The organism is Paenibacillus camelliae, from assembly GCF_023715345.1.
Taxonomy (GTDB): domain Bacteria; phylum Bacillota; class Bacilli; order Paenibacillales; family Paenibacillaceae; genus Pristimantibacillus; species Pristimantibacillus camelliae.
Genome location: NZ_JAMBNY010000001.1, coordinates 1,211,101 through 1,292,267 on the forward strand (window position 1 = coordinate 1,211,101; position 81,167 = coordinate 1,292,267).

Annotated in this window: 62 protein-coding genes and 30 tRNA genes (1 of these 92 running past the window's edge); 15 read left to right on the forward strand and 77 right to left on the reverse strand. The window is 42.6% G+C overall.

Annotated elements, in window-relative coordinates; translation table 11 throughout:
• A protein-coding gene (locus M3180_RS05435) for a cache domain-containing sensor histidine kinase (RefSeq protein ID WP_251666258.1) crosses the window boundary here: on the forward strand, nt 1-840 show its 3' portion. It extends 978 nt beyond the left edge of the window; the window shows 840 of its 1,818 coding nt (coding positions 979-1,818); its start codon lies beyond the left edge, outside the window; it ends in the stop codon at nt 838-840.
• Between the two features lie 2 nt (nt 841-842).
• Nucleotides 843-2,471: a response regulator gene (locus M3180_RS05440; protein ID WP_251666259.1), complete on the forward strand. Its 1,629-nt coding sequence runs from the start codon at nt 843-845 to the stop codon at nt 2,469-2,471.
• Nucleotides 2,472-2,561: 90 nt separating this feature from the next.
• Here M3180_RS05440 and M3180_RS05445 read toward each other — a convergent pair whose 3' ends face one another.
• The 5 genes from M3180_RS05445 to M3180_RS05465 form a co-directional block, all read right to left on the reverse strand.
• Nucleotides 2,562-5,105, reverse strand: coding sequence for a glycosylhydrolase-like jelly roll fold domain-containing protein (locus M3180_RS05445; protein ID WP_251666260.1), 2,544 nt, complete (start codon nt 5,103-5,105; stop codon nt 2,562-2,564).
• 109 nt (nt 5,106-5,214) lie between these two features.
• On the reverse strand, nt 5,215-6,321 hold the full coding sequence (locus M3180_RS05450; protein WP_251666261.1) for a rhamnogalacturonan acetylesterase: 1,107 nt from the start codon (nt 6,319-6,321) through the stop codon (nt 5,215-5,217).
• A gap of 26 nt (nt 6,322-6,347) precedes the next feature.
• On the reverse strand, nt 6,348-7,385 hold the full coding sequence (locus M3180_RS05455) for a glycoside hydrolase family 88/105 protein (protein WP_251666373.1): 1,038 nt from the start codon (nt 7,383-7,385) through the stop codon (nt 6,348-6,350).
• A gap of 472 nt (nt 7,386-7,857) precedes the next feature.
• Nucleotides 7,858-9,015: a Gfo/Idh/MocA family protein gene (locus tag M3180_RS05460; RefSeq protein ID WP_251666262.1), complete on the reverse strand. Its 1,158-nt coding sequence runs from the start codon at nt 9,013-9,015 to the stop codon at nt 7,858-7,860.
• Between the two features lie 12 nt (nt 9,016-9,027).
• Complete coding sequence (locus M3180_RS05465; RefSeq protein WP_251666263.1) at nt 9,028-9,888, reverse strand: sugar phosphate isomerase/epimerase family protein; 861 nt, start codon at nt 9,886-9,888, stop codon at nt 9,028-9,030.
• 174 nt (nt 9,889-10,062) lie between these two features.
• Here M3180_RS05465 and M3180_RS05470 point away from each other — a divergent pair, with 174 nt between their 5' ends.
• Nucleotides 10,063-10,908: an AraC family transcriptional regulator gene (locus M3180_RS05470; RefSeq protein WP_251666264.1), complete on the forward strand. Its 846-nt coding sequence runs from the start codon at nt 10,063-10,065 to the stop codon at nt 10,906-10,908.
• A 31-nt stretch (nt 10,909-10,939) separates the two neighbouring features.
• Here M3180_RS05470 and M3180_RS05475 read toward each other — a convergent pair whose 3' ends face one another.
• Nucleotides 10,940-11,815, reverse strand: a complete 876-nt coding sequence (locus M3180_RS05475; RefSeq protein WP_251666265.1) for an AraC family transcriptional regulator — start codon at nt 11,813-11,815, stop codon at nt 10,940-10,942.
• Between the two features lie 242 nt (nt 11,816-12,057).
• Here M3180_RS05475 and M3180_RS05480 point away from each other — a divergent pair, with 242 nt between their 5' ends.
• The gene (locus tag M3180_RS05480) at nt 12,058-14,121 is read left to right on the forward strand and encodes a beta-galactosidase (protein ID WP_251666266.1); all 2,064 of its coding nucleotides are present in this window, start codon (nt 12,058-12,060) and stop codon (nt 14,119-14,121) included.
• A 58-nt stretch (nt 14,122-14,179) separates the two neighbouring features.
• Here the strand turns inward: M3180_RS05480 and M3180_RS05485 are convergent, their stop codons facing one another.
• Complete coding sequence (locus M3180_RS05485; protein ID WP_251666267.1) at nt 14,180-15,013, reverse strand: helix-turn-helix transcriptional regulator; 834 nt, start codon at nt 15,011-15,013, stop codon at nt 14,180-14,182.
• A gap of 155 nt (nt 15,014-15,168) precedes the next feature.
• On the opposite strand from M3180_RS05485, the gene M3180_RS05490 reads away from it, so the two are divergent.
• On the forward strand, nt 15,169-16,125 hold the full coding sequence (locus M3180_RS05490; protein ID WP_251666268.1) for an aldo/keto reductase: 957 nt from the start codon (nt 15,169-15,171) through the stop codon (nt 16,123-16,125).
• Nucleotides 16,126-16,343: 218 nt separating this feature from the next.
• Here M3180_RS05490 and M3180_RS05495 read toward each other — a convergent pair whose 3' ends face one another.
• Both M3180_RS05495 and M3180_RS05500 read right to left on the reverse strand, forming a co-directional pair.
• Nucleotides 16,344-16,577 (reverse strand): hypothetical protein, encoded by a 234-nt coding sequence (locus M3180_RS05495; protein WP_251666269.1) that lies wholly within the window; start codon nt 16,575-16,577, stop codon nt 16,344-16,346.
• A 74-nt stretch (nt 16,578-16,651) separates the two neighbouring features.
• Complete coding sequence (locus M3180_RS05500) at nt 16,652-16,930, reverse strand: hypothetical protein (RefSeq protein ID WP_251666270.1); 279 nt, start codon at nt 16,928-16,930, stop codon at nt 16,652-16,654.
• Nucleotides 16,931-17,076: 146 nt separating this feature from the next.
• Between M3180_RS05500 and M3180_RS05505 the strand changes: the two genes are divergently transcribed.
• Nucleotides 17,077-17,430 (forward strand): hypothetical protein, encoded by a 354-nt coding sequence (locus M3180_RS05505; protein ID WP_251666271.1) that lies wholly within the window; start codon nt 17,077-17,079, stop codon nt 17,428-17,430.
• Between the two features lie 524 nt (nt 17,431-17,954).
• On the opposite strand, the gene M3180_RS05510 is transcribed toward M3180_RS05505, so the two are convergent.
• From M3180_RS05510 to M3180_RS05585, 16 genes are all read right to left on the reverse strand, one after another.
• Nucleotides 17,955-18,659, reverse strand: a complete 705-nt coding sequence (locus tag M3180_RS05510) for a PI-PLC domain-containing protein (protein WP_251666272.1) — start codon at nt 18,657-18,659, stop codon at nt 17,955-17,957.
• A gap of 24 nt (nt 18,660-18,683) precedes the next feature.
• The gene (locus M3180_RS05515) at nt 18,684-19,403 is read right to left on the reverse strand and encodes a GntR family transcriptional regulator (RefSeq protein WP_251666273.1); all 720 of its coding nucleotides are present in this window, start codon (nt 19,401-19,403) and stop codon (nt 18,684-18,686) included.
• 81 nt (nt 19,404-19,484) lie between these two features.
• Nucleotides 19,485-20,279: an inositol monophosphatase family protein gene (locus M3180_RS05520; RefSeq protein ID WP_251666274.1), complete on the reverse strand. Its 795-nt coding sequence runs from the start codon at nt 20,277-20,279 to the stop codon at nt 19,485-19,487.
• Entirely contained in the window at nt 20,276-21,193 is a 918-nt protein-coding gene (locus M3180_RS05525) for a ComEC/Rec2 family competence protein (RefSeq protein ID WP_251666275.1), read from the reverse strand. The genes M3180_RS05520 and M3180_RS05525 overlap by 4 nt, the downstream gene beginning before the upstream one ends.
• A complete protein-coding gene (locus M3180_RS05530; protein WP_251666276.1) occupies nt 21,177-22,058 on the reverse strand; it encodes a carbohydrate ABC transporter permease in 882 nt (293 codons plus the stop codon). The genes M3180_RS05525 and M3180_RS05530 overlap by 17 nt, the downstream gene beginning before the upstream one ends.
• Nucleotides 22,059-22,092: 34 nt before the next feature.
• The gene (locus M3180_RS05535; RefSeq protein ID WP_251666277.1) at nt 22,093-23,307 is read right to left on the reverse strand and encodes an extracellular solute-binding protein; all 1,215 of its coding nucleotides are present in this window, start codon (nt 23,305-23,307) and stop codon (nt 22,093-22,095) included.
• Nucleotides 23,308-23,388: 81 nt separating this feature from the next.
• Nucleotides 23,389-24,213 carry a carbohydrate ABC transporter permease gene (locus M3180_RS05540; protein WP_251666278.1) on the reverse strand — a complete coding sequence of 275 codons (825 nt, stop codon included), beginning with the start codon at nt 24,211-24,213 and terminating at the stop codon, nt 23,389-23,391.
• A 179-nt stretch (nt 24,214-24,392) separates the two neighbouring features.
• A complete protein-coding gene (locus M3180_RS05545) occupies nt 24,393-26,093 on the reverse strand; it encodes an RICIN domain-containing protein (RefSeq protein WP_251666279.1) in 1,701 nt (566 codons plus the stop codon).
• Between the two features lie 217 nt (nt 26,094-26,310).
• Nucleotides 26,311-27,147 carry a carbohydrate ABC transporter permease gene (locus M3180_RS05550; RefSeq protein ID WP_251666280.1) on the reverse strand — a complete coding sequence of 279 codons (837 nt, stop codon included), beginning with the start codon at nt 27,145-27,147 and terminating at the stop codon, nt 26,311-26,313.
• Nucleotides 27,144-28,010, reverse strand: coding sequence for a carbohydrate ABC transporter permease (locus M3180_RS05555; RefSeq protein WP_251666281.1), 867 nt, complete (start codon nt 28,008-28,010; stop codon nt 27,144-27,146). The genes M3180_RS05550 and M3180_RS05555 overlap by 4 nt, the downstream gene beginning before the upstream one ends.
• 88 nt (nt 28,011-28,098) lie before the next feature.
• Nucleotides 28,099-29,460 carry an ABC transporter substrate-binding protein gene (locus M3180_RS05560; protein ID WP_251666282.1) on the reverse strand — a complete coding sequence of 454 codons (1,362 nt, stop codon included), beginning with the start codon at nt 29,458-29,460 and terminating at the stop codon, nt 28,099-28,101.
• Nucleotides 29,461-29,575: 115 nt separating this feature from the next.
• The gene (locus M3180_RS05565) at nt 29,576-30,883 is read right to left on the reverse strand and encodes an ABC transporter substrate-binding protein (protein WP_251666283.1); all 1,308 of its coding nucleotides are present in this window, start codon (nt 30,881-30,883) and stop codon (nt 29,576-29,578) included.
• Nucleotides 30,880-32,358 (reverse strand): response regulator transcription factor, encoded by a 1,479-nt coding sequence (locus M3180_RS05570; RefSeq protein ID WP_251666284.1) that lies wholly within the window; start codon nt 32,356-32,358, stop codon nt 30,880-30,882. The genes M3180_RS05565 and M3180_RS05570 overlap by 4 nt, the downstream gene beginning before the upstream one ends.
• Before the next feature lie 2 nt (nt 32,359-32,360).
• On the reverse strand, nt 32,361-34,148 hold the full coding sequence (locus M3180_RS05575) for a sensor histidine kinase (RefSeq protein WP_251666285.1): 1,788 nt from the start codon (nt 34,146-34,148) through the stop codon (nt 32,361-32,363).
• Between the two features lie 188 nt (nt 34,149-34,336).
• Entirely contained in the window at nt 34,337-38,743 is a 4,407-nt protein-coding gene (locus M3180_RS05580; RefSeq protein WP_251666286.1) for a glycoside hydrolase family 3 C-terminal domain-containing protein, read from the reverse strand.
• A gap of 169 nt (nt 38,744-38,912) precedes the next feature.
• The gene (locus M3180_RS05585; RefSeq protein WP_251666287.1) at nt 38,913-40,457 is read right to left on the reverse strand and encodes an alpha-L-rhamnosidase-related protein; all 1,545 of its coding nucleotides are present in this window, start codon (nt 40,455-40,457) and stop codon (nt 38,913-38,915) included.
• Nucleotides 40,458-40,580: 123 nt separating this feature from the next.
• On the opposite strand from M3180_RS05585, the gene M3180_RS05590 reads away from it, so the two are divergent.
• Nucleotides 40,581-41,444, forward strand: a complete 864-nt coding sequence (locus M3180_RS05590) for a helix-turn-helix domain-containing protein (protein ID WP_251666288.1) — start codon at nt 40,581-40,583, stop codon at nt 41,442-41,444.
• A gap of 126 nt (nt 41,445-41,570) precedes the next feature.
• On the opposite strand, the gene nadE is transcribed toward M3180_RS05590, so the two are convergent.
• The 5 genes from nadE to M3180_RS05615 form a co-directional block, all read right to left on the reverse strand.
• On the reverse strand, nt 41,571-42,389 hold the full coding sequence (gene nadE, locus M3180_RS05595; RefSeq protein ID WP_251666289.1) for an NAD(+) synthase: 819 nt from the start codon (nt 42,387-42,389) through the stop codon (nt 41,571-41,573).
• 20 nt (nt 42,390-42,409) lie between these two features.
• On the reverse strand, nt 42,410-43,024 hold the full coding sequence (nadD, locus tag M3180_RS05600) for a nicotinate (nicotinamide) nucleotide adenylyltransferase (RefSeq protein WP_251666290.1): 615 nt from the start codon (nt 43,022-43,024) through the stop codon (nt 42,410-42,412).
• Between the two features lie 12 nt (nt 43,025-43,036).
• Nucleotides 43,037-44,521, reverse strand: a complete 1,485-nt coding sequence (locus M3180_RS05605) for a nicotinate phosphoribosyltransferase (RefSeq protein WP_251666291.1) — start codon at nt 44,519-44,521, stop codon at nt 43,037-43,039.
• Between the two features lie 4 nt (nt 44,522-44,525).
• Nucleotides 44,526-45,092: a cysteine hydrolase family protein gene (locus M3180_RS05610; protein ID WP_251666292.1), complete on the reverse strand. Its 567-nt coding sequence runs from the start codon at nt 45,090-45,092 to the stop codon at nt 44,526-44,528.
• A 230-nt stretch (nt 45,093-45,322) separates the two neighbouring features.
• A complete protein-coding gene (locus tag M3180_RS05615) occupies nt 45,323-46,099 on the reverse strand; it encodes an NUDIX hydrolase (protein WP_251666293.1) in 777 nt (258 codons plus the stop codon).
• A gap of 218 nt (nt 46,100-46,317) precedes the next feature.
• On the opposite strand from M3180_RS05615, the gene M3180_RS05620 reads away from it, so the two are divergent.
• Nucleotides 46,318-47,829 (forward strand): serine hydrolase domain-containing protein, encoded by a 1,512-nt coding sequence (locus M3180_RS05620; protein ID WP_251666294.1) that lies wholly within the window; start codon nt 46,318-46,320, stop codon nt 47,827-47,829.
• On the opposite strand, the gene M3180_RS05625 is transcribed toward M3180_RS05620, so the two are convergent.
• Nucleotides 47,826-48,017, reverse strand: a complete 192-nt coding sequence (locus tag M3180_RS05625) for a BlaI/MecI/CopY family transcriptional regulator (RefSeq protein ID WP_251666295.1) — start codon at nt 48,015-48,017, stop codon at nt 47,826-47,828. The genes M3180_RS05620 and M3180_RS05625 overlap by 4 nt on opposite strands.
• Nucleotides 48,018-48,163: 146 nt before the next feature.
• On the opposite strand from M3180_RS05625, the gene M3180_RS05630 reads away from it, so the two are divergent.
• Together M3180_RS05630 and M3180_RS05635 are read left to right on the forward strand one after the other, a co-directional pair.
• Nucleotides 48,164-48,457, forward strand: coding sequence for a hypothetical protein (locus M3180_RS05630; protein ID WP_251666296.1), 294 nt, complete (start codon nt 48,164-48,166; stop codon nt 48,455-48,457).
• Nucleotides 48,458-48,504: 47 nt separating this feature from the next.
• Nucleotides 48,505-48,696, forward strand: a complete 192-nt coding sequence (locus M3180_RS05635; RefSeq protein ID WP_251666297.1) for a hypothetical protein — start codon at nt 48,505-48,507, stop codon at nt 48,694-48,696.
• A gap of 107 nt (nt 48,697-48,803) precedes the next feature.
• On the opposite strand, the gene M3180_RS05640 is transcribed toward M3180_RS05635, so the two are convergent.
• Nucleotides 48,804-51,551, reverse strand: a complete 2,748-nt coding sequence (locus M3180_RS05640) for a glycosyl hydrolase family 95 catalytic domain-containing protein (RefSeq protein ID WP_251666298.1) — start codon at nt 51,549-51,551, stop codon at nt 48,804-48,806.
• 182 nt (nt 51,552-51,733) lie between these two features.
• On the opposite strand from M3180_RS05640, the gene M3180_RS05645 reads away from it, so the two are divergent.
• Complete coding sequence (locus tag M3180_RS05645) at nt 51,734-52,621, forward strand: AraC family transcriptional regulator (protein ID WP_251666299.1); 888 nt, start codon at nt 51,734-51,736, stop codon at nt 52,619-52,621.
• 262 nt (nt 52,622-52,883) lie between these two features.
• Here the strand turns inward: M3180_RS05645 and M3180_RS05650 are convergent, their stop codons facing one another.
• On the reverse strand, nt 52,884-54,173 hold the full coding sequence (locus M3180_RS05650) for an MFS transporter (RefSeq protein WP_432806903.1): 1,290 nt from the start codon (nt 54,171-54,173) through the stop codon (nt 52,884-52,886).
• A gap of 422 nt (nt 54,174-54,595) precedes the next feature.
• Between M3180_RS05650 and M3180_RS05655 the strand changes: the two genes are divergently transcribed.
• Nucleotides 54,596-55,264 carry an ArsR/SmtB family transcription factor gene (locus M3180_RS05655; protein ID WP_251666301.1) on the forward strand — a complete coding sequence of 223 codons (669 nt, stop codon included), beginning with the start codon at nt 54,596-54,598 and terminating at the stop codon, nt 55,262-55,264.
• A gap of 662 nt (nt 55,265-55,926) precedes the next feature.
• On the forward strand, nt 55,927-56,430 hold the full coding sequence (locus M3180_RS05660; protein WP_251666302.1) for a C40 family peptidase: 504 nt from the start codon (nt 55,927-55,929) through the stop codon (nt 56,428-56,430).
• A 37-nt stretch (nt 56,431-56,467) separates the two neighbouring features.
• Here the strand turns inward: M3180_RS05660 and M3180_RS05665 are convergent, their stop codons facing one another.
• From M3180_RS05665 to M3180_RS05750, 18 genes are all read right to left on the reverse strand, one after another.
• Nucleotides 56,468-57,631: an NAD(P)/FAD-dependent oxidoreductase gene (locus M3180_RS05665; RefSeq protein WP_251666303.1), complete on the reverse strand. Its 1,164-nt coding sequence runs from the start codon at nt 57,629-57,631 to the stop codon at nt 56,468-56,470.
• 33 nt (nt 57,632-57,664) lie between these two features.
• Nucleotides 57,665-58,369, reverse strand: a complete 705-nt coding sequence (locus M3180_RS05670; protein ID WP_251666304.1) for a methyltransferase domain-containing protein — start codon at nt 58,367-58,369, stop codon at nt 57,665-57,667.
• Entirely contained in the window at nt 58,362-59,513 is a 1,152-nt protein-coding gene (locus M3180_RS05675; RefSeq protein ID WP_251666305.1) for a type III polyketide synthase, read from the reverse strand. The genes M3180_RS05670 and M3180_RS05675 overlap by 8 nt, the downstream gene beginning before the upstream one ends.
• Nucleotides 59,514-59,771: 258 nt before the next feature.
• Entirely contained in the window at nt 59,772-60,338 is a 567-nt protein-coding gene (locus M3180_RS05680; RefSeq protein WP_251666306.1) for a hypothetical protein, read from the reverse strand.
• A 647-nt stretch (nt 60,339-60,985) separates the two neighbouring features.
• Nucleotides 60,986-61,069: transfer RNA gene (locus tag M3180_RS05685), tRNA-Leu, on the reverse strand.
• A 52-nt stretch (nt 61,070-61,121) separates the two neighbouring features.
• Nucleotides 61,122-61,198: transfer RNA gene (locus M3180_RS05690), tRNA-Arg, on the reverse strand.
• A gap of 17 nt (nt 61,199-61,215) precedes the next feature.
• Nucleotides 61,216-61,290, reverse strand: a tRNA-Cys gene (locus tag M3180_RS05695).
• A 10-nt stretch (nt 61,291-61,300) separates the two neighbouring features.
• Nucleotides 61,301-61,375 (reverse strand) — tRNA-Gly (locus M3180_RS05700).
• 5 nt (nt 61,376-61,380) lie between these two features.
• Nucleotides 61,381-61,455, reverse strand: a tRNA-Gln gene (locus M3180_RS05705).
• Between the two features lie 25 nt (nt 61,456-61,480).
• A tRNA-His gene (locus tag M3180_RS05710) sits at nt 61,481-61,556 on the reverse strand.
• A gap of 26 nt (nt 61,557-61,582) precedes the next feature.
• Nucleotides 61,583-61,656 (reverse strand) — tRNA-Trp (locus tag M3180_RS05715).
• Between the two features lie 7 nt (nt 61,657-61,663).
• A tRNA-Tyr gene (locus M3180_RS05720) sits at nt 61,664-61,748 on the reverse strand.
• A gap of 7 nt (nt 61,749-61,755) precedes the next feature.
• Nucleotides 61,756-61,831 (reverse strand) — tRNA-Thr (locus M3180_RS05725).
• Between the two features lie 16 nt (nt 61,832-61,847).
• Nucleotides 61,848-61,923 (reverse strand) — tRNA-Phe (locus tag M3180_RS05730).
• Between the two features lie 16 nt (nt 61,924-61,939).
• Nucleotides 61,940-62,016: transfer RNA gene (locus M3180_RS05735), tRNA-Asp, on the reverse strand.
• Nucleotides 62,017-62,042: 26 nt separating this feature from the next.
• Nucleotides 62,043-62,118 (reverse strand) — tRNA-Met (locus M3180_RS05740).
• Between the two features lie 46 nt (nt 62,119-62,164).
• A tRNA-Met gene (locus tag M3180_RS05745) sits at nt 62,165-62,240 on the reverse strand.
• A gap of 89 nt (nt 62,241-62,329) precedes the next feature.
• Nucleotides 62,330-62,405 (reverse strand) — tRNA-Val (locus M3180_RS05750).
• 210 nt (nt 62,406-62,615) lie between these two features.
• On the opposite strand from M3180_RS05750, the gene brnQ reads away from it, so the two are divergent.
• On the forward strand, nt 62,616-63,986 hold the full coding sequence (gene brnQ, locus M3180_RS05755; RefSeq protein ID WP_251666307.1) for a branched-chain amino acid transport system II carrier protein: 1,371 nt from the start codon (nt 62,616-62,618) through the stop codon (nt 63,984-63,986).
• Nucleotides 63,987-64,043: 57 nt separating this feature from the next.
• Here the strand turns inward: brnQ and M3180_RS05760 are convergent, their stop codons facing one another.
• Nucleotides 64,044-64,613 (reverse strand): 2TM domain-containing protein, encoded by a 570-nt coding sequence (locus M3180_RS05760; protein ID WP_251666308.1) that lies wholly within the window; start codon nt 64,611-64,613, stop codon nt 64,044-64,046.
• 90 nt (nt 64,614-64,703) lie between these two features.
• Between M3180_RS05760 and M3180_RS05765 the strand changes: the two genes are divergently transcribed.
• Nucleotides 64,704-65,300, forward strand: a complete 597-nt coding sequence (locus tag M3180_RS05765; protein WP_251666309.1) for a TetR/AcrR family transcriptional regulator — start codon at nt 64,704-64,706, stop codon at nt 65,298-65,300.
• A 102-nt stretch (nt 65,301-65,402) separates the two neighbouring features.
• Here the strand turns inward: M3180_RS05765 and M3180_RS05770 are convergent, their stop codons facing one another.
• The 25 genes from M3180_RS05770 to M3180_RS05890 all read right to left on the reverse strand — a co-directional run bounded on the left by M3180_RS05770 (nt 65,403) and on the right by M3180_RS05890 (nt 80,959).
• Nucleotides 65,403-66,404, reverse strand: a complete 1,002-nt coding sequence (locus M3180_RS05770) for an acrylyl-CoA reductase family protein (RefSeq protein WP_251666374.1) — start codon at nt 66,402-66,404, stop codon at nt 65,403-65,405.
• A gap of 533 nt (nt 66,405-66,937) precedes the next feature.
• Nucleotides 66,938-68,809, reverse strand: a complete 1,872-nt coding sequence (locus tag M3180_RS05775) for an endonuclease MutS2 (RefSeq protein ID WP_251666310.1) — start codon at nt 68,807-68,809, stop codon at nt 66,938-66,940.
• A gap of 481 nt (nt 68,810-69,290) precedes the next feature.
• Nucleotides 69,291-71,066 carry a glycoside hydrolase family 2 protein gene (locus M3180_RS05780; protein WP_251666311.1) on the reverse strand — a complete coding sequence of 592 codons (1,776 nt, stop codon included), beginning with the start codon at nt 71,064-71,066 and terminating at the stop codon, nt 69,291-69,293.
• Nucleotides 71,067-71,155: 89 nt separating this feature from the next.
• Nucleotides 71,156-73,657 (reverse strand): family 43 glycosylhydrolase, encoded by a 2,502-nt coding sequence (locus M3180_RS05785; protein WP_251666312.1) that lies wholly within the window; start codon nt 73,655-73,657, stop codon nt 71,156-71,158.
• Between the two features lie 5 nt (nt 73,658-73,662).
• Nucleotides 73,663-74,499 carry a carbohydrate ABC transporter permease gene (locus M3180_RS05790; RefSeq protein ID WP_251666313.1) on the reverse strand — a complete coding sequence of 279 codons (837 nt, stop codon included), beginning with the start codon at nt 74,497-74,499 and terminating at the stop codon, nt 73,663-73,665.
• Nucleotides 74,500-74,511: 12 nt separating this feature from the next.
• Nucleotides 74,512-75,405: a carbohydrate ABC transporter permease gene (locus tag M3180_RS05795; RefSeq protein ID WP_251666314.1), complete on the reverse strand. Its 894-nt coding sequence runs from the start codon at nt 75,403-75,405 to the stop codon at nt 74,512-74,514.
• A gap of 63 nt (nt 75,406-75,468) precedes the next feature.
• Nucleotides 75,469-76,857, reverse strand: coding sequence for an ABC transporter substrate-binding protein (locus M3180_RS05800; RefSeq protein WP_251666315.1), 1,389 nt, complete (start codon nt 76,855-76,857; stop codon nt 75,469-75,471).
• A gap of 94 nt (nt 76,858-76,951) precedes the next feature.
• On the reverse strand, nt 76,952-78,031 hold the full coding sequence (locus M3180_RS05805) for a GntR family transcriptional regulator (RefSeq protein ID WP_251666316.1): 1,080 nt from the start codon (nt 78,029-78,031) through the stop codon (nt 76,952-76,954).
• Nucleotides 78,032-78,144: 113 nt separating this feature from the next.
• Nucleotides 78,145-79,206, reverse strand: a complete 1,062-nt coding sequence (locus M3180_RS05810) for a GntR family transcriptional regulator (RefSeq protein ID WP_251666317.1) — start codon at nt 79,204-79,206, stop codon at nt 78,145-78,147.
• Between the two features lie 184 nt (nt 79,207-79,390).
• Nucleotides 79,391-79,474: transfer RNA gene (locus tag M3180_RS05815), tRNA-Leu, on the reverse strand.
• Between the two features lie 52 nt (nt 79,475-79,526).
• Nucleotides 79,527-79,603 (reverse strand) — tRNA-Arg (locus M3180_RS05820).
• A gap of 17 nt (nt 79,604-79,620) precedes the next feature.
• Nucleotides 79,621-79,695: transfer RNA gene (locus M3180_RS05825), tRNA-Cys, on the reverse strand.
• A gap of 10 nt (nt 79,696-79,705) precedes the next feature.
• A tRNA-Gly gene (locus M3180_RS05830) sits at nt 79,706-79,780 on the reverse strand.
• Between the two features lie 5 nt (nt 79,781-79,785).
• Nucleotides 79,786-79,860 (reverse strand) — tRNA-Gln (locus tag M3180_RS05835).
• A gap of 25 nt (nt 79,861-79,885) precedes the next feature.
• Nucleotides 79,886-79,961: transfer RNA gene (locus M3180_RS05840), tRNA-His, on the reverse strand.
• 26 nt (nt 79,962-79,987) lie between these two features.
• Nucleotides 79,988-80,061, reverse strand: a tRNA-Trp gene (locus M3180_RS05845).
• Between the two features lie 7 nt (nt 80,062-80,068).
• Nucleotides 80,069-80,153, reverse strand: a tRNA-Tyr gene (locus tag M3180_RS05850).
• Nucleotides 80,154-80,160: 7 nt separating this feature from the next.
• Nucleotides 80,161-80,236, reverse strand: a tRNA-Thr gene (locus M3180_RS05855).
• Between the two features lie 16 nt (nt 80,237-80,252).
• A tRNA-Phe gene (locus M3180_RS05860) sits at nt 80,253-80,328 on the reverse strand.
• Between the two features lie 14 nt (nt 80,329-80,342).
• Nucleotides 80,343-80,419, reverse strand: a tRNA-Asp gene (locus M3180_RS05865).
• Nucleotides 80,420-80,445: 26 nt separating this feature from the next.
• Nucleotides 80,446-80,521: transfer RNA gene (locus tag M3180_RS05870), tRNA-Met, on the reverse strand.
• An 88-nt stretch (nt 80,522-80,609) separates the two neighbouring features.
• Nucleotides 80,610-80,685: transfer RNA gene (locus M3180_RS05875), tRNA-Val, on the reverse strand.
• A gap of 5 nt (nt 80,686-80,690) precedes the next feature.
• A tRNA-Glu gene (locus M3180_RS05880) sits at nt 80,691-80,765 on the reverse strand.
• Nucleotides 80,766-80,787: 22 nt separating this feature from the next.
• Nucleotides 80,788-80,878 (reverse strand) — tRNA-Ser (locus M3180_RS05885).
• A gap of 5 nt (nt 80,879-80,883) precedes the next feature.
• Nucleotides 80,884-80,959: transfer RNA gene (locus M3180_RS05890), tRNA-Asn, on the reverse strand.
• Nucleotides 80,960-81,167 lie beyond the last annotated feature (208 nt).

Sequence of the window (81,167 nt, forward strand, 5' to 3'; positions counted from 1 at the left end):
AGATATATGAGTTTAATTCAAAGCGGACAATTAGATGTCGCTATTCCATCTGTGAAAAGCCATGATGAGATTAGTAATATTATTAACCGTTTCCGTGAAATGATGAATACGATTAACAACTTAGTTTTACGGGAGTACAAGTTGGAGCTATCCAGCAAAAATAATCAGCTTAAAGCAATGCAAGCGCAAATAAATCCGCATTTCCTCAATAATACGTTGCAAATTATCGGGACATTAGCTTTAGAGCAAAACAATATGAGAATCTACAAGCTACTATCCTCACTAGCTAAAATGATGAAGTATAGTATGCACAACAACAATAAAGTCGTTAAATTAATCGATGAGCTTGATCATGTAAAAGCTTACATTGAGCTGCAAAAAGAGCGCTATGAAAATCAATTTAACGTACAATTTAATATCGATGAATCTTTACTGTCAATGCCGGTGCCGAAGCTTATCCTACAGCCTATTGTAGAGAACTACTTCAAGCACGGCTTTCAGCGCAACACCGACAATCAGCAGCTATCGATTCAAGTAAGCGCACTTCCCGCGCATACGATTTGTATTAAAATAAGCAATAATGGGTTACCCATTGCGCCTGAGAAATTGGAGGAACTACATCAGAAGCTGGAGTATACCGCAAGCAATTTACTGAGCCTTGCGGAGCATGATAGCGATGAACCATCATCCAATCCATCCATTGGATTAAATAATGTTCTGACCAGATTAAAGCTACTTTATGATAATAAAGCTACCTTAGACATTGACAATAACCCCGAAAACAAAGGGACTATTGTCGTAATCATTTTTCCTGCACAAGTGAAATTGGAGCGTGAATAAAATTGAGAGCATTAATAGTAGATGATGAATCTCGTGTAAGAAAGGCGATTCGACTATTAGTCAATTGGGAAGAACACGGTATTACCGAAATCGAAGAAGCAGAAAGCGGAAAAAAAGCAATTGAGATGATGAGTGAGTTTAAACCACAGCTTGTCATTACCGATATGATGATGGATGATGGTGACGGCATTGAGCTAATGACTTGGATCGAAAGCTTCTCAAAAACTTGTAAATTCATCGTAATAAGCGGGCATGATGATTTTGAATATATGCGCCACACCGTTCAATGCGGCGGAATCGATTATATATTAAAGCCAATTGATGATGATATTATTAATACCGCTGTAGCTACAGCAACGAAGGCTTGGTTAGCCGAAGAGCATACGCGCCAAGTTCAATTGGAGCAATCGATTAAGCTTAATGAGCTGAAGCCAGTACATGATGAGAAGCTTCTATCTCGGCTAATCGATGATCCTACCAATATTCACTATACCGTTCAACGATTGCAAAGAGAGCGTGTCATTCCTGACCAGATTAAGAATGCACAGCTCGTTATACTACAAATTAACAACGCAGATGAACCTCTATTAAACAGGTTCGGTAACGATATCGATCTATTGCTGTACACGATTGAAAATATTTGCAATGAGTGCATTGGCGGTAATACAAATGGTATTGCGTTTAACTACTGGGGCTCATTTGAGCAAATCCTCCTATTATTATGGGATCATAAGATTGATGCAGCTCATGTCACTAACCAAATAAATGATGCAATACAGATGCTTTTTTCCCGCAAATTCCATTTTGGAACAACGACGATGGGTAAATTTCCATCTAGTTTAGCTAATCAATATGATGAAGCGATTCGCGCTTTGAATCATCGTAACTTGCTTGATTTCACGACCTATTTGCACAATGTCCGTGAGGTAGAACAGTTCAAAGGCCGCACCAGCTATTCGTTTGCAGACGTTCGAGAGGAATGGAGAGTTGCCTTAATAAGCGGCAATCTACACTTCATTGAGCAATACTCCACCTCTTGGCTGCAGCAATTTGTAAATAGCGGTTATATTAGCCCTTATATTTTACAGGCATGGTTAGAGGATATGTTTAGCTTCCGCCACTCCTTATTACAAGAGATTTCGAGCAATCAGAAAAATGAACTGCTATCACTACTGGAGCAGCAGGATAAATTAAATATTCCTCCGAGCATACACGATTACAGCATTAAAATACATGATTGGCGACAATGGGCACTACAATTTAACCTCGATCTGTCACAAGCCATCACTAGTATTCAGCAGAATAAGTCTCGTTCGTTTTCTGATATCGTGTCATATATCGAGCTGCATTATAATGAGGAGCTTACACTGCAAGATATTGCTGATACGTTCCTCATTAGTCGAGAATATATTTCAAGAAAGTTCAAACAGGATTATGCCATTAGCTTCACAGAATATTTAACGAGCTTTCGCTTAAACAAAGCCAAAGCATTACTGCGTAATCATAATCTGAAGCTAAATCAAATCGCGGAAATGGTCGGCATTGCAGATGTAAAATACTTTAGCAAGGTGTTCAAGAAGCACGAGGGCTTGACGCCAAATGAGTATCGTAAAACATTCGTGAATCGGTAAAGTATGATACACCTGTGCTATTCATAATTGCAGATGTAAAAAGAGAGCAGCCCTAGAAAAGCATTAATTGCTTCTAAGGCTGCTCTCTCGCTATTTACTGCGTGTAATCGTTAGAGATACTGGTCCAATAATACCTGAAGGCAATGAAAGACCATCATAGCTATTCGCTAGGCTGTTTGTTACTTCAACTTGTAGCTCATTATGACTCTGCAGCAGTTCGGGCTTTAGCTGAAACACGTACGGCTTCCACATCCGAACGCCAAGCTCCTGTCCGTTAACCGATAGCCGCGCAATTTCATGCACTTCCCCTAGATCGAGCTCAATGCTTCCTTCTCTTACATCGTCAGGCAGCTCAAAGCTTCTCGTATAGATGACGCTGCCAGAATAATGCTCCAGTCCTGCCCACTCAGTCCATGAAGCCAAGCTGCTCAGCTCCTTGCTGCATGCAGCAAGATCAATATGCCAGCCCTCAGAGAGATCAATTGTTTCTGTCCTCGTCTCACGCTCGAACGACTCAACCTTGTCAATCTGTTCGCTCAACTCGCTTGGTTCAACATCGGATTTATCCACTGTAGCTGTAACACTCCCCAATCTATCCCATGCGATAACAATGCATTCTCTGCGTGCAACACTGACCTTAATAGTCTGCTTATCTCCTACACGTGAATATTGTGCAGCTTCAAGCTCCCCCGTCCACGGATACCAAATTTCTGGTGTTCCAGTGAAGCTTACAAGCAGCTTACCTTCGTAGCTAGTCTCCCCTTCATTCACGACGACAAGCAAGTTCGTTCCTTCCTTGGTAATTCGACTGATCCGTATCGTTGGCTGTGCTGGTTGAAGCTTAAAGGCATTGATACGGTCTAGGCTTGTTGCTACGAGATCTTCTGCCTCTTCTGCATTGAAAGCTCGCTGCTGACCAATGACACCGAGCCCTTCTTTCTCATCCTTCCATTCAATCACTTTGCCACCTTGCTGGACAAATTCCGCTAGCATCTCCTCACACGCTTTACTGAAACGACGTCCGTCTTCGATGACGATGATGCTATACCTCTGTTTAGCGATATGTATCGTTCCGTCAACGATGTGGCTAGCATGGAGCAGCAGCTCTTCCTCTAAATAGTTAAATTCAATCTGTCGCTCATATAACGGTTTAACGATTCTCCAGGGCAGGTAGGAAGCTTGCGCCAGCACCGCAACCTCCGCACCATTCACGCTGTCGGTCATAAGCCAGCTCATCCGCTTCATGTATCTTGCAAACTGAGCATACTCTGACCACCATATGTTGTTGGGGCCAACGTCAGGTGGTCGTTCATCTCTACGCTCCCCGCGTATTGAATAATAAAAGGCGTGAGGGACAATGAGGTTGACACCTCTAACGAATAGCCAATCCAAATACCACTTCATATTATCCGCTGTTAATGACCATCCACCTTCACGTCCGCAAACTCCAAAGCTTTCGTTCAGGTTACGGCGTCTGCTTCGATGTCGCGCAGCATCAGAGGAGCATTTGCCCATTGTGCTGTGCATGCCGGTAAGCGCTTTATCATCCTCAGGAGCGACATAACGCCACACGATATCCTGACCTGGAATATGGAAATGCTCCAACAGCCCAATATCATCACTAGCTGCGGGATGTCCAGTCAATCCAATGCCATGCGCCTCGCACCAATCAGCAAGCGGCTTGTAATAGGTACGCGAAAGTCGTGCTTGAACAAGCTTCTTATAATAATGACGTATCCGCTCCGCTTCCTCTCCGGCTTCGAACCAAAGCGCTGGAAGCTCCTCCTCACGCCCACCACCTGCTAGAAACTCTTCCATAAAGCCTGTAGTCCAAGGCATTAAGCCTTCCTTATGTCCTCTGCCAAGCAAATCCGGCTCATCCGTAAACATAGCAAATATCGTTGTTCCAAAATATTGCTGCAGCTTCTCATAATAACGTTCATGCGTCAATGCAATAAAGGTGTTCGTCGCCTCTGGATTCAACAGGTCAGCAGCTAAAGGTGCATCTGGCTCTCCATCATCCTGTCCGGGGTGTACACCTCGAATCGTTCCTTGGGAGTAGGTATCAACGAGCAGCAATACCGACCAGCTTCCTTTATTCGGTGGAGTAAATTCAATATGATCGCTGCCTTGCTCAAGCTTGAGCACAATGGTTCGTTCCATCGTTATTTCTTGCTCAGTTAACTTACAAACGGCTTGCGCAGAAACGAGCTTCTCTCCTTGCGACAGATCAATAGTTAGCTTAAATGTCTCGTTCTCTTCTCCGCATGCATACTCTCGAAGCTGCAAAGCACGGCTAGCGTATTCTGGATTATGCTGGACAACCATCCCACATGCCGAACCAGAAGGGTACATTCCTTCATCATAGAGAATGACCTTCATTCCAAGTCGCTGCGCCTCGGCTACTGCCGCTTCGACCAATTCCATATATGATTCCGATAGATAAGGCATCGTTCGAGGCAATCCCATCCGAGGATGGATAACAAAGCCTTCTACTTCCTTCGCACGGAAATCATGAATTTGTCTAATAATTTCAGACTTAGACAGCTCATCGTTCCAAAACCAGAACGGGATTGGACTAAATTCGCTTGGTGGATTAATAAATGTCTGCTTCAAGCTTTCAAGTAGCTTCATCGTTCTCGTCGACACCTCGATCCTCGTTCATTGAATTGTTTATTGAATTGTTTATTGAATTGTTCATTGAATTGCTCGATAAACAGATAAACGCTTCTATGAAGGTCAATTACCTATCTCTTAAGAAGCGTGCTAACGGTAGAAAAGTAGACTCTCGGACACAGTCTGCAACAAGCCTTGCAATTTCCATTCCACCGTGCCTAGAGAAATGGGTATTATCAGCAGCGCCACTTGGCAGCGTCGGATAAGCACCTGGCTCAGCCCACAGGAAGATCTCCTTCGTTCCTTCTTCGCCAGATGCTTCAAACAGCTGCTTGCTCTTTGCTGCCAAATCAAGCAACGTTACCCCTTCATCAGCTGCCAGCTTTCTCATTGCTTCGCTATATTGTCCATGGGTATCCTGAATTTCTCCCCGCTCATCGAATACTCTTCTATGCATTGGCGTTACTAGCAGTGGGACAGCCCCGCAGCTCCTTGCACTGTTAATATATTCACGTAAGAATTGCTGGTACGAAGAGTACGGCTTCGTACCACCATCATTATCCTTCTCATCGTTATGAGCAAACTGGATAATCACATAATCAGAGGAACGCAGCCGACTCTGTACTTTTAGATAACGGTCTTGTTCCATAAAGCTTTTCGAGCTTGCTCCCGAGCGTGCATAGTTAACTACTGCAATATCAGCAGTAAAAAACTGTCCGATCCCTTGCCCCCAGCCTGTGTACGGATATTTGCCAGCTGGCTGATCGGTGACAGTCGAGTCTCCAATCAAAAACATCGTACGAATGGATGCATCCCTATTAATCGCAATGGAACGAACAGATGGTGATTGTCCAGCAAAAGCTAGCTTCAGCTGTCCATCATCCACGTGAACAGCGAACTCTTCTTCAAGAAACTGCCCAGGCAAGGTTTGAATCCGATCGAGCATCAGACTGCCAATACTAGTCAATACCGTCGTTTCAGTGGACTTCTCTTGATCACCAAAGCATATGGAAACCCGATAATTGCCATAAGGCACGTCGACCAATAGCGTAGGAACAGCCGGCTGTACATATTCACCAGGTAAAGAAAGCCGTAAGTCTTCATTGGTGGACAAGCTTGTAGCTTGCTTGAAGCCATAGCCTCTATCCATACTGTAGCAATCGGTATACTGAATGGAGATGGAGTCTGCGCATTCCTCTTCCTCTGCAAACACAAATTTATGCTGAACTTTCATGCTTGCCCTCCTTGGTCGCATCAAGCCTATATTTTGCTGACTAGCTCTTTATTTTGAAGCAAAGCCGCTAGGTAAGCTAACGTAAGCCCTTGGCCCCAGCCTTGCACTCTTTTCTTAGAAATGATCTTGTAATCATCAACGGTATACATCACTGCCGTTCCTGCTGATACATTTCGAACGGAGCCATCCTCATCTATATTGGCGAGGATTCCCTTATAAGCGCTTGCCATAGCGTTCTGATGCATCGGATGTCCATTAATGACCATTGCTGCTGCAATTCCTGCTGAAGCGGATGTTTCCTCGTAAGAGGTCTCGTCATTCAATACTGTGCGCCATAACCCGTCCGAAGTCTGTAATCTCACCAGTGCACTTAGCTGATCGCCTAGCGCTCCACCGATTTGCATCCACATCGGCATAAATGGGTTCAGCATCTTATATGCTTGTGCCATCGTATAAGCAGCCCATGCATTGGCTCTTCCCCAATAGATGCCGGATAAATGGCTTTGCTTCACATTGTCCCAAGCATGATAGAATAGATTCGTCTTCATATCCTGTAAATATTCCTCGTGCCAATAAAATTGCTTTAGTGCATCATCAATATATTCTTGTTTGTCCAGCTTAAAGCCTAGGCGCAGCAGGAAATAAGCTGCCATAAATAATGTGTCTGCCCATGCCTGCTCCGGAAAGTCATTTTTCGACGATACGGTATGCTGAAACACACCATCACCAAAGCGGATCGCATCATTTCTTAAGTATTCAGCCTTCATTAATGCCAGCTCCAAATACTTGGAGTCTCCCGTCGCTTCATGCAGCGTAATCATCGTATGGCCCATCGCACAGGCATTGACCATCATTGGCGGCAGCCCTAATTCTAAATATTCATCCACCCATTTCACTAGAAAATCAATGTATTCCTGATTGCCCGTTACTTCCCACGCCTTACAAATTCCGTAGTAGGCTACTCCACAGGACCAGTTCCAAGTAAAATCCATATTCATCGTTCGTTGAACAACTCTTTCGATTGCTTCCTTCACTTCAGCTTCATCGCATTCAAATTTACGCATCATTTCGCCCCCTATATTAAAAGCTCATTCGATACTCATGTGCTTAATACTGTAATGAATCCATATTAAACAATCGACTATTTTTATTGCTCAATTCCGTAAAAACTATTATTTTTTGCCTTCAGCACACCTCCAGTATCGTTGGTCATTCATGTTCAACCTTACATTAATACAACATCGAATGGCGTCCAATAGTATTTTTTTGCACAGCTCTTGCGTATCGGATGGTACTTTTTTAATGCTGTATCACTTTTTTGCACATTCCTTTCAACAAAAGCAATATGCGTTGTGTTTAGCGTCATTAGAGCAGTTAGTTAAAAACAGGCATTGCAAAAAAGCGGGCTGCTATTAAGCAACAATTTGTTACTTAATAGCAGCCCGCAGGACAATGCTGTATTCGTTATCATGTAGCTGTCAGCTTAACAAGACACCGTAGTATCCTCGCTGTTGGTTCAGGAATCGCTAATATCTACTAATGCGTTCCAGATACGTCAAGCGTAACTTCACTAACATTCTTCTTATATGTGGAGTTATCTATTCTTTCCTTAAGCTTTTCATAGAACATGTCTTCATCGAGTGGCAGCTCTACCCAGCTATCAGTCCATGCAGACAAATGCATCGCATTGGAGATCGTTAAACCCTTAATCCCTTCTATTCCAGGAGCAATTAGCTCCTTGCCATGTAAAATTGCGTCAACCCAGTTTTTCATAATTCCGATGTGCTGACTATTATCTCCTGGAGTTGGAATTTCACATTTCCAGCACTCAGGGCTGCCAAAACCGCCTTTATACTCTCTATTAAACTCTCTTTCCGAAACGCGCAGTCTCCAAAACGTAAGCTTGTCATCCTCAATCACGACTTTCCCACGATCACCGCTAACCTCTAGTCTATTCGTGCCTGGTGCTTCTCCGGTCGTTGTTACGAACAAACCTGTTGCCCCGTTAGCATACTCGACATAAGCAGTCACATCGTCTTCCACTTCGATATCATGATATTTACCAAAGGACATGAAAGCGCGTACCTTTTTAGGCATACCGCACATCCATTGCCACAAATCCAGCTGATGCGGATCTTGATTAAGCAGCACTCCGCCGCCTTCTCCAGACCAGGTAGCCCGCCATCCTCCTGCATCATAGTAGCTTTGCGGACGATACCAGTTCGTAATAATCCAAATCGATCTTTTCAGCTCACCAAGCTCTCCTGAATCGATCAGATCCTTAAGCTTTTGATAAACTGGGTTCGTTCGTTGGTTGTACATAATGGCGAATACTTTATCGCTTTGCGACGCGACCTCATTCATCTCTCTTACAGCCTTCGTATATACGCCCGCCGGTTTTTCGATCAATGTATGATAACCGTGCTCTAATGCTTGAATCGCTAGTGCTGGATGATCATAATGAGGCGTAGCAATTAAGACAGCGTCAAACGCTTTAGACTGAAAAAATGCATCCACGTCATCAAAACGCTTCACGTTATCACCGAAGCTTTGACGTGCCCACTCCAATCGATCCGAATTAGTGTCACATACCGCAGTCAACTCAGCATGAGGAACCTTTCCTGCCACAATATGGTTGGCATGACTTGATCCCATACCTCCAATGCCTATAATCCCTATACGAACGTTTTCCACAGTTAATCCCCCTTACTCGTTCTCAATTTTCGTTACTAGCTTTTTCAATGCCTGCACAGCAATCGCGAAGCTTCTTGCTCCACCCTCTGGAAGATCATAGCCAGGTGAATTCGGCTCAAGCTCAGCGAAGCCTGCAAAATTACCTAGATGTGGCTCTAGTGATAGAAACCCTACATAGCCACGAAGTGACAATTGCTGAAGAATTTCTTCTACACAGCCATCGCCTTCCCCTGCAGGTACAACGTGATGGTCACTGTACACCGCATCCTTAATATGTACATACTCGATATAATCCTTTAGCAATTCATAGCCGTCTGGATAATTTTTCACATCGCACTGCACAAAATTTGCAAAGTCAAATATCGCTTTAACGTAATCAGAATTCATGCTTGTTATCAGGTCCAAGCATCTCTCGGGGGTATCGCCGTAAATCCCTTTTTCATTCTCATGTAGAAGGGTCACTCCACTTCCTTCTGCGGCTTCTACAAACTGTTTCCAGCGCTGGATGACTTCATCCCGATAAATGTCTGGGCTGTCTCCCTCTGGTATAAAGAAGCTAAACATCCTTATATACTTACATTCCATAATTTTTGCAATCTCTAGTGTATGCTTAAACAGCTCCAGGTGAGGCTCAAAATTATCCTTTATGCCGATCTTGCCTAGCGGTGAACCAACAGCCGAAAGCTTAAAGCCTCTCGCATCAAGACGATTTTTAATTTCTCTCACTTCATCCAAGGTGTAATGAACAAGATTTTTACCGTCTACTCCTCTCATCTCAATAAACTTAATACGATGCTGATCTAGAACATCCATCTGCGTGTTTAAATTAGAATCGATTTCATCTGCAAAGGCCGATAGAATAAATTTACTCATAGGTTGCCATCCTCTCTCACTAGTGATTCTAGTTTCTTCCTTAAGTAATTAAAATTGTATAGCAACTAGAGCTTTTATTCATTGGGTTTATTGCTTAATACATTGCAAATATTGCTGATTTCGTGTTGCTGCACGATGGGACATGCCTTAAACTGAAAGAGGGGGGTGGCGGCTATGGATAAACAAATTCAGCGTTTTATTAGTAACCATTTTTTATTAGTTCATTCGGTAACAGACATTCCAACTGATGTGACAACACATGTACATGATTGCTATGAGTTGTTTTATTTTATTGCTGGGGATCTTACGTATTATATTGAAGGGCAGGCATATGAGCTCCGGCCTCATGATATGATTATTACCAATTCAAGAGAGCTGCACAGAATTGTATTTAATTCTGAGTGTCGCTATGAACGCAAGTTCATTCACTTTAAACCAGAATACATCTCCTCCTTTCAGACAGGCGAATATAATTTACTTTCACATATTGAAAACAGGAAGCTAGGTTATTTTAATAGAATTACTGCTGAAGATGTCCATCAATATAAGATTGATGAATTGTGGAGGCAACTAGAAACCGCTGCTCAAGATCCGTCCCCAGAAAACAGCACCCTAATGAAAGCTATTTTCGTACAGATGCTTGTTACGATGAATAAAGTTTTCGCAAAATATGATCGTTCACTTGGAGAGCGTCAAAAAAGCCATAAATACGATCATAAAATAGTAGAGATTCTAGATTATATTAATAAAAACTTAGATGAAAAAATAACACTGAATGTCCTGCAGCAAAGGTTTTATGTGAACAAGTATTATTTATGCCACATCTTTAAATTGAATACTGGTTTTACCGTAAACGAGTATATAACCTATAAAAAGATTATGAAGGCCTCAGAGCTACTTATGACAGGATTGACCGCATTAGACGCGGCTCATGCCGTTGGCTATAGTGATTACTCTACCTTCTACAAAGCATTTAAAGGCATTACAGGCTATTCTCCTAAGCAATATTTTAGAAAATAAGGACCGGAATCTTTTTTCAGTCCTTTCATTATTAATTTATCTCTATCGTTGAGGAGGTGTCGATGTTTTTGTCCTTCTGTGTTCGATATTTTGCAGGAGTAATGCCATAGTTGCGTTTAAATAACCGCACAAAATAGTTAAGCTCCATCCCTACCATTGTCGCTACTTCACCTACAGATAACTCGACTTCTCCCTCTAGTAGCTGAGCACCCTTCAATAATCTAAGTCGCTGGAGATATTGCTTAGGGTTTATTCCGTAGACTTCCTTAAACTTACGTTGAAAATGCTGCTTGGAATATCCTACCGTATGAGCAATATTAGCTAAGCTTAAGTCTTCCATATAGTGCTGCTCCATATATTGAACAGAAGCACGGAGCAGATCCTTTGCCCCACTGCTGCTTCGGTACGGCTTCTGCGTCTTCTCTTTACCGTTGATCGTAGCGATATAGGTTAATGTACTATAAATTTTTATAGAAGCAGACCGATTAGCATCTTCTTCCTCCTGCTCATTCATATGCCACAGCTGCTGGATGTCTTGCTCTAATTGTTGAAGCTCATGTTCATTTACTGCTATTGGCTTTAATAACGGAAGCTGGAGTGCACTAATGATGGATTCCACATAGCTCCCCTCAATTCCCATATAACCTAATATCCAAGGCTCTACCTCTGATGGACCATAATCATGAGCAACCTTACTTGGTACTAACAATAGTTCTCCCTGTTTCATCTTCAGATAAGGTATGCCTTCAAAGTGAAAGGTTCCTGAGCCAGAAAAACAAATCATGCATTGAAATGTTGGATAGCCAATCGGTCTATGTATGATGTGCTGGGGATGCAGGCCACAGCTATACAATGATAACGGTAATTCAAGTTCACCCTTATGATGAAATAGTCTAAATGGTAGCATGTCTACCTCCTAATATAGCTCGTATAATATAGCTCCTAGTCATAGTCATCCTCAAGCCCTATTATAGACGATCACGATTGTAGTGAGCACCCATCAATAGTTCGCATGGACTTATCATTTACATCGTAACTTTCATCAATATATCCATTTTGTGCTACTTTTTCATTATGAATTACTAACGGTTAAGTCATCTCTTAAGCTACAATGGCTTCAATATTAACGCCAAGAGAGGAGATATCTGTATGTATACATTCAAGAACTTTAAGCAGCCGGAGATATTAGAGCATCATTTGAAGCTTGGAGGAGAGAATCCCGAGGGAGATCGCATAGATGTAACAAGCTTATATTTTACCCGAAACGGCAAGCCATGGGTGCCAATTATGGGGGAATTTCATTTCTCAAGGTATAACAGAGAACATTGGTATGAGGAACTGTGCAAGATGAAGGCAGGTGGTATTACCCTTGTATCGACCTACATCTTCTGGATCTATCATGAAGAAATTGAAGGTGAATTCGACTTCTCAGGCGACAATGATCTGCGTGCTTTTATATTGGAGTGTAAGAGAGCAGGACTCGAGGTCGTTATTCGAATTGGCCCGTGGGCACATGGTGAGTGCAGGAATGGAGGATTCCCTGATTGGCTGCTTAAAAAGCCCTTCAAGCTGCGAGATAATAATGCTGGTTATCTTGAATTGGTGCGTATATTGTACAGGAAAATTTCAGAGCAGGTGCAGGGGCTTTTGTACAAGGATGGTGGGAATATCATTGCTGTCCAATTAGAGAATGAATTAACACACGACGCTGAGCATTTGCTCAAATTAAAGGAGATTGCAATCGAATGTGGTATCATTGCTCCTCTATATACAGTAACGGGCTGGAATGCTGCTGCAGGAGCTAAAATTCCTGTGGACGATGTTGTTCCAGTGTTTGGCGGGTACTGTGATGCACCTTGGGAGGAACACTTGAATCAGCTGCCTCCATCTCCACATTACTTTTTTACTGGCATGCGTAATGACACTGGTATTGGGGCTGATCTCCTTCCTCAAGAGAACAAAAGCGATGATGGCTGGCAGATGCCCTATGAGAGATATCCATTTGCAACGTGCGAGCTAGGCGGTGGAATGCAAGTAACGCATCATCGCAGACCGCTTGTTCGAGGGATGGATATCTATGCAATATCGCTTGTAAAGCTAGGTGATGGTAACAATCTCGTTGGCTATTATATGTATCATGGTGGAACGAACAAGCTTGGACAGCTATCGACTCTTCAGGAATCGAAGGCTACAGGCTATCCGAATGATTACCCTATTCTCTCCTATGATTTTCAGACGGCAATCTCGGAGTATGGCGAGATACGAGAGCAATATAGGCTTTTAAACCTGCTGCATTTATTTGTACAAGACTTCGTGGAAAACTTGGCACCACTGGTCAGAGTAGAGGCTCAGCATACGGTTACACGAGATGATACGAATTCATTACGTTATGTTATGCGTACAGACGGCAAGCGAGGGTTTGTATTTGTGAATCATTATCAGAGGCTTACAACGCTTGAAGATATCCGAGATGTGGTCATCGATACTGGCACCGTCACATTTCCAACGATTGATATTTGTGGAGATGTAAGCTTCTTTATGCCTTTTAACATGAATCTGTCAGGCGTTAATTTGAAATATGCGACCGCACAGCCGCTATGCAGAATAGGAAATAACTATTTCTTTGCTCAAGTACCAGGCATTCCAGCCACTTATCAATTCGATAATGGAGATAATTTTGTACCGCAACCAGGGATTCAGTCCTCGTTTACTGTCGATGGAATTCGTATTGTAACACTGACATGGGAGCAAGCTAAATATTTGCGCAAGCTAGATGGTCAGATCTATCTAGGCGATGGCTGTGATCTGTACAGCGCAAACAATACTATACTCTCAGTTGAAGATGGTGATTACAACTATCACTACTGGAATGGCGAAAGCTTTGAGCTTAAATCGATACATCAGCCTTATACAGCGCCAATTGTTTCCTTCTCTACTATCGATGCGCCACCATTCGAGCCAGCACATGTAGATTACATGCATATCGGAGGCAAAAGAAATATTACGTGGCAAAAGATTAGTGTTAAGGGTAGTCATGGGTTGATCGATATTGATTACTATGGTGACACCGCGCAGCTTTATGCAGATGGACAATTCGTTGCAGATAGCTTCTATTATGGAGAGGTGTGGAAGGTTCCAGCAAAACTACTCGATGGCAAGGATTGCTATCTTGCAGTATCGGACATTAGAGATGATTTCTATAGAGAGTTTTAACCATAGGCAAACAGAGCAGCTCAGATGCGCTGCTCTGTTTGTCTGTGGAGGGGAATGTCTAAATATATAGGTTTCTGTATTCAGTTGGTGTAATGCCTTCATGTTCTCGAAACCGTTTAATGAAATAGCTGCTACTTGGATATCCACATGACTCTGCAATCACACTAACTGACTTCTCCTTCGCCTCAAGCAGCATTTGCTTAGCTAGACGCAGTCGACAGAGCGTAACAAATTCCATTGGTGTACGCTGCGTTACCTTGCGAAAGTTGCGACAGAAATAGGAAGTGCTCATCCCTGCTTTCTTGGCCCAGTTGTCCAGCTCGAAGGGCTCCTGAGCTGCTTCCTGTATAAGCGGAAGCAATTCCATAATCCTTTCAGTAGCATTATTTCCTCTTCTTACACCTAAAGGCTCAGCGTAGAGAACAAATTCAGCAAGCAAGCCATAGGTCAGCATCGATATTCTAGCAGATTCTAGTCCGCCACTTTCCTTTGTTTCATTCAATAATATCTCAAATAATTGTTGCAGCGACTCCCATTGGCGTAATGTATATAGCGGAAAATGCGCAAAACCTCGATCTATAAAATACTCACTGACCAGAGTGCCATAAAAATGTATCCAATATACCTCCCATGGCTCCTCCTCACTAGAGTAATAACGTTGCGCTTGTCCTGGAAAATAGAGAAAGACATCTCCTGCATGAAGTGGATATACTCGTCCATCTACTTCGGCATAGCCTTTTCCACTAGAAACCAAATGAAAATTAAACATGGTCAGTTCACCTGTCTGACGATCAACCATATGATTGGGATTCAAATGATAATGACCAATCGAATCAGGAAAACAAAAAAATTGCCCCTTATCTACTGCAGGCAAAAAAACATGTCTACTCATACTTCTTCTCCTTATTGTTCAAAATCGTTATATCGATATCATAATAATGTTATATTCAAGGCACATTATATTGTATATAATAGCAATATTCTAGCATAGAAACGATTACTGCATTGAACTAAATAGATTTCAACTTTAAGGAGGTTTGTCATCTAATGACTAGTACAAATCTAATGCAATCTATCGGTATTGATGGTGTACGAAAACCTATCACTAAGTTAGTACTCGGCTCGATGATGTTGAATATCGAACGACAGGAATACTCTGAAGAGCTGTTGGATTGCTATGTAGAACGAGGCGGTAATACGATCGATACAGCTAAGGTATATGGTCCAGGCAGTGCAAAAGCGATTGGACAGTGGATCAGTAAGCGTAACAATCGTGAAGGAATTGTTCTGATTGGAAAGGGCGCCCATCCCGATGCAAATGGCCCGCGAGTTAACAAGGCGGAGATTGAACGCGATATTGAAGAAACCTTTGAGTGGATGCAGACAGATTATGTTGATGTTTACATGCTTCACCGTGATGATCCTCAGAAATCAGTCGGCTACATCCTTGAAATACTTAATGAACAGCTGGAAGCTGGAAAATGCCATGCACTCGGTGTATCGAACTGGACGACAGCTCGAATCGAGGAAGCCAACCAATATGCAGAAAGTCATGGCTTGAGAGGCTTTGTTTGTAACAGTCCTAACCTTAGTCTAGCGAAGCCGAATGAGCCAAGATGGGAAGGCTGTATTTCTGCTAATGAGGTCTATGTAGATTGGCATGAACGTACACAATTACCTCTCTTATCTTGGTCCTCTCAAGCTGGTGGTTTTTTCACAGGGCGTTATTCCCCCAGCTACAAGGATGACCTTGAGGCAGTACGTGTCTATTACAATGATGAAAATTGGGAACGTTATCGCAGAGCTTCAGAGCTGGCAGCTGAGAAAGGAAGAAGCACGAATGATATTGCACTTTCATTCGTGCTGCATCAGCCATTCCCAACATGCGCCATCATAGGACCGAACAATACCACCGAGCTTACTTCCAGCCTAGAAGCGCTTCATGTGTCTCTTACTCCAAGTGAGGTAAGCTGGCTTGATTTAAAACAGGATACGCGTGAATAAGCAGTCTAGCTTTTGATGCAAGCAGCCTTAATGCTACATTCTCTAATCTAATTATGATTTACTAACCGAAATCGTCTATCATCCCGTGATAGACGATTCCTCTCTCAATAAAAAAGCCCCCATGTCTTAATCATATCTTACGACATGATTAAGACTTGAAGGCTTCTTAACGTTTAGGGTCAATTAGTTGAAAGACATCTATTTACTTATATGCGCAGTTATTTGCTTTGCTTGGCTTTACTTGCCTTTTTGCTTTTCTTTTGCAGCCTTCTTTTTTGAGTCCACATCGCGCCGGCGATCTCGGATAATAGTATCGCAGCGATAACAATCGCAATGAAAAATCCCCAATGCAGTCCCGGAATACTTATATATAAAATAACTCCGCCTGATATAAACAGTGCCTTTAATAGCTTTGCCAGCTGTCTACCTTCCGCATGATAGGTTCTAGCCATTGTTATCCCCCTTAATATCGATTATTGAATCTAATATTCGACATTAATGGAAATTAGTCCTTTATCTATATCGCTTATGGAATATTTATCTTGCCTGTGTTGTACCACAACGCTTGATTTAGTGATGATTTATGAATATCAACGAGTACATTATGCTCGGCATTGTAATCTACACTTGGTGTTGACGATGCCCCAGAATCCCATACATAATTGTTCATCCAAGCAATATTTGGCCATTGAAGCTCACCAATATTGTACCAAATCAGTCCCGTGTTTTCACTCGTGTGGAGCTCGATTACCTTATTGTTGCCTATAAATGCAACCGTAGGGTCTATACCATCCTGACCGTTCATGTCTCCACTTACATGCCATGAAATTTGCCCACTAGCATCCCAAGTTCCTGTAGTATAGTTTAATTGACCGCTGTTACGTTGCGTATGAGTGTAAATATCAAATTGATGACAATATAGATATCGTAATAAACACTGGACCATCTACAATGATTGAGCATAAACCTACAAATGCTGGAAGTAGCGGTAGTGTAGGCTATTCTGTAGGGGCAGGATATGGATGGGGACAAGGTTTAAATGCTTCAGTAGCATTTAGCTGGTCGCAAAATTGGAGTAACTTAGACTTTACTGATAATTCAACGCTATTTTTTGATGGAAGCTTTTTCGTGAGTGGTGGTTTGCAATCTAAAGTTGTTACAGTCGATGCATCTTCTGTCTCATATTTATCTGATAATTTTGCTCATTCAACAGTTTCTACGTCAGTAAATGTTGAATTTGATTCATGGAATACTTTCCCGGTAACGAAAGGCGCAAGTGGAACTACTGAAAAAATATATTTTTAGTTAAGTAGGTTAAATTAAAGGATACTTAGAAATTCTAGGTATCCTTTACTTCATTTACTGGATCGTATACATTAGAGTTGGATATTAATGGTCTATCTATAAATATCATTAAGGTGTAGTGTATTAGATTTAACTTAGTAAATTAAATATGATTACCATTGAGGTGTGAAGTTATGAAGAAAAGAACACAGTTATACATGGTATTTATTTTGTCATACTTTTTAATAACACTTCCAATACCTCCTGTATTTACTTCAGTACTTGAAGTAATGGAAGTTGTAATAAGGACTCTTGGATATATACTTTTTGTACCATTAAGTATATATATATTGATAGATGCTTTTCTAGAACTATTTATACGAGATTAGTGAATTGGACAACGATCTCTTATACAAATTATGGCTAAAGGTTGTATCAAAATACATCTTTTTAAACGGATAAGAGTTTTAGAATTTCCGTTCTCTAACTATGCAGGAGATGAAACACATCAATCCGTTTTTCCGCCCAACTTTTTGAGGGACTTATTAGATAGCAAAATAATCTGCAACATTTCCATATCTGCTGTCAGTAATGCTATAAACTTCATCCTTAAATGCAAGCAGTTTGCCTGTCGTGCTAGATATGTAATCAAAATAAGCATTTTTCATCTCTTCAGCACCAGATAAAACCACCGTAATCGCACCGTTAGAGAAGCTGCTTGCATCACCTATATAGCCATAGCTCATCAGCTGCCCATAATGCTCAAAGATCGCCTGTACAGAGCTAGACACAGCTTCATAATTTGGATTGTTTGCTGTTTTCATATCAATATTAATAATGAAGCTCTTCCCATCACCATGTACACTGCCACCATTACGATTAATTTGAGAGGCTACATCCTCAAAATATTTATAAAGATCTCTAGTATTCGGCCAAGCTGCGGCATCATGCTTCACATACAGCTTCACTTTATCCTGTAAGTAATCAGGATATTGTGAGCCTGAATAAACGCTATGATTCGTATCTACCATAATATCTAGCTCAACATTGTAAAACTTTAAATTCAGCGCATCAAGAAACTTCTGGTCTGGATCACTCTCATTATACGTATCATGAAAAGCTTTGTATGGATTGGCATTAATCAATCCTGAGCTTGCTGTCACACTTGTCGGGATGAACGATATTAACAATACCATGCTTAGTACAACCGTTAACCATTTTACTGTCCATGCATACTGTCTGTTCACCATCACCACTCCTTATGATAGAAACTGTTACTTGCGCTCTCTGCGTACCCAAAAATTGAAGATGTCATTTCTTAAATAATCGTAGGAATACAGCACCTCTTTATTCTGTTCATCATAATGTAGCTGCTTCATCAATATAACGGGTGTTTCCTCCTCTTTTTCGACCTGTAATCGTGCCACATATTTATCTTTTTTTAGAGGAACCACGAGCTCCGTATCGGCTCTAGCAATATGAATCTTGCACCTGTTTTCAAGAAAACTGAATAGAGAGCCCGAAAAGTCTTCTGTTTCAAAAGCATCCCCTACTAGCTCCTTAGGCATCATATTAATAGAGTAAGCTACCGCTTCCCCGTCGGCATAGCGAATACGTTCCAGCTTTACAACCGTTGAGCCCTCGGCAATACTCAGCGCTGTTGCCCATTCCTTTGTGCACTGCACCTCCCCAACCATTTCTTTATTTTCTGCTTCTGTTAAACCAGCCAGCTTAATCATTGTGCCCGTGCTTTGAAGCAGCTCGAGCCTGCTTGGAATCATTGGAAGCGGCTTAATAACAAAGGTACCTACTCCATGCTTAACGAGCAGCTTTCCTTCCTGCTCTAGCAGCTTAATTGCTGCACGCAATGTTTCACGACTGACGTTAAAATACTTGGCAAGCTCATATTCCGAAGGCAGCTTTTGTCCTACCTTCCAGAAGCTGTTGTCGATCATTTTTTCGATTTCCTGCTTAATATTTTGATAGCTAATCAATATGCTTGACCCCAATTCTCCAGTAAACTTATAGCTTTAACAGTACTGCAAAGCTCGATATTACGTAAAACTCAATTGTGCCTACCTATGCTCTAACTCTAGTAAACTGCTATGCAAAACGTCTATCATTCGCTCATTACTGCAAATGACTAAGGAATGCTCCTCTACTTTTGTTCGCAGCAGCCGCCCTCCTGCTTCTTCAGCGATCAACGCGCCCGCACATAGATCCCATTCATTTAGATTGAATTCCCAATATCCATCAAAGAACGAAGCTGCAACAAAGCATAAATCTAGTGCTGCACTGCCCGTACGCCGAATGCCAGCTACCTTACTTATCATCCGGTTAAAGTAGGCGAGATTATATTGCTCTTCGCTACCTGCTCCTGGGAATCCCGTAGCTAATAAGCCATGCCCGAGCTCACTCGTTTTTGATACTAGAATTCGCTTGCCATTCAGATAAGCGCCCTGACCCTTAATTGCATAGAACTTCATCGCTAGCAAAGGAGCATAGACTAATCCCACTTTAGTGATTCCATTAATCTGCAAAGCAATAGAAATCGAGTACACTGGAAAACCATGAATAAAATTAGTAGTCCCGTCAATTGGATCAATGACCCATTGAAAATCACTATGAGCTTCAAGCAGGCCTTGTTCTTCAGTTAGGATGCTGTGTTCAGGATATTTGTCCCGAATGCCTTGGACTAATATCTCCTCTGACTTTAAGTCTGCATTAGTTACAAAATCTGTATCATATGCTTTAGTTAATACGTGAAGCTGCTTATGCTGCAGCACAGAGCGCTGAAACTCGGCAACCTGTTCCACCCATACTTCTATGTTTTTCAAAACATCATTTAGATTTAAGCTTTCATTATTCATCTAATTAGATCCAATCTCCAATCATTTATATCGATTCGTATGATGCGATGAGTAGATGCTTCGGCTTCCGTATAATACACCTCAGCTTGTGAATGTTCACGAATGAAAGCTTCAAATTCCGGCTGAGGAAGCTGATACGTTCCTTCATCATCCGCGCTAACCACAACCATTTGTGGAGATAGACTCTTCAATAAACGCTGAGATATACAGCCCGCATCGCCATGATGCGGTGCTTGCAGCAAACGGACTCGTCCAATCTCCCCTTCGTACGGCTCCCAAAAATCAAGACCAACATCCGAGGTGAGCAGCGCTGCTGATTCACCATTGTGGCGAATTAGCACAGCTAAAGCTGTCTCATTGAGCAAGCGATCAATATGACTCAAGCGCTGCTGCTGCTGATCGAGCTGGGCCATATCTAGCTTATCCAGCTCATCACATAGCAACTGCAGCTTGCCTTGATCTGGTGTAAGCAGCGAAAAGGACACACCTCGCTCATTGAACGTATGCCGCTCCTTTATCAGTCGCATCGGAATACCCAGCCTATTCGCTTTGGTAAGCAGCATCTTATACAGCGACAGCGATGCCAGCATAGGAGTAGAGTGATCATCAAGATCGCTTTGCATAATATGAATCGGAAGCATGACATGAAAAAGCATTTGCTCGATCGGCAGCTTTCCAAGCATAGCCAGCACTCCACCAATATGATCCTTATGAAAATGAGTCAAAATCAACACGTCGATTTTCTCTATTGCATGCTCCCTTACATACTGTTCTAGGCTGCACCTGCGTGAATTTTTTAGCGAATCTACATCACCGCCATCGACAACAAGACAAGAGCTTTGCTCCCCATCAATAATTCGTATCACCGTCGCTTCGCCAAAGCCGACATTCAAAAAATCAATGACGCATTTCATTCTGGCTTCCTCCGAGCGAACGTTTAATGTATATTACTGAAAACAATAGCACGAGCCCGACCATAATGATGGAGGCTGCTGCTCCATACCCTATTTGCAAATTGTATACGCCATGTCTGTAAATATACTGTGTGATTGTTGTCGTAGAATTGGCTGGACCTCCGCCTGTTAATATATTGACCTTATCGAACAGCCTAAACGTATCAATCGTACGCAGTAGTATAACTAATAACAGAGTCGGCATAATATTCGGCAATGTAATATGAGTGAATATGCGCAGCTTGCCCGCTCCATCCACTTTAGCCGCTTCATACTGCGAGCGTGGAACTGCTTGCAGCCCTGCATATAAAAGTAGAAATGCAAATGGCGTCCACTGCCAAATATCAATAAATAAAATCGCATTAAAGGCTATACGGATATCCATCAAATAGTTAAACGGTCCCGCACCAAACCAAGCCAGCATATGGTTAATAATTCCATTATGATTACTAAGCATCATCTGCCAGATCAACGCCACCGTTACCGGTGGCAGAAGAGCTGGAATGAGCAGCGATACTCGCAAAAGCTTAGCACCTTTTTTAAGGCTTTCGATGAGAACAGCTATCGCTAAGCCTAGAGCTGTTTCAATCGTCACAGCCAAGAGCATAAACTTAAGCGTATTCCAGACAGCCTTACGAAAAACTTCATCCTGAACTGCTTTAATATAGTTTCTTAAGCCAACAAACTGCTTTGCTTCACTAGCAAGATAATAATAATCAGTAAAGCTATTCGAGATCGTATATACGACGGGAAATACAGTTAAGCCAATCAGCAGCAATATGACAGGAGCCAGCATTGTCCATTGAAATCGCCGTTTACTATGCAAGCTTATTCCACTCCTTCATCATTCGCATATACATTTATTGCATAATTTCATTAACCGCTTTATTAGCATCGGACAATGCCGCCTCGATGGATTTGGTACCTGCAATAGCTGCGGATAGCTCCACACCAAGCGCTTCTTCTACGCGAGACCATTTTGCTGTTCTCGGTCGGGCAACGGAGTTTTGCAATGCTTCAAGCATAATTGGGAAATGCTTATACTTGGCAGCCAGCTCGCTATCTAGATAAACACTTTTTCTCGTTGGAACACCGCCATGCTCTACCAGCTTTTTCTGTGTGTCGCTGCTAGTAATGAAGGTCAGGAAGTTAGCAGCTAGCTCCTTGTTTTGTGAATTCGCTGTTACACCCATCATCCAGTTGCCAATCATCCCCGTCGAAGCTGCTGCTCCATTAGCTGTTGCCTTAGAGGGAATTGGCGCATAATCTGCACTTGCTGTCTCTCCCGCAATAAACCACGACGGCCATCCCAATGCCATCGTTGCACGTCCTTCTGAGACAGAGCTAACAATATCTGTTGTTTCATAGTTAGCCCCGACCGCCGCTAGCTGGATGTACGTATCTAAAGCTTGTTGACCCGCCTCAGAATCGATCTGTGCATTCCATTGCTCGTCGAATACCTGTCCACCATATGCCCAGAAAATCGGCAAGAAATCAGAAACGATCGGATTGCCTTGCTGGCCGCGGATTACATAACCGATTAGATTATCTTCTTCATGTGCCTTATTCGCGATATGTAGCACCTCTTCCCAGCTTTGCGGAACTTCAGCATTATAGTTATCTAGCAGCTGCTTATTATAGAAGAACAATTGAACGTTACCTGAGAATGGTAGAGCATACAGATCTCCCGTCTGATATGGATGCTTACCAAGTGCTAATGAGGATTCTTCAAAATCAGCATCTTCCTCCACCCCAAGCTCTGTAAGGTTAGCGAAAATCCCTGCTTCACTTAGCTCAGGCATCCAAGGATCATCAGCCATGATTAAGTCATATGCTCCATTTTTATTTTTAGCGTCAAGTGATATTTTTTGCTTTAGGTCAGCTGATTCTAACCCAATTATTTCAACCTTCACATTATGCTTTTGCTCGAATTCAGCTTTTACTGCTTCCATAGCCGTTACATGAGAGCCACCTCTCGCTGCAATAACAAGCTTGTCCTCACTCTTTGCCTGACAGCCTGCAACTATAGAAGCTGCCATCATTAAACTTAAAGTTATAGCTAATCGTTTCCTCACTTCTTATATCCTCCCTCAGATTTTCATCCTTTTTTTGTTTCGTTCTATGTGTAAAAAAGTTACTCTTGCTGAAGAAGTACACTATTCTTTTACTGCTCCTGCTGTTAATCCATTCATGAGATGCTTCTGCATAAACACCGCCGTTAATAGCACTGGAATGACTGATACCAAACCTCCGCTAGCTACCTTGCCCCACTCCGTCAATTCCTGCTCACTGTTCAGCGTCGCCAGCTTCAATGGAATTGTAAAATCACCTGGACTTTGAATAAAAATGACGCTGTACAAATATTCATTCCAAGACGCCATAAATGATAGAATCGTAACTGCTGCTATCCCTGGCAGTACAAGCGGCAAAATCACTTTGCTGTAGATAACGAATTCAGAAGCACCATCCATTCTTGCACTTTCCTCGATCTCTTCCGGTACGCTATAGAAAAACGCCATCATAAACCAGATGACTAATGGCAAATTGACGAGTACATGAGCGAGTATGATTGGAAGCTTCGTACTCAGCAATCCAGCGTCGTTCATCATGATGTAAAGCGGTAATGCGAATGTAATGGGTGGGAGTACTCTTACAAGCAATATCCAAACCAACAAAGTATTTTTGTAGGCAATTCTAAACGTTCTGCGACCGAGCACATATGCACTCGACAAGCCAAACACCAGCACAATTAACAGAGAAGTAACAGTTATTGTAAAGCTGTTAGCAAGCGGCAGCATATAGTTGTCCTTCGTAAATATATCGATGACATGCTCCAAGGTTAAGGAGCTCGGCAGAATGGACACTTTTGAAAATATATCTCGCTGAGTTGCAATAACTAGCATCCAGTAAACAGGAAACAGTGTACATAGGACTACTGCTGTTAGTACGACGTATTTTGGGCTCGCCTTTAACCAGTTCAAGTTGTTCTCCTTCCTTCTTAATTGTCTAGACGTCTATACAACGAATATAATCAGCATGTGTTATCACTGTGTTATCCTCATATTAAGCATTGGTTAAGATCCGATTTTGCGAAAATGGAAATAAAAAAGACCATTCAATCGAATGGTCCTTTCTAGCATTGTATTTACTTAAGTGAATTTCAATTAACTTTTACCAGCTGCCACTGCTGATTCAGATTACCACGATATAGATTTTGTTGAATAAGTGCCCCGTCAGAAGTCGATGAATTAGATACCTCTACGGCTTTGTTGCTATTTATGTTAATTATGCTCCAGTAGCCATTGCTAAGCTTTATAATTCGGAAGCGTTGGGCTGTATTCGAGAAGTCCTGCATGAGCTGAATCGCTTCCCCATTATTTTTCGTACCATTACGAACATCCATCACTTTACCGTCTGATGAGCTTACACTGCGTAAGCGATAAACGTTAGTTGAAGTGCCCATATCCGTAATGACCCATTGCTGTGCCGTCGTGTTTAGATCTGTATATTGCTGTAGCTGTAGGTTATTCGTGTTTTGTCCACCTGGCACATCGATGACTTTGCCTGATTGACGGTTAACCAGCTTGTAGGTTGAACCAGAGGACAAGCCATTCCATATCCCATTCCAAGGGTTCATCTGTGCTCGTTCATAATACCACTCGAAAATAAATCGTGCCATCCCATCTCGAGCCGTATTCCCGTCATATAATAATCCAGCCGTTGGATCTGCAAAAGAACTTCTAGGTCCTGGCTCTAATAAAAAGCCATTCATATGGACAGCGATACTTACATTACCGGCAGCAGTAAAAATCGCTTTTGTGTTTTTTCCAAAACCTTCATTACTACCGTTAAACAAGCTCCAATAATCAGAATCTCCTGGCAGCGTATTGAACCAGGTTGTTTCCGTAATATTGATGGGATAATGATCTGCACAAGGCTTAATATTGGTATCCCACTGCTGTTGCAGGATAGTATAGTTATTGTTCGCTCCGTATCCTGGATACCAATGTACCGCATAGCCAATATTGTTCAATGGATCTGTAAGTGGATTCGTCGCGCATAGCTGGTAATATTGATCCCAGCCTAGGCCTGCTGCCCATATGACATTATCAGCACCTTTGCTGCGAATAGTAGTAATCATTGAATTCTGAAAATCACGTAAAGCATTCCAAAATGCAGTGAATTGAGGATCGGATGGATGCCCTCCCCAGCGTCCATTCGCATACGAGAGGACAGGCTCATTAACGAGCTCGAACATGACATTATTCGCGCTTTTTATCTCGGGCTGTGAAGCAAGATAGCCCCATATTTCGTTGAACTTATCGAGATTGGCTTGAGTAGTCGCCTCATTGTTAGAAAACGTAAAGTCTAAACCAAGGGTCACATATAGCCCTTTAGTTTCTGCGTATTGAATGTATGGAATAATCACGTTTTGTGTAACGGTCTGTAGACCTGCAAAATTGTACGTTCCTGCAGCAACATCACCCATGTCTTCACGATCAATAAATAGTCTAACTTGATTCGAGTACCAGCCATGATCGTTGCCGTATTTTGGAGAAGTATCCGTAAATGTGTCCGTAATTTCTTTTAAGTACTCTAAAGTGGCAGCATGACGATTGCCATTGTTTCGGTTCAAATAGTAATTGCTGCTCTGGTATGTCCAATACGATCCCGTTGGTTGATGCCAACCACTCAGCAGTACAGGCTCTCCACTTGCATTCACCAATTGGTTTCCGCTCACATGCAGCTTGGACATTGGCATTCCCTGCCAAGCATAAGCAGGCGAACTGGCTGGTAGCACCATTGCGATTAGTAAGGTAAGCATGACTAGTGTCTTCAATAACCTTTTTTTCTTCTTCACAAATGACCAACTCCCAACAAATTTTTTTGTATTGCAGCCTAATTATGACAGCGCTTACCAAATACAACAATTACCATATTTATATTTAATATCCACATCTTTACTTGTCTCAATTAGAAATACAAAAAAGCCCATCGGATTCATATCCAATGAGCTTTAATGAGTTTGCAAGCAGCTATTTCCACCATTGATCAAACGGTTTTGTGTAGATTGGAACCTAGCCTTTGACTGATCCCATAGTAAGCCCGCCCACAAAGTATTTTTGAAGAGCAAAAAACATTAGTAATAATGGCAACGCACATAAGATACAAGCCGCGAAAAGCACATTCCATTGCGCCGGGTTTTGCTGATCGCCTAGGAAACCTAGCATAGCAACCGGAAGTGGGGCATCCAGTGTTTTCGTAATAAAAACCATATTGAAGAAGTAATCGTTCCAAATCCAGACGCCTTGAGTAATAATAACTGAAACCGTAACCGGTAAAAGTAAAGGAAAAACAATTTTCCAAAAACGCTTCATCAAGCCCGCTCCATCAATGTAAGCCGCTTCTTCAATTTCCTCTGGTACACTACTCCGAACAAATCCGGTGTATAGAAAGGTGGAGAAAGGCAAGCTACATGTAATAAACATTAATATTGGTGTATATTGCCCTAACGGAATTCCTAAGCTCTTAATCATCTGAATAATCGGAATTAGCACCATTTGTCCTGGAACAACAAGTCCTGCTAAAAAGAAAATGTATAAAAACTTACTTGTCCTGCTTCTAATTCTTGCCATTGGGTATGCAGCCATCGCCGCCAATAGGACAACAAACACAACGGAAACCGAGGTGAGCACCATACTGTTCCATAATGCTATTGGAAAATGCATTCTCGTATAAGCAGATATAAAGCTATCAAATGTGAACTCATTGAACCAATTCAGAGGATTCGTCATATTGCGCGGTGAACGCAAAGAGCTTGATAGCACAATAATTAGTGGAACTAAATTAATAAATACTAGAATGAGAAGTAGGAGGTGTGTCCCCAGTTTCCTTATAAGAGACTCGGTTCTCATGCCGATACCTCCTTCTTATTCAATGTCAGTACACAAACAATAGTTATTGCAATAATAATCGCAAAAGAAATAATACCTAGTGCTGATGCTTTTCCGAAAAGCTGATCAGTAAATGCCATCTTGTACATGGCATATATAAGAGTATTCGTTGATATTCCTGGACCACCATTTGTCATAATAAACGGGAAATCAAATGCTTTAAGTCCGTTAATAACGCTAAGTGTTATGTTAATAGTAACCGAGGTTGCAAGCATAGGAAGTGTAATAAAACGAAACAGCTTCCATTTACCAGCTCCGTCAATTTTACCTGCTTCCAGCAGCTCGTGGGGTACCGTTTGCAAGCCTGCTAGAAAGATAATGACACTCGTACCTATGTTTTTCCATATATCTACTGCAATAATTGAATATAGTGCCTTCGAATAACTGCCAAGGAAATTCGTGTCCCAGTTAGTTAATCCAATTTTTGCTAGAAACGACGCGATAAGTCCCTCCTGTGGCATATAAACATAGCTCCAAATAAATCCTACTACGATCGCACTGAACAATGTTGGAATGTAGAAAGCTGAACGGTAAAACCCTTTCGCTCGAATATTAGCATTCAAAAGCAACGCCAGCAAAAGAGCTATAATATTACCAAGAATAACGGTAATAGCTGTATAAACTAGTGTGTTTTTAATGGAGGTTACTAGTACTTCTTCCTGAAAGAGCGTCTTAAAGTTATTGAACCCTACATAATTAAAATTTTGAACATATCCGTTATAATCCGTAACGCTGTATTGAAACAGTTTAAGGATTGGAAATATCCAGAAAATACAATAAAACAGGAGAGCAGGTAGCACAAAAAAATACATTGTCTTTTTCATGACCGCACTATTCATGGATGATTCTTTCCCTTCCCAATCAAATATTAACTTCGGAGCGGTCGTTCCGCTCTAAAGTTAAGCGAACTTATTACTCTTTGTATAGTTCTTTGTATTTGTCCTGCATAGCTTTGGCTACATCTTCGGCCGTTGTATTTTTACCTCCGATAATTTCAGCGAACTTAGATTGCATAACATCGCTTACGCCTGCAGGCCACATTTGATTAGAGAAATAGAATGCATTCCCTGAAGATTGAATCTCACTTAGTACATTTTGAAAAATATCATGTTGCAACTCAACGCCGCTAAATACACTAATAGATGGATTTGATGCAACCCAAGCTTCAAACAATGGAGATTCAGCATCATACAAATATTCGAATACTTGCTTTGCTACATCGAGATTAGCTGATTTGGCATTAAGTGCGTAGCCCGCAGCAGTAGAAGCAGAAGCATACACGGGTTGGTTAGCATCGTTACCAGGAAGTGAGAAGAATCCACGTTCAAATTCAGATGCGCCAGATGCTGTTACGCCAGGCAAATCCCAGGTTCCTGTAAAGATCATCGCTGCTTTTCCGTCTACAAATTGTTGGATGGCTTGAGCGCTCGCCATTCCTAAAGAGCCGCTCACAACATAACCTTTATCGTAAAGTTCTTTGTATTGATTGAGCGTCTTAATCCATTTTTCATCTGTTAGCTCGGTTTCACCAGTTTGCAGCTTATTATCGAATTCTGGATCAGAAGGATATACACTATTAGCTGCAAGTTGATACATACCGAACTGAATAACCCATGGATCTTTATCTCCCATTACGATTGGTGTGATGCCTGCCGCTTTCAGTTTTTCAGAAGCATCAAGGAAGCTAGGCCAATCGGTAGGCACTTCAGTTATACCGGCTTGTTCAAATAAATCCTTATTATAGAATGTTCCAAGAATGTCCATTCCTTTAGCTACTGCATACGGCTTACCGTCATAGCTCATATCATTTTTCGCAGCCTGACTTACACGATCCCAGAAGCTAAGCTCTGACAGATCAGCTGCATAGCCTGCCTTAGCGACTTCTATCGCTCCCATATTAGCGAGCTTCGGGAACACTAAGAAAATATCCGGTCCTTCACCAGCACCAAGCTTTGTTTTAACCGTTGTATAGTACTGCTCATCTGGAAGCTTCTGTACTTCAAGTGTTACGTTTGGAAACTTTTCTCTCACTAATCGTGGTAAAGTTTCCAGCTCAAAATCTTCACCTTCAGCTGCCTTTGCTCCAGAAACCAGCATAGTTAACGTTACAGGTTCATCCGTTGAAGTTGAAGGAGAAGGTGATTCAGTTGAATTATTAGGATTGTTCGTAGCATTGGATGTACCAGAGTTGTTGCTATTAGATGAGCATGCTCCAAGCACTAGCAGTATTGCTACTAATAACATGACTAACGTCTTACGATTCAACACTTTCATTTAATTACCCCCTGTGAAATTGTCATTACGTTTCTACAATTTCAATTCTATAGGGTATAGCGATAATGAGTAAGCGCTTCATTTTTTGCTTGAGTACCGCATTTTTTGGGTGTAATTAATGTCCTCGTGCAAGCTCCTCCTGTAGCTCTGTCAAATATTGATTGGCAGTATAATCCTCATTAGTCATTAATAGCTGCGCATTATCCCATGCCAGCAGCTGTGCACTAGTATTGAACCTGGCCTCAAACCAAAGTGCACCTTTTTTTGCTTCCGTTATTTTTTCTTGGACAAGTCTCGTTAATGGCGGCAGATCTTCTGGTGTATTTTGAATTTGAAAACCAGTAATCATACCTAGATCATTCATCGCACGATCTCCGTATCGTTCAAACACATATTTCATCCATTTGCCAACTTCAGGTGTATAAGCTGCTTTCGAAAAGGAGGTAGTTAATCCTGCGTTTACAGGGTACTCATCTAATGTTCCAATCCCTCCTTCTACAAGAGGAATACTAAAGAAACCAATAGATTCCTCACCAATATGGTTCTGATCCTTGTTATTGAATGCACGAAGCTGCCAGCTTCCCATATAAAACATAGCCGTCTTGCCTTGCAGAAATGCATTTAACGAAGTCTCCATATCTGTCGTATTTATTCTTGGCCCCAAGTATCCTTTAAGTGCCATTTGCTGAACTGTATCCACTGCCTCTACAAAGCCTTCATCTGTCAAAGACATCTCGCCTTTATCAACACGCTCCATGACATCCGCACCATACATTCGAATAGCGTAAGCGTTAATTAGTCTAGTAATCGGCCACTTATCCTTGCCTGCAACGGCAAATGGCTGTACTCCGCTTGTATGTAGTATCTCTGAAGCTTGAAGCAATTCGTTCCAGGTTTGGGGTACCTGAAGCTCATGCTGTTTGAAAATTTCTTTGTTATACCAGAAGCCTTCGATATTGAACTCAAGCGGCAGCGCATACAACCCTTCACCGTTCGCGTATGATTTCAATAGCTCGACAGCCGCGGGATTAAGTTGATTCATCATACCTAATTCACTGAATGCTTCTTCCAAGTCTAGCACTGCATCACTATGTATCAAATCTAGCAACGGTTTGCCCGATTGATAGCTGAAAAGCACAGGAAGATCGTTACTTGCCGCCAGCAATTGAACACGCTGATTCAAATTACTTTCCGCGACGTTTTCAAATTTGAACTTTATTTCAGGATTTGCAGCCTGATATTCACGAGCAAGCTCACTAATAATCCTTGCGCTTCCTTCATTCTCCTTATTGGATGATAAATACATAATGATCTGGCTCGAATGCTGTTCAATCGTTTCCTGAGCAGGCTTATATCCACATGCTGAAAGTACTGCAATGATGATCAAGCCAGATAGTATTCTCGGTATCGGGTAGCTATTCATTTCACATTCCCCTTTGTTCGATACTGACCTGGTGTAAGACCAACATACTTTTTGAACACCTCTGAAAAATGTCTAGCATGATAATAGCCAACCCGTTCACTAATTTCTTGAATAGGCAGTCCCTCTATTAAAAAGAGCTTTGCTTTTTCGATGCGTATCTTCGTTAAATATTTGATATAAGAGAGCTCCATCTGCTCCTTGAACAATAAACTAAAGTATGTCGCGTTCATATTGACATGGTTAGCAACCTCTTGCTGGGTTAAGTCACGACCATAGTGCTCCTCCATGTAGCGAATAGCCTTCTCGATAGCTGCGTGCTTAGATTTTTGTCTAATCCCAACTACCCAATCGATAATATATTCTAATTGCTGGCGGAGCCAAATGGCTGCATCATCTCTAGTCTTCATATTGCGCAATTCCTTTTGTGGTACAAAGCTGTGAGAGAATATATCTGCCGCATTTCCACCTGTCTCCTTCGCAGCCTCCATACAATGAAAAATAAGCTGAAGAAACTCCATTTCAGCGACATCAGGGTCAATCGAACGCTTTTTGAATTGCTCTAAAAAAAGATCCAGCTTGATCATAAATTCCTTCTTGTTACCGAGCCTTAGCTCAAATAGCAACGCTTCTTCCTTTTCCGTTGTATTCAGCTGAATCTCACTCAAATCAGCCAATTCATTAAAGGTTATCCATCCATTACCTTCCAAGTAACGACCATAGCGTAGCGCATGATGCGCTTCTTTATAGCTTTTGCTCGCATCTTTCATAGAGGTGTACGTGTTACCTGAGCCGACTGTTACATCAGTTAGCTCCTTTAATTGCTCCATCCAGTTCTGACAATTCATATCAAAATGAAACAAAACAATCGTATGCTCTTCACCATTACGAATACTTATGGCCTCGTATGATGGGTCCTCGTTTATTTGGTATCGCCCATCAGAACATGCCAATACAGTTACAGCTGACACAGAGCTTGCCTTCGGGCCGAATTGCTCCATCCAGCTCGGAACAGCAGCTTGACCCTTCATAAGCAATTCCATCGTGCTTTGCTCTATTAATCTTTGATTTTTTTGTTTTTTCAGCTCTAGCATTTCTAACCTTTCGTTAATGTGTTGAACTGCTTTATGGATTGCCTCTCTTATTTTCTCCAAAGTAATAGGCTTCTCCAAGTAATCAATGACTCCAAGATGAATGGCTGTCTTCACATATTCATATTCGTTATAGCCACTAAAAACAATACATACGGTATCAGGAAACTCAACACCAATCGTTCGAATTAATTCCAAGCCATCAATGCCAGGCATCCGTATATCTGTCAAAACAATATCCGGCTGGTGATGTCGAATGGCCGCTAACGCGCTTTTTCCATTTTGAGCAGTAGCAACGAGCTCCACACCACACTCTGACCAGACAATAAGCTTTTGTAATCCTTTGAGCACAATATGTTCATCATCAAATAATACGGCTTTAAGCATGGTTAGTCGTCTCCCTTCCTATCTTGATGAGGAAACCTCAGCTCAATGTGAGTACCTTCATTAACTTTGCTTACAATACTAAAGTCACTTTGTCCACCGTAAAAAAGATGGAGTCTTTCACGAACATTTCGAATGCCGTATCCCTGCTCCGTTTTTTGTACGTCATCCATACCGACGCCGTTATCCGTTACTGTGAAAACGAGATAATCTCCATCTTTACGTCCGGTTAGGCGAATTATTCCTTCACCTTCCTTTGGCTCCAATCCATGATACATTGCGTTTTCCACCAAAGGCTGAAGCAATAGCTTCATGATTTCATAGGACTTTATTTCATCCTCCACCTCTTCTACATACTGGAATCTATTATCATATCGCATGCCTTGAATGATCATATAATGCTCAATATGCTTCAGCTCTTTGAAGACAGGAATTAGCTCTTTCCCTTTATTTAAGCTGAGCTTGAAGCTTTCCGAAAGAGAAAGCGCCATCTGCGCGATATCCTTCTGATCTTCTAGCAACGCCATAAAATAGATTGAGTCCAATGTGTTGTACAAGAAGTGCGGCTTTATTTGAGAGAGTAAGGAACGAAGCTCTGCCTCACGCTCCTTCAGCTGAGATTGAAGCAAGCTTTCGCTTAATTGCTGATTAGTAGCAGCCATTCTCTGAAAGGTTTGACCAATGACGCCTACTTCATCAGCTGCGAATGAATCAGTTGACGATACAGCATGAACTGGGCTTCCTTTAGCCCAATCTACAATCATCTTTTTCAACTGCAGTAAGGGACGTGTAATCGTACCCGATACAAAATATGAAACTAATAAAGCAATTCCCGCCATAAGAGCAGCGATAAGCAGCGTCATACCACCAATGCGATCGGATTGGTTTAACAGCGTTTTCATTTCTACATAATGAATAAATCTCCAGCCGGTTGTTGCATTCGTTATCTGACTTACTATATAGCCTGCATCCTGCACCTTGCTAACAGTATCCTCCAACGTTTCACCTAATCCGATGCTAGCTGTCAGCGAAGGCGTAAGATCATACACTGCAATCGGCTCGGGTGTATGAGAGGCATCCATCACTAAAAAGCCGTTTTGCCCACTCCCGATAACCGACTGATCAAAGATAGATTTGTTAATATTAATGACGAGCAATCCAATCATGCTTTCCGTAAGGCGATTAGGATCTCGTAATAGCTTAACGCTAGAGAATGAGCGACCATCTAACGACGATTCCAGCACATTGTAACCAAAAAACACTTCTTTACCTTTGGCACGAGATGCTTCACTATACCAATCTGTATTGGCTATTTGCATTCTAGTCTCATCCGTTCCATACTTTCCTGCCTGCTCAGACCTCCCAAAGCATACAGAACGAAAATTTCGATCGAACAAACAGATGGAATCAATATTTTGCGTATCAATTAAATTCGAAACAACTATATTTTGCAGTTTGTTAGCCGTACGTACATCTAAAAACTGCTGCTTCTCTCCAGCATTCGAGCCACTGGCATATAAATCATCCCTCAGCTCCTCGTTGGAAAGGATAATGCGATTCATATTAATAATATTGCTTAGTAATAAATCTGTTACCTCACTGGCCGTTTGTAAATATCCTGAATTTCTCTCCATATGATTGTCGACTAGCGTTTCTTTCGCAATATTAAATGAAACATAACCTAATATAATTAGTGGCGGGAGTGACACCAGAATCATTGCACTGAAAAATCTTCTTCTAATACGTGATTGGCGCAGTACACCAGAAAAACTGCGCATTACTCTTAGCTTCATAGCATACTCCCTTTCCATTGAGTAATTGGACAGCCGCTGGAAAAAGTTAACGTCTATCCCATTATAGCAGAGCACGCTTATTGCATTGCTGAGTATTTTTTTTGGTCAATACCGCATTTTTTTGATTCATAAAAAGACCCGCGATGTATGCCAAATTCATTCGGCACACTTAGCGGGTCGACGATAAGCTATTTTGTAATTTGTTGATTAACAACCTGACGAATGCGTAAGGCTAACGTTGCGAGCTCGGCTCTCGTTAGCTCGTCATGTGGTGCGAGCTTAACGTTAGATTTACCATTAAAGATACCGTATTTCACTAGGATCGCCATTGCTTTTCGATCAGCTAAAGAGCTGTTTTGAATATCTGAGTAATCTTTTAGCAGATCATCTATTTCATTTTGCGAAAGCTCTGTTTCCACTTCTGCATAGCGGAGTACTTGCGTCAAAATTGCAGCTACTCCTTGTCGGGATATTACTTCTTCAGGGTCCAATTGTTCAGAGTTCAACAATTTATGTTGTTCAGCTGTTCTCAATACCGCATCATACCATTTACGATCATCGTCCAATTTCTCTGGTGCTATACCAAGTACATTTAACGCGACCATTACGGTTTGAGCTGTTGTTGTTTTTTCTAATGGCTTCATGGCGTTACTGCTTACACCATTCATTAGGAGCAAACTGCTTGCTTCGGCAATATATGAGGCATACCATGCATCTACGGGAACATCAATAAAGCTTCGTTTCGCGGCAATAGGTACGTATATTCCTCCTGTGGAAACTAGCGCTTGAACTTGAGTTTGACCATTAGACGTTGTTCTGACCTTACTCGGTACTGGTGTTAAGGTACCATCATCATTGAGTATAGCAAGTGCTGTTAGTCTTGAAGCACTCGCATTCCTGAAAGTAATCTCTACCCACTCATAGCTTGAAGACGGGTTAACCTTTGAGATGACAAACGCATCACCTACAATTGTCATCCCCATACGCTTGATAGATGATACAAGCACTTGCTCAGCTGCTGTAGTCGCTCTAATTTGAGCAATTGGCCATGCAGATTCAGGTGCTTCAGGTTCTGATGATGGACTTGGACCCGGCGTAGCTATTGGTTGAGGAGCTGGAGTACCGCCGCTTGTTGCTTTCTGGAAAGTTAGACGATCTATTCTTAAATCTGCAGCCTTGAAAACAATGTACAGATCATGAACGCCCACCATACTTGTATTGCTTAGATCAACCGTAACATCTGTATAGCCTAGCTCCTTAACTTCGACTCCTGCATTCTCAATTGTGTAGGTAACCGGCTCTGTTACGGGGACCTCTATCGTTGCAATAGGAGCACTGCTTGGTGAATCTGCATGTAACGTAATGACTCCGCCATTTCCTTCTGCTGCGACCGTTGCTGTAACTCGATTAGCACCCGTCAAGTCAACCTTTGGAATCGCTGTCCATGAGTCATGATTCTTGGAACCGACTGCATAAAAACCACCAATGACCTTCTTTTCCTTAAGATTAATAGCTGTACGTTCCTTGGAAACCTCATAATACTTCACATTATTCGCTGCAAAGGAATGATCGAATACGTTTATCGCTTGATATGCATTCAATGTAGCAACATCTGTGCCTGAAACTACTACATTTTGCGATAAGCGAATATCTTTAGTTGAAGCACCAACCATAAAGCTATATGTTCCGCTCTCAACAATAAACTCACCCTTGTTCACATCCCAGATTGCGAAATCTAACGGGTTAACCGTTAAGTTGACCGTCTTTGTCTCCCCTGCTGCTAGCTGCACTTTTTCGAATGCTGCAAGCTTTTTAGATGGCGCTGCATCCCCGTAGGCAGAATGATCATGGCTGACATAGAGTTGAACAACCTCTGCTGTATCCACATTTCCGTGATTGCTGACATCTACGTTTATTTGTACAGGCTCCTTAGCATTAATCGTTGCAGGAACCTGCAGCTTGCTATAGCTGAAATCACTGTATGATAAGCCGTAACCAAATTCATACGTAATTGGTGCCGCTGTATACATGTAGGTAAGCTTAGCTTCGATAGGGTCTGCATTTGTCATGTCAACGGTATATCGAGGATCAATATTAACGCCAAGCTGATGATTTGGAAAGCTTTGTGGTATGGAATATTCACTTATAGCATCAAAGGCTGACATATCAGCATACCATGTTGAGGTCAAGCGACCAGTTGGAGCATAGTCCCCATATAACACCTGTGCTAGTGCATAAGAATCATATTGCCCACCATATGGCTGATAGACGATGGCAGATACATTAGGATTATTTTGGATCTCTTCCATTCCAACAGGGAAGCTTGATTTGACAATAACAATTGTTTTTTTACCTTGTTCAGCAAATGCCGCTGAAACCTTTTCTACAAGCTCATAGTCATCCTCACCCATATACAGGGTCGAACGATCATTTCCTTCACCAGCACTATGACGTGGAATTGCACCTACGAAAACCATTGCATAATCATCCAATGTCGCCCGTTCTACCGCATCTTCTCCTACTTCTCTGACAACTGTTTTTTCGAATTTAACAGCATCTGGACGATTAGCCGCACCAGCCGCATTTCCAATTGGTGTTTCAGGAACAGTTAGCTTGTGATCAGCAACGGTTACCATACGACCATTGGTATAATACCAGTCTGCAAATTCACCACTAAAACCTGAACGATACCCATTAGTAATAAATGTTACTGTACCATCACTATTTTTTTCCATTCTTAGACGTGGCGGAATCGTACTTGTAGAGCCACTCATTTCTGCTAAATTCCAATCGTTATTCGTTAAGTTCAATGGGGTTGCATCTGTATTTTTCACCTTAAGGTTTTCTACATCGACTGGATTACCAGTTGGAGAAGTAACAAAGCGATTGTTAGCTAATGATAATAAGTTAATTCCATCTTGACCCAGATCAATCACTCTGAATAGCTGTGCATTTTGTGTAGTGTCAAGTGGGTCAGATGTTGTGATAAGCTGAGCGCCCTCTTCAACATTCTCACTAGCATCAGTGGTAACAATTTCTCCATTTTCTTTGGAAGTAAGCGCGATAATTTTACCTCCAAGATCATAAGAAACTTGATCGGCGCCAATTTGCTTAATAATTGAAAGCAAAGGTGAATCTCCAGCATTTGGAATGCTCGGTGTATTTCCTACAGAGTACGTTGTTTTAAAGCGAGCATCTGCATACATACCTGAGATTGCAGCGGTTTGATCCTTTTTGAGTGGCAATGCTCCATCATTTTTCAATAGTACAATACTCTCCTGAGCTGCTTTAAGCGCAATCTCCTGGTGCTCTTCTAAAGCATATGTAGCTGGTGCATCCGTACGTACATCTAATGCATCCTGGGCAAACGGATAGTATTTCGGAATTCCACTGTCATCTGTTTCGTTAAAAATTCCTAGACGAACAAGCTGATTCACATGCGGACGAGCTGCTTCAATAAGATCATCTTCAGTAATTCCATATGCCCCTGCTCTAACTGCCTCAACAAGTGCTGCAACATCTTCATTGGCGTTATCCTCATTAGGACCTGGTCTTCCAGCATTCGACTTAGCTAATGCCATTAACACATTAGCTAACGTACGATCTTTGGCATAGCTTGTATCGTACCCATTAGACATGGAGGTATTAAAGGTATGCTGATCCCCATTAAAATCTGGTGAGCTATACACACCAAAGCGAGATTGCTCATTAGCATAGCGCTGATAAGGTGAAATGATGTTTGGTACACCATTCGTCATTCCATATGATGTCATAACCCCTGCTACGGATCCTGACGCTAGCGCTTTAATTGGGCTAAGTGTTTGATATTCAAATATTGCTCTCGGGCTTGCAATTGTACTCGTTCCGAAGCGATACCACTGTGCGTTATATACAGAAAAGTGCTTCGTACCAACTGCAGCACGCATCCAAAATCCATCATCACTTTCCTCTTGATTAATACCGCTTAATCCGCTCGCCATACTATCAATGAGCTCCGCTGCCATAAATGGATCCTCGGAAAAACCTTCATCGAATCTCCCGCTTAAAGGATTAATTCGCATATCGCTCACAACAGTAAAAGCAACTGAAAGGGAGGCTTTCTCTCCACCGTGAATATTGGAATCCCCTTGCTTAACTTTAAGTTGACTTATTTTCTCATTCCCCATTACGTTGCCTACTTCTGCGAGAAGCTCCTTGTTCCACGTCTGTCCCAATCCAACAAGTGCAGGAAAATCGGTAGATACGCCTTGTACATTATCAGCTGCAGAAAGTGCTCCGGGGATTTTTTTTCCTGCATTTGCTCCTTCTTTAAGCGTGTAATGATTTCTTGAACCTGTTACATACACCGCAGGACCTTCAAGCCCTGTATATTCGAAGTATGTATCGACAAACTTATCCAAATGCTCAGGCACACCATCAAACAAAGGCATCCCATCGAAAACACCACCCGACTGTGTCTTAAAAACTATGGCATCATTTTCTGCTGCCTGTGCCGCTAGAGGCGCAGGTACTGCGAACGCGCTAATCGCAAGCGAACATGTTAATGCAATTGCCACTACTTTCATGCTTGTCTTCGATTTCACTAATTCTCTCATGCTGAACTCACCCTTTCGATATAATATATAAAGCGTTTTCATAATCAGTTTAATGGAAAGTTTTACTGCCCATAAGCGCGTCTTTTTTCTGATTCATACCTTATTTATTGGTTGCAAAAAGCCTGAATTCTCCTAATGTAGCTGGATACTCAGGCTTTAAATCATTCCTTTAGATCATATATTTACGTATAAAGTAAGTCGGTGTACAGCTCCAAGCATGACAATAACTATTAATTAGATTACTTCCGTAAGGCGACTCCTTCTTGTCCTTCGGATTATACAGCTCCCAAAACGTATCTGCGCCATCTTGTAGCATAGCCCCCCAGTAAGCTTCCATCTCAGCAACTGCTCGCTCCTTGTTACCGGTAAGAAATAAAGCTTCTATAAGATGGTGATACAAATACGGTGTTGCCATTCCAATCTTCGGTGATACGATTAACAACCTTTCTAGCAACAGCGCGTTTTGCTTTGATGGCAACACCTCTGCAAGTGCCATCCATATTTGCGAAGCCCAAGAGATTTGACCTTCTTCCCCACTTCTAAAGAAGCCGGACTGCTCGTCCCACAAATATTGTAGTGCAGCCTTAGAAGTAAGCTGGATATGGTTGGAGATCATCAGCTTCTCCTGTTCATTGCCCAGTATCCCTGCAAGTGCTTCTCCGCGCTTTAAGCAGTAGATAAGCACCGCTTGCGCAGACGCTTGCTTGTTAAGCTCAGAGTGCCAATCTATAAAGCACCACCATGTGTTATCATCTTTAACTATGCCTCGCTCATCTAGCCTGTTAACACCGATGTTCAGCTGCTCCATTGCAATCGGCCATAGCTCTTGTAATACATCCATATCCTTCGTTGCCTCATAATAATCATACAGTACTGCTACAAAGAAAAGAGCGTAATCGTACAGCTTGGTATCGTCGACATGTGCATGAGGTTTTTCAAATACGCATGCGCCGACTGTACCATCCTCCAGTCGCATGCCTGCAAACAGATACATGCAGCGTTTAACCAAATCGTAGTTTTGGAATGTATAATAATTCGCTTGCGCTTGTAGCCGCAAATCACCAATCCATAGACGTCGATCTCGCTTCGGTCCGTCCTCAAATACGGTCTGCATACAATCCTGAAGCGTTTTTATCGCAACCCGATCCATATCTACAATATACAGTGGCAGACCAGAAGGCAGAGAAGTGATCTGCGAGCTATTCCCAGATGACACTGCTTCGCACAGTACATGATCAAAGGCAACCTTGTACTTTACAGATGTATCTAGCACCTCTACCTTGATATATCGAAAGCAGTACCGCCTCGGCAATTTAATTTCTGCTGGTAAGACATCTATAAACATTAGCTCTTCCTGCAGCCATGAGCTGCTTAACCAGCCATTGTAGCTATCAAATGGCTCAGCAATTTCACAAGGCATTTCGCCAAAGGTCAGCTTTAGCTTTAATGGCGCATCAGGTGGGCTGCCTACCGGCCTTATAGCAATCTTTACGTAACCTACTTGATGATCGCCAAAGTCAAGTACAAAACTATCTCCTTTGCCGTAGCTGTTTTCCTTCCATTCTTGTACCGTCATTGTAGGTTTTGTACGCCATCCTTGAAATGCTGACTCGTCGGCAATCACCTCAACAAGCTGTTGAACATTCACTTCCTTCGACTGTAGGCTAGGAACCAGTCTTTCAGCCTTATCGATCATCTGCTTATTCAATAACATACACACAATCTCCTTTCATGCTTGCCTTCTACTTGCACTTATCATAGAATGTTTCACAACAAGATAAATTAGGTGATTGCGACTTTTTTATTCATAAATCCGACATTGTAGGTGAAGTGTAATATGACAAAGCGTACCGTTCGCTTACTAAGTGGAGAACAATATTTTAATGATAAGCTTCATATTTATGTCAATCGCAACTCTGAGTCCTACGACTTAACGGAGCATTACCACGATTTTTTGGAGCTAAGCTATGTAAGTGAAGGCACAGGAACACATCATACGGGCGACGAATGTATTCAAGTATCCTCTGGAGATCTGTTTCTTATTCCAATGGGAACATCTCATGTGTTTAGACCAGCCTCAACTGCAAAAGGGAATCCTCTCATCGTATACAACTGCATTGTAACGTTGGACATGCTTAACCCACTTATTTCATCATTTCCAGGAGCTCATTTACTACAAAGACTGCTTCATATCCCTTCAATTTTTCATGCTCAAGATCATAGTGGAGCAGCGCACCAACTATTTACAAGCCTATACCGAGAATACTCTATAGAACGCTCTGAACAGGAAGCAGCTTTATATGCCTTGCTTATCCAACTGCTCATATTGTTCGCTAGAATGTATGATGGGACAGAACGAAATAACAGGATAGATATACCGAATAAAATGGACAACTTGCTGGACCTTCTTCAGATGCGTTATGCGGAAACATTTACAACAAGCCAGTTGGCAAGCGCGTATGGTGTGGGAGAGAGACAATTTCAACGATTATTCGTTAAGCATACAGGTATGAGCTTAACGCAATATGTACAGAGTATTCGAGTTCGAGCAGCATGTGAGAAACTGATAACGACTCAATTAAAGATCTCTAGTATAGCTGAAGCAGTTGGTTACATGAACACTCCATTTTTTTATGAGATATTCAAAAAGCATACCGGGTATTCACCACGTGAATATCGCAATCAGCAACAAAATAGGTAGCAGGCTACCGCAATTTTATTAAAGCAGACACGCAAAAAGTTGGGCGGAAAACATTGCGTTTTCCACCCAACTTTTTTTGATTTAATGACTTTTTGCAAGCTCTTCACTTGTAGTTGCCTCGTATAACTATTTCCACCATTGATCAAACGGTGTAACTGGCAGCTCTCGCTTATGCTGAGTCATACGATACCGCTGCTCAATCTTTTCCTTTTCTGCAGGGTCGACCTCGTTGCCGACCAAATACTGATCGAGCTGGCTGTACTCCATGCCAAGCTCAGCTTCGTCTGACTGCTGTGGCTTGTTGTCGAGCAGATCCGCTGTTGGAACTTTAAGATACAGACGCTCATTTGCGTTAAGTGCCTTTAGCAGCTCACGACCCTGCGCCTTCGTAAGTCCTGTCAATGGAATAACGTCTGCTCCACCATCACCATACTTCGTAAAAAATCCTGTAATCGCTTCTGCTGCATGGTCTGTGCCAATGACTAGGCATTGATGCTCACCTGCAATGGCATACTGAGCGATCATACGCATTCTTGCTTTAACGTTACCTTTCTGATAATCAGACAGTGGCTTATCATCTGACTCCTGATAGGTAACGGTAAAAGCATCAACAGAAGCCCCTATATTAAAGGTTAAGGCTTTATCAGGCTGAATGAACTGCAGCGCAAGCTGAGCATCGTCCTCATCATGCTGTACACCGTACGGTAGACGGATAGCATAGAAGGTCGCCTCATGGCCTTCTGCACGGAGCTCTTCTACTGCAAGCTGACACAACCGACCAGCTAATGAAGAATCCTGACCGCCGCTAATTCCAAGCACAAAGCCTTTGGCCTTCGTCTTACGGCAATATTCCTTTAGAAAGCCTACGCGATTGCGAATCTCCTCATGTGCATCGATTACAGGCTTAACGTGCAATGCATTCATAATATCAGTTTGTATACTCAACGTTCTAATCTCCTCTCGGGCTACTGGTACAGGTTATTTGTTTTAATATATTCGTACACCTTATCCGGCATCAAATAACGCGGCTCCCCGCCCATTTTTAATTCATCTCTAATATAGCTAGAGCTGATCTCCATCGCTAATCCTTTATCGATAAGATGAAATGTTTGGCCGTCATCAGCATTTCGTAAAATCGGTGATTTACTAATGGCAGACAGCATATTAATTCCATCTCTAGCCATCACAATAAATTTATTCTCACGAATGAGATCATCAGCCCGCTGCCATTTCCCTTCGCCAATATCGACAAGTAGATCGGCTCCCATAATAAAGTATATCTCATCACCCGGGAACTTTTCACGAAAATGTCTTAGCGTAATATAGGTGGCTATCTCCCAGCCAAGCTGGTTCATCTCATAATCATCTACCTCAAACTTCTCGTTATCCGCAATTGCCAACTGAACCATGTTCATGCGATGCTCATCAGAAACATTCAGCTTCTTATCCTGCCGCTTGCTCGAGCAGGGCAGAAAGATAACACGATCCAGCTTGCAGCGATGTGCTACCGTGCTTGCTGTCCATAAGTGTACATTCGTGATTGGATCAAAGGATGATCCGTAAATACCGATTTTCGCCATATGGGCCTCCTTCTAGTCTTCCAGCGCTGCTTGAACCTTGCTTCGCACTTCCTCAATCAAGCGCATTTTGTTATTCCAGCATTCCTGACTAAGATTGACAGGGTACTCTGCAGGGTTCAGTGCGCGCTTATACTCTTCCCACAGGATATCCAAATTTTCACGAACAAACCCACGAATATGCTGCAGCGTCGGAAGCTCATACACGAGCACGCCCTGATCAAAGATCGTATGATGTAGCTCCCTTGCTTCAAATCCGGTAACGAACTTGGCAATATAGGTGTGTACAGGGTGGAACATATGCAGGCGCTGCTCGTTCTGCGGTGTTTCATGCTCCAGCGCAATGTAGTCTCCTTCAGATTTGCCATTGGTCTTATTAACGATTCGGTATACCCGCTTACGTCCAGGCGTTGAGATTTTCTCAGGATTAGAGCTAATCTTAATCGTATCAACGAGCTTGCCTGCTTCATCCTCAATGGCGATCAGCTTATAGACAGCTCCGAGAGCTGGCTGATCATAAGCGGTAATTAGCTTCGTCCCGATTCCCCACACATCAATACGCGCGCCTTGTGCCTTCAGGTTCATAATGGTTTGCTCATCAAGATCATTAGAGGCATAGATTTTTGCATCTGGAAAGCCCGCTTCATCAAGCATTTTGCGTGCTTCCTTAGAGAGATAAGCGAGATCCCCACTATCTAACCGAATGCCATGAAAACGAATGCGATCACCAAATTCCTTAGCAACCTTAATCGCAGTTGGGACACCTGATCTCAGCGTATCATACGTATCAACGAGAAACACGCAATCCTGATGTGTCTCAGCGTACGCTTTGAATGCTGCATACTCATCACGATAAGCCTGCACCATCGCATGAGCGTGAGTCCCCGCTACAGGGATGCCGAACAGCTTGCCGGCTCTAACGTTCGATGTCGCGTCAAACCCTGCAATATACGCAGCTCTCGTGCCCCAGATCGCCGCATCCAGCTCCTGTGCGCGGCGAGTTCCGAACTCCATGCACGCCTCATTGACAGCCACCTGCTTAATACGAGCAGCCTTAGTTGCAATAAGCGTCTGGTAGTTCACTATATTGAGAACAGCTGTCTCAATAAGCTGTGCTTCTGCGAGCGTTGCTTCGATTCGCATAATCGGCTCATTGGCGAATACAAGCTCTCCTTCTCTCATGGAGCGTACGTTTCCGGTAAACCGCAGGCTCTGAAGATAGGCTAAATATTCGTCACTATATCCTTCCTCTCGCAGGTAGGCCAGATCGCTTTCTGAGAAGTGAAAGTCGTGGAGATAGCGAATGACGCGCTCCAGCCCCGCAAAGATGGCAAATCCATTTTGAAAGGGAAGCTTGCGGAAATATACCTCAAACACAGCTCTGCGATTATGCATGCCATCCTGCCAATATGCCTGCACCATATTAATTTGGTATTTATCGGTATGCAGCGCAAGGCTGTCATCGTAATGGTTAAACGCTGGAAGCACATTGCTATTCATATCGCTATTCTCCCTTCTTTACTACTTTGGCACCAAGTGTTCCTTTGAAATGACGAAGCGCCCAGGCGTGGCCCTCCGGATCAAAGCTCGCCACTGCATCCTCATGAATGACAATGTCATATCCTTTATTGTAAGCATCTACGGCCGTATGAAGCACACAAATATCGGTGCACACTCCTACAAGATGCAGCTCAGTAATCCCTCTTGCACGAAGCTGCAGCTCCAGATTGGTCCCGGCAAATGCGCTGTATCTCGTCTTATCCATCCAGTAAACATGTGCAGCATGTTTGTTAGCCTGGTACAGCTCCTCTAGTTCGCCGTATAGCTTTCGACCAGCAGTTCCTTCCAAGTTATGTGGCGGAAACAGCTTTGTCTCAGGATGGAATGGATCGTTTTCCTTATGAACATCGATCGCAAACACGACATAATCCCCGTTATCAATAAATTCTTTCGTAATCTCCGTCATTCTTGCTTCAAGCGCTTGACCAGGCACTCCGCATGTCAACGCTCCATCTGCCGCAACAAAATCAATGGTGTAATCCACATTAATTAACGCTCTTTTCTTTTCCATTGTTATATCCTCCTTAGTATTAACATGTTCATCATTGTTAATTTATTTAATAAAGGTTCAAAAATTCAGGTTTCAGGACCAAGAAGCTGAAGCAATACTAGAAAGCGAGTAGCGTAGCGTACGTTTTTGGTACGTGAGCAACAGAGCTTTCGGTAGGGCTTCATATTCGATGCCGGCTAAGCTACAACGAGTCACGTCGTCATCAAGCCTGGACTATTTGAACTACCTCTTCATATTTTTGCATGATATATAGATCTCTTGATGCCTACATCAATGAACCGATATAGCTGTGTTGGTCTTTTTGACGTTCTAGTCGTCTTCTTGCCTGGCACCTCTTGTATGAATGGCAAGGTTTTGATCTTTCGTGCAAATGCAGCCTCTAGCGTAATCGCAGAATCATCAGTTACAGTAAGCAGAACAGCCTGAAGCTCAGAATAGGTGAACTCCTCGGGCAAAAACTCCTTAGCGGCAGTCGTTTCAAGCAGCTTCTGGCGTATCACTTCTATCGCATCTGCGACAATACGTGCATGATCAAAGGCGAGGTCAAGCTGCATGACCTCTTTAATGGAGAATAGCTGCACATCCTGCGCATCATCATTAGCTGCCCGACTCGCTAGCTTATGCTCCGGCACAATCGCATAATGAGCGTTGCTAATAATCCAGCCCCTCGGGTCACGTCCTGGTTTATCATATACTGCAAAATGCTCAAGGAGGATGTCTTCAACACCCGTTTCTTCCTTTAGCTCGCGCGCTGCACTTTCGAACGCTGTCTCATCAGGATCAACGAACCCGCCCGGCAGTGCCCATTTTCCTGCCTCAATATTCGGTCGGCCTTCGCTGTCGAGCATGCTGCGCTGGATCAGCATAATTTTAAGATCCTGGGTAGGCGGTTTAAATTCTTCAGACTTGACTGGCAATATTGTAAAAACAGCGATATCGGAAGTATAGCCGTCAGGTGTTCGGTACTTCTTCACATCATATTGCTGTAATGCTTCCTGATTAGACACTGTATACCTCCTTTATTTATTAACAATTATCATTTTGTTAATTGTAATGTTAGTATATGTAATTGTTATTGTCAATATACATTAGCCTAATTAGGAAAATAGTAATACCTTGTTGTTTAGTAAGTCTCACAATCGTTAATTTTGTTTTGGCTAATCATTACTCCCCTGCTAAACTAATTACAGGTGGTCTACTTTCTTTCAGAGAATAGGGGTGAAAGATGAGCTTTAAAAGTTCTCATTACAAAATAGGTACGGCCTTACTTCTAATATTCAGCTGTTTTTTCTCGTTCCAAGTTAATGTCCTCGCTGTTTCCAATAATGTTGAGCAAACGATACATAAGCTTGATAACGAAATAGAAGCGAACATGAGGACTCACGACATCCCTGGAATGGCGTTCGCCTGGGTAACCAAAGAAAAAGCACTCTATACCGAGGGCTTTGGCTTATTGGAGATAAACGAGGAGGCAGCGGTGAATGAACAGACGAATTTTTTGCTAGGTTCCTTGTCCAAGGTCTTCGTTACGCTGGCTGTGTTGCAGCTCCAAGAACAAGGGAAGCTCGATGTCGAACAGCCGCTCGTTCACTATCTACCGTGGTTTACAACAGACGATACGACAATATCTAATCAAATTACAGTACGTCACTTACTGAATCATTCGAGCGGTTTGCCGGATCGTCTTAACATGCATGATGCTGTGTCTCTGGACAAAGAGGACCGCATCAAACAGATGATCCAAAAGCTCAACAATGTAAGCTTAACTCATTCCCCAGGCGAGGGATACGAATACACGAATATGAATACCGATCTGCTTCAGGTTCTCATTGAAGAAACAACTGGCGAACCATTCACTTCGTATATGGAGGAACATATTTTCAAACCGCTCGGCATGGAGCGGACCGGGTATTTCTCATATAATAACAGTCATTTAACGAATTCTGCTATAGGTCATCGTTATCACTGGGGTAGGCTCAAGCCTTATACTGAGTCGTTATCTTATGCAACATCAGGCTCTGCAGGATTATCCTCTAATGTGGATGATTTGGCTAAATTTATCGGATACCTGCTAAATGAAGATGAAGGTAGCACAGGACTTCAGCTGTCAAGAAAAAGCATGCTGCAGATGTTCCAACCTAACCAGTATGGCTCTGGGTTCAACTGGTACGTGACACCTCATAATATCTATATGGAAGGTGGTCTTCCAGGCATGACCAGTACGCTGGTCTTAGCTGCGGATCGTAGCTTTGGACTTGTGCTGCTGTCTAATTCCAAGCAGGACATTACCTTGAACTCCGGCTTTAACTTATACCGAATCATAGCAGGTGGTTCTCCTTCAACTCTCCTTGTCGCTGATTATCCGAAGATTAGCGCCATTGCCAAACTAATTATGCTCGTTACCTTATTTGTTACTCTCGCGTTAGCTCTACTAGTAGCATCTATGATCATTTCGCTATGGAAAGGCAGTAGGGACCTACGATTTATAAAGCCTACCGGAATGAGCTGGATCGCGATTGGAATACTGTCTACTGTTTATATGTTCATGCTCGCCTACATCTATGTGTATCTTCCATTCGAAATCGGAGTGCCAATTTTATATGATTACCACAAAGATCCAGACATCGTGCAAGGATTAACGATATTTTTGATTATGCTAACTGTTTTAATGTTCACTGCGATTTTCCGAATTTTATTCTTTAACAAAGGTCCACTTCATAAGCAGGGAAGAATTTAAAAGCAAATGGCAGCAGTTAAGTTAAGGATATTCCAACCATATCCAAAACTTAACTGCTGCATACACATATCCTGCTGCTTCGAATTGAATACCCCCTTTTTCAGCAAATTATTGATTAATGCCTTAACTGTTTTCGGACTCCACTCCATCGATTCAGACAGCTTCCAAATTAGCCTTACGCCTATCATTCACACTGCTGCAAGCTTTTGCTGATATCTATCATCAAAACTTACATCATGCTCGGGGTTGGTCAAATTATTAATTTTCATTGGTAACTCCATATCTAAAAAAATGTTAAAATTATACATAAATTTATGAGCTGTGGAGGGCAATAATGAAAAAACTCCTATTAACCTTTCGTTTCTGGTTTGCGCTGATATCAATCCTCATCATCGTTCAAAATATGTTAGGCTGGGATGATAAAAATCTGCTGCTCTATTTCACTACCCCACCGCTTTTATTTGCAAACGAATGGTTTAATATTAATTGGAGTTTTTCAGGTGATAACATGCTGCTCTTTGCCTACGTATGTAATTTTGTAACATGGTATATAGCTGGCTTATTGCTTGATCTGCTGCTGTATAGATTGGTTGCTAGAAAGCGTAACATTTACCGGAACTTTAAATGATAGAGCATATGCTAGATTGATCAAAAATCTCGAAAGGAGCCTAGAGCATGAACGATAGATCCTTAATACGAAAGTGGCTTATTTATATTGGTGCATTTTTTGTGGCGGTTGGAATAGGCTTTTTATTTGCAGAAGGAGCCAGTACCATGATCGGCATCGTATCGCTCGGCATTGGAATAGGTTTATATATTGCTTCAAATTTCTTTAGAGTACTACATAAACAAGAGAGTGACCGTTAACTTTGGGATAAAAACAACAAAAAAAGCCCATCGGATTAGAATTATCCAATGGACCGTTCATTCCTATATGAGAGGGATTTGTCCGCTATATTGCATAGCATACGACTTCAAATGGTATACACCACTACAATTTCTGTGCCTGCCGCCACATCAAGGCTAACTTTGTCAGTTTTATAATCATAAATCGTTTTCTCTTTTCCTACTATTACTTTTGCCTTACTCCATGCAAGACCTAATGAAAGCTTTAATTCTCTCTGCGGTGAATGCACACAAAGCGAAGCAGCAACCTTACCTTTTTCAATATCCCAGCTTAATTCGGTAACCTCAACGTGAGCTCTTGTCATCAAGCCTTTTATTGAGCCGTTTTTCCAATGTTGAGGCAACGCAGGCAGTAATTCAATTTCCGCTGAATTGGAGTAAATCAGTGCTTCATTCACTACAGCTACTGTGCCAAATAATGTGTCAGTGCAATAGGAATAACATCTTCTATTCGTATCATGGTCTGTCATTAAGGAGGTGTAGTACCCTTGATTAATCATCATTGGCAGGAGCGACTGTACAACCTCTTCTCCATCTTTTAATCTTGCCGCAACAAGTGCCTTATGCATCCAACCGTGACCAGCCGTGTCATCAGCAGTATTATAGAGATTGCGATTTTTGAGGGCAAGCCTAGCTGCCTCATGCAATCCTGTATCATCGTTAGTTTCATAAGCGGGCCATGCAGGATAAAGGTGACTTAAGTGGCGGTGATTATTATTTTCTACATACTCCTTCATTGCCCATTCGCGTAAGGCACCATCTTCATCGTACACATAATTAGGCAGCTGGGTTAGCAGTGTTTCCCATTTCTCAACAGCCATCTCATAGCCTTTACGCTTTACTGCTTTTTCTATCGCAATGACCATATGCAAACCATCCCGGGCTGCAGCGATGTCCATCGTAGCATTAGCAGTAATTGTACTATGGTAGCCAATTGGATGATTCTCAGGTGAATATGCTGGAAGAATCATATACTTTTCACCCGGCTCTAATCGATGCTTTCCTTTCTTATAGCAGGCATTTCCCTCTGCATCGGTATAATACTCTGGTGTGCAGATCTGCTCCCAAAAATTAGCTAGCTTTGTCAGCAAAGGCAATAAAATCTCTTCTTGCAAATCCAGTTGTCCTTTGTTCAAAAGCTTATTGAACGCTTCATCGCTGAGTCCCCCATCTTCTACGCCAAGAATAGTTTGTAGGTTTTCCATCCGCATATTGCTGTTAATAGGAATTTGTTGATTTCCATAGCATTGCCAATACTCATAGATCGGCAGCAGACACCAACTAGCGCCCGCATTCCAATATTGAAACGGATAATCGTTGTCGTATTCAACATGCATAGCACGGTCGCCGTCTGAATTTACCGATACTTGCAGTGCATCATGCATCCCATACGCCATCTTTGCATTCTCAGCAAAATCTGGAGCATTTCTTAAGAAAAATGTAATGTAGCCTAATGCTGCATCATGTATTCGCCCTGTATTCATCGCTGCCACCTGCAAGTTCACATTGGCATCAAGCGTATAAATGGAACGCCACCCTGAATTCCATTCTCCTGTCCACATGCCGTATAGACGTGGCGCACTAGTTCCGCTACAGCAGATCATCGCATAACGCCCTTGATCGTATACTTTTTTCATAAAAGCAGGGACAATATAGTTCGCAGCCTGCCGCTGCATGTTTATGATCTCGCTATTTTCTATAGCTTCTGGAGCAGGTGCAGCGTAATGGGCCTGAGAAGAAGCATCCTGCTCTCCAAGTCTGAACTCCACCGCGTTGAATAGCGCTCCGTGCTTTGTAGCATGCGTAGATAGAGCAGCGTTATAATCGAATTCACCCTGTGCGTTGCTATAACGACCTAATACTTCCTCAATCTGCTGCTGCAATTGGCCGCAAATCTCATAGGCGGTCATCGCTCGAAAATCAGCCAACTCTCCCATCGCAAATGTTCTATCTGATTTCGTAATCAAATAAATGGCATCAGCATCAATAACACGAATCGCTGGATTGGGTTCTGCGCCCACATTCATAGACTCTTCGCTATCTTCAAGTAATATCCGTTCTGTTCGGCCATTTACAGCGACAACTCTAGTTACACCTGCATAGCCTCCTCTTGCAAGCTCGCTACCTTCATAGGAGGGATAATGTGCAACCTGCGCAATATAATGACAATCAGCATCCACCAGCTTTTTATACTGCATGGCCTGAACATCAATCAAGCCATTGGGAACACCATGCATGCTAGAAATATCATCAATGGAAATGACTAGATTTAGTTTGGCATCCTGCGAGGAGCTCAGCATTTTCGTAATCGTAACATTGTCAGCTCTCGAGGTGAACGAGGTTCTCAGCCAATCTCCTTTTTCATCCGTATAACACACGCCTGTTTCTGCTGTTTCAAAGTTTGTCCAGCGCTTATAATGAATCGGATTCCCCTTTTCTAGTACATTCAATCTAAGCTGGTGCGCCGGGTGGTAGCAATAATAAAATGTTCTTTTCCTTCTATTCCCGCTAGCATCCTTGATCTTCCAATTTTCATTAAGATTAAACACATTCTCTCTCGCCTCATCAAGCTGACCTGTTAATTCTTGCGGAATCGTCCTAGGCTCGATAGAAGGAAATATAAACCATATATTTTGAAAAATGAATGTGTCCGAATATGGTGATCCTGCAGTAATGTATCCATTTTCCCCATTGCCACTGACCATCCCTTCTCTCCAGGCATGTCCAGGATTCTCTGTAGGAATTTCTCGGTAGGTCGATGTATAATTTCCTTTTACAAATAAACGCTGCGCCGCATTATTGCTAGTACTACTCATAGCTCTTCCAACCCCTCTGCTATTTATGTACACTCCTATATAAGGCATACTATAATTATAGTTAACGCAGGTAAGGTAACGTTATCGTAAAAGTAGACATTTCATCTAGCAAAGTTGTCGTCTTTTTACATAATTCTAGTTCATTCATTCAAGATCATCGTTAGGGAAAGGATGTAGTTTTCATGAAGTTACCTCCTATTCATATTGATCATTTAGATATTAAGCTATCACTGGACCACTTGTTGCTCAACGTGCATTATGTGAAATTTGGATATTTCTACAGTTCAATGCACGCCCACAGCCATAGCTTAGATACATATGAGCTGCACTACATTCCTAGAGGCTACGGTACTCTTATTGCTAATGGCAACCACTATGAGATTACACCCGGTACATTGTTTATGACCGGCCCTAATGTAGTACATGAGCAAATTACAAACCTTGAGGATCCAATGGCTGAATATTGTATCTTTTTTGAAGTGATATCAGGGGATACGAATTGTTCAAGTAAGAAGGGGATAGTGAAGGAGCCGATGCTTCACACACTATTGCAAAGCACGCCATTTTGGATTGGCAAGGATTGCGGATATTTGATGAGCATGTTTGAACTTCTAGCTAATCAATTGGCGAGCAAGCGCATTGGTTGGCATCAAATGGTGACAAACATTTTGGAAATCATCATCATTAGTTCGATCCAGCAGTATTCCGAGCACAATGTTTCCATACAGCAGATTCCACTTAAAACGCTTGATGACCATAGACTACTGATTATTGAAAACAGCTTTCTCTATCATTACGCAACCATTACACTTGAGCAGCTTGCGGACCTACTGAAGCTGAGCGTCAGGCAAACTCAGAGAGCTGTCCATAAGCAATATGGCGTATCGTTTAAAGATAAAAAGCTGCAAGCCAGAATGGAAGCTGCCAATAGACTGCTCCATACTACAGATCTAAGCATCGGTGACATTGGCGCTCAAGTAGGCTTTACTACGATAGAACAATTTAGTAATGCCTTTAAGAAATATTACGGTATGACTGCGTCGCAATCTAGGAAAACGGGGCAGGTGTAGGGAATTACATATAACGTATACACAACAATATATACTTGAGCGATAGACAACACCGAAATAAACAAGCTTGATAACACAAAAACAGCTCATCGGAGCAACTCTCCAATGAACTGTTTGTTATTATTATAATACCGGTTATCGCATGATTATAGTTCTATTAGTTCAGATGCGACTCGGAGGGCGGATCGAAGCGTACCTTCCAAATGTCCTCCTTGGGTACGAGCAGTTTCTGTACCTGAAAAAAATATCTTTTTACCCCATATTATCCTCTCTTCTTCCGAACCCAAAGAACGACTGGAATTAATATTAAAGATAGAAAAGCTCCTGCCAAAGAAAGAGTTACATAGCTAAATTGTGCTACAACCATACCTGACAATGCGCCGCCAGCAGCTCCACCTAACGCGATCAAAACATCTATCGTACCTTGCGTCTTCGCGCGAATCTGTGGAGGTGTCGCATGAACAATCGCAGTCGTGCCACTAATTAAGCCAAAGTTCCAACCTAACCCGAGGAGCATAAGGGCAATAACCAACACAATCATAGAATCTCCAGGTCCAAATGCTGCTAGCAATCCTGATAACAACAAAGTAAATCCTGCAATGTATGACATAAGGATATGACCGAATTTATCAACGAGAATACCTGTAATTAGGGATGGAAGATACATCGCTGCTATATGAATACCAATAACTACACCAACTGCACCCAATTCATGACCATGATGCTGCATGTGGACAGGAGTCATTGTCATAATAGCAACCATCACAATCTGGGTAAGCAGCATAACGGTTGCGCCAATAATAATCCCCTTTTTATCGGCTACATATTCCCCAGCTTGGGATCGAGACGCATCACTCGCCATTGCTTCGCTACTTTGTTTATCCGCTACTGCCTTAGCAACAAGGAACGGATCAGGCCGCAAAAATAAAAATAATACTAGACCGGCAAGAAGATACGCCGCAGCAGCCAGCATAAAAGGCCCTGACAATGGCGGTGCGCCCAATGATGCAGCGAACTTTCCGGTCAATGTGACTAGGTTCGGACCAGCAACGGCGCCAAACGTTGTAAAAACCATAGCCGCACTTACCGCTTTTGCTCGATTGGATGGCAATGCCAAGTCCGTTCCCGCATACCTTGCTTGCAAATTCGTTGCCGTTCCTGCCCCATAAAGTAACATTGAAAGGAATAGCAACAGTACACTGTTCAATAGCGTAGAAAGCACTACACCAATAGCTCCTATACCACCGATAATAAACCCGCCAGCTAGCCCAGGTCTCCTACCCCATCGTTGAGAAAAGCGCCCAACCGCATAAGCGGCGACAGCAGAACCTAACGTAATAAGACCCGAAGGAATTCCAGCATATCGATCCGTACCAAGCATATCTTTTGCAAGCAAAGCGCCTACTGTAACCCCCGCCGCTAAACCCGCTCCAGCAAGAATTTGCGAAAAAATAACGACCTTTAATGTTTTTGAGTGCAACTCTCGCTGTTTCTCCTCTGAGTTCACATATTCCATAATATAAGACGACTGATTTTTCGTCTTATTCCTCATTGCTATTGGATTTTCTAGCATTTCTATTCTCCCTTATCGACTACCAAAATCAGCTTAGATGATATAAGTAATGGATTATTAATTAACTATTCAATTGATTAGTTGAATTATAGAATTAAACTTAATATCCGTCAAGCTAACCTCATAACATAATCATATTCAGCATAACGTGGAATCTTGTTTTTGCCTTCAGTATGTTATAGCACGCTACATTAGCCTTCATCAATGGAAAAACTTCAATACTTGGTCGCATCCATTCGCAGTTTTTTGTCCAATTGATTTAATCAATTGAATAATTGAACTTCTTCCAGTAGACTATTAAGTAACTCTCAGCCTTTATTTTAGGTGATTAGTTTGAACACAAAAGGCGCCCAGACCTATTGTGTTCCATTAGTTTTTTTTAGAATCGAGGGATATTCATTATGAATGATAGTATGCTGGATTCCGCAAATACTTTAAAAGAAGAACTATATAGACAGTTATCAAGAATCGGGAAATGCCTTTCGAGTGATAAGCGTTTGGAAATTCTTAGTTTATTATCCCAAGGATCGAAAACAGTGGAGAAATTAACGACTTCCTCGGGAATGAATTTTGCTAACGTCTCTCGTCACCTTCAAGTTTTATTGGATGCCAAGCTTGTGAAATTCACAAAGAAAGGTACCCATGTTATCTATTCATTAGCTGACCCGGCTATTGTTGACTTACTTGCTTCCTTATGGAGAATAAGCGAAAAGCAACTTCCAGATATCGCAAGACTTAAAAGTGACTTTTTACATGATCTAGATAATATTCAAACGTTAACGATGGACGAAGTTAGGGAGAAGTTAAACACAGAATCTATATTCCTTTTAGATGTACGTCCAAAAGAAGAGTTTGAGATTAGTCATATTGAAGGGGCTATATCAGTACCAATGGAAGAACTGGAGCACTACATGCAACAGTTACCCCAAAATGCTGAAATTATTGCTTATTGCAGAGGGCCACTTTGTGTATACTCTGCAATCGCAGCAAAAAAATTGAAGGCTAAAGGATTTAATGCCTATCGTATGGATGAGGGTATCTATGAATGGCAGGAACATTTTACTCTCTAGTCAATACAGATGGAAATAAAGGCTTCTTGCCAAGAACCTATACGCGATCGCATTCCGGTATTTACCGACATGCGATCGTTTTTTTTAATAGAACGTAACAAACACAAAAAAAACTCATCAGATAAATCCATCTCCCATGAGATGACCGATAAATTTACATTTTCGAATATATATTTTTAGCAAACAAGAGGATGATATAGTTTAAGTACGAGTTTACAGGTATAAATACCAATAATAAATATCTATCATGAAAATCAATGCCAAACAATTGTGACTCCTTATCTGCATTGAAGAATAACCAATAGGCTGCTACCAAAATGATTACGTTGATCATTAGAGCAAAAGACACAGCTAACCACCTACTTTTCTTATTCCTCATTACTACAACAGATAATATCGTTGAAACGATAAAAGATAAAAATATAATCATGATGTTCAATATTCAACCTCCAATCTAAGTGCAAAATGATAGAAAACGCTGTCAACCCTCCTAAAATTAATATTCTTTCATTGAATTCTAATAACCTTCTCATTTATCAAGTATGATAAAGCTTTCATTTAATACAGGTAAATAGCGGTATTTTTTTCTGTGATATACTGTTATTACTTTCAGGACAAGCCAAGTAATACAATATATTTCAGTCACCAGGAGGATTACTACTATGAAAATGAATAAAAGCTCTCTAATAAAAATCATCACTGTTGCTGGGGTCTGCTTAACTGTTGCTTTTAGCGGAATATCAGCAACTCCATCTAATACAAATACAGCATATGCGGCGACAAGCAGCTCTGCAAGCAGTGTTATCGCTACAGGTAAAAAATATCTCGGCGTTCCTTATGTATTTGGAGCAAAATCAGGTATTACATCTGCATTTGATTGCTCATCCTTTACACAATACGTCTTCAAAAAGAACGGCATCTCTCTTCCGAGAAACTCAAGACAACAATCGAAAGTAGGCAAGTATGTATCGAAATCGAATTTAAAAGCAGGCGACTTGATCTTCTCTGATACGAATCGTGACGGTGTCATCAACCATGTAAGCATATACATGGGTAATAACAAACTTCTTCATACGTACAGCAAAAAAGTTGGCGTAACGATCTCAACTTTTAAAGGCAGCTCATGGGATAAAACGTATGTAACTGCTCGTCGCGTATTGAAATAAATTATGAAGTACTAACAAATCCAAAAGGACGTGAAGCTCATTGAACATCGAGCGGCACGTCCTTTAATCTTGTTTTTTTAATCAGCCTTTGCATTAATCCGGGAGTGAAACGGACGCATGGTACGAGCAGACGCGGCAGGACAGGTGCTTCAATCATCCATTGCAGCAACCTCCCCCACTGCCTTGGACCTTTCAACTGCTGTTCAATGAATCGTTCATAGTGGTGTCGCCATTGATCATGCGAAATCTGACCGCTTAAATAACGATCTGCAAGCGAAGCACACATTAACGCAGAGCGTAGCGCCATTGACATCCCATCCCCACATAACGGCGGAATCATAAGTCCAGCATCTCCGACTTGGGGATAGCCATTCCAGACTAGCGGCTTACGGCTTAACTGAACCGGGGCGACGGCTGCTTGAGTACCCTCGATCGGCACAGCATTGGAAAGCTTGTGTTGCAGCTGCGAGTTTCTGTTGCAAGCCGCGTCTATCCAGCCTTGTATCGTTTTGGGCTTATGCTGAAAAGCTTTCTGCCGCAGCAATGCTGAGACATTGAACACCCCATCCTCCACTGGAGCTATGCCTAGATAGCCGCCTTCAAAAAAATAAAGCTCTACCGCTGCATCCGTTGTAATTCCAGCAACATGAGATTTGACACCAACATATGGATTACTCGTCTCTATTCGGTTGGAACGCGCAGAATATAACGTTGTGCCTGGCATACGCCCGTTAGCACCCCATGCGGCAATAACTGTTCGAACTTTATAGGAGACCGTTTCCGTCCCTTGCTTCGCCTGGATGATGAAGCCTTCATTCGCGGGAGTGACAGCTGTTACTGCTGATCCCATCTGCACATGTACGCCCGCAAGCTGTGCAGAAGTCAGCAGCGCGGCATCGAGCGAATAACGGCTAACTCCTAAGGCATGGCTTGCTAAAGGCGCTTCCAGCACATCCCCATGGCTGAAGATGAGACGAGAACGTTCAATTAAGCTGGGCCGAAGTGATTGGATAAGCTCGCTTACTCCGAGTGAGTCAAGCATGCTTTTGGCTTCTGGTGACAAAAATTCACCGCATACTTTATGACGGGGAAATTTCTTACGTTCAAACAGGATCGTATTCCAGCCACTGTCGGCTAAAGACTTGGCTAAAGTGCTGCCGGCAATTCCCGCTCCGATTATGGCCACATCATGCGCATACATAACGAATCACTCCGATAAATCTAAGATTTTAACTCATTTTTTAATAATAACCGCATATCGGAACAACGGTCTCCAGCAGTATGCCATATCAGGAGCACCAAGCGCGGCCTTTAAATGTCTCCAGTCCTCGGATCGAAATCCTTTGGCTACAGACAGGGGAGCGTCATTGCGAATATATCGATTCGTGGAGATCAGACGTGCTGTCAGCCATACAGCTAACCAAGGAATCCAGTGCCGATGAATATCATTAATGACGACACCGGTTCTTGATGCATGCAGCATACTTCCTACAACACTTGGCAGTTCATCGGGGCTGAAATGATGAACGAACTGCGAACCTGTTACAATATCGAAGCTATCGGTCTGTAGATCGTACAAGTTGCATTGCAGAACCTCGACGCGCGGTTCATCGCGAAAAAGCTGCTTTGCCTCCTCGCAAGCTTCTTCTGTTCGATCCGCTAATGTCAGCTTTATTTCTATTCCGTTGGCACTCGCCCAGCGAAGTAGAAGTCGATTTACATCGCCTGACCCTGCTCCAATATCGAGAATAGATAGATGATCGGGTTTGCCAGCTTCCTGCCACAATTGCTGCACACCATATTTCACAGGTCCTGCTGCCTGAAATATCCGATTAATGACTCTGAGCTGCTGCAAAGCTTCTCGCAGCTCGGCTCCCCCCATTGAAAAATCATCCATCAGCTCATCCTCAAGCGCTCGATGCCGCAGCTTCTTAAACATAAGCCTCATCCATCTCCCGCAATTCCGACTGTACGCCCGGAACATATTTAATTTGGATCATTTCACAGGTGAGACCGGGACCAAAAGCTAGTGCAATGCCGCTTCTCATCTCTTTCTTTGCCCCTTCCAGTTCGCGCTTCATCTCCTCCAGCACGAACAATATGGTTGCCGATGACATATTTCCGTAATCACGCAGAATGGTGCGACTCGGTCTTGTCTGCTCGTCGGATAATCCGTATACATCCGCAAGCTTCTCGATAATTCCTCTGCCTCCAGGGTGAATAGCCCATAGATCAATCGGCTCATCACCGCATAGAGTGGATATCTGTTCTGGGACAAATTGGCCGATCAGCTTCGGAATCGTTGTCGATAGATACAGATCAAAGCCGAAATTGCCTACCTCCCACACCATTTCTTCGGCACCGCCTTGGAGCACAACCGAATGATCATTGCCTAATAAAAAGTGACCGCCACTCTCTTCCTCCGATGCATGTCCGACAACACAAGCCGAAGCTCCATCGCCAAAGAAGGAAGCGCCAAATAAATCCTCGCGTTTACTGGATGGCTGAATATGAAGTGTGCATAGCTCTACACTGACGATCAACACTTTCGCGTTATGCTGATGAGCTGCCAATTCTTTAGCGAGGCACACCGCTCGAAGTCCCGCCGCACAACCTAGAAAATTAAGTGGAATTCTCTTGACATCAGGAGCAAGCCCAAGCTGTTGTACGAGCTGGGTATCCATGCCCGGCAGAAATTGGCCAGTGCAGCTCACCGTAATCAGATGACTAATTTCCGAGACATCGGCTTGTCCATCGTGCAGTGCATTTCTTGCAGCACGAAGCGCCAACGGTACCGATTCACGCTTGTAGATGGCCATTCGCTCAGCTGTAGTTGGAACTGCTTGAAGAGATTGTTGCGAGAAGTAACGGCAGTCTTCAGCTTTTTCCAGCAAATTAGGCTCACAGGTATAGCGATTCTCCACACCGCATTGCTTGAACAGTCTTTTCGCCCAACGCGCGGAGTCCGTGTTGTCTCTTAGCGCCTCACTTAAACGTTGCGCAGTATCCGCCTGGTTCAGCCGATATTCCGGTACTGCCGTGCCAATTCCCAGTATTGCAATCTTTGGATTTGTAGCATTCATATCGTACAGCCACCTCTCACATTATCCATTTTCGGACAGACAAGCCCGATTTAAACCAACATATTCGGACTATTGCTGTAATATGATGGAAATTCCAAAACAATGTGCTAAAAAAAGAAAAACACCGCTAGGGTGTTTTGGGTGATGTTTGCTTATGCGCTTCTTCTTGCGGTCTCGCATGTAGCCTGTTTCTTAAAGACTATCAAAGTTGATCTCCAAAGCAGAAGATCAACTTTGATACATTCGCAGTTATCGAAACTACTTGACATTTTTCTCAATAATATTAGCCTTACCATTTAAATCCCATGTTCTATTTCCATCTAAATCAGTTTTCGAATCCATTTGAATATAGGCAGTACTTCCATCTCCCTTTTCCCATAATAAAATAACCTGATCCTGATTTGGACTAATTAAAGCACCTGGAAATAAATCGCCTATTTCCAATGCTGCCTTTCTCTCATCACCATAAAAAACTGAGTTAAATGTAGCCACTTCTTGTGAAGGCAAAAAATTAGTAAAGTGAAGATCAATATCCCCACTGCTAATTAATTTCCAATCCTCAACAGGTAATCTTCCTTTCAATCTAGCTACTGCTCGTTCCCAACTATCAAGTTGCTTCTTTGCTGATTCAGGCGCATCCCGTAACTCATCTTCAAATGAAGGATGTTCATTGTAATATAACTTATCTTCTTTTACAAGTTCAAGATATGTTTTATGAGTCGACTGGGCATAACCACTTTGGGCTAAACGAATAAAAATTACAGTAAATACAATTAAACAAACTGCCGCCATCAAATATTTGCCTTTTCCTTTTATTATTGACATTCAAACTTCCTCCATTCATATTTATCAACATTCATATTTATCAATTCCAATATTCCGTTGATCGTATAATATTTCATTATTGAAATTTACAATAAGACCGTTCTCTCTCTGTTTAACTATATTTTCAGCCATTTTACAGCTTCAGTATTAAATGTGTATCCAAATGTCTCTAATACACTATAATCATAGACATTCTCATGACCAATAATGTATTCTGTTCCATCAAGTACACCTACTGCTAAGACTTCGTATCTCACACCATTATAGAAAAACTCGCTTTCTTCAATAACACTGTAATTAAAACCAATATATTACATAGATTTATAAACACTTATATGGCTATACTAGTGGATGTGCAAGTGCTAGGTAACTGATATTACGATTTGTGAATATTATTGATAAGTTCATCTTTCAATTGCGCCTCAGCTTTTATCTAACTGGCGGACGGCATCGATTGATCGAAAATTTAGAGTGCAGAGCTCCATATTGTTATCGAGCGTCATGCTTCGGCATCGTTATGCCACTTTGCTTTTAACTAACATTTTGAATATAGCCCCAAAGTCTGCTCTGCAAACACAATAAACCCAGCTTTAAAAAACAAAAAAAGCCCATCAGAGAAATTCTCTAATGAGCTGTTCATTGTAAGATGGTACCGGTGAGAGGACTCGAACCTCCACGGGTCTCCCCATTCGATTTTGAGTCGAACGCGTCTGCCATTCCGCCACACCGGCTTATGTTACTTGCGTACTCCTGCCCTCACCAATTTGGATCTATGACATAAAGTGGCGCGGCCTAAGAGATTCGAACTCCTGACCTTTTGATTCGTAGTCAAACGCTCTATCCAGCTGAGCTAAGGCCGCACATTATCAATCTATTATGGAGGCGCCACCCAGATTTGAACTGGGGAATAAAGCTTTTGCAGAGCTTTGCCTTACCACTTGGCTATGGCGCCAATGTATGAATGGAGCGGAAGACGGGAATCGAACCCGCGACCCTCGCCTTGGCAAGGCGATGCTCTACCGCTGAGCCACTTCCGCATAAATGGCTGGGGATCAAGGATTCGAACCTTGGAATGACGGAGTCAAAGTCCGTTGCCTTACCGCTTGGCTAATCCCCAACAATTAACTCAAGTTTTACTTAAATGGGGCGATCGATGGGACTTGAACCCACGAGTGCCGGAGCCACAATCCGGTGCGTTAACCCCTTCGCCACGACCGCCATATTCATAAGTTGTAAGATTCCACTGGCAGGGGCAGCAGGAATCGAACCCACACCAAAGGTTTTGGAGACCTTTGTTCTACCTTTAAACTATGCCCCTGTAGGAATGGTGGGAGATGATGGATTCGAACCACCGAACTCGTAGAGAGCAGATTTACAGTCTGCCGTGTTTAGCCACTTCACTAATCTCCCATAAAAATGGTGCCGCCTAGAGGACTTGAACCCCCAACCTACTGATTACAAGTCAGTTGCTCTACCAATTGAGCTAAAGCGGCATATCTAAACGCTTAGTGGTGGCTCGGGACGGAATCGAACCGCCGACACGAGGATTTTCAGTCCTCTGCTCTACCGACTGAGCTACCGAGCCGAATGTTGCCAGAAAATGGCGGAGCTGACGAGATTCGAACTCGCGGTCTCCTGCGTGACAGGCAGGCATGTTAGGCCTCTACACCACAGCTCCGTACAACAATTCGGTACTTCTTTAATTGGTTGCGGGGACAGGACTTGAACCTGTGACCTTCGGGTTATGAGCCCGACGAGCTGCCAACTGCTCCACCCCGCGTCATTTTGGGTCCATAAATTCCCACAACAAATCGGTAATTCTTATTTGGTTGCGGGGACAGGACTTGAACCTGTGACCTTCGGGTTATGAGCCCGACGAGCTGCCAACTGCTCCACCCCGCGTCAATATAATTCCTCGAAAAGCGACCTTTCTCAGTGCCGACTATCCCGACTACTTTTTTTTTCGAGGACTGATAAAAACCATAGTCATATGGTGGAGGATGACGGGATCGAACCGCCGACCCTCTGCTTGTAAGGCAGATGCTCTCCCAGCTGAGCTAATCCTCCGTATGTAACCCACTCGTTTGGAGTGACTTAAATAATATAACACGCCTTTGTTTGAAATGTCAAGCAAAGATCTTATTTTTCTGATATAATAGCTGCTGTGCTTATGAGAAATTACTATAATACTGTATTGTTAAGGGAGGCAAAGAACATAATTAATATTACTACAGCACAGCTTTAACATCCCCTAACTGATGCAACAGGAGAATCGATATGGATAAAACAATCTCAACGAAAGACACCGTTTTAATCGGCCTTATGCTTTTTGCTTTATTCTTTGGAGCAGGGAATCTGGTGTTTCCTGCTATGCTTGGACAATCTGCTGGAACGGAGTTCTGGTATGCGACTTTAGGCTTTCTAACGACAGGAGTCGGCTTGCCTCTGCTGGCTGTCATTGCCTTCAGCTTTTCTGGCAAACAAGATCTACTTTCCTTAGCTAGTCATGTGAATCCAGTATTCGGTTATGTCTATACAACCGTTCTATATTTAACGATTGGACCTCTTTTTGCGATGCCGCGTACTGGCAGTGTTTCATATGAAATTGGCATTAAGCCATTTATAGATGAACAGTACGGAGATCTTGCGCTCTTGTTGTTCACCATCATATTTTTTACAATCACCTGTCTGTTTTCTTTGAACCCTTCCAAGATGATAGATATTGTAGGGAAATGGCTTACACCGCTTCTTATATTGTTTATTGTCATATTATCGTTAGTCGCATTAATCAAGCCAATGGGTACATATGAACAGCCTATAGAAAGCTACCAATCGCATTCATTTTTTAACGGGTTCCAAGAGGGCTATCTTACAATGGATACGCTGGCTGCCTTCGTGTTTGGCATTATCGTTATTAATGCAATTAGGGATCGTGGCGCGAATTCGAGAAAGCAACTTCTAATTGTAGGATCGAAAGCAGCGATTATATCAGCAGTTATTTTAGCCCTGATCTATACCGTAATAACTTATATTGGTGCAACGAGTGTAGGGGAATTAGGACATTTGAGCAACGGAGGCGAAGTATTAGCTAAAGTATCTGATTATTATTTCGGTAAATTTGGTGGAATCATTCTTGGCGTCATCGTCATCCTCGCCTGCTTAACGACAAGCATAGGTTTAACAACCTCGTGCAGTAGCTTTCTTCATAAGCTTGCACCTAAGGTTTCGTATAAGACCTTTGTTCTCCTTCTAGGAATCGTCAGCACATTACTTGCCAATGTTGGATTGAATGAGTTAATTGAAATTTCAGTGCCTGTACTCTCGATCCTGTACCCACTAGCTATCGTGCTCATCTTCCTAACGTTTCTTCACCCGCTCTTTAAAGGTAAGAAGCAGGTGTATGGTTTCAGTCTAGCGTTCACCTTTGTAGTGAGCTTGATTGAAGGACTGGCGAGCTCAAAGCTTAAGCTTCCATATATTACGGATCTGATTGCTTACGTAGATGAAGCCTATAACGCTATTCTGCCGTTGTACGATATAGGATTGGGCTGGATTATACCTGCAGTTGTCGGCGTATTGATCGGTATCATATGGCCAGCCTCCAGAGAGCGTAATGAACACATTGATGATCAACCTATCCTTAAATAATAATGCCCCCAAGGAGCATATCGACAGCATAAAAGCGTCAATATGCTCCTTGTTTTATCATCTAAGTTCTTGCCCATCTTTCGCATCCCCCTCTATTTTGTTAGGCTTTTTGGGAAACAGCGTATAACTAAAGCTGATCAGAAAATCAAGAACCAAAAACATAGACCAAAACTGCATAATATTGAGCAAAGCTTGAGTCTGTGATGTGTCGTTTATATATAGAATAATGGCCACAACAATTCCGCCACTAATGAGCCAGGATAATAAATGTCTATACCATCCCTTACGTTCATTTCTCGCACGAGCTTCCCCGTATTTTATCTTCACTGGTTTTCGACCATTCCCGAATCGATAATTAAAGCGGTCATCCGCCCATTTAATCATCTGATGACCAAAGCCTATACTAGCTCCAATGTACACCGCAGCAATACCATGCAAGGTAGTGGCTATTGCCCCATTCTTTAAGTCCATGACAGTTACAACTAGCAAAATAAGATCGATGATTGGTGTACAAACAAGCAGAAACGTACTTAGCATCTTTTTCTTCCATATATATCTAGATACTAGTCCAGCTAACACAAACACCCAGAACCCAATTTCACAAGCTACAATTAACCAACCGATCAATGGAAACACATCCTTATAATTTTATTTAATACATTCGTACTAAATAGTATCAGAATGGTTTATATAATACAAGTGTGTTATAATAAATTTATGCCAAAAATTGTTGATCACGATAAACGTAAAATTGAAATTGCAGAAGCTACGTGGAAAGTTATTGTAGAAGAAGGAATCGAACAAGCTACCGTAAGAAAAATTGCACAGGCTACCGGACTCTCCGTTGGTGCACTTAGACACTATTTTGCATCACAGTCAGATTTGCTGCGTTTTTCGATGGAGCTGGTTTCAGAACGAGTCATTGAACGGATTACCTCTAAGGCAATAAATGAAAAAAAGACACCATTAGAATTGGTGACTGAAGGGGTATGTGAAGTACTCCCCGTCGATGAAGAGCGAAAGATAGAAATGGAGGTGTGGTTAGCTTTTTCTGCCAAGGTTCTTGTCGACAATACGCTGCGGGAGTTAAGCAATAAGGTTTACTTGGATATGCATCAAGGCTTAAAAAAAGCCATACATACTCTGCAACGATTAAATATTGCGAAGGATGGGCTCGATCTAGAGATGGAGGCTAACAGGCTTCATGCTCTAGTCGATGGAATGGCTGTGCATCACTTGTTAAATCCTGAGCAATTTACCCAAGAAGCAATGCTACAAACCTTACACTACCATCTTCAATCCCTTTGCAAATGAAACTCTTCTGTAATGCAAAAAAAACAGGGAGCTCTCAACAATCATTCAATAATTGTTGAGAGCTCCCTGCTTTTAATCATTTATTCAAACTTATCCTTGTGGCTATTCTGGATGAATGGAAACCAATATTCTGCCGATCGAGCGGGAATGCAATATATCCGTTAACGCTTCAGGCAATTGCTTTAGCTCAATCTCACGGTCCACTAAGGCGTCGAAGGCTGCTGGTCGCAAATCAGTAGCTATTCTTTCCCATAGCATCGGCCTTTTTTCAGCTGGGTAGTTTACTGAATCAATACCAAGCAGATTTACACCTCTTAATATAAACGGCATAACGGTTGCCGGAATATTAATGCCGCCGGTCAAGCCGCTTAATGCTACACTGCCTCCATATGCTATTTTACTTAAGATAATCGCTAGTGCAGGACCGCCAACTGGATCAATTGCTGCTTGCCAGTTTGCTGATTGAAGAGGCTTATTGCCATCGTATAGCCCCTCTATGCGTGGAATAATTTCTTGGGCACCTAGCTTTGTTAAATAATCAGCCGCCTGCTCATGGCTTCCAGTGCTAGCTATAACAGAATAGCCCTTCGCAGAGAGCATTGCGATCGCATGACCACCTACTCCTCCGGTAGCACCTGTCACGAGCACTTCACCTTTATCTGGTTCAACTCCTTGCTTCTCAAGCTGCTCAATCGATATCGCTGCAGTAAAGCCAGCTGTTCCGACAATCATCGCTTCTTTCATTGTTAAGCCAGCAGGGAGCGGTGTAAGCCAATTTGCTGGCACACGAGCGAGTTCACTGAACCCGCCAAAATGCGAAACGCCTAATCCAAAGCCAGTAGCTAATACCTTTTGCCCCTTGTAGAAACGAGGATCACTAGACGCCAATACTGTACCTGCTAAATCAATACCAGGTACAAACGGATATTGCTTTACAATTTGCCCATTGGGAATGCCAGCTAACCCATCCTTATAATTGACTCCTGAGTAGGCTACCCGTATAACGACTTCACCTTGCGGTAGATCATTCAGCGATAGCTTTTTAACCGCTACTGAGAATTGATCCTCTTTATTGACAACAAGCGCATTAAAGCTTTCATTCATTTGCATCAGGAATCCTCCTATCGTCCTCGTATGAATAGCTGTACAAATATTGCTTCATCTTCTTACATTATATGTGCTGAGTTTCACATCATCAATGAGATGAGATTCGACGTCGATTACGCTACAACGAAATTACATCGTCATCAAAGTTGGATATTTGAATTACCTCTTCCAATTATAGATTCAAATATTCGGCGTTCAGGACCAAGAAGCTTGAACGTTAGTAGACAACGAGCAGCGCAGCGTACGTAGTGGGTACGTGAGCAGCAGAGTTGTCGCTAGCGTCCAAGATTCGACGTCGATTACGCTACAACGAAATTACATCGTCATCAAAGTTGGATATTTGAATTACCTCTTACAATAAAGATTCTAATATTCGGCTTTCAGGACCAAGAAGCTTGCACGCTAGTAGACAACGAGCAGCGCAGCGTACGTAGTGGGTACGTGAGCAGCAGAGTTGTCGCTAGCGTCCAAGATTCAACGTCGATTACGTTACAACGAAAATACTTCGTCATCAAAGTTGGATATTTGAATTACCTCTTCCTTGTTATTTGATCGCTGTTGAGCATCAACCTCTTCCCATTCACCACAACCACAGCTCCGACTTTATCGTTCGGTGCCTGCTCTAGCGTTCCCATGCATTGGAGCATCGGAATCCACACTTCATCTCCTGCCTCCGTTGCTCGCTGAACGCGCTCACCGTTCTTTGCTTTATGCTCACCGTGCTGTATTTCATTCTTATCGTCCTTATCATGATTGCCCTCAAGACGGGAATGCATTACTTCGCTACTGCTTTTTACTTCTTCCGCATCCTCCTCAGATAATGGAACAAATGCTGTTATGCATTCACTATGCTGCGATTCCTCGCTCGAATTAACTTCCCCTGTTAACACCCGCTGCTCAGCTCTAGCGACCACGTTCTCTGGCAAACCAAAGCGTCGAGCAATTGCGAAGGCAAAGCTATCTCCCGCTTCACCGATCTCTAATCGATATAAGGAGCGCAGCGTTGCTGGATCAAAAGCTATGCGAGCATTCTCGCAGCCTGGTGTCCGCGCGGCGTATCGCTTGATCTCGTTAAAATGGGTTGTTGCCGTAACGAGTGACTCACGCCGCATAAACTCCTCCAGCAATGCGATCGATAGAGCGATACCTTCTCCTGGATCTGTTCCTGCAGCTAATTCGTCTAGAAGGAGCAGTGAGCGATTGCTTGCTACATCTAGCATCTCTTTCACTGTTGCCATATGAGCTGAAAAGGTACTAAGCGAATGCTCAATACTTTGACCGTCTCCTACATCTGCTAGTACATGCTCAAAGATGCCAAACACCGTACCTTCCTCTGCGGGAATCAGCAAGCCTGATTGTACCGCAAGTGCTAGCAGCCCAATCGTCTTAAGTGTTATTGTTTTGCCACCAGCATTAGGACCTGTAATAATAAGCTGTCTCCATTGCCAGCCAAGTGATACGTTAATAGGCTTGCATTCCTTTCCTAGAAGAGGATGCTTTGCATTAACGAGCTTGATAACGGGGTGCGCAGATAATCTGACGTGTATCCCATCCCATGAGCGTGATAGCTTCGCTCGAGCAAAGATAAAGTCAAAGACGGACATCACTTCCAGATTACCTCTTAACGATGCGGCTTTATCCTCCACCATCTCTGTCAGCTCGGACAGCACAATCATTCTTTCCTTTTCCTCTTCCCCCTTCCACATCTGCATCTCAATGTGCAGCTCGCCTACATCATGAGGCTCTATAAAAATGGTCTGGCCACTTGCCGATTCATCCCAAATTGTCCCCGGCACCAACTTCCGATACTCTCGTTTAACCGGAAGAACATAATGACCATTTCTCCGGCTAACTAACTGCTCCTGCAGCGCATTCTTATACTTAGTCAGTGTTTGACTTACCTTGCGTTCAATTTTCGTATCGATTAATGCAATCTGTCTTCTAGCATCAGCTAGAGCTTTACTTGCCTGATCCGTCAGCTTGCCATTTCGAATACAGTGTTGCACTTGCTCACGTATAGCTGGACAATCGTGCAGAGAGTCAGCGTAAACACTAATCGTTGGCGCAAGCGGACGCTTTTCATTCATAAATCGTTTCATATGAGCGACCGAGCTGAGCCAAGCAGCGAGCTGTTCAAGCTCTCTTTCCGTGCATATTTCTCCATTACCCAAATGAGTTAGAAAAGGTATAATCCCCTCCATAGCAGATAATGGTACACTCGTTCCAGCTTGGAGCAGCGCAGCAGCCTCCGCTGTTTCGGTTAGCCACTCTTTTACGACAGCCTCATCTGTACTAGGCTCATGCTGCTCTGCCAATACTCTGCCGCCTTGTGACATTGTAAATGAAATCAGCTGATCTTTAATTTTGTCATATTCTAACTTTTTATAGCTTACATTGTTCATTTTCATTCTCCTTTGTATCGATTAATTCACAACAAAAAAAGGGCAGGAATGAACATACGTCATCCCTGCCCTTAATAAACCGTCCATCATCCACACCTAAACACAAAAAAACCGCACTGAAGACAGCACGGATGTGTTGTAGGAAACAATAAAGTCGGCTCTAAGGCTTCGATTATATCCGTTGTTCTTAACTAATTCGGAAGTACGAAAGCTCCATGAAGAAATAAACCATGCATATTCGGCAATGGCCTTCCAGGATCTTACAATACTTCGAATATGAAATTAATTAGTTAAGAACGATAACAGACATCAATTTCTCCCCTTTAATACATATGCTTTCATCATACTACAGTAAATGGTAAATTTCAAACAAATACTATGCAGAACAACCAGTCTCCGCTTAAATATCGGAAACTGGTTGCCTAATAACGTACAGTTAACCTCACATATGATGATACTTAACTACTTATATGTTACTCAATTACTTGCTCTCATATTTTCCTAGGTTAATCGCTTTGATTGTCTCAAGTGGCAGTTTAGGTTCGCGGTTTTCCTTGAGTAAGCCATTCACTTCCTGCTGCACATCAGTAATTTGGGTATAGCAGTAGCCAGATACATATGGTGTTTCCTTAATCGCTTGAGTAATACGATGATAGCGCTCGATAAACTCCTGCTCCGAAGAAACCTGATTACCGTAGCCCCAGCCTTGTTCACTGTTAAAAGCAATACCGCCATACTCACTAATCATAATTGGCTGTCCATTGTAGCGATAGCCCTGCGCCAAAGCAAATTTATGCTTATTAAAGCTAATTGCATTAGATAGCACCGCTTCCTTATCTGCATAGCGTGCGCTGAACTCCTCACCGCTCTCCTCATAATCATGCAACGTAATTACATCAGAAATCGTATGCTCCCAGCCATCATTAACGATGACTAGTCTTGTATCGTCGATGCTTTTTGTCAAATGATAGATTCCTTCCGTAAACTGCTGCTGCTTCCGATTGGTTAAGATGTTAGAAATGCCCCACGATTCATTAAATGGCACCCATGTAACGATGCACGGATGATTGTAATGCTGCTCAACAATTTCCAGCCATTCCTTCGTAAAAGCAGTAACCGCCTGCTCATTGAATTGATAAGTAGATGCCATCTCTGACCAGAGCAGTACACCTTTTCGGTCGCACCAATACATATAGCGTGGGTCTTCAAGCTTTTGGTGCTTACGTACCCCATTGAAACCCATCTGTAATGTTTTATCGATATCATCAATTAGTGCCTGTTCAGAAGGCGGCGTCAGATGCGTATCTGTCCAATAGCCTTGATCGAGTATCAGTCGTTGCTCAATAGGTACATTGTTAAGCAGAATGTTACCCTGATACGTAGATATTTTACGCATTCCAAAATACGTATAGACACGATCTAGCACCGTATCTTCATTACGCAGTATTATCTCGACATCATACAAATTAGGATGTTCAGGATGCCACAGAGCAATTTGCCATTCACCAGCCTGAGGGCTTGAAATATCGTAAGTATAGCTTAGCTGCTCTTCCGCAGCATGCGTAAACTGCCGAACGAGCTTACCATGCAGCCAAATGTTAACCGAAAGCTGCAGGCTATGTGGTGAGTAGCGCTCCAGTCCCTGCATATAGTAATCAAACGCAATAGATGAAGTATCAATATCAGGTGTCATTCTTACTTTTTCCACGTATGCTTGCGCAACGAATTCGAGCCATACCGATTGCCATATGCCCGTTGTTTGTACATACCAGCATCCGAAGTTATCTTTAATCCAGCGTTGCTTTCCGCGAGGCTGTGTTCTAGAAACATGATCCTCAACCTGCACAGTTACGATATTTTCTTGTTCGAAGCTAACATTGTCTGTGATATCAAATGAAAAAGCAGAATAACCTCCTTCATGCGAACCTGCCATTACACCATTTATCCACACTGTTGCTTTATAATCTACTGCTTGAAAATGCAAGATAATGCGTTGGTTACGATGTGTTTCGGGTACCTTAAAGCTGCGTTCATACCAGATGCAGCTATGTAGACTTTCATCACCTATCCCACTTGCTTTCGTTTCATACGTGAACGGCACGATAATTGACTGTGGCTGCGGCAATTTCTTGTACCATTGCTCCGATTTACCTTGCCTTTGATCATCAAAACGAAAATTCCATGCACCATCCAAGCTTAGCCATGCATCACGCACAAATTGCGGTCTGGGGTATTGTTCAATATATTTATGTTCCATTATGTCCACCTCATTGTTATATAGTTATCGGTATTTGTCCGTGCAGATGCAGATGCATGTGCAATGCTTTCATACCTTTAAGTTTGATTCTATTCATTAGAAGTCACAGATTGAACTTCCAAATCCGTCAGCTCTATATCCTTTGAGAATTGTGAGCGTAATCCTAGCTTTCCTACTAAAAACGGATGTTCATCCGTATAAGAAAATACTTCATGGCCATCCACCTGAACGGTTATCGTCTCAGCCACTGCCTCTATAGTTAATGAAACTTCCTCATTTCTCGGCAGCTTTATCTTTTCAGCATGAAGCATTACCGCATCATAATTAAGCTTATATAACTCTAGCTTGGTTGGCGTTACAGCGACATAATAGCCGCTTAACGCATCAGTAACCTGATGAGGAAAATCCGACTCATTCGTAACTCTTAACAGCACGCCGGCATTACCCGAAGCATCATCACCCAATCTGACTGTAGTTCTAATGCGGTAATCACTCCAGCCTGTGCTGCCACCATACAGCTTCACATCCTGCTGATCGTTTAATCCGCTATGCCATCCGCTATTTATTCTCCACTCACCATGCATGTCCTCAGCTGTGGATTGCTCTAGTAATCGATCGATAGAATATTCCTCCGTATTTACGGTTACAAAGCTCATGTTCGACCACGTTAGCTTACCCTTCACTACCCGAATCGTAATGGTGTGATAGCCCTGCTCCAGCTTAATCGTACCTAGACCTAAGTTTCTCCACGACTGTGGACTATCCGAATCATGCAGCGATGCATCACTATGCAGCGCTTGTAGCTTAAATCGGCTTACCTGCTCATCATCCACGATTAATTCGAGCTCAACATCTTCATGCGATGAAGGCACCGTCATAGTCGCCATATAGTCGCCAGCTTCTGAAACATTCACACCATAACGTAGCCAGTCTTTACTGCTATTAAGCTGCACAGCATAATCGCCCAAGCCTGTCTCTTCAATATGGACACCATCTGTAGTACGGATCGGCGACTGCTTGCCCTTATCCGTCACATAAAAGCCGTGCTTCTCGCCTTGCAAGTAATGTATTCCCTCAATTGTACCGGGTATTGGCTTAAGTACATCATAATCACTAGAACCTGCAGCAGCATTGGCAAAAGCCGTATAATGTAACGTTGGCTTCAAGCCCTCATATAGATAGCCAATAGCACCGCCAGTCGTACCCATTGCTGTAATCTGTTCACCGTTCAGGCTCATTAGCTGCACCCCATCCCAATACACATCCAGGCCATGCTCGTGTTGTGCAATACGTATCGCATGCAATACGGTCCAATCTATATCAGGCAGTAAGTCTCGCTTCCCAAGCTCAGCTGCGGAGCCATCTCGAATGCTTGCTACAGCTAGCTTTTGCTGATGAGGCAGTAAAACTACGGCGTCATAATTGCTCGCATCGCTATAATTAAATATAAGCTCTAGCACACCTTGCTCTGCTAGCTCATCCAGCGAAAAGTTGTATTCAGCAGTAAATACTTCATTTGTTGATTGAAGGCTTATAATCATTTCCTCGTTTTCACTAGATTGAACACGCCATAGTGCCTCGTCTATGGACTCATCAAGGTGAGCAGCCAGCTCAGGCATACGCGGCACAGGCTGCTTGAAGTTAGTAGGCCCTAGCAGATCCATTTTGCTGCCATTGAAAACAAGTCTGTCTATATTCATCGAACGCACGGGAGGTCCTTCTGCAGAGCTACCTAATAAATTGTGATAGACCAAATAGTAGGAATCCATATCGGGACCGAGTACCGTCGAGCTGTGACCTAGACCGTAAAAATCACCCTCTGTATGAACCGCGATCAGATTGTTCTGAGGCATAGTATATGGGCCAAGCGGTGATTGCTCCGCAACTGTGTAATGAATTCGATAGCCTTTACTAAACACATGATTGCCTGTGAGTGTCATGTAATACAATCCATTACGCTTAATAATCATGGAGCCTTCCGTCCAATGACCAAGGTATGCACCTGAGATGACTTGACCGTTATCAAACTCCGTAGGTGAAGGCATACTCATGCCAACGATGCCTGAAGTGCCTGCATGAGTGAAATACCATTGTCCATCATCATCGATAAATACAGAGCCATCGATGCTCATTCCAAGATTTTCTGTGACGCGCTTGAAGGGACCCTCCGGTAAATCGCTCTCGTATACGTAATGCCCGTTTCCAGCAGGAGATGTGTATAGATAAAACTTACCATTCCAGTAAACAACCTCAGGTGCATAGGCTCCTGTAGACTCTGCATCATCGGCTACCAAGCCAATATACGTCCAATCCACTAAATTGTTCGAGCGCCACGCTTTAATACCCGTGCGATGATCCTTCGTGCTTACATACAAGTAATATTGACCGTTATATCTCATAACGAAAGGATCGCCATTGCCATAATCGTCCCATTCCTGTTCCAAGCTAGGGAAGGGATTGGCGTAGCTGCTTGAATAATTGTCCAAATTAAGCACCTCCGCTTTTTCTAACTTTGTACAGCTTACAAGCACCAGTACTGTTACTAACGCCACGAACACCGCTACCCATTTTCCGTTAAAGTAAGCTCTCATCGAGATCATCCCTTAATACCGCTTATCGCCAGCGATTCAATAAAGTAACGTTGGCAGAAAAAGAATACTATAATAACTGGTACCATCGCGATAATTGCTGCTGCCATAATAATCGGATAATTGGATTGACCGATATATAAAGCTTGCATCGAAGCGATTAGAACTTGAATTGTTTGTTTCTCAGGTGTGTGCAAATAAATAAGCGGACCGAGAAAATCATTCCATATTCCCATAAAGCCTAAGGCAGCTTGAGCTGCAAGTGCAGGCTTCATAACCGGGAGAGCGATAGACCAAAAGATCCTTGGAAAGCTGCAGCCATCAATTTTTGCTGCTTCAATCAAATCATTGGGTAGCGCACTAGAAATAAATTGACGAATGAAGAAGATAACGACAATATTCCCGAACAGTCCGGGTACAATTAACGGCAGCAGTGTGTCTACCCAGTCTAACCATGAGAATCCGATAAACTGAGGAATCATTACGACTGAATAAGGAATCATCATCGTACCAAGCAAGCCGAGAAATAACGCACCCTTAAAGGGAAATTCAAACTTCCCGAAGGCATAGGCACTCATTGCAGCTACGAGCAAGCCAATCGTTAATACAACGACAACAATAATTAAACTGTTAGCAAAGCCATTAAGCAGGGGCGCTTGCCGCCAAACCTCCACATAATTGCTAAAGTTCATTGGATCAGGAATCCACTTAGGAGGAATTTCGAACACATTGCGCTGTGCTTTTAATGATGTGGATAGCGTCCAGATAAATGGGGCAATCATGAAGATCAAGCCCGCAAAAAGCAGCAGCAACGCCCAGTAGTCGGCCATTTTTTTGTATTTCATCCTGACACCCCTTTAGTCTTGATACACCCAACGATCGGCAAATTTGAACTGAATGAGTGTAACGATAAATATCAATATACCAAGCAGCCAAGCAGCAGCACTTGCAAAGCCCATATTAAAATACTTAAATGCATGCTGGAATATATAATAAACGATTGTTGCTCCGCTATATTCAGGTCCACCGTCTACAGCTAGCACATAGATCTGGCTGAACGATTGAAAGGCTCCAATAATCCCCATAACTAATACAAAGAAATGAATAGGTGATAGTAACGGTAGCGTAATTCTCATAAATTTTTGCCAGCCGTTCGCCCCGTCAATTTCTGCTGCTTCATAATAAGTAGATGATACCGATTGCAGTCCCGCCAAATATAAGACCATGTTTCCGCCAAGTCCGCCCCACAGCCCAATCAGTATTAAAGAAGGCTTTACCCAAGCTGCATCGCCCAGCCAGTTGGGACCTTTAATGCCGAACCAGTTCCACAAAACATGATTGAGCAAGCCGTAATCTTGGTTCAATATCCACTGCCACAATAAGGAGACAGCGATAATTGGAGAGATAACAGGCAAGTAGTACATCGTTCTTAAGAATGAAATCCCTTTAATTGAACGATTCATCAGGATGGCGAGCAATAAGGATAGCGCCATACCGATGGGAATTCCGATCATCAGATAAACCGTATTAAATAGAGATTTGAACACCTTCTCGTCCTTGAAAAGCTCAATATAATTCTCGAACCCAACCCACGATGGCGTTGAGATCATATCCCATTTCTGAAAGCTAATAAAGATTGAAAACAGCATAGGCGTTAAACCAAAAATTAAAAAGCCCAGCACTGGAGGAGCTACAAACAAATACAGCCAAGCAAGCTCTTTTTTGCGATAACCGTTCAGCTTTATATTCACTTCATTCACCTCGAATCGAAAAGGAGCGACAGCGAGTAAACGGCTGTCACTCCTGATGTCTAATTATTTATTGAATTTATCATAAAGCTCTTGCATCTTCGGTTGAATTTCTGCTGTAAATTGCTGTGCTGATACTTCACCATTCCATACGCGGCTTGCTTGCTGCCAGAATAAATCAATCCATTGTGTATCCTTTGAAAAGGCTGGTACATCGGGACGTCCGTAATCCTCAATGATGTCGAGGAATACTTGTCGACTAGCCGGAGCTTTATCACTTGCTAAAAACTCCCCTTTAGACAAATCGATCAAATTCGGTACCGCTTGCCCCAGCTCATAGTTTTGGCGCTGACCATACTCATCGAGTGACAAAAATGCAGCTAAGTCAAATGCCTCTTGTGGGTGCTTTGATTTATTAGAAATCGCGAAGCCCATCGATCCAAGCCATGTTGCTGTCTCTCCCGTTGTTGGACTGGCTGGCCATGCCGCAATATCCCAGTTAAATGGCAGCTCCCAGAATGCCGGTTGATCCCACGGCCCCATCGCAAACATCGCCAATTGACCATTCAAGAAACGTGTATAGCCGTTCATTGATTGCTCGGCTTCGACATTCGGGCTCACCCCGTGGACTAATGTTAAGTCTGCGACAAATTGCATCGCATCGTAGAACGCTTGCTCGTTCACCAGCACCTGTCCTGTATCATAATCGATAAAATTGCCACCGTTCGCCCATACAGCTGACTCCAGACTATATGCGGCTACACCGTATTGTTCAGGCTTTCCATCACCATTCTCATCGACCGTTAACTGCTTAGCAGCGTCTAGCAGATCATCCCATGTCCATTCACCAGCTACAGCTGAAGGCGGTGTAATGCCCTTGTCATCGAATAAATCCTTATTGTAGACAAATGCCCATGGTCCTACATCTTTAGGCAAGCCATAAAGATCACCCGATCCAACCTTTGCCCCATCATAGCGATATCGGTCTAACGCTTGAGACCAAACATTGTCTGGATCAAATAAATCCGTTTCATCCAAATAAGGCTGTACATTCAATACCGTTCCCGCCTCAGCGAATCGATAGAATTCTGAGCCACCTACATAAAACACATCCGGTGCTTTACCTGAGCTAATGAGCGTCGTTAGCTTTTGAGAATATTCACCTGGCGGCACCGAGGTATATTTTACAGTGACATGCGGATATTTTTCTTCAAATGAAGCAATAAGCTTTTCGAAAATGCTTTTTTCATTTGGGTTACCATGTCCCATAAATTCGATCGTAACCGGATCTTTGTCAGCGACTGTGTCAGAAACTGTCTGAGTTGTCTGTTTGGAGCTTTGATTGTTATTACCGTTGTTTGCAGCTTGATTACTTGAACCACCGTTGCTACAAGCGGTTACCAACATCGTTGTAGCTAGTAAAACCAAACTTGACCATTTCAGCCTCTTATTCATAACTATCCCCTCGTCTTTATATATTTAATGAAAGCGCTTTAGAACAATAATAGTGTATATTAACATAAATTTATATATTGAATTCAGTATAAAATTAGGTTTTCCATACTAAAGTAACGGGTACAATGATTCGCTGCGGATCGTATTTTCCTGAAATCTGTTCATGTAATAGCTCCAGTGTAATCCTGCACATTTCAGCTTCATTTTGACGAATATAAGATACGCCTGGAAGATTGGGCGGATCAAAGGTTATGAGCTCTAAGCTTTCAGGTACAGGCTTATTCAGCTGCTTCGCAGCAAGATAGGTATAGCTGCATAGCTCGGTATTGGCAGTAAATGCTGCAGTAATGTAAGGATGCTCCTCTAAAAATTGATAAATCAACTGTTCGGCTTGACCCGAAACAATTTTGTCCAGCGGTAGCAAGCACCACACATTTTTATCAATCGATAAACCACGCTGCAAGTAAGCCTGCTCAAAGCCTTGCGCGCGCTCATCTGTCACAGAGTTTGTAATTTCCGGCGATATAAATGCAATGGTAGAATGCCCTTTATCTAGCAGGTGTGATACCGCTTCATATGTTCCTCTTACATTATCCGAGCTTACACTATACGTTTTAACTTCCTTCAAAAAGCGATCAATTAAAACAAGCGGAAAGCGATCGAGTGATAGTCGCAGAATAGAATCATTGTACATCTCATTCTCAACAGGAAAGATAATGATTCCGTCCACTCCTTGTCGTAAAAAAGAAGCTATCACCTCTGATTCCTCCTCTTGCGACTCCCTCGTGATGCGAAGCATCAGCTCGAGACCATACTTCGACGCATACTTCTCAATATGATCTAAGAAACGCTGATCAACCTTCGTTTTCATTGTAGGCAGTATGAGGCCTATTCTACCGCTTTTTGCATTTATCATCGACCAATCATCGGCTATTCCTCCAGAGTTTGCCTCTTCGGTACGTTTTGCTACAAATGTTCCCTTCCCTTGAATTCTTACTAACAAGCCTTCTTCGGTTAAACCAATTAGTGCATTTTTACTTGTAATAAGACTTACTCTGTATGTAGTTGCGAGCTCTTTCTCAGAAGGAATCCGATCACCCTCTCGCAGCTTGCCTATCGCTATCAATCTTCTAATATCCTCTTGGATTTGCTTATAGAGCGGTAAATTCTTCATAGTACACAACCTTTATATTAAGTATATTAAATATATGTTTATACTATATTTATATACTATTTAGACAAATAAAAAAAGAGAGCATCGCTCTCTTTTCAATAATTTTATCAAATTTATTTATTTTCAATGTACATGACTTCAATATATTCACGTCTAGGCTCATAAACACCTTCGAGCTGTTCAAGTAATAATTTCACTGACTCCTGACAGATCTTCTCTTCTTGCTGCCTAATATACGAAAAGACATAATCAACATCATCAAATGTACTATGTACGATATCTTTTCGGCCTGCAGCAGCGAGTACCTTTTTTACGATTTCAGCAAGATAAGCGTTCACAGTGAAGATAGCGGTGATTTCTGGATGCTCCATTAGAAATTGCGTAATTTTTTGCTCGCTTAAACCAGCATCTATTTCTTGCAGGCTCAGCATGCACCATAATGATTTATCAATAGACATGCCTACATCAATAAATGCATGTTCATAGCCCTTTGCTCGTTCATCTGTTGCCGTATTCGTTATCTCAGGGCTAATATAAGCAATTTGTGTATGGCCTAGCTGCAATAATTTGCTGATCGCCGTATGTACACCACCCATATTATCCGAGCTAACGCTGTAAGCCTTTATCTCCTTCAGGTAACGATCGATTAGTACCATAGGATAACGATCGAGCGTTAATCTCAATATAGCATCACTATAGCTTTCCTGCTCCACTGGAAAGATGATGAAGCCTTGGACTCCACTTTCGCGAAAGCGCTCAATAGCTTTTTTTTCCTCTATCGACGATTCGCGTGAAATACTTATGAGTACATTCAGCTCTGCCTCACGACAATAGCGCTCTAAACCATCGAGCAGCCTTTGATCAATATTGGTTTTCATCGACGGTAGAATAAGCGCGATGGTGTTACGGAACTGGTTTGTATGCTTGTATGCAACATTAGCTTCAACGTCAGTAGCAGGCTGAATAGCTTTGACAAAAGTACCTTTCCCACGCAACCGTTCAACATATCCTTCTGCAGCTAATAATTGTAAAGCGTGCTTTGATGTAATTTGACTTACACCATAACGCTCGGCGAGATTTTTCTCCGTTGCAATCATGTCACCAGGCTTAAGATCGCCAGTTTGTATTTGGTTGATAATATCGTGCTTAATACGCATATACAATGCCTCAACCATTCATTAACCCTCATCTCATCTTATCTCAATTATGGTATATCTCAATATGAATATATTTAGTATAGCTAATTTTTCTTTTCGTTGATACTATATCCTCATGATTTCTTAACTTTCATTCTAGAAACTAACAACTTATAAAAAAGCTCATTAGAGATTATCTCTAATGAGCTGTCCGTTATTATAGTGGTACCGGTGAGAGGACTCGAACCTCCACGGGTCTCCCCATTCGATTTTGAGTCGAACGCGTCTGCCATTCCGCCACACCGGCTTATGTTACTTGCGTACTCCTGCCCTCACCAATTTGGATCTATGACATAAAGTGGCGCGGCCTAAGAGATTCGAACTCCTGACCTTTTGATTCGTAGTCAAACGCTCTATCCAGCTGAGCTAAGGCCGCACATTATTAATCTATTATGGAGGCGCCACCCAGATTTGAACTGGGGAATAAAGCTTTTGCAGAGCTTTGCCTTACCACTTGGCTATGGCGCCAATGTATGAATGGAGCGGAAGACGGGAATCGAACCCGCGACCCTCGCCTTGGCAAGGCGATGCTCTACCGCTGAGCCACTTCCGCATAAATGGCTGGGGATCAAGGATTCGAACCTTGGAATGACGGAGTCAAAGTCCGTTGCCTTACCGCTTGGCTAATCCCCAACAATTAACTCAAGTTTTACTTAAATGGGGCGATCGATGGGACTTGAACCCACGAGTGCCGGAGCCACAATCCGGTGCGTTAACCCCTTCGCCACGACCGCCATATTCATAAGTTGTAAGATTCCACTGGCAGGGGCAGCAGGAATCGAACCCACACCAAAGGTTTTGGAGACCTTTGTTCTACCTTTAAACTATGCCCCTGTAGGAATGGTGGGAGATGATGGATTCGAACCACCGAACTCGTAGAGAGCAGATTTACAGTCTGCCGTGTTTAGCCACTTCACTAATCTCCCATACAAATGGTGCCGCCTAGAGGACTTGAACCCCCAACCTACTGATTACAAGTCAGTTGCTCTACCAATTGAGCTAAAGCGGCATATCTAAACGCTTAGTGGTGGCTCGGGACGGAATCGAACCGCCGACACGAGGATTTTCAGTCCTCTGCTCTACCGACTGAGCTACCGAGCCGAATGTTGCTGTAATGGCGGAGCTGACGAGATTCGAACTCGCGGTCTCCTGCGTGACAGGCAGGCATGTTAGGCCTCTACACCACAGCTCCGTACAACAATTCGGTACTTCTTTAATTGGTTGCGGGGACAGGACTTGAACCTGTGACCTTCGGGTTATGAGCCCGACGAGCTGCCAACTGCTCCACCCCGCGTCATTAAAAGATATTACTATTGGGTCCCTGAAAAAGTAATCGGTATAAGCATCTTTAGCTTTTCTTCACTTTTTTAGGAATAGTTATATGGTGGAGGATGACGGGATCGAACCGCCGACCCTCTGCTTGTAAGGCAGATGCTCTCCCAGCTGAGCTAATCCTCCATTGTTGGTGACCCGTAGGGGATTCGAACCCCTGTTACCTCCGTGAAAGGGAGGTGTCTTAACCCCTTGACCAACGGGCCTTGTATTACTTAGAAATAAATCTGGCGGAGAGCTAGGGATTCGAACCCTAGATACCGGATAAGGGTATACACGATTTCCAATCGTGCTCCTTCGACCACTCGGACAGCTCTCCATATATGGCTCCCCGAACAGGACTCGAACCTGTGACAACTCGATTAACAGTCGAGTGCTCTACCAACTGAGCTATCAGGGAACAAATGCTCAAAATATATTTGAGCTTTTCAAGGTTTGAACCTTGAAAACTGGATATGAAAGTTGTGAATCTCCAAAGGTGAATCAAGCAGAAGCATATGCTTCCGATGTGACTTATGAATCTTCGCTTACGCTCCGTATTCAAAGTCTGTAGGATAAGCCCTCGACCGATTAGTACTGGTCAGCTCCATGCATTGCTGCACTTCCAC

What these genes read in the sequence shown, in the direction of transcription:
- M3180_RS05790 (WP_251666313.1), bottom strand. Translation starts at nt 74,499, where the DNA reads ATGAAATACAAAAAAATGGCCGACTACTGGGCGTTGCTGCTGCTTTTT.
- M3180_RS05625 (WP_251666295.1), bottom strand. Translation starts at nt 48,017, where the DNA reads ATGATAGGCGTAAGGCTAATTTGGAAGCTGTCTGAATCGATGGAGTGG.
- M3180_RS05525 (WP_251666275.1), bottom strand. Translation starts at nt 21,193, where the DNA reads ATGAAATGCGTCATTGATTTTTTGAATGTCGGCTTTGGCGAAGCGACG.
- M3180_RS05605 (WP_251666291.1), bottom strand. Translation starts at nt 44,521, where the DNA reads ATGAATAGCAATGTGCTTCCAGCGTTTAACCATTACGATGACAGCCTT.
- M3180_RS05660 (WP_251666302.1), top strand. Translation starts at nt 55,927, where the DNA reads ATGAAAATGAATAAAAGCTCTCTAATAAAAATCATCACTGTTGCTGGG.
- M3180_RS05455 (WP_251666373.1), bottom strand. Translation starts at nt 7,385, where the DNA reads ATGCGTAAATTTGAATGCGATGAAGCTGAAGTGAAGGAAGCAATCGAA.
- M3180_RS05500 (WP_251666270.1), bottom strand. Translation starts at nt 16,930, where the DNA reads ATGAACGGTCAGGATGGTATAGACCCTACGGTTGCATTTATAGGCAAC.
- M3180_RS05450 (WP_251666261.1), bottom strand. Translation starts at nt 6,321, where the DNA reads ATGAAAGTTCAGCATAAATTTGTGTTTGCAGAGGAAGAGGAATGCGCA.
- brnQ (WP_251666307.1), top strand. Translation starts at nt 62,616, where the DNA reads ATGGATAAAACAATCTCAACGAAAGACACCGTTTTAATCGGCCTTATG.
- M3180_RS05465 (WP_251666263.1), bottom strand. Translation starts at nt 9,888, where the DNA reads ATGAGTAAATTTATTCTATCGGCCTTTGCAGATGAAATCGATTCTAAT.
- M3180_RS05665 (WP_251666303.1), bottom strand. Translation starts at nt 57,631, where the DNA reads ATGTATGCGCATGATGTGGCCATAATCGGAGCGGGAATTGCCGGCAGC.
- M3180_RS05470 (WP_251666264.1), top strand. Translation starts at nt 10,063, where the DNA reads ATGGATAAACAAATTCAGCGTTTTATTAGTAACCATTTTTTATTAGTT.
- M3180_RS05640 (WP_251666298.1), bottom strand. Translation starts at nt 51,551, where the DNA reads ATGAGTAGTACTAGCAATAATGCGGCGCAGCGTTTATTTGTAAAAGGA.
- M3180_RS05655 (WP_251666301.1), top strand. Translation starts at nt 54,596, where the DNA reads ATGAATGATAGTATGCTGGATTCCGCAAATACTTTAAAAGAAGAACTA.
- M3180_RS05785 (WP_251666312.1), bottom strand. Translation starts at nt 73,657, where the DNA reads ATGAGAGCTTACTTTAACGGAAAATGGGTAGCGGTGTTCGTGGCGTTA.
- nadD (WP_251666290.1), bottom strand. Translation starts at nt 43,024, where the DNA reads ATGGCGAAAATCGGTATTTACGGATCATCCTTTGATCCAATCACGAAT.
- M3180_RS05770 (WP_251666374.1), bottom strand. Translation starts at nt 66,404, where the DNA reads ATGAATGAAAGCTTTAATGCGCTTGTTGTCAATAAAGAGGATCAATTC.
- M3180_RS05650 (WP_432806903.1), bottom strand. Translation starts at nt 54,173, where the DNA reads ATGAGGAATAAGACGAAAAATCAGTCGTCTTATATTATGGAATATGTG.
- M3180_RS05610 (WP_251666292.1), bottom strand. Translation starts at nt 45,092, where the DNA reads ATGGAAAAGAAAAGAGCGTTAATTAATGTGGATTACACCATTGATTTT.
- M3180_RS05575 (WP_251666285.1), bottom strand. Translation starts at nt 34,148, where the DNA reads ATGAAGCTAAGAGTAATGCGCAGTTTTTCTGGTGTACTGCGCCAATCA.
- M3180_RS05680 (WP_251666306.1), bottom strand. Translation starts at nt 60,338, where the DNA reads ATGTCAATAATAAAAGGAAAAGGCAAATATTTGATGGCGGCAGTTTGT.
- M3180_RS05805 (WP_251666316.1), bottom strand. Translation starts at nt 78,031, where the DNA reads ATGAAGAATTTACCGCTCTATAAGCAAATCCAAGAGGATATTAGAAGA.
- M3180_RS05555 (WP_251666281.1), bottom strand. Translation starts at nt 28,010, where the DNA reads ATGAAAAAGACAATGTATTTTTTTGTGCTACCTGCTCTCCTGTTTTAT.
- M3180_RS05475 (WP_251666265.1), bottom strand. Translation starts at nt 11,815, where the DNA reads ATGCTACCATTTAGACTATTTCATCATAAGGGTGAACTTGAATTACCG.
- M3180_RS05495 (WP_251666269.1), bottom strand. Translation starts at nt 16,577, where the DNA reads ATGGCTAGAACCTATCATGCGGAAGGTAGACAGCTGGCAAAGCTATTA.
- M3180_RS05775 (WP_251666310.1), bottom strand. Translation starts at nt 68,809, where the DNA reads ATGAACAATGTAAGCTATAAAAAGTTAGAATATGACAAAATTAAAGAT.
- M3180_RS05810 (WP_251666317.1), bottom strand. Translation starts at nt 79,206, where the DNA reads ATGGTTGAGGCATTGTATATGCGTATTAAGCACGATATTATCAACCAA.
- M3180_RS05510 (WP_251666272.1), bottom strand. Translation starts at nt 18,659, where the DNA reads ATGGTGAACAGACAGTATGCATGGACAGTAAAATGGTTAACGGTTGTA.
- M3180_RS05480 (WP_251666266.1), top strand. Translation starts at nt 12,058, where the DNA reads ATGTATACATTCAAGAACTTTAAGCAGCCGGAGATATTAGAGCATCAT.
- M3180_RS05590 (WP_251666288.1), top strand. Translation starts at nt 40,581, where the DNA reads ATGACAAAGCGTACCGTTCGCTTACTAAGTGGAGAACAATATTTTAAT.
- M3180_RS05490 (WP_251666268.1), top strand. Translation starts at nt 15,169, where the DNA reads ATGACTAGTACAAATCTAATGCAATCTATCGGTATTGATGGTGTACGA.
- M3180_RS05520 (WP_251666274.1), bottom strand. Translation starts at nt 20,279, where the DNA reads ATGAATAATGAAAGCTTAAATCTAAATGATGTTTTGAAAAACATAGAA.
- M3180_RS05800 (WP_251666315.1), bottom strand. Translation starts at nt 76,857, where the DNA reads ATGAATAAGAGGCTGAAATGGTCAAGTTTGGTTTTACTAGCTACAACG.
- M3180_RS05645 (WP_251666299.1), top strand. Translation starts at nt 51,734, where the DNA reads ATGAAGTTACCTCCTATTCATATTGATCATTTAGATATTAAGCTATCA.
- M3180_RS05445 (WP_251666260.1), bottom strand. Translation starts at nt 5,105, where the DNA reads ATGAAGCTACTTGAAAGCTTGAAGCAGACATTTATTAATCCACCAAGC.
- M3180_RS05580 (WP_251666286.1), bottom strand. Translation starts at nt 38,743, where the DNA reads ATGAGAGAATTAGTGAAATCGAAGACAAGCATGAAAGTAGTGGCAATT.
- M3180_RS05585 (WP_251666287.1), bottom strand. Translation starts at nt 40,457, where the DNA reads ATGTTATTGAATAAGCAGATGATCGATAAGGCTGAAAGACTGGTTCCT.
- M3180_RS05560 (WP_251666282.1), bottom strand. Translation starts at nt 29,460, where the DNA reads ATGAAAGTGTTGAATCGTAAGACGTTAGTCATGTTATTAGTAGCAATA.
- M3180_RS05485 (WP_251666267.1), bottom strand. Translation starts at nt 15,013, where the DNA reads ATGAGTAGACATGTTTTTTTGCCTGCAGTAGATAAGGGGCAATTTTTT.
- M3180_RS05670 (WP_251666304.1), bottom strand. Translation starts at nt 58,369, where the DNA reads ATGTTTAAGAAGCTGCGGCATCGAGCGCTTGAGGATGAGCTGATGGAT.
- M3180_RS05550 (WP_251666280.1), bottom strand. Translation starts at nt 27,147, where the DNA reads ATGAGAACCGAGTCTCTTATAAGGAAACTGGGGACACACCTCCTACTT.
- M3180_RS05505 (WP_251666271.1), top strand. Translation starts at nt 17,077, where the DNA reads ATGATTGAGCATAAACCTACAAATGCTGGAAGTAGCGGTAGTGTAGGC.
- M3180_RS05675 (WP_251666305.1), bottom strand. Translation starts at nt 59,513, where the DNA reads ATGAATGCTACAAATCCAAAGATTGCAATACTGGGAATTGGCACGGCA.
- M3180_RS05570 (WP_251666284.1), bottom strand. Translation starts at nt 32,358, where the DNA reads ATGCTTAAAGCCGTATTATTTGATGATGAACATATTGTGCTCAAAGGA.
- M3180_RS05630 (WP_251666296.1), top strand. Translation starts at nt 48,164, where the DNA reads ATGAAAAAACTCCTATTAACCTTTCGTTTCTGGTTTGCGCTGATATCA.
- M3180_RS05620 (WP_251666294.1), top strand. Translation starts at nt 46,318, where the DNA reads ATGAGCTTTAAAAGTTCTCATTACAAAATAGGTACGGCCTTACTTCTA.
- M3180_RS05780 (WP_251666311.1), bottom strand. Translation starts at nt 71,066, where the DNA reads ATGGAACATAAATATATTGAACAATACCCCAGACCGCAATTTGTGCGT.
- M3180_RS05635 (WP_251666297.1), top strand. Translation starts at nt 48,505, where the DNA reads ATGAACGATAGATCCTTAATACGAAAGTGGCTTATTTATATTGGTGCA.
- M3180_RS05765 (WP_251666309.1), top strand. Translation starts at nt 64,704, where the DNA reads ATGCCAAAAATTGTTGATCACGATAAACGTAAAATTGAAATTGCAGAA.
- M3180_RS05565 (WP_251666283.1), bottom strand. Translation starts at nt 30,883, where the DNA reads ATGAATAGCTACCCGATACCGAGAATACTATCTGGCTTGATCATCATT.